This is a genomic window from Cupriavidus sp. FW305-F7, assembly GCF_058782875.1.
Map to the genome: position 1 here is coordinate 113,050 of NZ_JBYSYC010000002.1, position 113,067 is coordinate 226,116.

The following is a 113,067-nucleotide window of genomic DNA, read 5'->3' on the forward strand; positions in this document are numbered from 1 at the left end:
CCGCGATGCCGGCTGGCGTGCCAGCATCGTGCGCATCCCCGGCATTTATGCCGAAGACCGCCTGCCGCTGGCGCGCCTGCACCGCGGCACGCCCGCGCTGGTGCCGCAGGACGATGTCTACACGAGCCATATCCACGCCGACGACCTGGCGCGCACCATGGTCGCGGCGCTGTTCCGCGGCCGCGCGCAGCGCGTGGTCCATGCCAGCGACGACACCGAGCTGCGCATGGCCGACTACTTCGACCTGGTCGCCGACCGTCGCGGTCTGCCGCGCCCGCCGCGGATCACGCGTGGCGAGGCGCGTGAAGTGATCGACAAGACGCTGCTGAGCTTCATGAGCGAATCGCGCCGCCTCGACAACCGCCGCCTGAAACGCGAACTGCGCCTGCGGCTGCGTTATCCGACCGTCACTTCCTTCTTCGACGCCTGACCGCCTGGCCGGCGCGCTCCAGTACGCTGGCACGGGGCTTGCTGCCCCTGTGCGTCGTTTTACTCCTGTCTATACAACAACACTTCCGCCGCCCCGGCCAAGTGCCAGCACCACAATCCATGAACCGGACCGGTGCGAGGCCTGTTGAGAAATCCCCGCCGGAAAGCGCCTTTCAAGGTGCTTATCCGCCTAGTTGCTTGGTGGAAGCCCTACGTTGACTTGTATATACAGGTACTGTTTAATGTCCGAAAACGAGCGCGGCCGCACGCATGGCCTGGCGTCGACGGACACACCAAAGGAGCGTACAGATGAGGAATCACAGCAGGATTCGCGGTCGGATGGCAGTGCAGGCCGTGGTGCTGGTTGCGGCATTGGGGGCTGGTGCGGCCCAGGCGCAGAACACCCAGGTCACGCTGGGCATGAGCGGCTGGACCGGTTTCGCGCCGCTGACGCTGGCCGACAAGGCCGGAATCTTCAAGAAGCACGGCGTGGACGTCGACATCAAGATGATCCCACAGAAGGACCGCCACCTGGCGCTGGCCTCGGGTGCGATCCAGTGCGCGGCCACCACGGTGGAAACGCATGTGGCCTGGAACGCCAACGGCGTGCCTATCACCCAGATCGTGCAGCTCGACAAGTCCTACGGCGCCGACGGCCTGGCCGTGCGTAGTGACGTCAAGGGCTTCGCCGACCTGAAGGGCAAGACCATTGGCGTCGATGCGCCGGGCACCGCGCCGTATTTCGGCCTGGCCTGGATGCTGAAGAAGAACGGCATGACGCTCAAGGACGTCAAGACCACCACGCTGTCGCCGCAGGCGGCCGCGCAGGCCTTCGTGGCCGGCCAGAATGACGGCGCCATGACCTATGAGCCGTACCTGTCGACGGTGCGCCAGAACCCGGACAAGGGCAAGATCCTGGCGACCACGCTCGACTACCCGATGGTGACCGATACGCTGGGCTGCGCGCCGAAGTGGCTTAAAGAGAATCCCAAGGCCGCGCAGGCGCTGGTCGACAGCTACTTCGAGGCGCTGGAGATGATCCAGAAGGAGCCGGCCAAGGCCAACGACATCATGGGCGCGGCGGTCAAGCAGACCGGCGAGCAGTTCGCCAAGTCCTCCGCCTACCTGCGCTGGCAGGACCGCGAGGCCAACCGCAAGTTCTTTGCCGGCGAGCTCGCCAGCTTCAGCAAGGAAGCGGCAGGGGTGCTGCTGGATATCGGCGTGATCCGCCAGGTGCCGGACGTGACGGCGCTGTATGACGCGCGTTTCCTCAAGTAACCGACAGTCTTCAGGAGGCGTGACGTCATGACGCAAGCCAGACTTGGAACACCCGCCCCGGCCGCTGCCGCGGCGGCCCCTGCCGCAGCGGCGGCGCCGGTGCGCCGGCGCCACCCGTGGCTGGCCCCGCTGGTGCCGGTGGCACCCAACACGCGCTGGATGCTGGGCCTGTCCTTCTTTGTGCTGTTCTTCGGCATCTGGGCCGTGGTGACGCTGGGCGGCTTCGTGCCGCGCACGTTCCTGGCCGATCCGATGACGATGGCCAGGGAAGGCGTGCTGCTGTTTACGGAGTACAACTTCATCGGCGACATCGGCATGACCGTGTGGCGCGTGGTCGGCGGCTTCGTGCTGGCTGCGGTGCTGGCGGTGCCGCTGGGCATTTTCATGGGCGCCTACAAGGCGGCCGAGGCCTTCTTCGAGCCCTTTGTGTCGTTCTGCCGCTACCTGCCCGCGTCGGCCTTTATCCCGCTGCTGATCCTGTGGGCCGGCATCGGCGAGACGCAGAAGCTGCTGGTGATCTTCATCGGCTCGTTCTTCCAGATCGTGCTGATGGTGGCGGTGGCCGTCGGCGGCGCGCGCAAGGACCTGGTGGAGGCGGCCTACACGCTGGGCTCCAACAGCGCCGGCATCGTGCGGCGCGTGCTGATTCCCGGCGCCGCGCCGGAGATCGCGGAGATCCTGCGGCTGGTGCTGGGCTGGGCCTGGACCTACGTGATCGTGGCCGAGCTGATCGGCTCGTCGTCGGGCATCGGCCACATGATCACCGACAGCCAGGCGTTGCTCAACACCGGGCAGATCATCTTCGGCATCATCGTGATCGGCTGCATCGGCCTGGTCTCGGACCTTGTCTTCAAGCGCGCCAACCAGCGCCTGTTCCCGTGGAGTTCGATCCAATGAGCGCACTGTCCATCCAGCAGGTCTCGCGCACCTTCTCCAACCCGCGCGGCGGCCAGACCCTGGCGCTGCAGCCGGTCGACTTCGAGGTCCGCGACAATGACTTCGTCACCATCCTCGGGCCGTCGGGCTGCGGCAAGTCCACGCTGCTGCGCATCGTCGCAGGGCTGGATACGCCCACCAGCGGCCGCGTGCTGCTGGACGGCCAGCCAGTGTCCGCCCCCGGCGCGGACCGCGGCATGGTGTTCCAGTCGTACACGCTGTTCCCGTGGCTGACGATCGAGCAGAACGTGCGTTTCGGCTTGCGTGAGCGCGGCATGAGCGCCGCCGAGCAGAAGGAGCGCAGCGACTTCTTTATCCAGCGGGTGGGGCTGCGCGGCTTCGAGCACCATTACCCCAAGCAGCTGTCGGGCGGCATGCAGCAGCGCACCGCGATTGCGCGCGCGCTGGCCAACGATCCCAAGATCCTGCTGCTCGACGAGCCCTTCGGTGCGCTCGACAACCAGACCCGCGTGCTGATGCAGGAGTTGCTGCTGGGTATATGGGAGGCGTCGCGCAAGACGGTATTATTCGTGACCCACGATATCGACGAGGCCATTTTCATGGCCAACCGGGTGGCGGTGTTTTCTGCCAGGCCGGGTCGGATCAAGAGCGAGATCGCGGTGGATTTCCCGCATCCGCGCCATTACACCGTCAAGACCACTCCGGAGTTCTCCGCGCTCAAGGCGCGGCTGACCGAGGAGATTCGCGCCGAGGCCATGGCCTCGGCCGAGCACTAGGCATCCAACCAACGCCATGAACCACGCCGTCGGCACCGCATCCTCCGCTTCTGCCTCTCCCACCGCGCTCTACCAGCAGGTGAAGGAGTACATCGCCCGCCAGATCCAGAGCGGCGCGTGGCAGCCGGGCGACCGGGTGCCGTCGGAGCAGGAACTGGTGAACCGCTTCGGCGTCTCGCGCATGACCGTCAACCGGGCGCTGCGCGAGCTGCAGGAGCAGGGCCGGGTGGTGCGGGTGGCCGGCGTGGGCACCTTCGTGGCGGAGCACAAGCCGCAGTCGACGCTGCTGTCCGTGGTCAACCTGCAGGACGAGATCCGCATGCGCGGGCATGACTATGCCTGCGACGTGATCCTGGTGGAGCGCGTGTCGGCCTCGATCGAGGTGGCCGCCGCGCTGGAGCTGCGCACCGGCGAATCGGTGTTCCACTCGGTCTGCGTGCATCGCGAGGACGGCGTGCCGGTGCAGCTGGAGGACCGCTACGTCAACCCGCGCGTGGCGCCGGACTTCATCAGCCAGGATTTCAGCGAGACCCAGCCCGGCGAATACCTGCTGCGCCATGTGCCCTACGATCAGGTAGAGCACGTGGTCGATGCCATTGCCGCCACGCCGGAGCAGGCCGCGCAGCTGGAAATGCCGGCCACGCAACCTTGCCTGATGCTGACGCGCCGCACCTGGACCAACGGCGTGCCGGTGACCTTCGTGCGCTGCCTGCATCCGGGCAACCGCTATCGCCTCGGCAGCCGCTTCCGCGCCGAGGGCAACCCCGCTTTCGGCTGAATCCACAGGATCCGGCCCACGGTTCAACTTTTACTCTAAGCTGTATAGACAGGAGCATACAAATGAGCGCCAGCCAACACGACGACCAAGCTTCCCGCCCGCTGCTGACCCTGCAGCCGGGTCAAGTCACCCTGGCCGACCTGCGCCGCATCTACCGCGGCGAAGTGCGCCTGGCCATGGCCGAATCGGCCTGGGCCGGCGTGCGCGCCGCGCAGGCCACGGTGCAGGACATCATCGACGCCGACGCCGTGGTCTACGGCATCAACACCGGCTTTGGCAAGCTGGCGCAAAGCCGCATCCCGCACGACAAGCTGGCCCAGCTGCAGCGCAACCTGGTGCTGTCGCACAGTGTCGGCACCGGCCCCGACCTGGCCGAAGACACGGTGCGCCTGATCCTGGCGATCAAGGCCGTGAGCCTGGCGCGCGGCCATTCGGGCGTGCGCCCGGAACTGATCGAGGCGCTGCTGGCGCTGGCCAACCGCGGCGTGACGCCGTGCATCCCGGCCAAGGGGTCGGTGGGCGCCTCGGGCGACCTGGCGCCGCTGGCGCATATGTCGTGCACGCTGATCGGCGTGGGCGACGTGCTGGTCGACGGCAAGCGCGTGCCCGCTGCCGAGGGCCTCGCGCACGCCGGCCTGCAGGCCTTCGAGCTGGGCCCCAAGGAAGGCCTGGCGCTGCTCAACGGCACCCAGGTGTCGACCGCGCTGGCGCTGGCCGGCCTGTTCGCCGCCGAAGATGCCTTTGCCGCCGGCCTGGTGGCGGGCGCGCTGTCGCTGGAAGCGATCAAGGGCTCGGTCAAGCCCTTCGACGCCCGCATCCATGAGGCGCGCGGCCAGGCCGGCCAGATCGCCGTGGCCGGCGCCGTGCGCGCGATGCTGGACGGCAGCGAGATCGTCGATTCGCACAAGGCCTGCGGCCGCGTGCAGGACCCGTACTCGATCCGCTGCCAGCCGCAGGTGATGGGCGCGTGCCTGGACAACCTGCAGCACGCCGCGCGCATCTTGCAGATCGAGTCCAATGCCGCCTCGGACAACCCGCTGGTGTTCTCCGCGCAGGGCGACGTGGTCTCGGGCGGCAACTTCCACGCCGAGCCGGTGGCCTTTGCCGCCGACATCATCGCGCTGGCGATTGCCGAGATCGGCGCGATTTCCGAACGCCGGCTCGCGCTGCTGCTCGACACCGGGCTGTCGGGCCTGCCGCCGTTCCTGGTGCGCGACGGCGGCCTGAACTCGGGCTTCATGATCGCGCAGGTGACCGCGGCCGCGCTGGCCTCCGAGAACAAGGCGCTGGCGCATCCGTCCAGCGTCGACAGCCTGCCGACCTCGGCCAACCAGGAAGACCATGTGTCGATGGCCACCTACGGTGCGCGCCGCCTGGGCGAGATGGCCGCCAACACCGCGGTGGTGGTCGGCATCGAGGCCATGGCCGCGGCGCAGGGCATCGAGTTCCACCGCCCGCTGAAGTCGTCGCCGCTGGTGGAGCAGGAACTGGCCCGCATCCGTGCGCGCGTGGCCTTTGTCGAAGAAGATCGCTACCTGGCGCCGGATATCGAAGCGATGAAGCAATGGGTGGTGCAGGGCGATGCCGGCGCGGGCTGGCCCGACGCCGTGCGCACGATCCTGCCGACCAACCTGTCGTAACGCGCCCCGCGCCGACACTGCCAGACCAGACCCGCAGCAGGAGAACAAGACATGAACGCCAACGAAAACCAATTCATCCAGCGCGGCCAGCGCGAAATCCGCGCGCCGCGCGGCAGCCAGCTGCACTGCAAGAACTGGCTGATCGAAGCCGCCTACCGCATGATCCAGAACAACCTCGACCCGGACGTGGCCGAGCGCCCGCAGGACCTGGTGGTCTACGGCGGCATTGGCAAGGCGGCGCGCAACTGGGAGTGCTTCGACGCCATCCTGGACAGCCTGCGCCGCCTGGGTGAGGACGAGTCGCTGCTGGTGCAGTCGGGCAAGCCGGTGGGGGTGTTCCGCACCCATGCCGATGCGCCGCGCGTGCTGATCGCCAACTCCAACCTGGTGCCGCACTGGGCCAACTGGGACAAGTTCAACGAACTGGACCGCGCCGGCCTGATGATGTACGGCCAGATGACGGCGGGCTCTTGGATCTACATTGGCACGCAGGGCATCGTGCAGGGCACCTACGAGACCTTTGTCGAGGCCGGCCGCCAGCACTACAACGGCGACCTGTCGGGCAAGTGGATCCTGACCGCGGGCCTGGGCGGCATGGGCGGCGCGCAGCCGCTGGCGGGCGTGCTGGCCGGCGCCTGCGTGCTGGCGATCGAGTGCCAGGAGTCGCGCATCGATTTCCGCCTGCGCACGCGCTATGTCGACAAGAAGGCCACCACGCTCGACGAGGCGCTGGCGATGATCGCCGAGGCCACGCAGAACAAGCAGGCGATCTCGGTCGGCCTGCTCGGCAACGCCGCCGAGATCCTGCCGGAACTGGTCAAGCGCGCTCAGGCCGGCGGCATGCGCCCGGACATCGTCACCGACCAGACCTCGGCGCACGACCTGGTCAACGGCTACCTGCCGGCCGGTTGGACCGTCGACCAATGGGAAGCGGCGCGCACGCAGGATCCCAAGTCGGTGGAAGCCGCCGCGCGTCCGTCCATCGTGAAGCACGTGCAGGCCATGCTCGACTTCCAGAAGATGGGCGTGCCGACGGTCGACTACGGCAACAATATCCGCCAGGTCGCGTTCGACGAGGGTGTGAAGAACGCCTTTGATTTCCCCGGCTTTGTGCCGGCCTATATCCGCCCGCTGTTCTGCCGCGGCAAGGGCCCGTTCCGCTGGGTCGCGCTGTCGGGCGATCCGGAGGATATCTACAAGACCGATGCCAAGATGAAGGAGCTGTTCCCCGAGGACAAGCACCTGCACCGCTGGCTCGACATGGCGCACGACCGCATCGCCTTCCAGGGCCTGCCGGCGCGCATCTGCTGGGTGGGTCTGGATGAACGCCACCGCGCCGGCCTGGCCTTCAACGAGATGGTCAAGTCGGGCGAGCTGAAGGCGCCGGTGGTGATCGGGCGCGATCACCTGGATTGCGGCTCGGTGGCCTCGCCCAACCGCGAGACCGAGGCCATGCGCGACGGCTCGGATGCGGTGTCGGACTGGCCGCTGCTCAACGCGCTGCTGAACACCGCGGGCGGCGCGACCTGGGTCAGCCTGCACCACGGCGGCGGCGTCGGCATGGGCTTCTCGCAGCATTCGGGCGTGGTGATCGTGTGCGACGGCACCGATGCCGCGGCCAGGCGCATCGAGCGCGTGCTGTGGAACGACCCGGCGACCGGCGTGATGCGCCATGCTGACGCGGGCTATGAGATTGCCATCGAATGCGCGCACGAGAAGGGCCTGAACCTGCCGATGGTGAAGGGCGCATGAGCCTGACGCTATTTCAACGGTTCGCGCTGGCCGACATCGCGCCCACGCGCTGGAAGAACGGCGGCGGCAACACGCGCGAGATCGCGGTGTGGCCGGCCGGCGCCGGCATGGATGACTTCGTGTGGCGGCTGAGCGTGGCCGATGTCGGGCAGGACGGGCCGTTCTCGGCGTTTCCCGGCATTGATCGCCAGATCGTGTTGCTGGAGGGCGCCGGCGTCACGCTGCGTGCGGACGACGCCAGCTTCAGCCACCGCCTTGAACATATCGGCGAGCCGTTCGCCTTCTCCGGCGATACCAGCCTGCAGGCGACGCTGATCGACGGCATCACGCGCGACTTCAACGTGATGACGCGGCGCGGCCACTGCCGTGCGCGCATCGAGGTGTTCCGGCAGGGGTTTGCGCCTGGCACCGGCGGCCATGCCGTCTGCCTGCTGGCCGTCAGCGGCGCATGGCAGGCGCAGGATGCCGGCCTGCTGCTGCAAGCGGGAGAAGGGGCGCTGTACGGCGCTGCCGAACCCTCATCCACGCCATCGTTTGAACCTGTGGGTGACGCGGCCCTGTGCCTGTGCGTCACCCTTGAGACGGAGCCCGGTCAATGACGCTGACCTCTCGATCCTCAACCTTGTCCGCGCCCAGCGCGGACGGCGTCTGGCACAACTGCCACCTGCTGCCCGATGCCTATCCGGCGAATGCGATCCGCGACGCCGCGCTGGTGGTGGAGCATGGGCGCATCGCCTGGCTGGGCGCCGCCGCGGACCTGCCGGATGCCTATCGCGGCGCGGCGCGCCATGATTCCCATGGGGCATGGATCACGCCCGGGCTGGTCGACTGCCATACGCACCTGGTCTACGGCGGCCAGCGCGCAGACGAGTTCGCGATGCGGCTGGCCGGCGCCGGCTACGAAGAGATTGCGCGCGCCGGCGGCGGCATCGTCTCGACCGTGCGCGCCACGCGTGCCGCGGATGAAGACACGCTGTTTGCCCAGGCCGCCGCGCGCCTGCAGCCGCTGCTGGCCGAGGGCGTCACCGCCATCGAGATCAAGTCGGGCTACGGGCTGAACCTTGAAGCCGAGCGCAAGCAGCTGCGCGTGGCGCGCCGGCTTGGCGAGCACTTCGGGATTTCGGTCTACACGACCTTCCTGGGCGCGCACGCGTTGCCGCCGGAATACGCGGGCCGTGCCGACGACTATATCGACCTGGTCTGCAACATCATGCTACCGGCACTGGCCGGGGAAGGGCTGGTCGACACCGTCGATGCCTTCTGCGAATCAATCGGTTTTTCGATTGCACAGACCGAGCGCGTGTTCGAGGCGGCGGCGCGCCATGGCCTGCGCGTCAAGCTGCATGCCGAGCAACTGAGCAACCTCGGCGGCGCCGCGCTCGCCGCTCGCCACCGCGCCTTGTCCGCCGATCACCTCGAGCATCTCGACGAGGCCGGCGTCGCGGCCATGGCAGAGGCCGGCACGGTGGCGGTGCTGCTGCCCGGCGCCTACTATTTCCTGCGTGACACCAACCTGCCGCCGATCGCGCTGCTGCGCCAGTATGGCGTGCCGATGGCAATCTCGACCGATCACAATCCGGGTACGTCGCCGGTCACTTCGCTGCTGCTGATGATGAATATGGCCTGCACCCTGTTCCGCCTGACCGTGCCGGAAGCGCTTGCCGGCGTGACCGTGCACGCCGCGCGTGCGCTGGGTGCATCGGATCGTCACGGGCGGCTGGAAGCGGGGCGCGTGGCCGACTTCGCGCTGTGGCGCATCGATTCGCCCGCCGAGCTGGCGTACTGGTTCGGCCGCAACCCGGTGGCGACGGTGGTGCGGCAAGGGCGTGTGTATGCGCATGAAGGAGCCTTGGCATGAGTAGCTCGCAACTCTTCGCTCCGTTTGCGCTGCTGCCAACGGGCTGGGCGCGCGATGTGCTGCTGGCCTGGGATGAGCAGGGCCGCTTCACCACCGTGCAGACCGGCGTACAGCCGGCCGCAGGCGGCGTGCCGCAGGCGGCCGGCCCCGTGCTGCCCGGCATGCCCAACCTGCACTCGCATGCGTTCCAGCGCGGCTTCGCCGGCCTGACGGAATTCCGCAGCCGCCCGCAGGGCGACGATCCGGCTGGTGCCGATTCGTTCTGGAGCTGGCGCACGCTGATGTACCGCTTCGCGCAGCGGCTCTCGCCCGACACGCTGGAGGCCATCGCCACCCAGCTTTATATCGAGATGCTGCGTGCGGGCTACACCAGCGTGTGCGAGTTCCACTACGTCCATCACGATGCGGGCGGCACGCCCTATGCCGATGCCGCCGAGATGTCGCTGCGGCTGCTGCGCGCGGCCCAGCGCACCGGCATCGGCATGACGCTGCTGCCGGTGCTGTACCAGACCGCCGGCTTTGGCGGCAAGCCGCCGCTGGCCGAGCAGCGCCGCTTCCTGCACGACACCGACGCCATGCTGCGGCTGCTGGAACGGCTGGCCCCCGCGTGCGCGCAGTCCGGCGCGCGGCTGGGGCTGGCACCGCACTCGCTGCGCGCGGTGCCTGAGGAAAGCCTCGCGCATGCACTGGCTGGACTGCAGGCGATCGACCCACAGGCGCCCATCCATATCCATATCGCCGAGCAGCAGAAAGAGGTCGACGACTGCATCGCGTGGTCGGGCACGCGCCCGGTGACGTGGCTGTTCGACCATGTACAGGTCGACGCGCGCTGGTGCCTGGTGCACGCCACCCATATGGACTGGGACGAGCGCCGGCGCCTGGCGCACAGCGGCGCGGTGGCCGGCATTTGCCCGACCACCGAGGCCAACCTGGGCGACGGCGTGTTCGAGGCTGCGCCCTACCTGGCGCAGCAGGGCGCATGGGGCATCGGCTCCGACAGCCATGCCAGCGTCAGCGTGGCCGAGGAGCTGCGCTTGTTCGAATATGGCCAGCGGCTCGGCCTGCAGCGGCGCAACGTGCTGGCGTCCGACACGCATGCGCAGGTGGCTGACCGGCTGTATCTCGAAGCCGTGGCTGGTGGCACGCGTGCCAGCGGCCGTGCCGTGGCGGGGCTTGTGCCGGGGCAACAGGCCGATTTCGTGGTGCTGGATGGCGCGCATCCGACGCTGGCGGGCCTCGATGGGCCGCAGGCGCTGGCGACGCATGTGTTTGCCTGCCATGGTCATGAGACACTAGCGGATGTCCGCACCGCCGGACGCAGCCGCGTGCAGCATGGCGCGCATCCGCTGCAGGCGGATGCGGGGCGCCTGTTCATCGCGGCGCGCGCCAGCCTGCTGGCCGACTGAAACCGGGCGCACGCCCACTGCATCGCAAAGACAATGTCCTTCTCCACCGACACCCCCGCCTTCACCCTGCATCGCGGCACGCGCCCGTTGCTGGTATCGATGCCGCACGTCGGCACGCACTTGCCGGCTTCGGTCTCGCAGCGCCTGACGGCCGAAGCGCGCACCGTGCCCGACACCGACTGGCACCTGGAACGCCTCTACAGCTTCGCCCGCGAGCTGGGCGCGTCGGTGCTGGTGGCCACGCATTCGCGCTATGTGGTCGACCTGAACCGCCCGCCCGACAACGCCAACCTGTATCCCGGCCAGGACACCACGGGCCTGTGCCCGGTCGACACCTTCGACAAGACGCCGCTGTACGCCGACGGCAACGGCCCCGACGATGCGGAAATCGCCGCGCGCCGCGATGCGATCTGGCGCCCGTACCACCAGGCGCTGGCCGCGGAACTGGTCCGCCTGAAGGCGGAGCACGGCACCGTCGCGCTGTGGGATGCGCATTCGATCCGCTCGGTGCTGCCGCGCTTCTTCGAAGGCAGGCTGCCTGACTTCAACCTCGGCACGGCCAACGGCGAGAGCTGCGACGCGTCGCTTGCGGACCAGCTGCTCGAGCAGGCTGGCGCGGTGGCCGGCCATACCGCGGTGCTCAACGGGCGCTTCAAGGGCGGCTATATCACGCGTCAATACGGCAAGCCGCAGGACGGCGTGCATGCGGTGCAGCTCGAGCTGTCGCAGGTCGCCTACATGAGCGAGACGTATCCGTTCGCCTACGACGAGGCGCGTGCGGCGGCATTGCAGCCGGCTTTGCGAGGGATGCTGGCGACGGCGCTGGAGTTCGTTGAAACGCGCTAGGGCGCTGGCGCGGCACGACGGCTGCCGCGCGGCGCGACAAGCTCACGTCAAGCGCTGACCGAGCCGCAGGCGGTAGAGCGAAGTGCTGGCGGCGATGAACAACGCATTGCCCTCGGCGCCGCCGAAGTCGAGGTTGCCGACCTTCTCCGGCACGGGAATATGCGCCAGCCGTGGGAGGTGCCGCCTCACCCGAACGGGTGCGGCGGCAAGGCCAAATGCGCCGCTGTCAGCGCCCGCCGGCCAGGCGGGCTTCGATATGCTTGGCGCGCTCAAGCGATCCCGGGTGCGAGCTGAGCATGCTCGACTGCCCGCCATCGAGGGTCGACATCTTGCGGAACGCCGACGCCAGGGCCTGGCGGTTGGCGCTGTTCCTAGTCAGCAGGTCGAACGAATAGTCGTCGGCCGCGGTTTCCTGCCGCTGCGAGAACTGCGCATTGACGAACTGCTCGGCGAGCGCGCCGATCTGCGACGACGACAGCGCCGTCAGCGAAGCCACGCCAGTCGACCCCAGCAGCCCGCGCGCCGCCGCCGTGGTGTAGGCCACCTGCATCGCGGCCTTGGTATGGCCCAGCGACACATGGCCGATCTCATGGCCCACCACGCCACGCACTTCATCGTCGCTGAGCAGGTCCATCAGGCCGCTGTAGACCCGCACGCAACCGTTGGCCATGGCCCAGGCATTGACGTCCTTGGTCATATACACCTTGGCATTGAGTGGCAGCCCGGTGTTGCCCAGCCCGCTCATCACATTGGCCAGGCGCTTGGCGTAGGTGCTGTCCGCCGGCGCGATGGTGTTCTTCTGGTCCATTTCCGCGCAGGACTGGTCGGAGAGCGTCTTGACGTTGCTGTCCGACAGCGTGGCGGCGGTAAAGAGGCTGCCGCCGGCCTGCGTCAGGCTTTCCATATCGGCGCCGGCACAGCCGGCCAGCAGCGCGGAACAGGCGAGGGCGGAAAGGGCGAGTCGCTTCATGGGTTGCTCCGGGAACGGGGGTTGGCAATGCCATAGGATAGGAAGCCGGGCGAGGGCGCGCCAGTGGGCGCCGTCCGACAGGTTTGGCGTGAAAGTGGCGCGAATGACACCTGATGAAGGCCGGGCCTGCCAATACGGCAGGATGCGCTTGCGCCGGACGCTTACCTTAAAGTAGGGAAGTAAGAAAGGAGGTCAAATGGCTTCTGCAACGGTTACATCAAAGGGACAAGTGGACGTCAGGAATCGCTTGGGCCTGTCAACGGGGGACCGGATCGATTCGCAAGCCAGCGAAGCCGGTGTCCATCGAGGACATGAACACGGCGATCGCGGTCCAGGGGGCTTCGGCCCGAGATCGAATTCATCCTCAACGAGGGAACCGGGAACTATGAGTTTGTTCCGGCCATTCACTCCGTGACGGCTCTCAAGGGCATTACATACTGATGGCGCGGGCATATCGACTATCGAGCCCGACAATGTTTCGGAGTTAATGCAGGGAATTGGTGCCGGGGTCGGACTGAAACAGTTGCCGGAAAGCAACGCCAGATAAGGGATTGGATTCTTTCGATCCAGGATATGCCCCCAAAAGTGCCCCCGAGCGTCCCCGCTGGGGGCGCTTTTCTATCCGCCGACCTTAACAAACCATAACACTAGCCGTTACCCCTGACTGGCTTCGGCCGCAGATTTCCGCACGGCGACGTGCTACACGCCCACCCCTCGTTGCTGCCTCGGGCAGACTTGTCACCGCTGCTTTACGCAATAGCTAGCTTCTTCTTTGGCCGAGATAGCTTCGCGTCGCGCCTCTTCCGCAGTGCTTTCGGCCTCCAGCGTCAACCGGATATTGACCAACAGCACAATGAGCAGACAAACCCTGAAAGCCCACTGGGCAGTGCGCTCTGTCATCAGCATTTTGGCCATGCCAGGTTCCCCCTTGCTCGCCTGCACTTCCAGCGCTTGTGCGCCTTCTTTCATGCCTTCCGAAGCCATCAGGTCCTCCCAAAAACCATGTCCACCGGTTAGGCGGCGCGGTCCTCATCTAGAATTGACGCCGAGGCGTCGGTGTGGCGAGCTGTGTCACTCACACCGGTAAGTCCGCCAGTGTCCGTCCTCGTGCCGGGGACGCCTCCCTTTCCCTAGGTTGCCACGAAAATTATTCACATGCCCCAGAATACAGTTGGCCCGGCGCGCACCATGGCCTTTCTGCTCATCGCTTCACTGTGTAGTTGGGCACATGCTGATTCGCGAGTGGACCCATGGAGGCAGACCGAGCTCACCGAGCAATTTATGCGGTCGATTACAAAGGCACAGTGCATGTCCAAGACCATCGCGTCGATGAAATCAGGATGCTCCTCGGATAAATGTCTGAAGACCGTGGCGGGGATCACCGGCGACTGCCTCGATTGGGCGGTCGGTGACACCGCGGCTTTCTGCGCTTCCTACGACCGAGAGTACATCAATAGGTATTGCGCCACTAATGAATTGGACGCTAGAAGGTGCCTCGTTCTATACATCGGCAAGGATGTCGAGTGCAAGGGCCGGTAGTTGCGTCATGATCGATTGGCCTAGTTTCCTCGTTGGCGCTGCTGTTGGTGCCGTTGGCTCATTTGCGACGGGCGTACTGCAAGAGTTCGGCGCTGTTTTTTTTCGTCAAGTTTCGAGGAGCCTAGGACCGCCTGAAGATGTCCCTTTGCCGCCTGACTACATGCCAAAGGCTTTCGCGCCGGGAGATTGCGCATGGGTCCGAGAATTGGAAGCCGAGCGTAAGGCAAGCGAAGGCTATACCTACTACCCAGTCGGCAACCGGAAGGCGAAGGGTTTCCGTCTTGATGGCAGCACAGCCAGTGCGAGGAAGGAATTCCTGATGGTCAAGCCTGGAGCTACGCCGCAGACCCTTCGAGAGCGGTGAGCGTTTCGTCGCGAAGATCTGGGACAAGTCCGAGCCCGGTAAGGCGTTGGGGGATTCCTATCGACGCCGGTAGAGCTCACCGTCGAATTCTTCACCGTCTATCACGACTTTTATGTCGCCGTTGCGAACGCTCTTGAGGATGTAGACAGCGGGTGAGTACGCGTAGTGGTACGAATAGGTCCGACAGACGAAGATCAGACCGTTTGCAAGGGGAATTCTCCGGTCAAAGTCACAGCCTTGGAATTCCCCTTGCACGTTGGTTTCCACTGCGACGCCATACCCCTTCTGGGCAAGCTTTTCCAGATCGGAGGCCATGGCCGAAGCACTGATAAGCAGGGTAGCTAGCGCTATGGCGCCCTTTAAGATGTTCATTCGCGTGGTTTTTTGGTGATTTTGAGACTCTCTCTGGGCGGCCCTTAGCCATAGGCACCGCGGCAGAAGTGTCGCAGTTCTCAGCGAGGCCTGTCCTAGCTCTTTCGTGGGGTAGCTCGCTCACCAGAACTTCTTCACCTCTTCCGTACCCAGCAGGCGCCTCAGTTGGCCGGATAGCGCGGCTGCCGCGCAGAATCAAGGTTGAGCGTCTAGCGCCGCTCTCCGCCTACCAGGTCAACCAGCTCACGCGCCGCAAGGATCTCGGCATTGATGAGGCGCGACAGCTCCCGCAGCTTTTCCCGGTGGCCGCCCTTCCAGGCGTTCTTCGACGCGATTGCTTTGCCTGTCGCCGATCTAGGTCCGGTCGACTGCTTCCACGGCGCCCACTGCCTAATTGCCTCGGCCTGCTTGGCCCGCCGCTCCGGTGTCCAGCCATTCGCCATTGCTCGCTTCCATTAGTTCGTTTGGCGCGGAAAGAGAATTTGCCGCGCGTGTATGCGGTGAGGCGCTGGAATATGTATGGTTGTTGACCTGCTGATGGCCCGCGGCTATGTTGGCCTGCTTGATGTATGGCGCCGGGTTCTTCAGCATCCCCAATGCCTCGGCGGTCGATCTGGCCTGCGCCTGAGCCTTCAGCGCCAGCCGCATGAAAACCTCCAGGTTCTTCATATACTCAGCTCGGCCAGAACGCTGGGCCAGGTTATGAAACAGGGTGTCCAGGGTGATGGCCTGATTCACCAGCATCCGCTCCACCCGCTCCAGGTTGCCGCCGCTGACTTCGCCGCCAACCTTTTGCAGCTCGGTCAGCACGTCAGAAACTTTTAGCTCTTCGCCGCAGTTAGAGAACTGCTTGATACTGGTGGGCGCCAGTGCCCCCCGGCTCACCAGCGCCGCTAGCATTTGCGAGTTGCTCATCCCGTCTTTGATGCCGTCGACACTCTCATTCAACCGGTAGGTGTCTGGGTTGCTGACGGCCTTCTTGGCCGGTGCGGTCGACTTTGGTGCCGCTGGTTTCCTGTTAGGCATTATTTGCTCCTTTGGTTGACTGAATCACCCGCGCCATTGGTCAGCGCACCTGCACGCCAATGGCCTGCTCCACGGCACGTAGGGCTTCCAGGCGTTGCCGGAAGTGCGCCAGATCATCAGCCAAGATGTAGGGGGGTTGCCGCCGCAGTATGTCCAGCACGTTCGCCTTGTGGGCATCAGGCCAGCCCTCGGCATCGGCCAGGATGTCAATAGCTTCCCGGATTTCCGCCAGCATCGCCGCCACGCGATCCGCAGGCATCGGCACGCAGTACGGCGTGAAGGGTGCGCCGGTCTTTGTGTCCCTTGCATATTGGATTTCATCGTCTTTTTCGTGTCCCACGTGTCCCACGTGTCCCAAACCCTCGGAACCCGCGCCAGATAAGGCTTTGCCGGTTTTTGGGGGTGGGGCACGCGACGTGTCCCGGTCATGTCCCACGTGTCCCAAGCTGGATTGCCGCCCATCGGCGTGAAAATCATGCGCCTTGGCTGGGACACGCGGGACACCAGTGGGACACACTTCGTGTCCCGGCCTCGATTGCCCGCAATCCCTTGTGTTTATTGGGTTTGCGGACTCCGGGACACTCGGGACACCTGGGACACGCGAAAATGGCTTAGGCTTGCTCAGAAGCGAAAAATCCAGCTTCACGATTCACCCTCCCACATGCGCGACGAGAACACGTAGCAGCGGACACGGCCCATCCCCGGCAGTCGCTCGCGCCGCTGGGACTTGTCGCCGTCACGCTCTAGCCAGCCATTCCCCACCAGCGCCTTGATTGCGGCTTTGGCATCGAAGCCTTGGCACACCTCACGTTTGAAGGATTCCTGCAAAACGATGTACTCGCGGCCACCATCCACGCCGGTACGGTAGAACCCGGCGCGGTTGATGATGCGTTGATCGTGATCGGCGCTCATGTCCTCGAACCGGCTTGCGCCGTGGGCCTCAAAGAAGGCGCGCACTTGGTCCAGAATGGCGCGTTCTTCCCGGTTGCCAGCGCCGCCAAAAGCATCCAGCCATGCCGCGAAACACGCCTTTGCTGCCTGCTCGGATTCGCCTTGCTGCCAGCCGGTAAGCCCATAGTGCGTCGCCAGTTCGCCAGCTACAGCCACCAGGGCAAAGCGGCGTGCAACACGTTGGACTTGTCCAGCAGCACCAGCGGGCAACACGTCGGCCACAAACTGCGCCATGCCGTTGTGCAGGAAGTCGGCCAGGCTGGAACGATCCTCTACGATCCGGCGTAGCCACTCGATGCCCACAGCGCCGTAATGTCGGGTTGCGGCGTCCTTGATGGCCAGCGCCATCTCTGCGGGTGTGCCGTGGCCATGCAATTGCTCAAACGCACCCATCCCGGCCCCGGCGTCGGCCTCAATATCGGCCAGCCGGATTTCTTGGCCCGCATTGGCGCGCTTACCAGCCCTTGCCATCAAGGCAGAAAGCGATTCCTCGCCAGCAGACAGGAACAGCAGCCGCCAGCGCGCAGACTGCCGCGCCGCGCCGGTCCGCGATGCCCGCACCTTGCCTTGCCCATTGGCCAGCAGGTATGCCGCATCTCCGGCTTCCTTGGGGTCGATCTGCGAAAGCTCGTCCAGGATCAGCAGTCCATCGTTATGCAGCGCCGCCAGTCCCTCCAGGCCGTTCGCCGTGGCCCGCCACATGCGCACGTAGGCCGAAGGCTCACCCCACACGGAAGCGGCCACCTTAAGCGCCGTAGACTTGCCGGATGACGATCCGCCGCGCAGGTGGAACCCGCCCGAGTCCTCGCCCGCCACGTCAGCCAGGGGACCAGCGAACGCGACAGACAAGGCGAACACCATGCGCGTGTTACCAGCCGCCAGTGCGCCGACAGACTGCCGCCAGTCGTCCGCCGTGCCAGCCTGGGACAGTGCAGGCTCTACGGCGTGGGCGTTCTGGAACACCACAATCTCGCCGTCATCCCCAATGGATTCATTGGCGGTCACGTAGACGCCACCATGCCAGCCCAAACGCTCCACGCAACGCGCACGGGCCTCTACCTTCCAGACTTGGACATACGATGCCAGCATGTCGCGTGCTGACTTGGTGGGGGCGATGGTCAGCCCCATGTTCGCCAGCTCTCTCCGCACGTCCGCGCCGTCGCCTTGCAGCAGTTCTATCGGCATGGCCCAACGATGCGTTACCCGGTCGTCATCGCGCCATTCCAGCAGGCGGCCCCATGCGTTGCCCTTGCCATCGCGGGTCTTGGCGATCACGCGCAGCTTGGAACAGAGGAACATGGGCGGCTTCTCGTTGCCGTCCTTGTCGGTGCCGGTATAGAACACGCCGCGCTTAGATACCTCGAAACGCCCGCCGCCGTAGCTCTGCGTCTCGGCGTCGCCGGGTTTGGCCGGTGGGGGTGCCTTGACTTCCGCCGCGCCCTCGATGCAGGTGCGCACGGCGTCAGCGCCAGCCAGCTTGTGCAGGTCGTTAAAGTCGGTGGGCGGCTTGCCATCAATCTCGGCGCCGTCCGTGAAGGTGGGCAGGGCAACCCGTCCGCCGACAGCGTGGGCAGCGCGCTCTGCATCCGATTGGCCGTTGCCAAGATCGGCGCAGATCACGATTTCTGCCGTGGGCAGCTTCGCCCGTACTGCGTGGGCCACGCGCTCCAGGTTGCCGCAGGACAGCGCCGCCAGCGCCGTGTGCCCGGTTGCCTCATGCGCAGAGATAGCCGTCGCCACGCCCTCGCCGATCAGCACGGTAACGCCGTCAACCTTCTTTGGCAGGGGATTGGTGCGCCAGTACCCGCCAACCTTCGCGCCACCGTATAGGGCCGATTTGCGCCCGTCCTCGTCGATCATTTCCAGTGTGGCCGGTTGCCCCTTGATCGAAACAGGCGCGATCAGGATGCGCCCGCTCAAAGGCTCGCCGCTGGCCTTGGGGTGGTAGCCGATCAGTTCCGCCAGGCGCTCTATAGCCATTTCCAGCAGCACGCCCGAAGGCGCGATGCTCTTGCGCACCAGATACGGATGATCCGCCGTGGCCTTGGTTGCCGCCTGCGTGACGGTCATAACCTGCGAAGCGGCGCGGCTCGCCAGCTTCTGGCGCTCGGCCTCTGCCTCTGCCTTTGCCTGTTCCGCGATCCGCTTGCGCTCGGCCCGCTCGGCGTTGGACAGCTTGCGTCCACAGTCAGCAAAGAAGGTGTGCGTCTCGCCTTTCCAGTTGCAGACGATGCCGCCCGCGCCATCGGGAAACAGCTTGATAGCGGCGTCCCCCTTGCCGCTGCGGTCGTCCAGCACATCGGTGCGATGCCACTGCCCATCGGCGGGAACGTCCTTGTATTCAATGCCCACGTCCGCGCAAGCCAGGGCCAGCGCCGTGTGTAGATCACGATCAAGCATCAAAGGTGCGTTCATTGAGCGCCCCCCTCGATGCCGCTTAGGAGGCAATGGACGACCCATAGCTCGATCAGCGTTAGGGATGGCAGGTCAGCAGTTACGCCAAGATGGGCATAGCGCACCGCAAGCTCTTGCAGGCGCATCAGCCAGGTATCACATGAGGTCGCCACCGCCATTACTCAGCCCCCATCATGTAGACGCCGATGCGGTGGGTTACACCGCTCTCCGTCTGCTCGGCGCGTCGCACCGTGAGGATTTTCTGGCCTTCGTTGTGGCGCAGCTCGAAAATGCGCGGACGCGGGTCGTAAACGTCCAGATGGCGCATCAGCTCGAAGGTGGTGATGCTCCCCAAGGCTTTGATCGCCGCCAATACCCGCTGACGCTGGGCGGCGGTATCATTGCCGGGAATCTTCTTCAGAATGTCCTTGAGGGCTGTGGCGCGATCCGCAGCCTTTTTCTTGTCCATGGCTCAGCCCTCCACCTTGTACCCGGAGGGGTCGGCCAGGAACGCGTCAATATCGCCGCGCCGCCAGCCGACAGAGCGCGGGCCAAGCTGGACGGCAGGGGGGAAGGTCTTGAGTTTGATACGGGAATAGATTGTGGAGCGGGAAAGCCCAGTTTCCTGCTCCACCTGCTTACGGCGCAGGATTGCCAGGGCGGCGTGGAATCGTTCGGCCATATTTCACCTTTAGTGAATCGTCCCGGCCTATCCGGGAACGCTTGGCCGTATTGAATATGTGGTGGGTCTGTCGTGCCAGGGAGAAATTTAGGGTGAAATTCTTCCGGAAAGAAATCGGGCGGAATTCTTTCCGCTAGAGCTTTATGTCAGCCTGATTGCGAAGTTGGTCCAGGCAACCTTGGGTGACAACCTGCCGCTCCAGTGGCACGGTGTTCTTGCGGAACATTCCTTCCACATCCCCTTGTATGTCGCGGAACAGGGTATTCGCGTAGAGCCATACAGGGATATGAACATTCTGGAAGTCGGCCCATAGCTTGAGGTCAAAGTATGGGAGAACCGCATACTTGTGCCAGCGCTTAAAGTCATGTTCCGAAAAAACTCGTTTAGAGTGAAAAGGGATGCCCCGGTTCTGTTTCACTCTTTGCACCCACTCTCTAAAAGAGTCCATGAGATCATCTAGCGGTGCATGAATATCAATTTCGGCATAGACATAATTTGCAAGGGCGGGATATTTTTCATTCCTGTGGTCATTTACCGAGTCTTCGATGGCGTCGTACTTGCCCTCAAGTCGCTCCAATATCCATTCCTCGTTGGTGTTCATCTTCCAGCTAAATGCCTCCCAGGCAGATTCATATTTCTCGTTTTGATGTAACTCGTCTGCCAGGCACATTGCATCGAGAACGCTCATGTCGCTTACTATTCCCGCGCCGACTTCACCTCTGTCGTAGGTTCTTTTTTGCTCCTGCCTAGCCTTCATTGCGGGCTGATCAAGTAACCCGGCAAGCCACGTCGAATAACGGGAATCCCATTCTTTTTGTCCCTCATCACTTAGCTTTTGGTGCATTTTTTGCAGCACCTCATTCACCTCATCACGCCCGGCCATTCCAAGTCGAGCGGAGATGTTCCAGTGCCAGTCGAAAATGTCAAAGTCGGCTACTGCCGCGTATTTTTTGAGGTCGAACCAATCGGGCGTCGCGGAGAGGACTTTTTTCATCTTTATGAGCACACCCTACGTGCAACCCTATGAAGATGGGAGCCGCGCCAGCCGGGTAGGGTGCCCGGTTTTCGATCCGTTAATCTAGGCGCGGCGTAACTGGTGCGCCGCATTGGACGCTTCCGGATTGTACTGGATGGATAAACAGTATGCGGGTCTTGGGCCCGCCCGGTCAGGATGCAGGCGCAGCAAACGGCAGCACCTTCGCGCCGCGCTTCAATTCGTCCAGGTAGTCGGCCCAACGCTGCATCATTTCCCGCCGCTCCTTGATGAACCTCGTCCGGTTGTAGGCAGCGCCCAGGGCATCCGGTACGGCGTGGGCCAATTGATGCTCAATGACTTCCGGCTTCTGGTGCAATTCCTCGTGCAGGATCGTGCGCGCCATGGCTCGGAAGCCGTGGCCGGTAATCTCGGTGCGGGTGTCGTACCCCAGCCGGCGCAATGCCGCATTGACTGCCGCCTCGCTCATGGGGCGCTCAGCAGTGCGCGCACCAGGGAACACGTATTGACCATTTCCGGTCAGGGCGTGCAGTTCGCGGAGGATGGCGACTGCTTGGGCGGCAAGCGGGACAAGGTGGTCCGTCTTGGTCTTGCTCACGCGATAGCGCCACTCGGCCCGATCTAGGTCGATCTGTGCCCACTCGGCTTTGCGAAGCTCGCCAGGGCGCACGAACAGCAGCGGGGCCAACTTCAGCGCGCACAGCACAGGGAATGTACCGCTGAACCCATCGAAGGCGCGCAGCATCTCGCCTACCTTGGTCGGCTCGGTGATGGCGGCGAAGTGGGTTTCCACCGCGGGCGGTATCGCGCCGATCAGGTCTTTGGCCGGGTCGGACTTCGCCTTGCCCTCCTTGATTGCATACCGGAACACGCGGCTTATCTCGGAGCGGACGCGGTGGGCGGAAAAGCGAGCGCCCCGGCTGTCGATGCGCTTGAGGACGGCCAGGATCTCCGGTGCGTCGATATGGGTGATTGGCCGGTTTCCAATCCAGGGGAACACGTCATTCACCAGGCGGGCCAGGGTCTTGATGTGCTGCGCTTCCTCTACAGTGCTCCGGCGCTCCGCCAGCCAGTCACGCGCCACCGCCTCAAAGGAATTGTCTGCGGCCAGCTTGGCGGCCCGCTGATCGGCCTTCTTCGCCTCACCTGGGTCGATACCCGCAGCCAGCTTTTCGCGGGCGTCGTCCCGCTTCTTCCGCGCCGCTGCCAACGGCACATCGGGGTAGACGCCAATAGCCAAGCGCTTTTCCTTGCCGCCGAAGCGGTATTTCATGCGCCAGTACTTGCCACCAGCGGGCGAGACTTCCAAATACATCCCGCCGCCGTCCGCGAGTCGGTAGGGTTTCTCGCGTGGGATGGCGTTGCGGCAGGCGGCATCTGTGAGGGGCATGGCGGCTCCTGGGGGCATTTCCTGAGGGGGCACCCGGATTTGTGCCCTAATGCCCCCAAAGATGCCCCCTAGGTGCCCCCGCTGTCAATGGACGTTCTTGGACGTTGTGGGAAACAAAAAACCCCGCAAAGCTAGGCTGGGCGGGGGTTTGTGGGCTTCTTCGGACTGCTTGGGATTTGTTCTTGGTGCCCGGGGTCGGACTCGAACCGACACGCCTTGCGGCGGGGGATTTTGAGTCCCCTGCGTCTACCTGTTTCACCACCCGGGCAGGGTGTATGGCGCCGGAACCGGTGCCGTGCTGAGCCGGGAATTATGCCGGAAATCCTGGCGTCGGACAACCGGCGCCGGGCACATCAGCGGCCGCGCAAATCCGGTAGCATGGCGCCCAGCCTCTCACACGCCCATCGTCCCGATCACCCCCGACCGCCATGACCAACCAAGCTTCGCTGGCGCGCCTCGCCAGCCTGCCTTCGCAGGACCCCGGCTTTTATGACCGGGAATACAACAACCGCGCCAATGTGCCGGACAACGCAGTGCATATGGCGCGCTGGGCGCAGTGGTCCGCCGGGGTGCGCGCACGCAGCCCCTATCTGGCGGACCTGAGCTATGCCGGCGATGACTCGCGCCATGCGCAGGGCGAGACGCTGGACTACTTCCCCGCGCAGCGGGCCAACGGGGCGCTGCCGCCGCTGCTGGTCTTCGTGCACGGCGGCTACTACCGGGCGCTGGACAAGCACGACCACAGCTTTGCCGCCAGCGCGCTGCCGGCGCTGGGGGTGGCGGTGGCGGTGGTGAACTACACGCTGGTGCCTGCGGTGACGGTGCCGGAGATCGTGCGGCAGGTGTTGCGCAGCGTCGCCTGGCTGTACCGGCAGGCGGACCGGCTGGGCCATGATCCGGACAAGCTCTTCCTGGCGGGGCATTCCGTCGGCGGCCACCTGGTGGCGATGCTGATGGCCGCACGCTGGCCGCAGCTGGGTGCGGACCTGCCGGCCGACCTGGTCAAGGGCGGGCTGTCGGTCAGCGGGCTATACGACATGGAGCCGCTGCGGCGTGCGGCCTTCCTGCAGCGCGACCTGCGGTTCTCGGAAGACGATGTCGCGCGGCTGTCACCCGCGTATATGCCGCCGGCCAGCGGTGCCCCGCTGGCGATCGCGGTGGGGGAACTCGAGGCCGCCGAATACCATCGCCAGCACGCGCTGATCCGCGCGGCGTGGCCGGCCAAGGTGGCGCATCCGGCCGCGAGCGACCTGGTGCTGCCGGACTGCCATCACTTCAATGTGCTGGACAGCTTTGCCAGCCCGGACGGTGCCCTGACGCGCGCGGTGCTGCGGCTGATGGAGCGCTGAGCGCGCACCGGGCGCAAGGGCGTCAGCCCTCCAGCACGCGCAGCAGCGACGAGGTATCGTCCTTGCCCCAGCCGTTGGCCATCAATGTGCGCAGCTGCGCCGAGGTGGCCTGCATCGCGGGCAGGTCCAGGCCGATTTCTTCGGCGATATCGCGCGCCAGCCCGAAGTCCTTGTCGTGCAGCCGCGCCTCGATGCCGGCGGCGAAGTTGCGCGCCACCATCTTGGGGCCCATCAGGTCGAGCATGCGGCTGCCGGCCATGCCGGTCGCCATGGCCTCGAACACGCGGCCGGTGTCGACGTTCTGCGCGGCGGCAAAACGCATGGCCTCGGCAATGCCTTCGATATTGACCACCTGCGCGATCTGGTTGCACAGCTTGGCAACCTGGCCCGCGCCGTGGTCGCCGATATGGGTGATGGTCTTGCCCAGCCGTTGCAGCAGCGGGCGCACGCGCTCCAGCATCTCGGGTTTGCCGCCGACCATGATGGTCAGCGTGCCCGCCTCGGCGCCCATGGTGCCGCCCGAGACCGGGCAGTCCAGCGCTTCGATGCCGCGCGCGGCCAGCGCCGCGGCGATCTCGCGCGTGACGATCGGCGAGATGGTGCTGTGGTCCACGCAGATGGTGCCCGGCGCCGCGCCGTGGACCACGCCCTGCTCGCCCAGCAGCACTTCGCGCACGTCTTCGGACGAGGTCACGTTGGTGAAGACGACGCTGGCGCCGCGCGCCGCTTCGGCCGGGGTGAAGAAGGGTTCCGCCCCCAGCGCGCGCGCGGCCTCGGCCGCTTCCGGGCGGCGCACGAAGGCGCGCACGGTGTGGCCGGCGGCCAGCAGGTGGCGGACCATGTGCGAGCCCATGGCGCCCAGGCCGATGAAGGCGACGGTGGTGGGGGTGAGAGTGGTGCTCATGCCATGCTTCCTTTCTTGATACGGCGGGCTACTTATCGCCCGCATAGGCGAACTTGCCGTTGCGGATCACCCCCATCACGCGCGAACGCTGGTCGAAGCCCTGGTGGTCCTTCGGGTTCAGGTTCATCACGCCGTTGGGGATGGTGAGATTGGTGGTGGCTTCCAGCGCGTCGCGCATGGCGGCGCGGAATTCGCGCGTGCCGGGCTGGGCGCCGGTCTTCAGCGCGCGGCGGGCGGCGTCGTCCAGCAGCATCCACGCGCCCCAGGCGTCGCCGGCAAACTGCGTGACGCTGTCGGCGCCGTACTTGCTTTCGTAGCGGTTGACGAAGTCCAGCGCCACCTTGCGCACTGGGTGGCTCTCGGGCAGCTGGCGCGCGACCACCACCGGCCCGGTCGGGAAGAGCGTGCCTTCCACATCCTTGCCGCCCATGCGTAGGAAGTCCCAGGTGGCGATGCCGTGGGTCTGGTAGACCTTGCCCTTGTAGCCGCGCTCGCCCAGCGTTTTCTGCGGCAGTACGGACGGCGTGCCGGCGCCGGCAATCAGGATCGCGTCCGGGTTGGCCGCCAGCAGCTTGAGCACTTGCCCGGTCACCGAGGTGTCGTTGCGCGAGAAGCGCTCGTTGGCGACCACCTTGATCTTGCGCACCTCGGCCAGCTTCGAGAATTCGCGCCACCAGCTTTCGCCGTAAGCGTCGGCAAAGCCGATAAAGCCGACGGTCCTGACGCCGTGGTTGCTCATGTACTCGGTCAGCACGGTCGCCATGTGCGAGTCGTTCTGCGGCATCTTGAAGGCCCAGCGGCGCTTGGCGTCGGTCTGCGGCTCGACAATGGAGGCCGAGGCGGCCAGTGCCACCATCGGGGTCTCGCCCTCGGCCACGGCGTCGAGCGCGGCGATGGCGGTGGGGGTGATGTTGGGGCCGACGATCACGTCGACCTTTTCTTCAGAGATCAGCTTGCGCACGTTGCGCACCGCCGCGGCCGGATCGGTGCCGTCGTCCAGGATCACGTAGTGCGCCTTCTGGCCGCCCAGCGTCTGCGGCCACATCAGCACGGTGTTCTTGGAAGGGATGCCGATCGAGGCCGCCGGCCCGGTGGTGGACACATCGATGCCGACGCGGATGTCGGCGCGCGCGGCGGCGCTGGTGAAGAGCAGGGCGCCGGCCAGCAGCAGGGGGCGCAGGGGCAGTGTCAGCATCGTCTCCTCCGTTCTTATATGTGACGGGAAGGATAGCCGAACTCGGCCGGCGGGGCACGCCTGCGCCCCGCCGCGGCCGTGCTGGTCAGCGCGCGCCCAGGCGCCAGAGCGTGGTCACTTCGGCGGAACGCGCCGCATGCAGCGGGTCGGCGGCATCGGTCGCGCGCGGGTGGCGCGGGCGGATATCGGAGCGGCCCAGCACCTTCAGCCCGGCGGCGTCGATCCAGCCCATCAGTTCCTCGCGCGGGCGCAAACCGAGATGCTCGGCCAGGTCCGACAGCAGCAGCCAGCCTTCGCCGCCCGGCGCCAGGTGTTCGGCCAGCCCCTGCAGGAAGCCGCGCAGCATGGCGCTGTCCGGGTCGTAGACCGCGCGCTCGACCGGCGAGCTGGGCCGGGCCGGCACCCAGGGCGGGTTGCACACCACCAGCGGCGCCCGGCCTTCGGGGAACAGGTCGGCCTGGACGATCTTGACCTCGCCAGCGTAGCCAAGCTGGGCGATGTTCTCTCGCGCGCAAGCCAGCGCGCGCGGGTCCTGGTCGGTGGCGACCACGCGCTGCACGCCGCGGCGGGCCAGCACTGCGGCCAGCACGCCGGTGCCGGTGCCAATATCGAAGGCGAGGGTCTTGGCCGGCAGCGGCTCGGCCGCGATCAGGTCGACATACTCGCCGCGCACCGGCGAGAACACGCCGTACCAGGGGTGGATGCGGTCTTCCAGCGCCGGGATCTCCACGCCCTTCTTGCGCCATTCATAGGCGCCGATCATGCCCAGCAGCTCGCGCATCGACGCCACGTAGGGCTCGCTGGCCGGTCCATAGACCTGTTCGCAGGCGTCGCGCACATCCGGCGCGCGGCGCAGCGGCACCTCGTGGCTGGCCTCGAACGGCAGCAGCAGCATGCCCAGCGTGCGGGCGCGCTGCGACTGGGCCAGCCGGTGCAGGTTGAAGGCCTCGGTCGGCGAAGCGGCCCCGCCCTTGGCCTTGTCCTTGGCTTTCTGGCCGGGGCGGCTGGCCTTCTTGGGCTTGCGCTCGGTGCGGCGGGCCAGCGCGTGCAGCAGCTGGCGCGCGTTCTGGAAGTCGCCTCGCCACAGCAGCGCGGTGCCTTCGCAGGCCAGGCGGTAGGCGGTGTCGGCGCTGGTGGTGTCGTCGGCGATGACCACGCGGCGCGGCGGCGGCAGGCCGGCTTCAGAGCGCCAGGCGGCGCTGCGCTCGACGCCGTCCTCAGTCCAGTGAATGCGGGGCAGGTCGCTCACAGGGCCTCCGGCCGGCAGGGCTTGATGGGCAGCAGATGCATGGTTGGGTTTGCTTCTTATATAGAGAGAGGCGGCGGTGGGGGCCGACCTCAGAGTTCGTAGGCTTCGTGTTCGCCGGACATGGCCTGCTCAACCAGCTTGCGGTTGAGCGTCGGCGAGAACAGCTCGATGAAGGTGTAGACAAAGCTGCGCAGGTAGGCACCCTGTTTGACGGCCAGGTGCGTCACGTTGCTGCCGAACAGGTGGCCGGCCGGGATGCCGCGCAGGTTGCGGTCGCGCTCGGCATCATAGGCGACGCCGGCGACGATGCCCACGCCCAGCCCGATCTCGACATACGTCTTGATCACGTCCGCGTCGATCGCCTCCAGTACGATGTCCGGCTCCAGGTGGCGCAGCGCGAAGGCCTTGTCGATCTTGGTCCGACCGGCAAAGTTGGCATCGTAGGTGATCAGCGGGTAGCCCATCAGGTCTTCCAGCGCCAGGTGCTTCTTGTCCAGCAGCGGATGCTCGGGTGGCGTAATCACCATATGGGTCCACTGGTAGCCCGGCAGCGACACCAGGTTCTTGTCGGCGGAGATGCCTTCGGTCGCGATGCCGATATCGGCCTGGTCGTGCAGCAGCATGTCGGCGATCTGCGCCGGGTTGCCCTGCTGGATCGACAGCCGCACCTTGGGGTAGCGCTTGGTGAACTCGCTGATCACCCGTGGCAGGGCGTAGCGCGCCTGGGTGTGGGTGGTGGCGATGGTGAAGTTGCCCTGGTCCTGTGCCGCATAGTCCATGCCGACGCGCTTCAGGCTTTCCACTTCCTGCAGGATCTTCTCGACCGAGCTCAGGATGCGGCGGCCCGGCTCGGTCAGGCTGCGGATGCGCTTGCCGTGGCGGGTAAAGATATCCACGCCCAGCTCTTCTTCCAGTTCGATGATGGCCTTGGACACGCCGGGTTGTGACGTGTAGAGCGCTTTTGCGGCCTCAGTCAGGTTGTAGTTCTGCCGGACGGCCTCACGCACGAAGCGAAACTGGTGCAGGTTCATATATCTGGGTTCGTATAAACAAACAACTTCTTATTAGTTTGAGGTATGAGGCCAGTTTATTACGATTCTCGAACTTTGTTAATTAATGGCCAGCCCTCCGTGCGTCTTCTCGCAGCAGCCACTTTGTGATGCGAGATCCACGGGCCAGGCCCCACCGAGTCCCCCATGTCTGTTGCCTATACCGTTTCCGGTCTGTTTGTAGGCGTCCTCGTCGGTCTGACCGGGGTGGGTGGGGGCTCGTTGATGACGCCGCTGCTGACGCTGCTGTTCGGCTTCTCGCCGGCCACTGCGGTCGGCACTGACCTGGCCTTCGCGGCCATCACCAAGGGCTTCGGCACCATCGCGCACCGCGCCCACGGCCATGTGCAGTGGCAGGTGGTGCGGCGCCTGTGCATCGGCAGCCTGCCGGCGGCAGTGGCCGCCATCCTGGTGCTGAAGAGCGCCGGCGAGCTCAACGCCCAGTGGCTGCATGCGATCCGCCTGACCATCGGCGTGTCGGTGCTGCTGACCGTATTGTCGCTGCTGTTCCGCAAGCAGATGCTGGCCTGGCTGGAACGCAATCCGCGCTTCCAGCTGCACGGCCGCGCCCAGGTCATTGCCACCATCGCCGTCGGCGCCGTGATCGGCGTGCTGGTGACGGTGTCGTCGATCGGCGCCGGCGCCGTTGGCGCCACGCTGATCCTGCTGCTGTACCCCCATATGAAGCCGGCTGAAGTGGCCGGCACCGACATTGCCTACGCCGTCCCGCTGACGGCGCTTGCCGGGCTGGGCCATGTGTGGCTTGGCACGGTCGACTGGAATTTGCTGCTGGCGCTGCTGGTGGGTTCGATCCCCGGCATCTGGCTGGGCGCGCAACTGTCGCGGGCGCTGCCCGAACGGCTGGTGCGTGCCGCACTGGCGACCACGCTGACGCTGGTCGCCATCAAGCTCGTTTCCTGAATTCAACGAATACTGAACGGACCCCGCCATGTATCAGTACGACCAATATGACCAGCGCATCGTCGCCGAGCGCGTCGCCCAGTTCCGTGACCAGGTGCGCCGCCGCCTGTCCGACGAGCTGACCGAGGAAGAATTCCTGCCGCTGCGCCTGCAGAACGGCCTGTACATGCAGCGCCATGCCTACATGCTGCGCGTGGCGATTCCGTACGGCCTGCTGTCGTCGAAGCAGATGCGCAAGTTGGGCCATATCGCGCGCGAGTACGACCGCGGCTATGGCCACTTCTCCACGCGCCAGAACATCCAGTACAACTGGATGGAACTGGAGCGCGTGCCTGACGTGCTGGCCGAGCTGGCCAGCGTCGAGATGCACGCCATCCAGACCTCGGGCAACTGCGTGCGCAACATCACCACCGACCACTTCGCCGGCGTGGCGCCGGACGAGTCGGTGGACCCGCGCGTGCTGGCCGAGCTGCTGCGCCAGTGGAGCACCTTCCAGCCGGAATTCGCCTTCCTGCCGCGCAAATTCAAGATCGCCATCTCGGCCTCGGCCAATGACCGCGCCGTGGTGCAGATGCACGATATCGGCATCTACGCCTACAAGAACGCCGAAGGCGAAACGCGCCTGCGCATCCTGGCCGGCGGCGGCCTGGGCCGCACGCCGATCCTGGGCACGATCATCAAGGACGACCTGCCGTGGCAGCACATGCTGTCCTACGTTGAGTCGGCCATCCGCGTGTACAACCGCTATGGCCGCCGCGACAACAAGTACAAGGCGCGCATCAAGATCCTGGTGAAGGCCATCGGCGCGGACAAGTTCGCGCAGGAAGTCGAGGAAGAGTGGCAGCACAGCAAGGACGGCCCGGCCACGCTGACGCAGGCCGAGTTCGACCGCGTGGCGCAGTACTTCACGCCGCCCGCCTATGAAAAGCTTGCCGACACCGACGCTTCGTACGAGAACCATCTGCTGGAAGACAAGGCCTTTGCGCGCTGGGTCAGCCGCAACGTGCACGGCCACAAGGTGCCGGGCTACGCCGCGGTGACGCTGTCGACCAAGCCGGGCGTGGCCTCGCCCCCGGGGGACGCCACCGACGCGCAGATCGAAGCCGTGGCCGACCTGGCTGACCAGTTCGGCTTCGGCGAGCTGCGCGTGGCGCACGAGCAGAACCTGATCCTGCCGGACGTGAAGAAGCAGGACCTGTACGCGCTGTGGCAACTGGCCAAGAAGGCCGGCCTCGCCACCCCGAATATCGGCCTGCTGACCGATATCATCGCCTGCCCGGGCGGCGATTTCTGCTCGCTGGCCAACGCCAAGTCGATCCCCATCGCGCAGGCGATCCAGGACCGCTTCGACGACCTCGACTACGTCTATGACCTGGGCGAGATCTCGCTGAACATTTCGGGCTGCATCAACGCCTGCGGCCACCACCACGTCGGCAATATCGGCGTGCTGGGCGTCGACAAGGATGGTTCGGAGTGGTACCAGGTCACGCTGGGCGGCGCCCAGGGCAACCAGACAGCGCTGGGCAAGGTGATCGGCCCGTCGTTCAGCGCCGAGGAAATGCCCGAGGTGGTGAGCCGCATCATCGACACCTTCGTGGCCAACCGCATCGAAGACGAACGCTTTATCGAAACCCTGTCCCGCATCGGCATCGCCCCGTTCAAGGAGCGCGTTTATGCCGACAAGCAGCCGCGCGAGCGCGCTGAAGCCTGAGGACCGGAGACTGAACATGGCAAAGATCATTCAACTGCAACAGGACGGCGCTACCGTCGCCCCCGTCATCGTCGATGACGCCTGGACCGTGCTGCGCGGCACCGCCGAGCAGCCGCTGACCGACGAGCAGATCGCCGCGGCCGTGCAAAGCCAGGACGCGGTGCTGTTCCCGCTGTCGGTGTTCAAGGCCAACGAAGCGCTGCTGGCCGGCCGCGATGCGGCCCGCACCGGCGTGTGGCTGGCCCCGGAAGACGAGCCGGGCGATGCCGAGGCATACTTCGCGCGCGTGGCGCTGGTGGCGGTGGACTTCCCGGTGTTCCGCGATGGCCGCGGCTTTTCCACGGCCTACCTGCTGCGCACCCGCTACCACTGGAAGGGCCAGCTGCGCGCCATCGGCGACGTGCTGCGCGACCAGCTCAACTTCATGAAGCGCTGCGGCTTCGACGCCTTCGCGGTACGCGCCGACAAGAACATCGACGACGCCGTCAAGGGCTTCACCGAGTTCACCGTGACCTACCAGGCTTCGGTGGATGAGCCGCTGCCGCTGTTCCGCCGCGCGCGGGCAGAGGTTGGCGCGCAACCGAAGGAAGCGGCATGAGCACGGTGCTGAGCGACATCGCCGTGGTCGACGCCGGTGCGGCGTCGGCGCTGCGTCCGCCCGCGCTGTGGGTTGCGCCGGAATACACCGGCAGCATCGCAGCGCTGGAGCAGAAGGAGCGCGAGCTGGGCGAGCGCCTGGCGGGCATCGCGGCACGCTTCTTTCGCGCGCGCTTTGCCTCGAGCCTGGCGGCCGAGGACATGGTGCTGACCGACGCGATCCTGCGCGGCACCGAAGCCGTGCGCGCCGGCATCCGCGTGTTCACGCTGCAGACCGGGCGCCTGCACGCCGAGACGCTGGCGGTGCTTGACAAGGTGCAGTCGCACTACGGCTACAGCATCGAGCAGTTCACGCCGGACGCCGAGGCCGTCGAGAACTACCTGAAGAAGAATGGCCTGAACGGCTTCTACGACAGCATCGACCTGCGCAAGGAATGCTGCGGCATCCGCAAGGTCGAGCCGCTCAACCGCGCGCTGTCGCACGCCGACGCCTGGATGACCGGCCAGCGCCGCGAGCAGGCCGTGACGCGCGCCGAGCTGCCGTTCGAGGAAATGGACGAGGCCCGCGGCATCCCCAAATTCAACCCGCTGGCGGACTGGAGCGAGGCCGAAGTGTGGGCCTACCTGAGGCGCCACAACGTGCCCATCAACGACCTGCACGCCAAGGGCTACCCGAGCATCGGCTGCGAGCCGTGTACGCGTGCCGTGCGCGCGGGCGAGGATGTCCGTGCGGGACGTTGGTGGTGGGAGAGCAAGGACTCGAAAGAGTGCGGGCTCCACGAACAGAACATCAAGCATTGAGGCCGGACGAAATGGGCATCATGAACGACATCGCAGAAGCCACCAGCAGCGTGGCGCACCTGTTGCAGGTACAGAACGACCATCTCGACCGGCTCGAAGCCGAGTCGATCTACATCATCCGCGAGGTGGTGGCCGAGTGCCGCAACCCGGCGCTGCTGTTCTCGGGCGGCAAGGACTCGATCGTGATGCTGCACCTGGCGCTGAAGGCCTTCCGCCTGGGCGACCGCAAGATCGAGCTGCCGTTCCCGCTGGTGCATATCGACACCGGCCACAACTATCCGGAAGTGATCGCCTTCCGCGACCAGCGCGTGGCTGAGCTGGGCGCGCGCCTGGTGGTGGGCCATGTCGAGGACTCGATCAAGCGCGGAACCGTGCGCCTGCGCAAGGAAACCGATTCGCGCAACGCGGCCCAGGCCGTGACGCTGCTGGAAACCATCGGCGAGCACCAGTTCGACGCGCTGATGGGCGGCGCACGCCGCGACGAAGAGAAGGCCCGCGCGAAGGAGCGCATCTTCTCGTTCCGCGACGAGTTCGGCCAGTGGGACCCCAAGGCCCAGCGCCCCGAGCTGTGGAGCCTGTACAACGCCCGCATGGCGCAGGGCGAGCAGATGCGCGTGTTCCCGATCTCGAACTGGACCGAGCTGGACGTGTGGCAGTACATCGCCCGCGAAAAGCTGGCGCTGCCGCCGATCTACTATTCGCACCAGCGCGAAGTGGTGCGCAAGAACGGCCTGCTGGTGCCGGTCACGCCGATCACGCCCAAGCAGGACGGCGACGTCAGCGAAGTGCTGTCGGTGCGCTTCCGTACCGTCGGCGACATCAGTTGCACCTGCCCGGTGGCCAGCGTTGCCGATTCGCCGGAAGCGATCATCGCCGAGACTGCGGTGACCGAGATCACCGAGCGCGGCGCCACCCGCATGGACGACCAGACCAGCGAAGCCTCGATGGAACGCCGGAAGAAAGAAGGCTACTTCTGATCCCGGACGCAGCAAAGGAATTCAACATGACTCACCAAGCAACTCATCAAGGCCTGCTGCGCTTCATCACCGCCGGCTCCGTCGACGACGGCAAGAGCACGCTGATCGGCCGCCTGCTGTATGACAGCAAGGCCGTGCTGTCCGATCAGCTGACCGCGCTGGCCAACGCCAAGAACAAGCGCACCGCCGGCGAGCAGATCGACTTCTCGCTGCTGACCGACGGCCTGGAAGCCGAGCGCGAGCAGGGCATCACCATCGACGTGGCTTACCGCTACTTCTCGACCGCGCGCCGCAAGTTCATCATCGCGGATACCCCGGGCCACGAGCAGTACACCCGCAACATGGTCACCGGCGCCTCGACCGCGGACGCGGCCATCGTGCTGGTCGATGCCACCCGCGTCACCGTCACCAACGGCCGCGCCGAGCTGCTGGCGCAGACCAAGCGCCACTCGGCGATCCTGAAGCTGCTTGAGATCCGGCACGTGATCGTCGCCATCAACAAGATGGACCTGGTCGACTACAGCGAACAGCGCTTCAACGAGATCCGCACCGCCTACACCGAACTGGCCGAGCAACTGGGCCTGAAGGACGTGCGCTACGTGCCGGTGTCGGCGCTGCGCGGCGACAACATCGTGCACGAGAGCGATGCCATGGCCTGGTACCAGGGCGAGCCGCTGCTGCCGCTGCTGGAAGAACTGCCGGTGGAAGAGGCCGCGCCCGAGGATGACGCCGCGCTGCGCTTCCCGGTGCAGCTGGTGATCCGCCAGGACGGTTCGCAGTCGGACGACTTCCGCGGCTATGCCGGCCGCATCGAAGCCGGCACCGTGCGCGTGGGCCAGAAGCTGCGCGTGCTGCCCGCCAACCGCGAGGCCGTGGTGGCCGAAGTGCTGACGCCCAACGGCGCCGCCGAATCCGCCAATGTCGGCGACACGGTCACCGTGCGCCTGTCCGAGGACGTCGATGTATCACGCGGTGACATGTTCGTCGCCGCCGATGCCGCCACCGCGCCGGCCAAGAAGCTGCAAGCCGACCTGTGCTGGTTCGACGACGAATCGCTGAACCCGGCGCGCAAGTACGTGCTCAAGCACACCACGGCCAGCGTGTTCGCGCGCGTGTCGGCGGTGGACCGCGTGCTGGACGTGCATACGCTGTCGCACGAGACCGGCCGCCACGATATCCGCCTGAACGACATCGGTTCGGTGCAGATCTCGCTGCAGAAGCCGATCGTGTGCGATGCCTATGGCGACAACCCGGCAACGGGCGCCTTCGTGCTGATCGACGAAGCGACCAACCACACGGTGGCCGCGGGCATGATCCGTGCGTTCTCCTGATCGGTAACGACAGGAAAGGGACCGGAGATGAACAAGCAGGCGCAGAAGACTTACGGCAAGGTGTTCCTCATCGGGGCAGGCCCCGGTGCGGCAGACCTCATTACGGTGCGTGGTGCACGGCTTTTGGGCGAAGCCCAGGTGGTGCTGCATGATGCACTGGTGTCGCCGGAGATGCTGGCCTGGTGTCCGCAGGCCGAGCTGGTAGAGGTGGGCAAGCGCTGCGGTCAGCGTTCCACCGCGCAGCTGTTCATCAACCGCCAGATCGTCGACCTGGCCAGCAAGTACGAGCGCGTGGTGCGCCTGAAGGGCGGCGACCCGATGCTGTTCGGCCGCGCCGACGAGGAACTGCAGGCGCTGGAAGCCGCCGGCATCGAGTATGAAGTGGTGCCGGGCATCACGGCGGCGCTGGCGGCCGCTTCGGCGATCGGCAAGCCGCTGACCAAGCGGGGTGTGTCGCGCAGCGTGGCCTTTGCCACGCAGGCGAAGGCTGCGGATGGTGACGGCTCGGCCGATATCGAAGCCGCGGTCAAGGCCGATACGCTGGTCTACTACATGGGCCGCGACCAGGCGGCGTCGATTGCCGCGCAGCTGATCGCGCATGGCAAGCCGGCGTCCACGCCGGCGTGGGTGGTGGAAGCCGCCAGCACGCCGCGGCAGCGTAGTCGTGAGTTCACGTTGGGCCGGATGGCAGCGGGCGAGGCCGCGGCCTGGATCGATCCGGTGCAGCCGAGCCTGCTGATGATCGGGGCGGCGCTGGCTGCGCGGGCTACCGAAACGCCGCGCGAAGGCGTGGACGATACCGTCGTGCAGGCGCCGCGCGCTGCCTGACCGCGCTCCGCGCCACTAGAAAAAAAGCCCTGTACCGGCATGCCGGTACAGGGCTTTTGTCATCGGGGACCACGTTTCTGCTCAGGGCTGGCCGCTTGCCGGCATTGAGGCAACGCAGTACGCCGCCATCGCATCCAGCACCGCATCGGCCTCGCCTGCTGCCGTCGCGCAATGGATACGCAGCCCGGGATGCGTTTGCCGGCATTGGTCGAGCAAGGCCGGCAGGTCGCGCCGCAGGTGGCCGCCCTGGCCCAGGAACACCGGCACCACGGTGGCGTCGGACACGCCGCGCGCTGCCAGGTCGGCGAGCGCGTCGGGCAGCGCGGGCGTCATCAGTTCCAGGAACGCCAGCCGCACCTCGCACCCGGGCAGGGCAGCGGCCACCTTCTGCTGCAGGCGGTCGAACGGCTCGCGCCAGCGTGCATCGCGCGCGCCATGCGCAAACAGGACCAAGGCCCGGGTGGGTGCGGTCATGGCAGCCTGCTCCTCAGTGCCGATCCACCCACCGCAGCGCCAGCAGCGCCACCATCAGGTAGAGCGTGCCTGGCACCAGCGCTGAGATAATCGGCGGCCACGTATGCAGCAGCCCCACGTGCGAGAACAGCGTGTTCGACAAGTGGAACGACAGCCCCAGCATGATGCCCCCGAACACCTTCACGCCGACAGCGCCGGCACGCGCGTGCAGGTAGGCGAAGGGCAGGGCCAGCGCCACCATCACAAACAGCGTCAGCGGGTAGATCACCTTCTTCCAGAAGGCGATCTCATAGCGCTGCGTATCCTGCTTGTTGTCGCGCAGGTGGCGGATATAGCGGAACAGGTCCAGCGTCGACATCCGCTCCGGCGTCACCAGCAGCACCGACAGGATCTGCGGCGTCAGCTCGGAATGCATGGTCACGCGCGGGAACTTGATCTGCTCGGCGCGGAAGTCCGGGGCCAGCGCATCGCGTGCCGGCTTCGCCCCCTGTGCCGCGGGCGCCAGCTCGATGAAGCGGGTCTCGTTGACGCCCTGCAGTTCCCACAACTGGCCACCCTGGTAGCGCCCCTCCTCCGCCACGCGGATCACGCGCAGGCGGTATTGCGGGTCGAACTCGTACATGGTGATGCCGGTGATGGTCTGGTCCGGCCGCAACCCCGCCACGTTGACGAAGCGGGTGATCTCGCCGCCGCCGGTGGCGGCATCCTTGTCGCGGTCCTTGACCCAGACGCCCGAACGGAAGCCCGCCGACACGGTTGCGCCGATTGCCTCGAGCTTAATCTTCTGCGCGTACTGCTCGGCGCGGGGGCCGATGAACTCGCCGAAGATAAAGGTCACGATGGCCAGCGGCACCGCCAGCTTGAACAGCGAGAACAGCGCCTGGCGCGTGTTCAGGCCGGCTACGCGGAAGATGGTGTACTCGGACTGGCTGGCCAGCTGCGAGAACACGTAGATCGCGCTGATCAGTACGGCGATCGGCAGCACCTCATACACCCGCGTGGGCGCCTGCAGCAGGACGTGGAACAGCGCGATCAGCGAGGTGTACTGGTTGGTGACGCTCTCCAGCTCGTTGAGCATGTCGAAGAACACGAACAGCGACAGCACCGCGAACAGGATAAAGGCGAACACACCATAGACCAGCCGGCCGAAGTAGCGTTCATAAACACGCAGGATCCTCATGCCCGGCCTCCGGTGGCCGCGGCATCGCGCCTGCGCAGGCCGAACACGGCGCGCCAGCCGCCCAGGCTGCGGTTCTGGCGGTAGCGGAACAGCAGTAGCGCCCCCACGAACACCACCAGGTGGATCGGCCACCACGCCAGCCAGAACGGGATCGCACCCGAGCGCACCCAGGACTGCGACAGGTTGATCAGGTTGCTGTAGGTCAGGTAGATCAGCACCGCGAACACCAGCGGCGTGTAGCGGCCCAGGCGCGGGTTCACGTAGGCCAGCGGGATCGCGATCATGACGAAGTTGAAGGCCAGGATCGGCAGCGAGATGCGCCATACCAGCTCGCCCAGGTTTTCACGCGTGGGGTTGCGGATCAGGTCGATGGTGTCGCGGCTCTTGGGCGGCTGGTCGGCCTCGGACTCGGGCGGCTTGTTGTCCACCTTGACCGCATAGCGTCCAAATTCAACGATGCGGTAGTCGATCTGGCCGGGCGTGCCCGAGTAGCGGCGGCCGTTTTCCATCACCACCAGGCGGTCGCCGTTGGGCATGGTCTCGAACTTGCCCTGGTGCGCCAGCGCCACGCCGATCTTGTCGGCCTCGGAGTTGGCGACAAAGACATTGCGCGCATACTTCATGTCGGCATCCATGCCCTCGATGAACAGCACGTAGTTGGCCTTGGCCGGCTCGATAAAGCGCCCCGCGGCAATCATCGACATCACGCCGCGCTGCTCGAAGCGGTCGCGGAACAGCGCGCTCTGCTGGTTGGCCCAGGGCCAGGCAAACATGCCCAGCAGCAGCGCCAGCACGACGAAGGGTGCGGCGAACTGCAGCACCGGCTTGACCAGGTCGCGCAGCGAGATGCCGGCCGAGAACCACACCACCATCTCCGAGTCCTTGTACCAGCGCGTCAGCACGATCAGGGTGGAGATGAAGAGCGTGGCCGACAGCAGGATCGACAGGTAGCCGATGGTGGCCAGGCCGATCAGCATCAGCACGTCGTTGGGGCTGGCCTTGCCGTTGGCGGCCATCCCCAGGATGCGGATCACGAGCGATGTGAGCATGAAGGTCAGCATCACCAGGAACACCGCCCCGGCGGTGTAGGCAAGCTCGCGTCGCAGGGCTTGTTGAAGGATCATGCGGGTTCGGTTCCGGGCTGCCGGCCGGAGCGGGCGATGTGCCGTGCGAGGTGCCTGGCAGAACAGCTGGCTGGTAGCACTACAAGCTGTCAGCGTGGCCGGGGCGTATCAGCGGCGGCAGGTCGCGGGATAAAAATCGCGGATAATGGAGGCTTTCGTGTCTAACGAGCCCCTGGAAGGAAGCGCGATGGAATTTAGCACAAAAGCCTTGGATTGGAGCAAAGCCGGCCAAAATGGTTTCCTGGCGACCAAGACCGACTGCCTGGTGGTCGGCCTGTTCGAAGGCCAGAACCTGGCCGGAGTGGCCAAGGCACTGGATGTGGCCACCAAGGGCTTGGTGGGGCGGCTGGTCAAGCAGGGCGACTTCGAGGGCAAGCGCGGCACCCAGCTGATGCTGCATGAGGTGGCCGGCGTGGGCGCCGCGCGCGTGCTGCTGGTGGGCCTGGGCAAGGAAGCCGATTTCAGCGACAAGGCCTTTGCCGACGCGGTCCGCACCGCTGTGCGTGCCTTGTCGTCCACGCGTGCCGCCTCGGCCCTGTGGTGCCTGGCGCAACAGGCGCCGCAGCAGCGCGATGTCGCCTGGGGCGTGATTACCACCATCACGCTGGTGCGCGAAGCCGGCTATCGCCTGCTGGAGCGCCATCCGGGCCTGAAGCGCGCCAATGCCAACGGCAAGCCCAACGGCAACGACAAGTCGTCGCTGCGCAAGGTCGTGATCGCGGTCGACAGCGGCGATGCCCGCGCCGCCACCCAGGCCGTGGTGCGCGGCACCGCCATCGCCAACGGCATGGAGCTGACGCGCGACCTGGGCAACCTGCCGTCCAATATCTGCACGCCGACCTACCTGGCCAATACCGCCCGCGGCATTGCCAAGCGCCACAAGCTCAAGGCCGAGGTGCTGGGCCGCAAGCAGATCGAGGCCCTGAACATGGGGGCCTTCCTGGCCGTGACCAAGGGCAGCGAAGAGCCGCCGCAGTTCATCGTGCTGCGCTACGACGGCGCCGGTGCCAAGCAGGCCCCGGTGGTGCTGGTGGGCAAGGGCATCACCTTCGATACCGGCGGCATCTCGCTCAAGCCGGGCGAGGGCATGGACGAGATGAAGTACGACATGTGCGGCGCCGCCTCGGTGCTGGGCACGATCCAGGCCGTGGCCGAGATGGGCCTGAAGCTCAACGTCATCGCCGTGGTGCCGACCTGCGAGAACATGCCCAGCGGCATCGCCACCAAGCCGGGCGACGTGGTCACCAGCATGTCCGGCCAGACCATCGAGATCCTGAACACCGACGCCGAAGGCCGCCTGATCCTGTGCGACGCGCTGACCTACGTAGAGCGCTTCAAGCCGGCCGCGGTGATCGACGTGGCCACGCTGACGGGTGCCTGCATCATCGCGCTCGGCCATGTCAACAGCGGCCTGTACGCGCGCTCCGACGCGCTTGCCGATGCCCTGCTGCAAGCCGGCCGCCGCGCCATGGACACCGCCTGGCGCATGCCGCTGGACGACGAGTACCAGGACCAGCTCAAGTCCAACTTTGCCGACATGGGCAATATCGGCGGCCGCCCGGCCGGCAGCGTGACGGCGGCGTGCTTCCTGTCGCGCTTTGCCGAGAAGTACGACTGGGCCCACCTGGACATCGCCGGCACCGCCTGGAAGAGCGGCGCGGCCAAGGGGGCCACCGGCCGCCCGGTGCCGCTGCTGGCGCAGTTCCTGATGGACCGCGCGGCCTGATGGCAGCGGCGGCAGGCAACAGAGGCAGCAAGGGTTCATGACGCGCATCGATTTCCACAGCAACGTGCCGGACGTGCTCGGCTATGTCTGCCGGCTGGTCCGCAAGGCCTACGGCGCCGGGCAGAAGGTGGTGATCCACGGGGCGCCGGCGCAGCTGGCGGACCTGGATGCGCGCCTGTGGACCTTCTCCGCGCTGGACTTCCTGCCGCATTGCGGGCTGGAAAGCGCCAATGCGGCGGTCACGCCGATCCTGCTGGCCGCCACCACCGAAGGCGTGCCGCACCACCAGCTGCTGATCAACCTGGCCGACCAGGCCCCGGCGCAGTTTGCCAGCTTTGAACGCCTGATCGAGGTGGTGGGCGCGGGCGAGGCCGCGCGCGAGGCCGGCCGCCAGCGCTACCGTTTCTACCGCGAACGCGGCTATCCGCTGACGCACCACGACATCGGCCAGCCCAAGGGAGACGCCGCATGAGCGAACGCACCACCTCGCGGGTGATCCCGCGGCTCGATCCGAACGACAGCATCCCGCTGCTGACCGAGGTGTTCGAACTGCCGGATGCAGGGACAGCAGCGCCAGCTGCCGCTGCGCAGGAGGGCGTGATCGATACCTTCGGCATGGCCGATTCGGGCCTGGTCATGCATGTCGGCGATACCGGCGACGCCGTGGCGGACGAGGGCGCCGCGCCGGCATCGGCGATGCCAGCCGATACCGGCGCCCCGGGCGAGGACGACCTGCGCGCCGTGCGCACCGAGTTGCTGACGCGCGTGATGATGCGCTTTCGCACCGAATGGCCGCAGGTCGTGGCGGCCCATACCGAAGCCACGCTGCAGTCGCGGCTGGCGCCGCTGACAGCGCAACTGGCCAGCGAGCTGACGCAGTCGCTGGAGGCGCGGCTGGTGGAATGGCTGGATGCGACGTTGGAGGAGATCGAGAAGACGCCGGGGGCGGATTAACGGCGGCTGAAGGGTTGGAGCAAACCGGCGGGGCTCGACAGACGTCGGCAAACAAAAAGCCTGCGATTGTTCGCAGGCTTTTTTGCATCAGCGCGGCTGAAAATCAATCCGTCACTGCACCCTTGCTCGCCGTCGACGCCAGCTTCGAGAACTTCGCCAGCACGCCGCGGGTATAGCGCGGTGCCGGCTGCTTCCAGTTGGCACGGCGCCTGGCCAGTTCTTCGTCCGGCACGTTCAGCTGCAGCAGCAGCTTGTGCGCGTCGATGGTGATCGAGTCGCCTTCCTGCACCAGCGCGATGGTGCCGCCCACATACGCTTCCGGCGCCACGTGGCCAACCACCATGCCCCAGGTACCGCCCGAGAAGCGCCCGTCGGTGATAAAGCCGACCGACTCGCCCAGGCCCTTGCCGATGATGGCCGAGGTCGGGGCCAGCATTTCCGGCATGCCGGGGCCGCCCTTGGGGCCGAGATAGCGCAGCACCAGGATGTCGCCGGCGTTGATCTTGTCGGCCAGGATGGCTTCCATCGCGCTTTGCTCGTCCTCGAACACGCGCGCCGGGCCGGTGATGACCGGGTTCTTCAGGCCGGTGATCTTGGCGACCGCGCCTTCTTCGGCCAGGTTGCCCTTCAGGATGGCCAGGTGGCCCTCCTTGTACAGCGCCTTCTCGATCGGCAGGATCACGTCCTGGTCGGCGCGCGGGGTGTCGGGCACGTTTTCCAGCTCCTCAGCCAGCGTGCGGCCGGTGATGGTCAGGCAGTCGCCATGCAGCATGCCGGCCTTGAGCAGGATCTTCATGACCTGCGGAATGCCGCCTGCCTTGTGCAGGTCGGTCGCCACGTACTGGCCGGACGGCTTCAGGTTGCAGATCACCGGCACCTTGCGGCGGATGCGCTCGAAGTCGTCGATGGTCCATTCCACTTCGGCGGCGTGGGCGATGGCCAGGTAGTGCAGCACGGCGTTGGTCGAGCCGCCGGTGGCCATGATCAGCGCCACGGCGTTCTCGATCGACTTGCGCGTGATGATGTCGCGCGGCTTGATGTCCTGCTTGACGGCTTCCACCAGCACGCGGGCCGACTCGGCGGCGCTGTCGACCTTTTCCTGGTCCGGGTTGGCCATGGTCGACGAATACAAGAGCGACATGCCCAGCGCTTCGAACGACGAGCTCATGGTATTGGCGGTGTACATGCCGCCGCACGACCCGGTCGACGGGCAGGCGTTCTTCTCCACGCCTTCGAAGTCTTCCTGGCTCATGCGCCCGGCGGTGAATTCGCCCACGGCCTCGAACGACGACACGATGGTCAGGTCCTTGCCTTTCCAGTTGCCCGGCTTGATGGTGCCGCCGTAGACGTAGATGCCCGGCACGTTGGTGCGCGCCAGCGCGATCATCCCGCCCGGCATGTTCTTGTCGCAGCCGCCGATCACGACCACGCCGTCCATCCACTGGCCCTGCGCGGCGGTCTCGATGCAGTCGGCGATGACTTCGCGCGAGATCAGCGAGTACTTCATGCCCTCGGTGCCCATCGACATGCCGTCCGAGATGGTCGGGGTGCCGAACACCTGCGGGTTGGCGCCGGACGCCTTGATGGCGTCGATGGCGGCATCGGCCAGGCGCTGCAGGCCGGCGTTGCAGGGGGTGATGGTCGAGTGGCCGTTGGCGATGCCCACCATCGGCTTGTCGAAGTCTTCCTTCTGGTAGCCGAGTGCGTAGTACATCGAACGGTTGGGCGAACGCGCCACGCCTTGCGTGATGTTCTGCGAGCGTTTGTTGAATGCCATGGTGGGGAATCTCCGGGGGGTCTTCAGTGCCGCTCCGCACCGCGCCCGAAGGCTGCACGAACGCATGGCGGCGATGTTGTGGGCCAAAGAATGACGCTTGCGTTTTGGAGTGTCAAATATATTATTTGACCTTTATTGAGTCGAAAAACATATCAGGAGGGCGTTTGGACCTGCGTCAGCTGCGTTACTTCGTCACAGTGGCGGAAGAGTTGCATTTCGGCCGCGCGGCAGGACGCCTGTCGATGACGCAGCCGCCCTTGTCGCAGCAGATCCAGGCGCTGGAAGAGGAAATCGGCGTGCAGCTGTTCGTGCGCACGCGGCGCTCGGTGGCGCTGACGCCGGCCGGCCAGCAGTGGCTGCCCGAGGTGCGGCGCGTGTTGGGCGACGCTGCGGCGCTGCCCGGGCTGGCGCAGCGGCTGGCGCGCGGCGAGGTGGGGTCGCTGTCGCTGGCCTTTGTCAGCACCGCCGACTACGGCATCCTGCCCGACCTGTTGCGGCGCTTTCGCGCCCGCCACCCGGAGGTGCAGCTGCAGCTGCGCGAGGCCACCAGCGACGTGCAGCTCGAAGCGTTGATGGAGGGCGCGATCGATGCCGGCCTGGTGATCCGCCCCCAGCTGCCGGCCATGCCGCACGGGCTGGCCTACCTGCCGCTGGTGAGCGAGCCGCTGGTGCTGGCCGTGCCCGACGGCTGGCGGCCGGCGGGCGGGATGCTGGCGGGCGACGGCACGGTCTCGCTGCGCGAGGCCGCCCATGAGCCGCTGATCATCTTCCCGCGCCGAAGCGCGCCGGCGTTTTATGACATCATTACGGGCTACTATGCGCGCGAGGGCCTGGTGCCCGTGATCGCGCAGGAAGCCATCCAGATGCAGACCATCGTCAGCCTGGTGTCGGCGGGCATGGGCGTGGCGCTGGTGCCGGCGTCGCTGTGCAACCTTCGCCGCACCGGGGTGTCGTACCTGGCGCTGCGCGAGACCGGCCCGCAGATCGAGACCGGGCTGGTCTGGCGCGACGGCGCGTCCGCCGGCGTGGCGCCGGTGCTGCGCTCGTTCATCGATATTGCGACCGCGCTCGCGCAAGAAGCGGGCGCAGCCGGGCCCGCCCCTCGCTGACACGTCACCAATGTCACCGAGGCCACTGACAATACGCAGGCCGCGGCCTATACAACCTCCATTCACGCCAACATGCTGATTCATCCCCAGTTTGACCCGGTTGCCATCCACCTTGGCCCGCTTGCCATCCGCTGGTACGGGCTGATGTACCTGGCCGGGTTCATCATGTTCCTGGGCTTCGGGCGCCTGCGCATCCGCCAGCCGCATATCGCGGCCAAGGGCTGGACCACGCGCGACCTGGACGACATGCTGTTCTTCGGCGTGCTGGGCGTGATCCTGGGCGGGAGGCTGGGCTATGTGCTGTTCTACAAGCCGTCGTACTACCTGGCCCATCCGCTCGAGATCCTCAAGGTGTGGGAAGGCGGCATGGCCTTCCATGGTGGCTTCCTTGGCGTGATCGTGGCGATGTGGCTGTTCGGCAAGCTGCGCCGGCGCCACTGGATGGAGGTGACCGACTTCATCGCGCCGATGATCCCCTGCGGGCTGGCCGCCGGGCGCATCGGCAACTTCATCAACGGCGAGCTGTGGGGCCGCGCCACCGACCTGCCGTGGGGCATGATCTTCCCGCAGGCGGGCGACAACATCCCGCGCCATCCGTCGCAGCTGTACCAGTTTGCCGGCGAGGGCGTGGCGCTGTTCATCATCCTGTGGCTGTTCGCGCGCAAGCCGCGGCCGATGGGCGCGGTGTCGGGGGTATTCCTGATCGGCTATGGTGCCTTCCGCTTTGCCGCGGAATTCGCGCGCGAGCCCGACAACTTCCTGGGCCTGCTGGCGCTGAAGCTGTCGATGGGCCAGTGGCTGAGCCTGCCGATGATCCTGGCCGGCATCGCCATGGTGGTCTGGGCCTACCGGCGCCAGCCCGGCGCCGGCGCATCGCAGCCGGCAGCCTGAGAACGGGTTCTAAGTTCCGGTCCGCGCTATTTGCCGGCGCGGCGCAAGGCGTCGATGCGCGCCTGGGTTTGCGGGTGGGTCGACATGAAGTCCTGGCTGCGTTCCGGCTCGGCGTCCGACGCCGCTCCGCGCCGGTGGTCCAGCCTGACCAGCACATCGGCCAGTGCCGCGGGCGGCAGGCCGTTGCGCTGCATGACCTCGATCGCAAAGGCATCGGCCTCGCGCTCGTGGTCGCGTGAATAGCGCAGCGTCAGGATCGCGGCCGGCACCCCGGCCAGCACCGTCGAGATATCCCCGAACAGGTAGGCCGACAGCGACGCCAGCGCCGACCCCTGTATCACCTGCTGCAAGCCGTGCCGGTTGGCGATATGGCCGGCTTCGTGGGCCAGCACGCCCATCATGCCGGCGCCGGTGCCGGCCAGGCTGACCAGCTCGTCGGTGACCACGATGGTGCCGCCCGGCAGCGCCAGCGCATTGGCGCCGATCTCGCCGCCCTGGCGGAACAGGATCTGGTAATCGTGGCCGGCATCGCGCGGCCGCTTCAGCGCCGCGAAGCCCGAGCGGATGCGTTGCTGCTCCGCGGGCGGCAGCTGCGTCGGCTTGACCATGCCGTTGTCCAGGCTCGCCAGCGTCAGCTTGCCGAGATGGGCCTCCACCTCGGGCGGCACCGCGCGCGCCAGCATGCCGGCGCCCCACGGCAGCAGCACGTAATAGCCCAGCACCAGCACCGCCACCAGTGCCGCCACGGCCAGGCCGGCCAGGCGCCAGCTGTTCTGCGCGCGCGCCACCAGGCTGTCGCGATGGCCGGTCGCGGCCAGCATGTGGTCGAAGGCGGCGTGGTCGGTGATCTCGCAGAAGGCGCCGTCGGCAAAGGTGACCAGCCGCGGCGCGCGGCGCACGCGCTCGGACACGCGCACGTCCGACAGCGGCGCGCGCCGCAGTTCGGCGCCGGAGTCGTCGCGCAGCACGGCCTGCTGCGCCTCAACGGCCAGCGTGGCCGGATGCGCGCGCGACGAGCGGCCGTCGAAGAAGGTGACAGGGATCATGGTGCGGGCCGGGTCAGCGCACGGCGCGCTCAGAGCGCGATGTCGATGTCGTACCAGTCTACCGCCGCATCGCCCAGTGCACCCACTTGCTGCGCCTCGCCGGCCACGAAGGTGTCGAGCGGGCCCGCCGCCAGCATGGTTACGCATTCGAGCCGGTAGCGCGCCGAACGCACCCGCGCGAACGGCAGGTACAGGCCCAGCGTCAGCGCGATGGCGATCAGGTTGGTGACGAAGATAAAGACCATGCGGCCGGCCCCCACCTCGCTGCGGAACGCATGCGGCGCCAGCGTGGTGTGGCTCCACACGACATTCTGCAAGCGCGCCATCACGTAAGGGCTGACGGCCAGCAGCGCCAGGTAGAAGCCGCCCACGCCGATGCTGAACGACAGCACCACGCCCGCCTTGCCCGACGCGGTCGCGCCCAGCGCGAATCCGGCCAGCGCCGCGGCCGCCACCAGCGCGACCATCATGCCGAAGGCACGCAGGTAAACGCCGTAGAAATCGCCCGCGCCGGCGTGGAAGGCAAACGGTGCGGTGCCGAAGCGGGTGTGGTTGTGCTGGTAGCGCTTGAAGCGCTGGTGCGCCAGCGGCCCCAGCAGGCCCAGCGTGGCCACCGCGGCCAGCGGCCACAGCACGAACACCTTGTAGGCCTCGGCATCGCCGCCGGTGAAGGCGAAGCGCAGGCCGCGGTAGCTGGAATTCGCCATGCGGAAACGCAACGAGCGCACCAGCAACAGGGGGAACACCGCCAGCAGCGCCACCAGCATCGCCAGTGCAAGGAAGGGCGAGACCGTCGAGGCGAGCTGGAAGGCGAACACCAGCGCGAACACGATGGCGCGGCCCTTCAGGATCGCGGACGGCTTGCCGTGGTAGTCAAAACTCGCGCCGTCGAGCCGCGTGTTGCGATAGAAATACTGCAGCGTGCGCACCTTGGCCCAGGCCGAATAGATGCCGAAGGTGACGATGGTCAGCAGCGCATTGACGATCCAGATACGGAAGTATTCCGAACCCGATCCGGTAAAGGACAGGCCCAGCGGGCGCGGCACGGCGTAGCGCGGCTCGGCAGGCACCGGCGCTTCGTTTGCCGGAGTGCCGGCCAGGGTGAAATCGCTGCCAGCTTGCATGGCGGGGCTCCAGTGTGTGTGGAAAGCGACAGTCAGGATTGCGGCCTTGACCGCAGTTTCAGGAATGCAACCACTTTAGATCGGGCATTTGCGGCGATGCGCTCACATTCTCGCACTGATAAATAGCGACCACGGCACAATCTGCATATGCCATTGCCGCCAGGCGGGCAGGCGTAAAAAAAAATGTGGGAAAACCCTCGTAACACTCTAGAAACATTCTGTTACACTAGACGTATTCTGTAACAACTTCCGAATGCGTGTTGCCAATGAAATCAGGGACTTAGTCCTGCTGGCACGTAAATCGCTATCTTGATTGTTACAAAGATGAGCGGCACGCCACAGCCGCCAACGGAAGTGCCAGGGAGGGAGTGACGGCTGACAGGCCGCACTTGCCGGCACTTCACGTACAGCCAGGGCGACGGGAAAATCCGCGCGTCAAGCGCGTTTCAAAAGGGGGGCGCAGGGCCAGCGCCGGCAATCCATGGACCCACGCGGTGGATACTTTTGAAAGTACCCGCCGACGATGAAAAGCAGTGCTGCAGTATTTTCAGGCGCGGGCGTTTCCTTGCAGGGAGGCATGGAAACGCCCGCCGCACCTCATACCGTACCCACGCCGCACCTCACAGACCGCACCTCGCCGGTCAACATCAGACACCAATCGCTCCGGCTTGTTTGCAGCGCAGCATCGAAATCCCTTGTATCGTTCGCGTCCTAATCCATAATTATGAATTATGGCTAACGGGGCGCATCTACCCTGACCGATGCCAGATCGTGGCCGGGACGCATCGGTCACGCCATCCGACCCTGGGGGAAGCATGCGCATCGTCCAGCAGGCGTTGTACCTGGAAGTGGCAGACCGGCTGCGCGCCATGATCGACGCGCATACGCTGGTGCCCGGCGCATGGATCGACGAGAGCGCGATGGCCGAAACGCTGGGCATCTCGCGCACGCCGCTGCGCGAGGCGCTCAAGGTGCTGGCCGCCGAAGGCCTGGTGCGGCTGGAGCCGCGCCGCGGCTGCTTCGTCAATGAACTGTCCGAGCAGGACCTGGACGAGATTTTCCCGCTGATGGCACTGCTGGAAGGGCGCTGCGCCTATGAGGCCGCGCGCAACGCGACCCGCGCCGACCTGGACGCGCTGGACGGCCTGCATGCCGACCTGGCGCGCTACGCGCAGGCGGGCGACATCGATGCCTATTACGAAACCAACTTCCAGATCCACGAATCGATCCAGCGGCTGGCCGGCAACCGCTGGCTGTCGGGCCTGATCAGCGACCTGCGCAAGGTGCTGCGGCTGTCGCGCCACAAAAGCCTGAAGCTGCCGGGCCGGATCCAGGAATCCTGCGCCGAGCACCTGTCCGTGTTCGCCGCGCTCAAGGCCCGCGACCCCGAAGGCGCCGAGGCGATGATGAAGACCCATCTGCTGCGCCAGCGCGCGGCGCTCAAGACGCTGGATGCCGGTGCCACCGCCGGGGCGGCAGAGACCCAGGCCGTGCGCGCGCCGCCGGTGCTGCGCGTGGCCGGCGGCGAAGAGTAGCCGCGGCCGCCACCCCAGTCCGATGTTTTTCCTACGTTCCGATCGATGCATCAAGGCAGGTACCGCATGAATTCCTTCGACACGGGTGACCAGAAGATCAGTGCGCCGCTGGGCGAAAGCGAGCCGGCAGGTTCCAAGTTCCTGTCGCGGCTGGGCCGCTGGTGGGGACGCAAGGGCGAGGGCGACGCCAAGGCCAGCGCCAAGGCCGCCGCCGCCACGCCGGCCGACGGCGAGGCGCCGCTGCCGCCGCGCGCGGTGCGCCGCCAGCGCGAGCAGCTGCGGCTTTGCTTCGACGCGCGCCTGACCGATGGCGCCGCCAATGCCGCCGCGCACGCGTGGCAGGCCGAGTATGAAGCCGCCGGCGAGGCCACCCGGCGCGGCATGCTGGCGGTGCTGGCCGAAGTCGCCAGCAGCAGCGGCGGCAAGGGCAGTGAAGACGCCGGGGCCGACGGCGACAAGGGCGCGCGCGCCGCCCGCGCGCAGGCCGGGCCTTCGGGCCTGGCCCAGGCCCTGTCCAATGCGCGCATCCGTTTCTTCAAGCGGCTGGCCGCGCTGCATGGCCAGCGCGGCAACAGCGCCTGCGGCCTGCACTTCCTGATCCAGCTGCGCGCCGACATGCTGCGCTGGCAGCGCCGCATGCCGGGCCTGCGCCCGCTTGACGAAGACCTCGAGGCGCTGTTCTCCAACTGGTTCGACGTGGGCCTGCTGGAGCTGCAGCCGATCACCTGGGATTCGCCGGCATCGCTGCTGGAGAAGCTGATCCGCTACGAGGCCGTGCATGAGATCGCCTCATGGACCGACCTGCGCAACCGCCTCGATTCCGACCGCCGCTGCTATGCGTTCTTCCACCCGCGCATCCCGCGCGAGCCGCTGATCTTTGTCGAGGTGGCATTCGCGCCGGAGATGGCGGCCAATGTCCATACATTGCTGGATGAGGCCGCGCCGCTGGAAGACCTGCGCCGCGTCAAGTGGGCCATCTTCTATTCGATCAGCAATACGCAGGCGGGCCTGCGCGGCGTGAGCTTCGGCAACTTCCTGCTCAAGCGCGTGATCGAGGAAGTCCAGCGTGAATTTCCAAAAGTGAATCAGTTCGCCACGCTCTCGCCGATCCCCGGGTTTGCCGACTGGCTGCGCAAGCAGGATGGCGATGCCATTGCGCGCGTGCTGGGCGACAAGCGCCTGGCGCGCTGGAGCGAGCGCCACGACAAGGCGCCCGCGGACGGCGCCGGGTGGCTGGAGGCGCTGGTGCCGGACGCCGCCGATACCGTGATCCGCGATACCGCCATGACCCTGGCCGCGCATTTCCTGGTGCGCGAACGCAACCAGTCGATGCCGGCCGACCCGGTGGCGCGCTTCCACCTGGGCAACGGGGCCTGCGTGGAGCGGCTGAACTGGGGCGCCGACCTGTCGCGCAAAGGCCGCAGCCAGAGCTGCGGCATGATGGTCAACTATCTTTACGTGCCCGAGGCGCTGGACGACAATCTGGCACGCCTGGGCGCCGGCAACCCGCGCATCAGCCGTAGCGTCGGGAAGCTGCTGTGACCCTGGTCCGGTCACGGCACAGGCCCTGGTACCCGCGGCGCCCGACGCGCCGCATTTCTTTGTCGGGACCCATGCAGTAACTTCGCGCCGCGGCGGTGTCGCGCGGCCATCAGATTGACTTTCCGCAGAAGAGAGAGGAGACAACCCATGAATCGTCGTCAGTTCAGCCTGGCCGCGTGCGCGCGCGCAACGGGCATGGCCCTGGGCCTGGCCGGCCTCGGCGCCGGCGCAATGCTCGCCGCACCCGCCGCGCATGCCGACACCTGGCCGTCCAAGCCCGTCACCGTGATCGTGCCGTTTCCCGCCGGCGGTGGCACCGACGCCTTTGCACGGCCGCTGACCGCGCAGTTGTCCAAGCAACTCGGCAAGCAGTTCGTGATCGACAACCGCGGCGGCGCCGGCGGCACGGTCGGCGCCAGCATTGCGGCCAAGGCCGCGCCGGACGGCTACACGGTGTTCATCGGCGGCGCGCACCACGCGATTGCGCCGTCGTTCTACAAGAAGCTGGACTACGACATCGAGAAGGACTTCATCCCGGTCACGGTGATCGCGCAGCCGCCGCAAGTGGTGGTGGTCAATCCCAACCGTGTCAAGGCCAACACGCTGCAGGAGCTGATTGCCTACGCCAAGGCCAATCCCGGCAAGCTGAACTACGGTTCGGCCGGCAACGGCTCGTCGCACCACCTGGCGGGCGAGCTGTTCAAGCTCCAGACCAAGACCTTCATCACCCACATCCCCTACAAGGGCGCGGGCCCGGCGCTGTCCGACCTGATCGCGGGCCAGGTCGACCTGATGTTCGACGGCCTGGGCTCGTCGGCGCAGCATATCCGCGCGGGCCGCATCAAGGCGCTGGCGGTGGCTTCGAGCAAGCGCTCGGCGGCGTTCCCCAACGTGCCGACCGCGGCCGAGGCGGGCGTGCCCAACTATGACGTGTCGACCTGGTATGCGTTGTGGGTGCCCAAGGGCACGCCCAAGGAGATCGTCGACCGCCTGTACGCAGAGACCGAGAAGGCGCTGAACACGCCTGAGCTCAAGCAGGTCTGGCTTAACAACGGCTCCGAGACGCCGGCGTTTACGCAGGAGCAGTTCGCGCAGTTCCTGCACGCCGAGATTCGCCGCTGGGCGCAGGTGGTGCAGCAGTCCGGCGCCAAGATCGACTGACGGGGCGCCATGTCAACGCTGATCCGATGCAAGGGGGCGCGGCGATGAGCGGCACCGTATTGTTTGCCACGCAGGGCACCACCGCCACCGTGACGCTGTCGCACGCGGGCAAGCTCAACGCCATTTCCGCGCAGATGTGGCGCGAGCTGGCCGAGGGCTTTGCGCGCCTGTCCGCCGATACTTCACTGCGCTGCGTGGTGGTGCGCGGTGCCGACGGCAACTTTGCCGCCGGCGCCGACATCGCCGAGTTCCCGGCAGAGCGCGCCGACGAGGCCGCGGTGCGCCACTATCACATGGCTACCATCGCGCCGGCACTGGCGGCGGTGGCGCAATGCACGCACCCCACCGTGGCGATGATTGAAGGCGTCTGCGTGGGCGGCGGGCTGGAAATCGCCAGCCACTGCGACCTGCGCATCGCCGCCTCGGACAGCCGCTTCGGCGTGCCGATCAACCGCCTGGGCTTCCCGATGGCGCCCGGCGAACTGCAGGGCCTGCTGGCGCTGGCGGGCCGCGCCGCCGCGCTGGAGATCCTGCTGGAAGGCCGGGTCTTCGACGCCGCCGAGGCGCGCGACAAAGGGCTGCTGACCCGCGTGGTCGAGCCCGGCGCGCTGGCCGCGGAGGTCGATGCCACGGTGCGCCGCATAGCCGCGGGCGCGCCCGTCGCCGCCCGCATCAACAAGGCCACCATCCGCCGGCTGGCGCCGCTGCCGGCACCGCTGTCGCCCGCCGAGCTGGACGCGCATTTTGCCTACGCCGCAGGCGCGGACCACGCGGAAGGGGTGGCCGCCTTCCTCGCGCGCCGGCCACCGCAGTTCCGTGGGGAGTAGGGCACGCCGCCATGACTGCTTCCACGCGCGATTGTTTTCTTCGTTTTCCTTAGCCTTTCGTTCGATCCCCGACATGAACGCCAACCTGTTCGCCCTGTTCGAATCCCGCTTCCCCGCCGACCGCACCGCCTGCTGCATCGAGACGCATGACGGGCTGTACTACAGCTGGGACGACCTTGACCGCGCCACTGCCAAGCTGGCCAGCCTGCTGGCCTCGCTGCAACTGCCCGAAGGCGCTCGCGTTGCCGTGCAGGTGGAGAAGTCCCCCGAAGCGCTGTTCCTGTACCTGGCCACGCTGCGCGCCGGCTACGTCTACCTGCCGCTGAACACCGCCTACCAGGAGGCAGAGATCGACTACTTTGTCGGCAATGCCGAGCCGTCGGTGGTGGTGTGCAGCAGCAAGAATTTCGGCTGGGTGTCCAAGGTGGCGTTCCGCCACGGCGTCAACCACGTCTTCACGCTGGACGACGACCGCAGCGGCTCGCTGCTGTCGCGTGCCGCGGGCAAGTCGGATGCCTTCGAGACGGTCGCACGCCAGGATGACGACCTTGCCGCCATTCTCTACACCTCCGGTACCACCGGCCGCAGCAAGGGCGCGATGCTGACGCACCGCAACCTGGCCTCCAATGCGCAGACGCTGCATGAATTCTGGGGCTGGCGCAGCGACGACGTGCTGCTGCACATGCTGCCGATCTTCCACGTGCACGGCCTGTTCGTGGCCTCGCACGGCGCGCTGCTGGCCGGTGCCAAGATGATCTGGGCACCCAGGCTGGACATGGCGCAGGTGCTGAAATTCCTGCCGCGCTGCACGGTGATGATGGGCGTGCCGACCTACTACGTGCGCATGCTGCAGGAGCCGCGCTTCGACGACGACACCTGCCGCCGCATGCGGCTGTTCGTGTCGGGCTCGGCGCCGCTGCTGCTGGAGACCTTCGATGCCTTCCGCGAGCGCACCGGCCATACCATCCTGGAACGCTACGGCATGAGCGAGACCGTGATGCTGGTGTCCAACCCGTACGATGCCGCGCTGGGCGAGCGCATCGGCGGCACCGTCGGCATGCCGCTGCCGGGCGTGTCGGTGCGCGTGGTCGATGGCGAGGGCCAGCCGTGCGCGCCGGGAGAGATCGGCAATGTCGAGGTTAAGGGCCCGAACGTGTTCAAGGGCTACTGGCGCATGCCGGAGAAGACCAGGGAAGAGTTCACGGAGGACGGCTGGTTCAAGACCGGCGACGTCGGCCGCTTCGGCGGCGCCATTGTCAGCCAGGCCGGCGAGCGCGCGGTGCCCGACAACTACCTGACCATCGTCGGACGCAGCAAGGACCTGATCATCTCGGGCGGCTACAACGTCTACCCGAAGGAAATCGAGAGCTTTATCGACGAGATGCCGGGCGTGGCCGAGAGCGCCGTGATCGGCGTGCCGCACGCGGATTTCGGCGAGGCGGTGGTGGCGGTGGTGGTACGCAAGCCGGGTGCGGAAATCGACGAGGCGGCGCTGATCGGCACGCTCAAGGGCCACATTGCCAACTTCAAGGTGCCCAAGCGCGTGCACGTGGTGGACGAGCTGCCGCGCAATACCATGGGCAAGGTGCAGAAGAACGTGCTGCGCGAGCAGTTCTCGACGCTCTGAGCGCAGTGATGATGGCCGCGCCCTGCGCGATGGCGCAGGGCGCGGCTGTCTTACTTCAGCATCTGCACGGAGCCGTTGACCGACACCGTCACCTGCGTCTTGCCGCCCTCAACCGGCACCGGCACCGCAGCGTCGGCCATCATGGCCTTGGCAGCACCGTACATGCGCGGCATCGGCGGCACCACGCCGGTTTCATTCAGGCTGACTTCGCGGATGGTGTAGCTGTTGTAGCCGAACAGCTTGGTGGTCGACTGCGCCTTGCCGCGGAACGAGGCGATGGCCTGCTCGGCTAGCTTGGCTTCGGCCGCCTCGCGCGCTTCGCGCGACAGCGAGAAGGCTATGTTCTGCACCTGCATCTGGCTGGCCAGCTCGCCGGCGAGCTTGGACACGGCCGAGAAATCGCGCGACTTCAGGATGACTTCGGAACGCCCGCGCCAGGTGCTGATGCGGCCGTTGCGGTCGGTATTCGGGTGAATGGTGAAGCCGCCCGACTCGGCGGTCACACCCTGGACGCGGCGCGCCTGCGTGATGACGGCCTGGGTCCGGGCCGACAGGCCCGAGGAAATCGCGGCCGGTTCAGCGCCTTCCTGCTCCGCGGCAAGCGTCAGGTGCACGATATCGGTCGGCACTTCGGTGACTGCCTGCGCGCTCAGCGACAGTACGCCCGACGGCGTTTCAGTGGGGCCACCGTGCGCCGAGGCGACGATGGCGGTGGTGCCCAGCAGGGTGGCGGCAAGCCATTGTTTCATGTTGTTCTCTTGTTCGAACGTGATGGGTATCAGACGTGCCCGGGTGCCCGATCGTTCCGCGACATTGCAAACGATTGTTGCGAAGCCGGCGCGGGCGCGCCTCCCCCGTCCGGGTCAGAATGCCCGCCAGGCCTTCCACAACATATAGCTTGCCAGGCACAGCAGCAGCACGGCAAAGACCTTGCGCAACTGGCCCACATCCATGCGGTGCGCGGTGCGCGCGCCCAGCGGCGCGGTCATCACGCTGGCCGCGGCGATCACCAGCAGGGCCGGCAGGTAGAGATAGCCGAGCGATCCCGCCGGCAGCCCCGGCATCTGCCAGCCGCTCCAGACATAGCCGGCCACGCTGGCCGCGGCGATCGGGAAGCCGAGCGCGGCCGAGGTGGCCACCGCGTTGTGGATCGGCACGTTGCACCAGGTCATGAACGGCACCGAGACAAAGGCGCCGCCCGCGCCCACCAGGCTGGACAGGAAGCCGATCACGCCGCCCGCGCCTGCCATGCCGGCAAAGCCGGGCAGCTGCCGGCCGGGCTTGGGGCGACGGTTGCGCAGCATCTGCAGCGCGGAAAATCCGACGAAGCCGGCAAAGGCAAGCGACAGCCAGCTGGTCTTGAGCGCCGCGAACACCTTGCCGCCGCCGATCATGCCGCCGAGCACGATGCCCGGCGCCAGCGCCAGCACGATCGGCCAGCGCACCGCGCCGCGCTGGTGGTGGGCGCGCACGGACGACAATGAGGTGAACAGGATGGTGCCCATCGAGGTGGCGATCGCCATATGGACGATGGCCTCGTCGGCAAAGCCCAGGCTGGTGAACAGCAGCGTCAGGAAGGGCACCATCATCATGCCGCCGCCGACGCCGAGCAGCCCGGCGCAGAAGCCGGTGAAAGCGCCCAGGGCAAGCAGGGCAGGAACCAGCACCGGCAGGTTGTCGAACTGCATCGTGTCTTCAGGGTTGTTGTGATCAGCCTTGCCCGGGCCGGCCGGGCAGCGTTCAGCGCATCAGCTTGCCGGTGATGAAGCGCCATTCTGCCGGCGTCACCGGCGTGATCGACAGCCGGTTGCCGCGACGTAGCACCACCATGTCGGCCAGTTCCTCATGCTCGCGCAATGCGGCCAGCGGGATCAGCGCGCTCTTGCGCTCGAAGCGCACGTCGACCAGCAGCCAGCGCGGGGCCTCGGCCTTGGATGCGGCATCGTAGTACGGGCTCTTGCGGTCGAACTGGGTGGGGTCGGGGTAGGGTACTGAGCAGACCTCGGCCAGGCCGGCAATGCCGGGCTCCGGGCACGACGAGTGATAGAACAGCACGCCGTCGCCGATCTGCATGGTGTCGCGCATGAAGTTGCGCGCCTGGTAGTTGCGCACGCCGGTCCAGGGCAGCGTGCCTTCGCGGGCCAGGTCGTCGATGCTGGCTTCATCCGGTTCTGATTTCATCAGCCAGTACTGGCGGGCGCGTTGGTTCTGGTTCGGGCTCACGGCGCAGCTCAGGAATGGAAGGCAGATCAGGGCGCCGCGTGCACAGCGTGTGCACGCGGACGCGCAGGCAAGAAAAAAGGCGATGGTTCAGAAAACCACCGCCTTTTTAAGGGGTCCCCGCCTTGGCCGCTGGGTCGGCATCCTGAACCCAAGTGAGGTTCAGAGTGGCTGCGGAAGTCGCATTTCGGGTACATCATCCACTCAGGGAGTCCAGGCCAGGCCCAGACTATGAATGCGATGACGCGCTCGCCCACGCGACATGATCCCGCACCATGCAATGCATATCGGTTCAAGGAGTTTATGACCCTCACGAACCAGGCAGGGAAACTGTCAAACGTCTGACTTTCCAGGCGCATCATCGTGCCCGGAAAACCGGATCCGCGTGCGGGATGTCAGACGTTTGCCGTTTCTGACTAGGATGGGATAAGAACGGCGGCCGGGCGCGATAACCTGGCCTGTCGCTGCACATCTATGGTGCCTCGTGCAGTCTGGCTACACTATACACCGCGTCGCAGGGCATACCAAGTCCACTCGCGCGTATCGTTACATTTTGCGCGACAGCGCGGCATCCGCAGCACATCCCTGCGTCATCGCTCAGCCGCGCGTACCGGTGCCCACGTGCGCATATTGCCGCAGGGCCTCGTCGGCGCGGTCGTTGAGTTCGCGGATGCGCGCGCGGATGGCATCGACCGGGATCGCGCCCTCGGCCTGCTGCTTGCGCTGCATCGACAGCAGGTCCGAGGCGATGCTGATGGCGGCCATGACTGCCACGCGCTCCACGCCCTTGGCCGCGATGCCGTTGCGCAGCTTGTTCATTTGCGTGTCGACCAGGGCCACGGCTTCGAGCAGCGCGGCCTCGTTCTCGGGCGCGATGGCGAAGCGGTAGGGCTGGCCGGCGATATTGACTTCGACTTGCTTGTTGCTCATGCGTGTTCTCCGGGGGCCTTGTGCGGCTCGGCGTCCTGCGCCGCAGCCTCTTCGCCGAGCAGGTCGAGCTGGCGCGTGTCGCTGGCAGTCGGCAGCTTGTCAAGGATGGACTGGATGCGCAGCTGCGCTTCCTCGATCTTGATATTGAGCAGTTCGCGGTCGGCGGCCATGGCCTCGCGCTCGCCGCGCAACTGCGCGGCTTCGCCCTCCAGCCGGGCGATCTCGTCGCGCAGCCGCTGGTTCTCCGCCGCCAGGGTGTCCGCATGGTGCAGCACGCGCCCGATCTTGGCGGCCAGTTGTTCGAGTTCGGTGAGCATAGGGCCTGTCATGATGGGAGTAGTGTCAGGTATCGCGATTCTAGCCGATGCGCCGGCTTGCACAATGCGGAGGAAAGGGTTTGTGACCGGCGACCCGCGTGGAAGTTGCAGGCTTCTGCACCTAAAACGCCACCAGAGTTGTGACAAAGCACTACTGGCAGCCGCGTTGACGCGGGGGGCGAAACGCCCTAGACTCGCGCACGTTCCAGGTGCTCGCCCTTTTCGTCCCTGGCGAAAGGGCAGTTCAACGGGAAACAGGGAGCCGGGCCGGCTGCGCGCCGGACAGGCCAACCTGTGCTGCCCCCGCAACGGTAAGCGACCGCGGTGTGCATCTGCCAGACTCCGACATCGCCGACAGCCAGCCTGCCGGCAACGCCGCTGGCAAGGCCGGATCCCATTCCCGGCCACATGCACCGCAGGACCGGCCACACGCCACTGAACCGCAGGTTCGGGAAGGCGCCGGTCCAGTGTCGCCAGCCCGGATACCGGCCTGAACGCGGGTTGCCGCCCGTGCGCGGCACGCCTCATCGCCATATGGTCCGCGGGGGAACGGGCCCGGCCGTTCCTATCCAGTCCTGCATCATGCGTTCATCGCTCCACAGGTCGACCCGCCCGGCAACCCCGGCGGTGCGTCCGTCCGTGCCCGCCATCCTGGCGGCCATCGCCTCGTTCACCCTGGTTCCGGCCACTTCGTTCGCGCAAGCGGCCGACAGCGGCACCGGCAGCCGCCCCGACAGCCACACCACGCAGCTCGCGCCGGTGGTGGTCACCTCCACCCGTACCGAGCAAGCCATTACCGAGGCGCTGCCTCACACCACGGTGGTGACGCAGCAGGACATCGTCAACTCGCAGGCGCCCGACCTGCGCACGCTGCTGCGCAACCAGGCCGGCGTGGAGTTCTCGACCAACGGCGGCATGGGCAGCAACACCACCCTGTTCATGCGCGGCGCCAACTCCAACCAGACGCTGATCCTGATCGACGGCGTGCGGGTATCGTCCGTGAGCAGCGGCACCGCGCAGCTGGCCAATATCCTGCCCGACCAGATCGAGCGCATCGAGGTGGTGCGGGGCAATGTGTCGGCGCTGTACGGCTCGGACGCCATCGGCGGCGTGGTGCAGATCTTCACCAAGAGCGGCGCGGGCCAGGCGCCGGCGGCCAATGCGCAGGTGGAGTACGGCAGCAACAACACGCGCCAGGGCACGGTCGGCTATGGCGGCCAGGTCGGCGATACCTCGTTCAACCTGACCGGCTCGGCGTTCAAGACCGACGGCTTCTCGTCGATCAACACGAAGCAGGCGCCGCGCGCCAATCCCAACGACAACCCGTACGAGAACCAGAGCGTGTCGGGCCAGGTCAAGCACCGCTTCGCGCCGGACTGGGACGCGGGCTTCACCGGCTACTACTCGAAGAGCAAGCTGTCGTTCGACAGCGCCTTCGGGCGCCCGACCGACGACAACCGCACCAACAGCGAGCTGTACACGCTGTCGGCCTTCGTCAACGGCAAGGTGGGGGCGGACTGGTCCACCCACTTCAAGCTGTCGCAGAGCGAGGACCGCAGCGACACCTTCCTCAACGGCAGGCCCAACGGCACCTTCAATACCCGCAACCGCCAGTTCAACTGGCAGAACGAGTATGCGCTGGCCGCGAACCACACGCTGCTGTTCGGCACCGACTACCTGCAGCAGGAGCTGGACTCCAGCGCCTACGGCGCGCCCACGCGCAATGTGTTCTCGGTGTTCGGCGGCTATGACGGGCGCATCGGCCAGCACCAGCTGCAGCTCAACGCGCGCAACGACCACTATTCCGACTTCGGCAACCAGGGCAGCTTCCGCGCCGGCTACGGTTACTACGTGACTGATGCGCTCAAGCTGATCGCCAGCGTCAGCAATGCCTTCCGCGCGCCGACCTTCAACGAGCTGTACTACCCCAACTTCGGCCAGCCGAACCTGCAGCCCGAACGTGCCAAGTCGGTCGAGGCCGGCGTGCAGTACGCCACCGCCAGCGCCGGTTTGCTGCGCGTGACCGCCTTCGAGACGCGCTACGACGACCTGATCGTGTCGGCGCAGCAGCCCAGCGGCATGTTCCTGGCGCAGAACGTCAACAAGGCCAAGGTGCAGGGCATCGAGGCATCGTGGCGCGCCAGCGTGTATGGCACCGACCTCGGCGCCAGCGTGACCTTCCAGAACCCGGTCGACGAGCAGACCAACACCCAGCTGCTGCGCCGCGCGCGCCGCCATGCCGCGCTCGATGTTGGCCGTGATTTCGGCAACTGGCGCTTCGGCGGCGAATGGCTGGTGTCGTCGTCGCGCATGGATGCCGGCTCGCGCCGGCTGGGCGGATACGGTATCGTCAACCTGAACGCCCGCTACAACATCGACAAGCAATGGTTCATCGCCGCCCGCGTCGAAAACCTGTTCGACAAGGATTACCAGCTCGCCTACCCCTACAACACCCAGGGGCGCGCGGGCTTCATCACGCTGGGCTGGCGCCAGCGATGAGCGCACGGGCGCGCCATGTCTGAGTTCCGGCGCGCCCTGGCGATCTGGCTGGTGCTGGCGCTCGCGGCGCTGCTGGCGTTCGCGTTGTCGCTGGCGCTGGGCAGCGTGCCGCTCGATGCGCGCGAGCTCTGGCTTGCGTTCAGCGGCACTGACACCGGCACCGCCGCAGCGATCGTGCGCGAACTGCGGCTGCCGCGCGCGGCAGCGGCGTTTGCCTGCGGCGGGCTGCTGGCCCTGTCCGGCGCGCTGATGCAGGTGCTGCTGCGCAACCCGCTGGCCGAGCCCTATGTGCTGGGCGTGTCGGGCGGCGCCTCCACTGCCGCGCTGCTGGCGATGCTGCTGCTGGCGCCGTGGTGGGGCGTGCAGGCCGCCGCCGCCGCCGGTGCACTGGCGGCGATGGTGCTGGTGGCGTCGCTGGCGCGGCGCGACCTGCTGCATCCGCAGGTGCAGGGCGGCCACCGCGAGGCGGGCGCCCGGCTGTTGCTGACCGGCGTGATCCTGGCCGCAGGCTGGGGCGCGGTCATTACCCTGATCCTTTCCATTGCGCCGGAGTCGCGCCTGCGCGGCATGCTGTTCTGGCTGACCGGCGACCTGAGCGGCACCGCCGCCTACGGCGGCGCGCTGGCCATGCTGGTGGTGGCGCTGCTGCTGGCCATGCCGATGGCGCGCGCGCTCAACGTGATGCTGCTGGGCGAGACCGTGGCGCAGTCGCTGGGCGTGCGCGTGGGCCGCGTGCGGCTGGCGACCTTCCTGCTGGCGTCGCTGTGCATCGCCGCGGCCATCACCACGGCCGGCTCGATCGGCTTTGTCGGGCTGGTGGTGCCGCACCTGGTGCGCCTCGCTTGGGGCAACGACCAGCGCCTGCTGCTGCCGGCCGCCACGCTGCTGGGCGGGGCGCTTTTGATGGCCGCCGACCTGATCGCACGCACCGTGATTGCGCCCGCGCAGCTGCCGGTGGGTGTGATCACCGGGCTGCTGGGAGTGCCGACCTTCCTCTACCTGCTGCTGCGGAGGCCGCGATGAGCCAAGGCCCGCACTGGTCCCATCCGCTCACCGCCTGTCCGCAGCTTGCGCTGCGCGATGTGCGGCTGCGCACCGGACAGCGCGTGCTGGTGGATCGCCTGACGATGACCATCGGCGCGGGGCAGCTATGGTGCATTGCAGGGCCCAACGGTGCCGGCAAGTCCACGCTGATGACGGTGCTGGCCGGCCTGCGCCACGCCGATGGCGGCAGCGCAGAGATCGACGGCACCGCGGCGGCGCAGATCGCGCCGGCGGTGCTGGCGCGCCAGCGCGCCTATCTGCCGCAGGCCGTGCATGACACCTTCTCGATGTCGGTGCAGGATGCCGTGCGCGTGGGGCGGCATCCGCACCTGTCCGGCTGGGGCTGGAGCGGGCGCGAGGACGACCGCATCGTGCACGAAGTGATCCGCGCGATGGATATTGAGGCGCTGGCCGCGCGCGATGTGCTGACCCTGTCCGGCGGCGAGCGCCAGCGCGCCTCGCTGGCCGCGGCGCTGGCGCAGCAGGCGCCGCTGCTGCTGCTGGACGAACCGGTCTCGCACCTGGACCTGCGCCACCAGATCCTGGTGCTGGAACAGCTGGCCGCGCTGGCCCGGGCCGGGCGCCATGCCATCGTGGTGATCCTGCACGACCTGACGCTGGCGCTGCGCTACGCCACCCACGCCCTGCTGATGGCAGAAGACGGCACGACGCTGCATGGCACTGCCGCCCAGGTGCTGACCCCTGAACACTGCTCGCGCGCGCTGCGCACCGCCATCGTCAGCGTCACCGACGGCGCGCATACTGCGCTGATTCCCGACGGCGCCGCCCCACCCATACCCGACACACATCATGACTGATACCCAGAACCCGCCTGCAGAAGACCCGGACCGCGATGCCCGCCACAAGGCGCGCATGGAGCGCAAGAAAGAAATCGTCGACGCCAAAATTGCCGCCGCGCAGGACGAGCGCGGCGTGATCGTCATCACCACCGGCAATGGCAAGGGCAAGTCCAGCTCGGGCTTCGGCATGGTGGTGCGCGCGCTAGGCCACGGCATGCGCACCGGCGTGGTCCAGTTCATCAAGGGCGCGCAGCCCACCGGCGAAGAGATGTTCCTGCGCCGCTTCCCGGACGAGTGCGCCTTCCACGTGATGGGTGAGGGCTATACCTGGGAAACGCAGGACCGCGCCCGCGACGTGGCCAAGGCCGAGGCTGCCTGGGAAGTGGCGCGCGGCATGCTGCGCGACCCCGGCATCGGCCTGGTGCTGTTCGACGAACTGAACATCGCGCTCAAGCTGCACTATCTTGATGTGGAGCAGGTCATTGCCGACCTGCGCGCGCGCCCGCCGATGCAGCACGTGGTCATCACCGGCCGCGGCGCGCCGCCGGCGCTGGTGGAGGCGGCCGACACCGTCACCGACATGACGCCGGTCAAGCATGCCTTCCAGCAGGGCATCAAGGCGCAGCGCGGCGTTGAAATGTAGCCGCATCCTTTTGGAATACAAGGTCAAAGCATCATGCAGTTTCCGGAAATCACTCCCCTCGACGATGCCCTGCGCCCCGTGCTGCAGGCCGCCATCGACGACAAGACCAAGCCGCTCGGCGCACTGGGCCGGCTGGAATCGCTGGCCCTGCAGCTGGGCCTGATCCTCGGCACGGCGCGGCCGGTGCTGCAGCGCCCGACGGTGATCGTGTTTGCCGCCGACCATGGCGTGGCCGACGCCGGTGTCAGCGCCTATCCGGCCGAGGTCACCGCGCAGATGGTTCAGAACTTCCTGGCTGGCGGCGCGGCGATCAATGTGTTCTCGCGCCAGCACGGCATTGCGCTGGAGATCGTCGACGCGGGCGTGCGCGTGCCGCTGCCGGCGGCACCGGGCCTGGTCAACTGCCGCATTGCCGACGGCACCCGCAACTTCGCGGTGGAGCCGGCGATGACATCGGCGCAGGCGGCCGCGGCGATGACGGCCGGCATGGCGCGCGTGCTGCGCCATGCGCAGCAGGGCTGCAACGTGATCGGCTTCGGCGAGATGGGCATTGCCAATACTTCAGCGGCCGCCTGCCTGATGCAGCGGCTGACCGGCCTGCCGCTGGCAGACTGCATCGGGCGCGGCACCGGGCTGGACGATGCCGGCCTCGCGCGCAAGCGCGAGGTGCTGGAGCGCGCGCTGGCGCTGCATGCCGATGTGCAGGCGCCGCTGGAGGTGCTGGCCACCTTCGGCGGCTTCGAGATCGCGATGATGGCAGGCGCCTTCCTGGCCGCCGCCGCGAGCCGCATGGTGATCCTGGTCGATGGCTTTATCGCCACGGCCGCGCTGCTGGTGGCGCAGCGCCTGGACCCCAACGTGCTGCAGTACTGCGTGTTCACGCACTGCTCGCATGAGCGCGGCCACCGTGCGCTGCTCGACCAGTTCGGCGCCGCGCCGCTGCTGGCGCTGGACCTGCGCCTGGGCGAGGGCACGGGCGCCGCGCTGGCGTGGCCGTTGCTGGCCTCGGCGGCGGCGTTCCTGAACGAAATGGCGACCTTCAGCGGCGCCGGCGTCAGCACCGCCTCGCCATGAGCGTGCCGTCCGACCCGGTGCCTGCACCAGCACCCGAACCACGCAGCCCCGCCGGCGTGGCCGGCGAGCTGCGCTATTTCCTGACCGCGCTGGGCTACTTCACGCGCGTGCCGCTGCCGGGCTGGCTGGCGCGCTGGGCCGGATTCGAACCGCATTACCTGCACGCCGCCGCGCGCTACTTCCCGCTGGTCGGGCTGCTGGTGGGCGGGGTGGGCGCGCTGGTCACCTGGGGCGCAATGCTGTGGTGGCCGCCCGGCGTGGCCGTGCTGCTGGGCATGGCCGCCACGCTGCTGCTGACCGGGGCCTTCCATGAAGACGGCCTGGCCGATTGCGTCGATGCCTTCGGCGGTGCGTGGCAGCGCGAGGACGTGCTGCGCATCATGCATGACTCGCGCATCGGCGCGTTCGGTGCGATCGCGCTGGTGGTGGCGCTGCTGCTCAAGTGGCAGTTGCTGGTGGCGATTGCGGGGCGCGGCGGGTTGATGGTGCTGCTGGCGGTGATCGTCGCCGCGCACGCCGCCAGCCGCGCGATGGCGGCCAGCTATCTGGCCACGCTGACCTATGTGCGCCCCGAAGGCAAGGCCAAGCCGGTGGCGCAGAAGCTGGCCGGCGCGGGGCTGGCGTTCGCGCTGCTGTGCGGGCTGGTGCCGCTGTGGCTGGTGTCGCCGTGGTTCTGCGCGACGGCAGTGGTCGCGCTGCTGGGTCTGCGCCTGCTGCTCGGCCACTACTTCGTGCGCCGCATCGGCGGCTATACCGGCGACTGCCTGGGCATGGCCCAGCAGTGCGCCGAGATCCTGCTCTACCTGGTGGCCGCGGCATGGATGTGGTCCTGATCCGCCATGCGCAGCCGCAGGTGCCGGCGGGCACCTGCTATGGCTGCCTCGACCTGCCGCTGGTGGCGCCCCTGACGCCTGCGGCGGAACGGATCGCCGCCGGCCTGCCCACGCCGGATCGCATTGTCGCCAGCCCGCTGGCGCGCGCGCTCGGCACCGCGCAGGCGCTGGTGCAGACGTTATCGGCCGGCGCGCCGGCCATCGACACCGAACCCCGGCTGCGCGAAATCGACTTCGGCAGCTGGGAGGGCGTGGCCTGGGATGCGATCGACCGCGCCGCGCTCGACCAGTGGGCGGCCGACCTGCTGCACGCGCGCCCGCATGGCGGCGAAGCGCCGGCGCAGGCGATGGCGCGGGTTGCCGGCTGGGCCGCAACGCTGGCGGAAGATCGCGCGCAATGTCTGTGGGTGGTCGGCCATGCTGGCCCGATGCGCATGCTGGCCGCGCACTGGCTGGGCGTGCCGCTGGCGGCGACGGTCACCTGGGAGCTGGGCTTCGGTGCCAGTTGCGGCTTCACGCTGGGGCCGGGCGGGGTCCGGCTCGGCTGGTGGAACCGCGCCGCCTGATCAGCGTGCGGGCCGGCGCTTGCGCGCGGTGTCGAGGTCCTTGCAGATCAGCTCGGCACCTTGCACCACGCGCGGACCGGCGCGGTTGACCAGGTCGCCGTCGATCACGAACAGGTTGTTGCGCGCCACCGCCGTGACCTGCTTCCAGCGCCGCCACATCTCGAAATCCGGCAGCGGCTGGTCCGAGCGCGTGGCGCCCATGCCAGCGGTCAGCATCGCTTCCGGGTTGCCCGCGATCACCGCTTCGACCGACACGGTCGGCACCAGCGGCGTCTCGGCCGCGAACAGGTTGCGCCCGCCGCACAGCGCCAGCATGTCGCTGACCAGGTGCTGGCCGTTGAGCGTCATCAGCGGCTGCTGCCAGACCTGGTAGAACACCGTCACCGGCGGGCGTGCCGCGTAGGTCTTGCGCAGAGTCTCCACCTGCTGGCGGAAGCCGTCGGCAGCGCGCCGCGCGGTGGCTTCGGTGCCCAGCAGCGTGCCGAGCTTCTCCATGTTCTCCGGGATCGCTGCCAGCCTGCGCGGCTCGCTGTAGAACAGCGGGATGCCGAGCGCGCGCAGGCGATCGGTCTGCTTCTGCGCATTGCCGTGGCGCCAGACCACGATCAGGTCGGGCTTGAGCGCGGCGATGCGCTCCAGGTCCAGCGCCTTGTTGTCGCCCACGCGCGCGATCTCGCGCGCCTGCGGCGGGTAGTCGCTGTAGCTGACCGTGCCGACGATGCGCTCGCCGCCGCCGGCCGCGAAGATCATTTCGGTGACGTGCGGCGCCAGCGAGATCACGCGGCGCGCGGGCTGCGCCAGCGTCACGGTCTGGCCTGAGTCATCCACGGCAGACACCGCGGCGGCGGCGGGCAGGGCTGCTAGCAGCAGCGTGGAAGCGATAACGGGCGTCAGGCGGTTCAGCATGGCATCGGGGAAAGTGGTTCAGGCAGTGGCTGCGGCCAGTGCCGCGTCCAGCCGCTGCCAGGCGTGTGGCTGGTCCGGCGGCAGGCCCAGGCGCAGGCTCGGCGAGCAGCCGCCGGCGGCGTCGAAGTAGCGGGTCCAGACGCCTTGTTGCGCGAGCGCGTGGTGCAACCGCGCGGCGTCGTCATGCGGCACCCAGCAGAACAGCGGATGCATCACCGGCGCCAGGCCATGGCGGTCCAGCAGCGCGGCCAGCTTCGCCCCGCATGCTTGCAGCCGCGCGCGGGTGGCATCCTGCCAGGCGTGGTCGGCCAGCGCATGCTGCGCGACCTCGCGTGCCGGGCCCGATACGGTCCAGTGGCCCAGGCGCTCGCGCAGCGCGTCCAGCAGTGCCGGCTGCGCCAGTACGAAGCCGCAGCGGATGCCGGCCAGGCCATAGAACTTGCCGATCGAGCGCAGCACCACCAGGCCGGCCTTGCCGCTTTGCGCGGCTACGGAGCCATCGGGCAGGCAATCGATAAAGGCTTCATCGACCAGCAGCGTGCCGCCGCGCGCCGCCAGCTTCGCGTGCCAGCGCAGCAGCGTGGCGGCGGGCAGCATGCGGCCGGTCGGGTTGTTCGGGTTCACGACGACGAGATGGTCGAGCTCGTCGGCCAGCGCCGCTTGCGCGAAAGCCGCTTCATCCAGCGGCGCCACCGCATGGCCCGCGGCAGCGAAGGCCGGCGCGTATTCGCTGTAGCCGAGCGCGGCGATGCCCACGCGGCCCGGGCGCAGCAGACCCGGCAGCGTGCGGATGGCGGCCTGCGAGCCGGCGACGGGCAAGGCCTGCGGCGCGCCGCAGGCCTGTGCGGCCAGTTCGGCCAGTCCGTCGTCATCCTGCGGCAGCCGTTGCCACGCTCGCGCAGGCAGCGCCGGCACCGGATAGCCGTCGGGATTGATGCCGGTGGACAGGTCGAGCCAGTCGCCGGCGGGGCGGCCGTAGCGGCGCACCGCGGCAAGGAGGTCGCCGCCGTGGCGGATCGTGGGCAGGGCGGTGTTCATGTCGGCTTGGCAACCGCAAGGACGGCCAGCGCGCTGGCGCCTGCCAACGCCAGCCACAGCCACAAGGTGCGCTCGACCAGCCGCAGGCACGCCATCACGTGCGCGGCTTGCGGCGCGGGGCCGGCGCCCAGCGGCGGGCGTTGCTCGATCTCGCCGTGATAGCGCGCCGGGCCGCCGAGCCGCACGCCCACCGCACCGGCGCCCGCGGCCATCACGGGGCCGGCATTCGGACTCGACCATGCCGGGGCCTGCGTGCGCCAGCAATGCAGCGCCTGCGCGGTGGCGCCGAGCAGCGCATAGGACAGCGCGGTCAGGCGCGCGGGCACGAGGTTGAGCCCGTCGTCGATGCGCGCCGCGGCCCAGCCGAAATACAGCAGCCGCGGCGTGCGGTAGCCCCACATCGCATCGAGCGTATTGGCCAGCCGGAACACGATCACGGCGGGCGCGCCGCCGACCAGGAACCAGAACAGCGCTCCGAAGACCGCGTCGTTGCCGTTTTCCAGTGCCGACTCACAGGCGGCACGGGCCAGTGCTTCAGCATCGGCATCGGTGGTGTCGCGCGAGACGATGCGCGCGGTCAGCGCGCGCGCGGCGGGCAGGTCTGCCGCGGCAAGGGCGGCGGCGATCGGGGCGATATGCTGGCGCAGGCTGCGCGCGCCGAGTGCGGCGTACAGCGCCACCGCATGCAGCGCCAGGGCGGCAACCGGGTGCAGGCTGGCCGCGGCGTCGACCAGCCACCATGCGAGCGCTGCCGGCACCAGCACCAGCACACACCAGCCGGCGAGACCGGCAAGGCGCTGGCGCCAGGGCGCACCGCGCTGCGGCGCGGGGTTGAGCCGCCGCTCAAGTGCGGCAGCGATGCGGCCGAAGCCCACCAGCGGATGCCAGCGGCGCGGCTCGCCCAGCCAGCGGTCCAGCAGAACGCCCGTCAGTGCCGCTGCCACGCATGCCGGCCAGGCCAGCATCAGCATGTGGGATCGGCACCCTTCACCGCAACCGGAATGCCTGCCACCATCAGCCGCACGCAGTCGGCGGCGGCGGCCAGCTTCTGGTTCAGGCGGCCCAGTTCATCGACATAGAAGCGGGTGATGGCGCCCATCGGGATCACGCCGAAGCCGATCTCGTTCGTGACCAGGATCACATGGCCCGGCAGCGTGGGCAGCGCGGAGAGCAGCGCTTCGATTTCTTCGGTGAAGGCATCCGGCGGCGTGATCACGCCATGCTCAGGATACGTGCGGCCGTCGGGGAAGATCAGGTTGTTCATCCACAGCGTCATGCAATCCACCAGGATGCAGCCGTCGTGGCGCGCGTTGGCGTAGAGCGCATCGGCCAGGTGCACCGGTTCTTCCACCAGGCGCCAGTCGGCGGGGCGGCGGGCGCGGTGCAGGGCGATGCGGACCTCGAGCTCCTGGTCGGCGTGCGCCGGGTCCTGGTGCGCGGTCGCGATGTAGGTGACCGGGCCGCCGGTGATGGTGGCATGGTCGGTGGCGAGCTGTTCGGCGTAATGGCTCTTGCCGGAACGCGCGCCGCCCAGCACCAGGGTGAGCTGGCGGTTACCGTGTCCGCCGGCGGCACGCGGCTGGGTGGCGGTGTCGGGGGCGGAGGCGGGTGCGATGGCCGGGGTTTCCATCCGCGTATTGTAGCCGCCGCATCCGGGCATCGCACGGGAGGTGTTGCAGGCACCGGTGCGATAATCCGCCAATGCAGACCGACTCCTCGCAATCCCTGCCGCCGGGTGCCCTGCGCGGCACGCTGATGGTCCAGGGCACGACTTCCGATGCCGGCAAGAGCACCATCGTGGCCGGCCTGTGCCGGGTGCTGGCGCGTGCCGGCACGCACGTGGTGCCATTCAAGCCGCAGAACATGGCGCTGAACAGCGCGGTCACCGCCGACGGCGGCGAGATCGGCCGCGCGCAGGCGCTGCAGGCACAGGCCGCGCGGCTGGCGCCGCATACCGACATGAACCCGGTGCTGCTCAAGCCCAGCAGCGACACCGGTGCGCAGGTGATCATCCACGGCCGCGCGCGGCTGGACCTGGATGCGCGCGCCTACCATGCCTACAAGCCCGAGGCGATGAAGGCCGTGCTGGCTTCGCACACGCGCCTGGCGCAGGCCTATGACGTGGTGCTGGTGGAGGGCGCCGGCAGTCCCGCCGAGATCAACCTGCGCGAGCGCGACATCGCCAACATGGGCTTCGCCGAGCGCGTCGACTGCCCGGTGGTGCTGGTGGCGGACATCGACCGCGGCGGCGTGTTTGCGCACCTGATCGGCACGCTCGACTGCCTGTCCGACAGCGAACGCGCGCGCGTGACCGGCTTCATCATCAACCGCTTCCGCGGCGATATCGGCCTGCTGGAGCCGGGACTGGACTGGCTGGTCGCGCGCACCGGCAAGCCGGTGTTCGGCGTGCTGCCCTACCTGCACGGCCTGCATCTGGATGCCGAGGACGCCATCATCGGCACGCAAGCGGACAAGGCAGGCACGCCGGCGCAGCGCCTGCGCGTGATCGTGCCGGTGCTGCCGCGCATCGCCAACCATACCGATTTCGACGCGCTGCGCGCGCACCCGCAGGTGGACCTGCAGTTTGTCGGGCCCGGCATGCCGATCCCGCCCGCGGACCTGGTGGTGCTGCCCGGCAGCAAGAACGTGCGCGGCGACCTGGACTTCATCCGGGCCAATGGCTGGGACGCGGTGCTGGCCCGGCACCTGCGCTACGGCGGCAAGCTGATCGGGATCTGCGGCGGCATGCAGATGCTGGGGCGGCAGGTGCACGATCCCGATGGCCGCGAAGGCCCGGTCGGCAGCAGCGCTGGGCTCGGCTGGCTGGATTTCGAGACCACGCTGGCGGCAGAGAAGCAACTGCGCCAGGTCGGCGGCCGGCTGGCGCTGGATGAAGCCGATGCGCCGGTGCGCGGCTACGAGATCCATCTTGGCGTCACCACGGGCGCGGGGCTTGAGCAGCCGGCCCTGTGGCTCGACCGCGGCGACGGCACGGTGCGGCCCGACGGCGCACGCTCGGCCGACGGCCAGGTGCTAGCTACCTATGTCCACGGCCTGTTCGACGAGCCCGCCGGCTGCCAGGCGCTGCTGCGCTGGGCGGGGCTGGACGGCGCCCAGGCGGTGGACCTCGATGCACTGCGCGAAGCATCGATCGAGCGGCTTGCCGACACCATGACCGCGCACCTGGACCTGGATGCGATGCTAGCGCCGCTGCGGCGCTGACGCATGCGGCACGGCCGCCTGGCGGGGCCCTGTTAGAATCGCGAATCTTTCGCATTTGCATTCTGCGTGAAAGTGGCTTGTGCGCCATATTCCACGCATGGCCGCGTCCGCTCAACGTACTTCAGCCCCCTCATGGTCACCGGCCGCCTGCGCGTCGTCCTCGTCAAACTGCACCTGTATATCGGCCTGAGCCTTGGCCTGCTGTTCGTCCTGTTGGGGCTGACCGGCATGACCATCGCCTGGCGCGACGAACTGGATGCCTGGCTCAACCCTGACCTGCTGGTGGCGTCCGCGCCGATGACGGAGCCGGTCTCGCCGGCCACGGTCCAGGCAGTGACCGAGCGGCTGGCTGCGCCCCCCTACGGCAAGCCCAACCTGCTGATGCTGCCGGCCCATGCCGACGGCGTCTTTATCGCCTGGTATCCGGTCAAGGGGCCCGACGGCGTGGTGCCGGGCCGCTCACGCCAGGTGATGGTCGATCCGGTCACGCTTGCGGTGAAGGGCGAGCGGGTCTGGGGCGAGGCGGGCCTGTCGCGCCGGCTGCTGCTGCCCACGCTGTTCCACCTGCATCGCTACCTGCTTAGCGGCGACACCGGCAAGACCATCACCGGCGTGGCCGGCATGCTGCTGTTGCTGACCACGCTGGTGGGCGTGGCGGTGTGGTGGCCCAAGATGAAGCTGCGCTCGGTGGTGCAGGCGTTCCGCATCACGCACGGCGGTTCATGGTCGCGCTTCAACTATTCGCTGCATCGCGCGGGCGGCATCCTGGCCGCGCCGGTGCTGGCCATCATTGCCTTTTCCGGCTGGTACCTGAACCTGCCGAAGTGGGTGACACCGATGGTGGCGGGCGTAATGACTGTGACGCCGCCGGTGAAGCACGTCTCGGCACCGGCGCCTGCCGGGGCCCGGCAGCTGGGCGTGGGCGAGATCATGGCGGCGGCGCAGGCCCAATACCCGCAAGCGCAGGTGACCCGCATCAGCTTCCCGCGCAAGCCGGGCGACGCGTTCGAGGTACGGCTGCGCCAGCCCGGCGAGGTGCGCAAGGACACCGGTGCCACGCGGCTGTGGCTCGATGCCTGGAGCGGCAAACCGCTGGGCGTGCGTGATCCGCACGAGGCGCCGGCGGGCGACACGCTGCTGAACTGGCTGTTCCCGCTGCATACCGGCGAGGCCTTCGGGCTGCCGGGGCGCGTCTTCATCACGCTGTTCGGGCTGGCACCGCTGGCGTTTGCCGTGACCGGCGTGCTGATCTGGTGGAAGCGGCGGCGGGGCCATCAGCGGCATATGGTGAAGGCCGCACAACGCTCCGGCATGCGCCGGGCATGAAAAAAGCAGGCCGGCGGCCTGCTTTTCTTGTCTGGTGCGGCGGCGCCGCTCAGATTTCCAGGTTGTCGATCAACCGGGTCGCGCCCAGCTTGGCGGCCGTCAGGATCACCAGCGGCTCGCCGGCGAGGAATTCCTCGCGCGTCGGCGCCTGCAGGTCGACGCGCTTGCGGATCGACACGTAGTCAGGCTTCCAGCCGCGCCTGGCCAGCGATTCCTTCGCATTCGCCTCGACCGCAAGCAGGTCGGCCGCGGCGCGGTCGCTGCCCAGCACGGTGTCGCGCACGTCATGCAGCGTGCGGTACAGCACCGGCGCCTCGGCGCGCTCGTCGGGGCTCAGATAGCGGTTGCGCGACGACAGCGCCAGGCCGTCTTCGGCACGGATGGTCTCGGCGGGGATGATGTCAATCGGCAGGGCAAACTGCTGCACCATGCGGCGCACGATCATCAACTGCTGGTAGTCCTTCTTGCCGAACACCGCCACGCGAGGCTGCGCGCACGAGAACAGCTTCATCACCACCGTGCACACGCCCTTGAAGAAGCCGGGGCGGAACTCGCCTTCCAGGATGTCGCCCAGGTCATGCGGCGGCTCGACGCGGTATTCCTGCGGTTCGGGGTACATATCGCGCTCGGACGGCGCGAACAGCACGTAGACGCCTTCCCGCTGCAGCTTCTCGATATCGTCCTGCAGCGTGCGCGGGTACTTGTCGAAATCCTCGTTCGGGCCGAACTGCAGGCGGTTCACGAAGATCGATGCCACCACCGGGTCGCCGTGCTGGCGTGCCAGGCGCATCAGCGACAGGTGGCCTTCGTGCAGGTTGCCCATAGTGGGGACGAAGGCAGCGCGGTTCTGGCCGCGCAGTTGGTCGCGCAGCTCTTGGATGGAGGAAATGACTTTCATCTGCCTTGGTGTGCTGGTCGTGATAGGTGTGACCCGGGCGCCGGTCCATCGAGGGGCGGCACATGGACTACCGGTCTCGGCCTTCTGTCGGGCGTGGGGCCTTCGGGCACTTGCCGTCGGGGCCTGCGCCGTGGGCCGTTGGGCCGGCTGTCGGCGGATTGTAGAACAAGTGGGACGGGGCCGGACCCCGCACCGCGGGTGGGTCAGGTCGGGCTGTACGCCAATCGCACATAAATTGGTGCGAACGGTTCGGCCTGGGTGATCTCCACCAGCGCTTCGCGCGACAGCTCCAGCATGGCGATAAAGTTCACCACCACCACCGGCACGCCCTTGCCGGAGCGCACCGCGTCCTCGAACAGTTCGGAGAATTCCATGAAGCGCGAGTGCTGCAGCCGGCGCAGGATCTGGCTCATGTGCTCGCGCACCGACAGTTCCTCACGCGAGATCTTGTGGTGCTGGTTGAGCTTGGCGCGCTTGAGCACATCGGCCCAGGCGGACTGCAGGTCCACGGTTTCCACTTCGGGGAAGCGCGGCGCCAGGCTCTGCTCGATATAGACCTGCGAGCGCAGGAAGTCGCGGCCCAGCTGCGGCACCGTATCCAGGCGCTGCGCGGCTAGCTTCATCTGCTCGTATTCCAGCAGTCGGCGCACCAGCTCGGCACGCGGGTCCTCGGCCTCATCGTCGCTGTCGGCCTTCTTGACCGGCAGCAGCATGCGCGACTTGATCTCGATCAGCATGGCCGCCATCAGCAGGTATTCGGCGGCCAGCTCAAGGTTGGTCTTGCGGATCTGCTCGATGTAGGACAGGTACTGCCGGGTGACCTGCGACATCGGGATGTCGAGGACATTGAAGTTCTGCTTGCGGATCAGGTACAGCAGCAGGTCCAGCGGGCCCTCGAAGGCTTCCAGGAAGATCTCGAGCGCGTCCGGCGGGATGTACAGGTCCTGCGGCAGCTTGAACAGCGGCTCGCCGTACAGGCGCGCGAAGGCCATCCCGTCGACCATGTCGGCAGGGCCGGCTGCAACGGCCGGGGCCACGGCCGGCAGCTCGACGGGCAGCGGCAGCTTGTCCTGGTCGCCTGCGCTCATGGGCGGCGTGCGCTCGCGGGGGCGGCGGGAATCAGTTGTCCTGCGAGTAGACGTATGGCTTCTGCGCCACGCGCGAAGCTTCGGCGCGGGCGCGCTCTTCCAGGTCGATCGGCGACTTGTCCCACAGCAGGGCACGGCCGTCGCGCTGCTCGGCCTCCAGCGTCGGGCGCTCTTGCTTGAGCTGCTTCAGGAACTGGGTGATTTCGGATTCGTAGATGGCCATGTTCAACCGTGATGCGCCCGCGCGGGCGCCAGATGGGTGCAGTGGGCCACGATTTTACAGTATCGGCCCCCCGGAATGCATCCAGGCCTGGTGCAAGGCGCCGGAAAGTTCCGGGCGTAAGGCCGGGTGTGGTCAAATACCGACTTTGTATGTGTGGACAATCGGCGATGCCGCAAGACACCGCTATTACCGCTAACTCCGCTGGCCGCGCGCGCGTGGCCGTTCGCGTACTGGCCGTGCTGGGCGCGGTGCTGGCGCTGGCGGCCGGCCCGGCCCGCGCCGCCTACGAGGTCGAAGTCGAGGCACCCAAGCCGATTCGCGAAATGCTGGAAGAGCATCTCGACCTGGCACGCTACAAGGACCGCGCCGACCTTTCGCCGGACCAGCTTGACTATATGGTCGAGACCGCCGGCGAGCAGGTGCGGGCGCTCACCTCCACCGAGGGCTACTTCGACCCGACCACCACCACCCGCGTCGAAGGCGAGGGCGACAAGCGCGTGGTCCACGTGATGGTCGACCCCGGCGCGCGCACGCTGATCCGCAATGTCGACGTCCAGGTGACGGGCCCGGCAGCCACGCGCTCGCCCGAACAGGTGGCAGAGATGCAGGCCAAGTGGGGACTGCCGGTGGGTGAGCCGTTCCGGCAGGGCGACTGGGACAAGGCCAAGGAAGACGCGCTGGTCACGCTGCAGAGCCACAACTACTACGGCGCGCGCCTGGCCGCGTCGCAGGCGCGCGTGGAGCCGGACGACCAGCGCGCGGACTTGTCCGCGCATTACGCCAGCGGCCCGGCCTACCTGCTGGGGCCGCTGAAGGTGACCGGCACGCGCCGCTATCCGGAACAGATCATCTACAACGTCAACCCGCTGAGCGAGGGCGAGCCGTACCGCGTGGAGCGGCTGCTGGAGCTGCAGCGCGCGATCCAGAACCAGCCGTACTTCTCCAACGTGCAGGTCGACCTGGAACCGCCGCCGGACGCCGACAAGGCGGCTGACGGCGTGGTGAGCTCGCCAGTGCTGGTGCGCGTACGCGAATATCCGGCGCACCGGCTCAACAGCGGCGTGGGCTTTACCACCGACACCGGCGCGCAGATCGAAGGCCGCTATTCGTACTACAACCTGTTCAACCGCGCCTGGACCTTCGACTCGCAGGCGCGGCTGGAGCAGAAGCGCTCCTATCTGTTCGCCGAGACCGCGATGCCGCCGGACAGGGGCAACTACCGCAACAGCGTGTACAGCAGCTACGAGCGCACCATCGACATCGAGAACACCGACACCACCAGCCTGCGCGCGGGCCTGAAGCGCTCGCGCTCGCGCGAGAAGTACGACGTGACGACGTCGCTGGATTTCTACTACGACAAGCTGCTGCCGGAGGGCCAGGCCGCCCAGATCAGCAAGGCGCTGGTGCCGGCCTTTGCGTGGACGCGGCGCGACGTCGACAATCCTGTGTTCCCGCGCCGCGGCAACGTGATCAGCACCCAGGTCGGGGTGGCCGCCAAGGGTTTCCTCAGCGATGCCACCTTCCTGCGGCTGTACGGCCGTATCCGCCAGTACATACCGGTGGGCAAGCGCGACCTGGTGGTGGCACGGCTGGAACTCGGTGCCGACCTGACCGGCGACAGCTCCAGCCAGATCCCGGCCACGCTGCGCTTTCGCGCCGGCGGCACCGATTCGATCCGCGGCTACAGCTACCAGTCGATCGGCACGCCCAGCGGCTCCAGCATCTTGCCGGCCAAGTACCTGGGCACCGGCAGCCTGGAGTACCAGTACTGGTTCAAGCCGGACTGGGGCGTGGCGGTGTTCTGGGATCTCGGCACTGCCGCCGACAACCTGCGCGGCGTGACCATCTACAACGGCGTGGGCGTCGGCGTGCGCTGGCGCACGCCGGTGGGCCCGCTGCAGCTGGACCTGGGCTACGGCATCCAGGCGCAGCAGTTCCGGCCGCATATCTCGCTGGGGGTGGCGTTCTGATGCGGCACCCTTGTCTTTCCCGCCTGACCCGGATGCCGGCATGAGCGCTCACGATCTGCCTTCGGTGCCCGGCGGCGATTCGGCCCGGACGCCGACCCCGCCCGCGCCGCGCAAGCGGCGGCGGCTGTGGCGCGTGCTGGCCTGGCTGGCCGGCATCCTGCTGCTGCTGATGGTGGCGCTGGTGGCGGCGGGCGTGGCGGCGCTGCACACCGAGACCGGCACCCGCCACCTGTGGACGCTGGCCACGCGGCTGTCGGCCGGCATGCTCAGCGGCCGGCTGGAAGGCGGCACCGTGACGCACGGCCTGCGCCTGCGCGACGTGGTGTTCGCCAGCGGCCAGACGCGCGTGGCGGTGGACCGCGTGGATGGCAACTGGGCGCTCAACTGGCAGGCGCGGCGCCTGCACGTGCAGTGGCTACGCATCGGCAAGGCCGAAGTGAAGCTCGGACCGTCCGAGCCGAGCACCGAGCCGATGCAGAAGCCCACGTCGCTCGAACTGCCGCTGGCCATCGATGTCGATTCCCTGACGCTTGAGCGGCTGTCGCTGCTGCAAGGCACGGCGCCCACGGCCGTGCCGATGGTGTTCAGCAACCTGGCCGGCGCGCTGCACAGCGACGGCCAGCGCCACCGCGTCAGCGTGGACAAGCTGGAAACACCATACGGCAAGCTGGCGGCCAACGCCCAGCTGGGCGCACGCGCCCCGTTCGCGCTCAGCGCCGAAGCCTTGCTGGAAAGCAGCTGGCAGGATGAGGCCTTTGCCGTCAATGCCACCGCCAAGGGCAACCTGGACGCGCTGCGTGCCGAGCTGCAGGCCAGCGGCGACCGCATCCACCTGCGCGCAGGCGCCGACCTGACGCCGTTCGGCAAGGTGCCGTTCACGCACCTGCTGGTCGATGGCGATCGCATCAACCCGCGCCTGTTCAGCCCGTCGGCGCCACAGGCCAACCTGACCGTGCATGCCGAGCTGCGGCCGGTGGGCGGCGTGGCGGCGGGTGCCGGCGCGCAGGCAGCCAGTGCCGTGGCGGCATCGGCTCCCCCGGCGGCATCGGGGGTCTCCGCATCCGCTCCTGCGGCGGTGCCGGCGCCCGCACCGCTGGCGGTCGCCGGCGACATCGCGATCCACAACCTGGAAGCCGGTCCGCTGGACAAGGAGCGGCTGCCGGTCCAGTCGGTGCGCGCCCACGTCGAGCTGAGCGAGATGGCACAGGCCGTCTCGGACCTGCGCGTGGCGCTGGCCGGCAAGGCCGAGATTGCCGGCGGCGGTTCGCTGCGCGGCGGCCGTGGCGGTTTCGACCTGGATGTGCGCAGGCTGGACCCGGCCGCGCTGCATGGCTCGCTGACCAGCGCCAGCCTGTCCGGCCCGGTGGTGGTGCGGATGGAGCCGGGCCGACAAAGCGTGGCGCTGGACTTGTCGGGCGGGCCGCTCAAGCTTTTCGCCGATGCCAGCATCGATGCCGAGGCGGTCACGCTGGCCACGCTGCGCGCCGCGGTGGGGCCGGGTTTGCTGACCGCGGAAGGCAAGCTCGGCCTGAAAGACAAGCAGCCGTTCAGCTTCAAGGGCAAGCTGGCCTCGTTCGATCCCTCGCGCCTGGCCAAGGTTGCCGCCGGCCGGATCAACGCGGATTTCACCGCGACCGGCGAGATCGCGCCCGAGCTTGGCGTGGCGCTGGATTTTGCCGTGCATGAGAGCGAATACGCGGGCCTGCCGATGACCGGCGGCGGCAAGGTGCGCCTCGCAGGCGAGCGGCTCTTGCCAAGCGAGGCCTCGCTGAGCATGGCCGGCAACCAGGCCAACCTGCGCGGCAGCTTCGGCGCGCGCGGCGATGCGCTCAAGCTAGCGGTCGATGCGCCGCAGCTGGAGCGGCTCAAGTTTGGCGTGGCCGGCAAGCTCAAGCTCGACGCCACCATCACCGGCACGCTGAAGAAACCTGAAGTGGTGGCCGACTACAACGCACAGGCGCTGGAAGTGGGTCCGCACAAGGTGGCCAGCGCCAGCGGCCGCGCCGAGGTGCGCGGCGGGCTGGACGGTCCGCTCTCGGTGCAGCTGGCCGCGCGCGACTACCGCGGCCCGCAGGCCAGCCTGAGCACGCTCGATGCCACGCTCAACGGCACCCAGGCCAACCATACATTCGACGTCAAGGCGGCCGGCAGCCTGAACAAGCGGCCATTGCAGCTGGCGCTGGCGGGGCAGGGCGCGTGGAAGGGCAAGGAGGGCTGGAACGGCACCATCCGCACGCTGGAAGAGCGCAGCACCGTCAACCTGCGCCTGGCAGCGCCGACGCAACTGCTGGTGGCCGACCAGCGCGTGCGCCTGGGCGCCGCGCGCCTGCTGCTGGACCGCGCCACGCTGGCGATCGACAGCCTGGACTGGGACCACGGCCGCATCCGCAGCGCGGGCAGCCTGGACGGCCTGCAGGTGGGCCATGTACTGGAGCTGATGGAAACCATCACCGGCGAGAAGCCGCCGGTGCGCTCCGACCTGGTCATCGACGGCCGCTGGAACCTGGCGCTGGCCGAGACCGCGACCGGCTTTGCCGAACTGCGCCGGCGCAGCGGCGACCTGTCGGTCAATGCCGGCCGGGGCTTCACCACGCTCGGCCTGGGCGAGACGAGCCTGCGCGCCGAGGCCGGCGGCAACCGCATCGCGCTGCGCGGCGGCATGGTGTCGGGCCGCATCGGCAAGGTGGTGGTGGACGCCTCCGCCGGACTGGTGCAGGAGCAGGGGCTGCAGACCGTGGGCCCGGCCTCGACCCTGGGCGGCACGGTCACCGTCGACGTGCCGCGGCTGAAATCGCTTGAAGCGCTGACCGGCCCGCAGTACGCCTTCGACGGCAAACTGGCCGCGGCGATGCGCCTGGCCGGCACGGTCGGCGCGCCGCTGCTGACCGGCACCGTCGACGGCGACAATCTCGCCGTCACGCTGTATGACCTGGGCCTGCGCCTGACCGACGGCACCGTGCGCGTGGTGCTGGACCAGAACACGGTCGAGCTCAAGCACGTGGAATTCCACGGTGGCGACGGCAAGATCACGGCCACTGGCAACGTCAAGCTGGGCGAGGCCGATCCCAACCTGACCGGCAAGATCGTCGCCGACAAGCTGCAGCTGTTCGCCAGCCCCGAGCGCACGCTGGTGGTCTCGGGCGATGCCACCATCGCCAACGAGAACAAGCAGGTCGTGATCCGCGGCAAGATCCGCGTCGACCGCGGCCTGTTCGACCTGCCCAAGGCCGGTGCGCCAGTGCTGGGCGACGATGTGGTGGTGATCCGGCGCAAGGACCAGCGCGCCGTGAAGACTGCCGCCACGCCGGCGCCGGAGACCAAGCCGGCAAGCAAGTTCAGCCCGGTGATCGACCTGACCGTGGACCTGGGCAACAACTTCCGCTTCCGCGGCGCGGGCGCGGACCTGTTGCTGGCCGGCCAGATGGGCGTCAAGAGCGAACCCCTGGCACCAATGAAGGCCACCGGCACGGTGCGCGTGACCGAAGGCACCTATGAAGCCTTCGGGCGCAAGCTGGACATCGAGCGTGGCGTCATCAACTTCAACGGCCCGATCGACAACCCGAACATGAACATCCGCGCCATGCGCCGCAACCAGGAAGTGGAGGCGGGCGTGGAGGTGACCGGCACGGTGCGGCTGCCGCGCGTGCGGCTGGTGTCGGAGCCCAACGTGCCCGAAGAGGATAAGCTCTCGTGGCTGATGTTCGGCTACGGCGCGGAAAGCGCCGGTGCCGGCCAGCAGCGCCAGCTGGGTGGCGCCGCGCTGGGCGGCGCGGCGCTGGGTATGATCGGCGGCAAGGCCGGCAAGGGGATCGTGCAGCATTTCGGCATCGACGAATTTTCGATCGGGCCCAGCACCGCGGGTCTCAATGACCAGCAGGTGGTCAGCATGGGCAAGGCCATTTCCGATCGTATGTCGGTCGGCTATGAGCAGAGCCTGACATCGGCCTCGAACGTGGTGAAGCTGACCTGGCAGTTCTCGCGGCGCTGGTCGCTGATTGCCAAGGGCGGGTCCATCAACGGTTTGTCGGTCTTGTTCAACCGCCGCTTCGACAGCTGGGCGAACCTGTTCAGCGGGACCTCGGGTCGCAGCGACACCAGAAGGAGCCAGCAGGATGAGAGCCAGCCAACCAGTCCCGACAGCGCGGCACAGGCAGCCTCGGCAGCCGTCGCCGAACCCGTGCGCCGCTGACGGGCGCCCCGCCACTTTCGCGTCGCCGCGACGCCTTGCCGCCATGGGACTCTTTGCCGCTTTGCTTGCGCTGTTCGGCTGCGACCAGCAGAAGGTCGATGAAGCCATGAAGAAGGCGGGCGACACCGCCCGCAACACCTGGAACGCGATCAAGCCCGACAGCGAGTTGTTCAAGGGCATCGTCCCCGGCCAGTCCACTGAGGAAGACCTGCGGCGCCAGGCCGGCAAGCCGGAGATCGTATGGGAGGAAGCCGACGGCGGGCGCCGGCTGGAGTACCCGCGTGGCCCCGAGGGCACCACCACCTGGATGGTCACCATCGGCACCGATGGCAAGGTCGCGAAGATCGAGCAGGTGCTGTCAGCCGAGAACTTCGCACGCGTGCGCGCCGGCATGAGCAAGGACGACATCCGCCGCCTGCTCGGCAAGCCCACCAAGGTGGAGGCATTTGCCCTGAAGAAGGAAGAGGTGTGGGGCTACCGCTGGATGGAAACCTCCACCGACAAGGCCTTTTTCAATGTGCATTTCAACAGCGACGGCACCGTCACCACGACCTCGCGCAGCGACGATCCGTCGAAGATGCAGGGCGGCTGACCCGTGCCCAGGCCCTCAGTGGAGCAGGTGGCAGGCGGCCACGTGCACCGGCGCGGCTGAGCCGGCGGCCGGGTCCAGCCGCAGCATGCGGGGGATCTCGGTGGCGCAGGCCGGCACCGCCCGCGGGCAGCGCGGATGGAACTTGCAGCCCGCCGGCGGGTTCAGCGCCGAGCCGATATCGCCCAGGATCAGCCCTTCGGCCGGCTGGTGGTCAGGGTCGGGACGCGGCGCCGAGCCCAGCAGTGCCTGCGTGTAGGGGTGGCGCGGGGCGCTGAACACCGCGGCGCTGGGCCCGCTTTCGGCCATATTGCCCAGGTACATCACGCCCACGGCCGAGCTGAAATGTTCCACCAGCGCCAGGTCATGGGCGATCACCACATAGGCCAGGCCGAAGCTGCGCTGGATATCCGACAGCAGGTTGACGATCTGCGCCCGGATCGAGACATCCAGCGCCGAGGTGGGCTCGTCCAGCACGATCAGCCGCGGCTGCAGCGCCAGCGCGCGCGCCACGGCAATGCGCTGGCGCTGGCCGCCGCTGAACTCGTGCGGATAGAGGTCAAGCGCGCCGGGCGGCAGGCCGACGATCTCCAGCAGCTCCAGCAGCCGCCGGCGCAGCGCGGCGCGGTCGCCGCCCTGGCCGTGCGCAAGCAGCGGCTCGGCCAGCAGCATGCTGACCTTCAGGCGCGGATTGAGTGACGAGGACGGATCCTGGAACACCGCCTGCACCTGGCGCCGGTAGCCCAGCACGCCCTTGCGGTCCAGCGCCAGCACGTCCTGGCCGTCGAAGCGGATGGTGCCCGCGCTGGGGCGCTCAAGCAGCAGCAGCTGCCTGGCGATGGTGGTCTTGCCGCAGCCGGACTCGCCCACCAGCGCATAGGTCTGCCCGGCATCCACGGCAAAACTGACGCCGTCGACGGCGCGCACCGTGCCGCCGCCGCGCGCGGGGAAATGCTTCTTTAGGTTTTCGACTTCGAGCAGCATGGCTGCCTCCTGGGTTCTTAGCCGGCCGACGCCAGCCAGCAACTGACCTTGTGGCCGGATTCAAGTTCGATCTCGGGGGGATAGGCGTCATCGCACAGCGGCTTGCGGTGTGGGCAGCGCGCCGCGAAGCGGCAGCCGTGCGGCGGGTCGATCAGGCTGGGCGGGCTGCCCTGGATGGCGTACAGGCGCTCGCGCTTTTCGCCGAAGTGGGGGATGGCCTGGAGCAGGGCCTGCGTGTAGGGATGGGCGGGGCGCTGGTACAGCGTGCGCACGTCGCCGGTCTCGACAATGCGTCCGGCGTACATCACCGCCACCCGGTGGCAGATGCTGGCCGCCACGCCCAGGTCGTGCGTGATCAGGATGATGCCGACACCGGTCTGCGCCTGGATCTTGCGGAACAGCGCCATGATCTGCACCTGGATGGTCACGTCCAGTGCCGAGGTGGGCTCGTCCGCCACCAGCAGGCGCGGCGCGCTGGCAATGGCCATGCCGGCTACCACGCGCTGGCGCATGCCGCCGCTGAACTGGTGCGGATAGTCGTCCAGCCGCGTCTCGGGCGAGGGGATGCGCACGCTGTCCAGCACCTGCACCACCTGGCGGCGTCGCGCCTCGCGGCTGTCGGCGCGGCCGTGGTAGCGCAGCGGCGCGCCGACCTGGTCGCCCACCGTGAAGACCGGGTTCAGCGAGGTCAGCGGATCCTGCGAGATCATCGCGATCTTGCGGCCGCGGTACTGCGTGCTCATGGTCTTTTCGGGCAGCTGCAGCAGGTCCACGCCATCGAGCAACACCTTGCCGCCGAGTTGCACGCCGCCCTGGCGCGGCAGCAGGCGCAGGATCGACAGGATAGTCATGGACTTGCCGGAACCGGATTCGCCCACCACGCCCAGGGTCTCGCCCTCATGCACGTGCAGGTCGACGCCGTCCACGGCGCGCACCGTGCCGCGGCGCAGTTCGAGGTGCGTGGTCAGGCCCTGTACCGACAGCATGGGCGCGCCGCGTAGGGAATTCTGGGCAGCTGGCGTTGGCGACGGGCGTTGCGTCACGTGCGGGTCGGGGCCGGTCATAGCTGCCTCCTTTTCGGGTCGAAGTGGTCGCGCAGCCAGTCGCCCAGCAGGTTGGACGCCAGGCAGGTGGCCATGATGGCCAGTCCGGGCATGGTGATGGCCCACCACGCGTTGGTGATGTAGTTGCGCGCATCGGCTAGCATCAGCCCCCACGACACATCGGGTTGCTGGATGCCCAGGCCGAGAAAGCTTAGCGAGGCCTCGAAGATGATCACCTGGCCAACCTGCAGCGTGGCCAGCACCAGCAGGGTGTTGAGCAGGTTGGGCAGCAGGTGGCGGCGGAAGATGGTGAGCGTGCCGCAGCCGGCCACGCGCGCCAGCGCCACGTAGTCGCGCTGCTTGAGCGACATCACCTCGCCGCGCACGATGCGCGCGTACCAGGTCCAGTAGGTCACCACGATCACCAGCACCACGGTGTTGAAGCCCGGGCCCAGCACCGCGGCCAGCACCAGCGCCAGCGCCAGCGCGGGGATCGACATCTGGATATCGACCAGCCGCATGATGAGCGCGTCCAGGCGCCCGCCGAAGTAGCCGGCCAGCATGCCGGCGGCGGTGCCGATGCCGCCCGAGATCAGGATGGCGTACAGCGCGACCACCAGCGAGATGCGCGTGCCGGCCATGATGCGCGAGAGCAGGTCGCGCCCCATGTTGTCGGTGCCCAGCGGATAGGCCCAGCTGCCGCCCGCCAGCCAGGCCGGTGGCTGGAAGGCCAGGCCGAGGTCGAGGCCATTGGGGTCGTGCGGCAGCAGCGCCTCGCCGCCGACGGCGCAGACCAGCAGCACCGGGAAGATTACCAGCGCAAACCAGGGCAGGCCACTCAGGTCACGCCGCTGGCGCTTGCGGGCCGGCGCCGCCGGGGCGCTGGCAGGAGGAACGGCGATCTCAGGCATGGCGGATCCTCGGGTCGATCAGGCCGTAGCTCAGGTCGACCATCAGGTTGGACAGCACGAACAGCACGGAGGTGAGCATCACGCCCGCCTGCACCACGGGAAAGTCGCGCGCGAACACGGCCTCGACCACGGTGCGGCCGACGCCTGGCCAGGCGAAGATGACTTCGACCACGAAGGCGCCGCCCAGCATCGCCGCGAAGTACACGCCGAGGATGGTCACCAGCGGAATGGCCGCGTTGCGCAGCGCGTACTTCCAGATCAGCACGCGCTCGGGCAGGCCCATGGCGCGGCCCATGCGGATGTAGTCGCTGTCGAGCACATCCAGCATGGCCGAGCGCACCACGCGGGTCTGCGCCGCCACCGGATACCAGCCCAGCGCAATCGCGGGCAGCACCAGGCTGTTCCACGAATCGCGCCCGAACGCCGGCAGCCAGTTCAGCTGCACCGCGAAGAACAGGATCAGCAGCAGCCCGACCCAGAAGTTGGGCATGGCCTGTCCAAGCATGGCGAAGACCTTGGCAAAGCGGTCGAACCAGGAGCCGCGGTAGACCGCCGATAGCACGCCGAACGGCACCGCCATCGCAATCGAGAAGCCCAGCGCGGCCAGCGCCAGTTCCACCGTGGCCGGCAGCCGCTCCAGGATCAGCCCCAGTGCCGGTTCCTGCCAGCGGTAGGAGTTGCCGAAGTCGCCGGTGACGGCATGGCCGAGGAAGACCAGGTACTGCGCCACCAGGGGCTGGTCCAGGCCGAGATGGCGGCGCGTTGCCTCGATCACCTGCGGCGGCGCGTCGGCCGGCAACAACAGGGCAAGCGGGTCGCCGGACAGGCGCGAGATCAGGAAGATGATCACGCTCGCGCCAAGGATGCTGATCAGGCCGTGCAGCAGGCGTTTTGCAATAGGCATGACAGGCTCCGTCGGAGAATTGTCAGCGGGAATGCCGCGCCCGGCTCGGGCGCCGGGCGCGGCGGCGGATCACTGCTTCCAGCTGACTTCCTGGAATGAGCGCCAGTAGTCGCGGATGGGCCAGGGCACGTAGTTGATCTTGTTGTCGCGCCAGGCAAAGGTCACCAGCGGCCGGTAGGTCGGCAGGCCGCCCAGCACGCGCTCCTGCTTGAGCCGCGCGATCTGGCGCAGCAGCGCGGTGCGCGCCGCGGGGTCCATGGTCTGGCGCTGCTTCTCCAGCAGCGCGTCGACCTCGGGGTCGCTGGTGTAGGAATAGGTGCCCCAGCCGCCGCCGCCCTGGTAGCTGTGCAAATGGCCGGACCAGGCCAGTCCCGGGTCGCCGGGCAGCCCCTGCGACCACATCCAGCTCAGCACGCCGTCCATCTCCGGCGGGCCCGAGCGGCCGCGCTTGCCCAGGCTGATCCAGGCCCCGTACTCTAGGTTGCGCACCTGGCAGCGGATGCCCACGGAACTCAGGTAGGCATACATGGCTTCGCCCACTTCCTTCACGCCCGGTTCGCGCGGCGTGGTGAGGTTGTAGCAGGGGGTCTCGAAGCCATTGGGATAGCCCGCCTGCCTGAGCAGCTCGCGCGCACGCTTCTGGTCGAAGGCGTAGGGCTTGAGCTCGGGGTCGTAGCCATTCGACTCCTTGCCCACCTGCGCATAGCGCTCGCCCTGGCCGAACAGCACGCGCTTGATGATGGCGTCGACATCGATGGCGTGCGCGGCCGCCTGCCGCACGCGCACATCGTTGAACGGCGACTTCGGCATCTGCGTGTTGAAATTGAGGAAGAGGTTGTTGCCGCTCACCAGCGTGACGGTCTTCACCCCCGGCATCTTCTTGAATTCCTCGACCATCGACGGCGGCACGTTGTCGATGAAATCGACCTTGCCGGTCTTGAAGGCCGCCACCCGGGTCAGGTCCTCCGGGATCACCTTGATGGTCAGGTCCTTGATGCCCGGGCGCTTTTCCTTGTTCCAGTAGCCGTCGAAGGCTTCCAGCTTCAGCTCGTCCTTGACCGTGCGCGAGACAAACTTCCACGGCCCGGTGCCGACCGGCTTGCGGGCGAACTCTTCTTCGCCGACCTTCTGGATGTACTTCTTGGGCATGGCCCACAGCTGCATGTTGCCGACGATGAACTGCGCATCCGGCTCCTTGAAATGCAGCTTGAAGCGGTGCGCATCCACGATCTCGAAACGCTCGATTGACGAGACATAGTGCGAGAAGAAGCTGCTCTTGGGGTCGCGCTGGCGTTGCCAGGAGAACTCGAGGTCCTCGGACGTCAGCGGGTCGCCGTTGTGGAAGCGCACGCCCTTGCGCAGCTGCACGTCGAGCACGGGCTTGCCGTCCTTGCCGTTTTCCAGCTTCCAGTTCTCCGCCAGCCAGTTCTCGTCCTTGAGCGCGGCATTGCGGCGCACCAGCATCTCGAAGATCTGGCCGACAAAGTAGTGGTCGACGCCGGCCGAGATCTTGACCGGGTCGAGCGTGGTCGATTCCGCGCCGAAGGCGACGGTGAGGCTGCCGGTGGCCGGTGCGGCCGGTGCGGCGTGAGCCGCGGGGATGGCGGCGGCCAGCATGCCGGCCAGCAGGCGGCGCCGGGCGGCGCCGGTCAACTTCACTTGCATGGTGCTCCTCCTGTTGCGCCGTCTCGTGGCGGCGCTGTTGGTGAGAACAACGGATGCGCTCAGCGCGGGAAGCTGCCTTCCAGCTGGCGTACCACCTCCAGCAGGCGCGGGCGCACCTCGTCGAGCAGGAATGACGGGGACAGGCGGAACGACGGTCCGCCCACGTTGATGGCCATGGGCGGCATGCCATGGCCGGGCTCGAAGCCGCGCGCAATGCCGTTGACGTCCGGCTGCCAGTCGCCCATCGAGCAGGTCACGCCCAGGGTGAGGTGGTCCGCCAGGCCCTGCTCGATGCCCTGGCGCAGGCGCGGCCACGCCATGTCGTCGACGTCGCGCACCTGTTCCATGAAGGCCTGGCGCTCCTGGTCCGGCACCACCGCCAGCCAGGCGCGGCCGATGGCCGAGGTGGCGACGGGAATGCGCGAGCCGGTATCGAGCGTCAGCGCAATCGCTGCGCAGCTGCGGCAGTGCTCGACATAGATCATCGAGAAGCGGTCGCGCGTGCCCAGCGACACCGTGCCGCCGGAAAAGTCGGCCAGCTCCTGCATCAGCGGTCGCGCCACCTTGCGGATGTCCAGCCGCGACAGCATGGCGCTGCCCAGCCGCAGGCAGGCCGTGCCCAGGCTGTACTTGTGGCTGCCTTCGGCCTGCGCCAGGTAGCCCAGCCGCGTCAGGGTGGAGGTCAGGCGCGATACCGTCGACTTGGGCAGCCCGCAGCGCCGGGCGATTTCCTGGTTGCCCAGCACGCGGTCGCTGGTGCGGAAGCAGGCCAGCACTTCCAGCCCGCGCGCCAGCGCGGTGACGAAGTGGCGGTCTTCTTTGAAGGCATTGCCGGTGGATCGGTCCTGCATAACCGTTGGCTCCCTCGTTGTGCCGTTGCATGCCAGCCGCGCTTGTTCGACGCGCAGGCGTGCGGGACGCGCGCGCGGCGTCCTCGTCCGGTACGGCGGTACTACCCGACAGCGGTCCCGTTCAGCCGCCGGCCTCGGTATCCAGCAAGGCCTGCAGCTCGACCTTGCGCACCTTGCCGGTGGCGGTCAGCGGGAACTCGGGCAGGATGCGGATCTCGGGCACCTTGTAGACCGCCATCTGCTCGCGGCACCATGCATGCAGCGTGTCGGCAGTGATGCCGTCGGCATGCTCGGGGCGCAGGCGGATAAAGGCCACCGGGACCTGGCCCTTGTCCGGGTCGGGGCGGCCCACCACGGCCGAGCCCAGCACCGCCGGATGGCGTGACAGCAGCACCTCCAGCTCGGACGGGAACACGCTCATGCCGCGCACCTTGAGCATCTCCTTGCGTCGTCCCAGGAAATGCAGGTAGCCCGCCTCGTCATAGGCGCCGATATCGCCGGTGCGGAACCAGCCGTCGCGGAACACCTGAGCATCCACGTCGGGGCGGCCCCAGTAGCCCTTGAACAGCGACGGCGTGCTGACCACGATCTCGCCTTCCTCGCCGACCGGCAGCACCGCGCCGGTGTCGAAGTCGCAGATCTTGATGCGCGTGCCCGGCACCGGCAGGCCGACAAACACCGGGCGGCCGCGCAGGTCCATATCGTCGTCCTGCATGCCGGTGGTGAAGGTGTCGCTGGTATGGGTCTCGGTCATGCCCCAGGCGCCTTCGGCAATGATGCTGCCGGTCAGCGCGTGCCAGCGCTGGCGGATGTCGGGGGTGATCTTGCGGATGAACGAGGCGGCGCGCGTGTGCTGCAGCGAACGCAGGTCGTAGCGGCCGCATTCGGGGTGGTTCATCAGCTCGACCGCGTTGTCCACCACCACGAAGGTGCGGTTGACACGATAGCGCTCGATCGCGGCCATCACCGCGACCGGGTCCCAGCGCGCCAGCAGCACCACCGTCGCGCCGCTGAAGATCGGGTAGATCAGCCCGAGGTTCTCGCCCGCGATCCAGAACATCGGCAGGAAGTTCAGCATCACGTCGCCGGAGCCTTCTGCCAGCCGTTCCGCATCGACACCGCCGGTGAGCGCGTAGGAAGCCGCCGCGGTGTAGACCATGTCGCGCTGCGTGTGCATGCAGCCCTTGGGCAGGCCGGTGGTGCCGCCGGTGTAGTTCAGTGCGGCCAGCGTGTCCATGTCGGCCGGGGGTTGTGCGACCGGCTCGGTGTCGCGCAGCGCCTGCAGCAGGTCGATGGCGCCTTCCACGGCCAGCGGGGGCGCGTCGAGGCCCGCTGGCAGCGGCAGGTCCGGCTGTGCCGGCAGCATCGCGCCGGCACTGGTGGTGTAGACAGTATGCAGCAGCGTCTGCGCGCGCACTGACATCAGCAGCGGCGCCAGCTGGTCCTGCACGATGACGGTGGTGGCGCCGGCATCGTTCAGCTCATAGACCAGCTCCTGTTCCTTGAAGAGCGGGTTGACCGGCACATACACCGCGCCCAGCTTCAGGATGCCGTAGAAGACCACGTGGAACTGCGGGCAGTTGCCCATCATCACCGCCACCCGGTCGCCCGCGCCCACGCCGCGGCCCTTGAGCAGCGCGGCGCAGCGCTCGGACAGGTCGTCGAGCTCGGCGTAGGTCACGGTGGTGCCGTACCAGACCAGCGCGGGGTGGTCCGGGCGCTTGCGCGCCCACGCGCGCAGATAGTCGCCCAGCGGGGCCTCGCCATGGGGGTAGACCGGTGCGTCGGGCAGGCCGGCGGGCCAGATCTTGCGATGCCGGGCTTCCAGGTCCTCGAAGAACGCCTGTTCGTTCATCTGCTGTCTCCTGTTGCTTTCGCTCTGGTTCTGTCTGCCGCCGTGCCTACCAGGCGTCGACGAAGGTGCGTACCGGACGATGGGGATTGGCGGCGCCGGCCTCGAGCCCGCTGACCACCCACTGGCGGGTGGCGGCGGGGTCGATCACGGCGTCGAGTTCCAGTGCCGCCGCGGCGTTGATGGCATGGCCGCGCTCGTACATCTGCGCCACCAGCTGCTGGTACAGCGCATCGCGCTGCGGACCGGCCGGCAGCGCTTCCAGCTCCTTGCGGAAACCCAGCCGCACCGCGCCCTCGAGGCCCATGCCGCCGAATTCGCCGGTCGGCCACGAGACCGTGAAGGTCGGCGCGCGGAAGCCGCCCGCGGCCATCGCCATTGCGCCCAGGCCGTAGCCCTTGCGAAGCACTACCGCCAGGAACGGCACGCGCAGCTTGGCGCCGGCGACGAACATGCGCGACACATGGCGCACCTGGGCGCGGGCCTCGACCTCCGGGCCCACCATGAAGCCCGGGGTGTCGATCAGCGACACGATCGGCAGCCCGTGCGCATTGCACACCTGCATGAAGCGGGCGGCCTTGTCGGCGGCATCGGCATCGATGGCGCCGCCGAGGTGGCGCGGGTTGTTGGCGAGAATGCCCACGGACCGGCCTTCGATGCGCGCCAGTGCGGTGTGGATGCCGGTGCCAAAACCTGCGCGCAGTTCCAGCACGCTGCCCGCGTCGGCCAGGCCGGCGATGGCGGCGCGCGTGTCGTAGACGCGCAGGCGGTTCTCTGGCACCACCTGGCGCAGCGCCAGCGCGTCAGGCGCCTGCCAGTCGTCGACGCGGCCCTGGAACATCGACAGGTAATGCCTGGCCGCGGCCACGGCGTCGGCCTCATCGTCGACCAGCAGGTCAACCACGCCGTTGTGGTACTGCACCGTGGCCGGGCCGATATCCTCGGGGCGGAACACGCCCAGGCCGCCGCCTTCGATCATGGCGGGGCCGGCCATGCCGATATTGGCGTTGCGCGTGGCGATGATCAGGTCGCAACAGCCCAGCAGCGCGGCATTGCCGGCAAAGCAGCGCCCGGAGGCGATGCCCACCACCGGCACTTCGCCGCTCAACTCGGCGAAGGCGGCGAACGACGGCTGGTACAGGCCGGCCACGGTGGGGAAGTCGATGTCGCCCGGGCGGCCGCCGCCGCCTTCGGCAAAGATCACCGTCGGCAGCCGGTTCCGCAGGGCCACCTCCAGGATGCGGTCGGTCTTGATATGGTTGCGCTTGCCTTGGGTGCCGGCCAGCACTGTGGCGTCGTAGGCCAGCACCGCGCAGCGCGCGCACTCCGGTGCGAACAGGCTGCCGTTGACGGCGCCGGTGCCGGTGATCAGGCCGTCGGCAGGGGTGTTGGCGATCAGGTCGGCCTCGCTGCGCCGGCTGGCCTGTGCCGCCAGCGCCAGGCCGCCGTATTCGCGGAAGCTGCCGGCATCACACAGGTCGTCGACGTTCTCGCGCGCGGTGCGCTGGCCGCGCGCATGGCGGCGTGCCACCGCCTCGGGGCGGGCCGCGTCGTACAGGAAGGCATGGCGGTCGAGCACGCGCTGCAGGTCGGCGCGGATCGCCGCCGGGTCGGCGTGCTCGGCTTCGCCATCGGCATGGGCGCCGGCGTCGGCCGGCTCCAGCACCAGCATGACCTGGCCCTCGGCCACCTGCTCACCTGAGGCGGTGCGCAGGTCGATCACGCGGCCCGCGTGCTCGGCCACGATGGCATGTTCCATCTTCATCGCATCGAGCACGGCCACGGTCTGGCCGGCCTTGACCAGGTCGTTCTCGCGCGCCAGTTCGATCACGCGTCCGTTCATCGGCGCGCGCACCGCGCACAGGCCCTCGCCCAGTTGCTCCTCGAAGCTTGCCGTGCTGGAAGGTGCCGCCACCTTGGGGGCGCTGCCTCCTGCCAGGGCATGTCGCGCCGCGTCTTGCGCAGCAATCTGCGCGGCGCGTTCCAGCAGGGCGGGCAGCGCGGCTTCCATATAGCGCGTATGCACGTGCTGGCTGGCAAAGTCCTCGCGCTCGGCCAGCGCCCGCAGCAGGTTGAGGTTGGTGGCGATGCCGCCGATATTGAATTCCCCCAGCGCGCGCTGCAGGCGCCGCACTGCGTCAGCGAAGTTGTCGCTGGCTGAGGTGACGATCAGCTTGGCCAGCAGCGTGTCGTAGTGCGCGGACGGTGCATAGCCGGTATAGCCGTGGGTGTCCACGCGCACGTCCGGACCGGTGGGCGGATCGAAACGCTCCAGCCGCCCCTGTGCCGGCCGTGCCAGTCCTTGCGCGTCGGTGGCCTCGGCATTCACGCGCACCTGGATGGCATAGCCGCGCACGCGCGGCGGGTGTTGCGGGTCCAGCCCCAGCTCTGCCAGGCGCCGGCCTTCGGCCAGCCCCAGCTGCACGGCCACCAGGTCCACGCCGGTGACCTGCTCGGTGACGGTGTGCTCGACCTGCAGGCGCGGATTGGCTTCGATAAAGACAAAGGGCAAGGCCACGCCATCGCGGCGCGCGCCGTCCTCGGGCTCTTCGACCAGGAATTCAAACGTGCCCAGGCTGTGGTAGCGCGCTTCGCGCGCGAGCGTGCAGGCGGCATCGACAATGCGCTGGCGCAGCGCCGGATCGAGCGCCGGGCTGGGCGCGATCTCGATCACTTTCTGGAAACGGCGTTGCAGCGTGCAGTCACGCTCGCCCAGTGCGATCACGTGGTGGCCGTCGCCGGCGATCTGCACTTCGATATGGCGCGCGCGGGCCACCAGCCGCTCGGCGTAGATGGCATCGATGCCGAAGGCCGAGCGCGCTTCGGAGCGGCAGCGCGCATAGGCTTCGGGCAGGGCGTCGCGCTCGCGCACCACGCGCATGCCGCGCCCGCCGCCGCCGCCCACCGCCTTGAGCACCACGCCGGCGCCGTCCTGCTCGTCGAAGAAGGCGGTCACTGCATCGAGCGTGGCGCCGCCCGCAGTGGCGGGCATCACCGGTATGCCGCAGCGTGCGGCCAGCGCCAGCGCGCGGCCCTTGTCGCCGAACAGGGCCAGCTGCTCGGGCTCGGGGCCGACAAAGACGATCTGCGCGGCTGCGCAAGCGCTAGCAAAGTCCGCGCGCTCGCTGAGAAAGCCATAGCCAGGGTGGATGGCGTCGCAGCCGGTGGCGCGCGCTGCGGCGATGATGGCGGGAATGTCGAGATAGGCGGCGGCCCCCTGGCCCTGCAGCGCGACAGCTTCGTCGGCCAGCAGGCGGTGCCGGCTGGCATCGTCGTCGGTGGCATAGACGGCCACGGTGGCGATGCCAAGGTCTCGTGCGGCGCGCTGCACGCGCAACGCGATCTCGCCACGATTGGCGATCAGGAGCTTCTTCACAAATGTCCCCTTCCATGCGAAGCGGCATCGCGCAAGCAGCGTTGCGTGGCCGGCTTCTGTTTTTTGGTTTGTGATTCTGCGAGGTGGAATCTACGCGGCTCGTCCAGGGGTCACAAGCGCGATGCGCCGGAACCATGTATGACATGCCGCGCGTGCATAGCGCGCGAGCGAGGGGGAGGGGAAGTGCTGCCCGTTCTGTTCTGCATTGCAGAATCTCGGGCGCTGTGGCGGGTTGATCCAAAGGCCTGGCTGGCCTTGGGTCGCTACCGATGGGACGCGCGGAACATGGTGTTGCCGCGGATTTGCCGCCCTCTCCCGCGAGCGGGAGAGGGGAACGGCGATGCGTGCTCTGCTTCAGCCGATGCGCATGCCCGGCACCGCGCCCTCGTGCGGTTCCAGGATATACAGGCCCGGCGCGGCCTTCTCATCCGCGGCCGATGCCGCTAGCACCATGCCTTCGGACACGCCGAACTTCATCTTACGCGGGGCCAGGTTGGCCACCACCACGGTCAGCTTGCCGACCAGCTGCTCCGGCGTGTAGGCCGACTGGATGCCGGAGAACACGTTGCGGGTGCGGCCTTCGCCCAGGTCCAGCGTCAGCTGCAGCAGCTTGTTCGAACCTTCCACCTTCTGGCATTCGACAATCTTGGCGACGCGCAGGTCCACCTTGGCGAAGTCGTCGATGGTGATGGTGTCGGCGATCGGCTCGATTGCCGCGCCTGCGGCGGCCGGCGCCGCGGTTGCCTGCAGCGATTCGCGGTTGGCAGCCAGCAGCGCATCGACCTGCTTGGCATCGACGCGCGTCATCAGGTGCTGGTAGGCCTGCACCGGGCTGGCAGCCGACAGCTGCTTGTCGATGGCACGCCAGTCCAGCGGCTCGACGTTCAGGAAGCGTTCCACGCCGGCAGCCACGTTCGGCACCACCGGCTTCAGGTACACCGTCAGCAGGCGGAAGGCTTCCAGCGAGACCGAGCACGCCGCATGCAGCGCCGCGCGCTTGTTTTCGTCCTTGGCCAGTTCCCACGGCTTCTCGGTGTCGACGAAGGCGTTGACCGTGTCGGTCAGCTCCATCACCAGGCGCAACGCCTTGCTGTACTCGCGGGCTTCATAGAGGTGGGCGACCTGCGGGGCGGCCTGGCGCAGCTGCTCGAGCAGCGGGTGGGCCAGCGCGGCTTCATCGACTTTGCCTTCGAAGCGCTTGACCAGGAAGCCCGCGGCGCGACTGGCGATATTGACGTACTTGCCGATCAGGTCGCTGTTCACGCGCGCAATGAAGTCATCGAGGTTCAGGTCGAGGTCTTCCATGCTCGCGTTGAGCTTGGCGGCGAAGTAGTAGCGCAGCCATTCCGGGTTCATGCCGGTGTCGACATAGCTCTGCGCGGTGATGAAGGTGCCGCGCGACTTGCTCATCTTGGCGCCGTCCACGGTCAGGAAGCCGTGGGCAAACACATTGGTCGGGGTGCGGTAGCCCGAGAAGCGCAGCATCGCCGGCCAGAACAGCGTGTGGAAGTACAGGATGTCCTTGCCGATGAAGTGGTACTGCTCGGCGGTGGAATGCGGGCCGACCCAGGCGTCGAAGTCGATGCCTTGCTTCGCGGCCAGGTTCTGGAAGCTGGCGTAGTAGCCAATCGGGGCGTCCAGCCACACGTAGAAGTACTTGCCGGGCGCGCCGGGGATCTCGAAGCCGAAGTAGGGCGCATCGCGCGAGATGTCCCAGTCGGACAGGGTCGAGGCCTCGCCTTCGGCGCCCAGCCATTCCTGCATCTTGTTGGCGGCTTCGGGCTGGGCCAGGTCGGCCACCCATTCGCGCAGGAAGGTCTCGCAGCGCGGATCGGACAGCTTGAAGAAGTAATGGGCCGACGACTTGCGCACCGGCGTGGCGCCGGACACCACCGAATATGGGTTCTTCAGGTCGGTCGGCACGTAGGTGGTGCCGCAGACCTCGCAGGAGTCGCCGTACTGGTCCTTGGCGCCGCACTTCGGGCACTCGCCCTTGATGAAGCGGTCCGGCAGGAACATGTTCTTGACCGGGTCGAAGAACTGCTCGACCTCGCGCTCGGCGATCAGGTCCTCGGCCTTCAGGGCCAGGTAGATCTTCTCGCACAGTTCGCGGTTTTCTTCCGCGTCGGTGCTGTAGTAGTTGTCAAACGACACCAGGAAGCTGTCGAAGTCGCGCTTGTGCTCGGTCCAGACGCGGTCGATCAGTGCCTTGGGTGTGATGCCTTCCTTCTCGGCGCGCAGCATGACCGGCGTGCCGTGGGTGTCGTCGGCGCCGACGTAGTAGACCTCGTTGCCCATCATGCGCTGGAAACGCACCCAGATATCGGTCTGGATGTATTCCACCAGGTGGCCGATATGGATCTGGCCGTTGGCATAAGGCAGGGCGGATGTGACGAGGATGCGACGTGCGGTCATAAACAGGAGCCGGTCAGGAGCGGGGAAATATCAGGGGGACGGCGCCAGCCAGGAGGGAAGGGCGCGTGCCGGGAAGGGGCTATTTTAGCAACTGGCCAGCGCCTGCGCGCCGGTTCCGCATGGCGGAATGGCGAAACCCACGGATCCCTTCGGCCAAAAAAAAGCGCCGGTCAGAGCCGGCGCAGCTTTCCACAACGGAAAAGGAGGAGAAATCAGGTACCGCCCGGGAGGTCAGCCACCCATCGCGAGCCAGCAACGGTGGCAAGCGGCACCTGTTTCTATGACTAGGTCATCCTTGAATTGGTTTCAAAAAAATTTCGACGCGGCGATTTTGTGCCCGTCCGGCCTCACTGCCGTTGTCCGCAACCGGCTGGGATTGCCCGCGCCCTTCGGCGGTCAGGCGATTGCGTGCGACGCCGCGATCACCCAGGTAGCCGGCCACGCTCTGGGCGCGGCGCTGCGACAGCTGCATGTTGTAGTTGGGGTTGCCGGTGCTGTCGGTATGGCCCACCACGCTGGCGCTCACGTCCTGGTGCTGGCCCAGGGTCTGCGCGACCTGGTCGAGCACCGAGCGGAACGACGGCTTGATCGTGGCGCTGTCGGTATCGAAAGTCACCTGGCTGGGGATGTTGACCTTCAGCGTGCCATCCGGCTGCTCGGTGATCTGGGTGCCCGTGCCCGCGGTGTCCTTGCTCAGCTTGCCGCGGATGGCGTTCCAGTTGTAGCCGGTTGCGCCGCCGATGGCACCGCCCACCGCCGCGCCCACCAGCGTGCCGGTGGTATTGCCGCCGATCAGGTTGCCAAGCCCGGCGCCGACCGCGGCGCCCACGCCGGTGCCGACTGCCGTATGGGTCTGCTGTTCAGTGGCGCAACCAGCGGCCAGCAGCGTGGCAGCGGCGAGCGAGACGGTAACGAGCTTGATCTTCATGCTTTCTCCTTCTGATGTTCCCGTAAATGTTCTTGGTACCGCATCGCGATGGTAACGCCAAGGCTAGCGGCAGGTAACCTTTTGTACGCGTCGGGCCCGGCCGGTCCTGGCACCGGCTGCGGTGCCGACGTACCGGACCGTCCAACCGCACTACAATATGGATATGGCGGCGCGCGCACAAGTGCAAGCTTGTGAGATTTGTAAATGTCTGTAATCCCACACCCCATGCAGGGTATTGCGCGTGGATTTCCGGCCTTCATGGCCGGTGCTGCATACTTTGATACATTAGGCGCAGGCCACCATGCGCCAGTCCCCCAATCATCGAAGCGGAGTATGTCTTGAGCATCAGCACTGAGCAGGTCACCGAAGCCCTGCGCACCGTCATCGATCCCAATACGGGCAAGGATCTGGTGTCCACCCGATCGGCCAGGAATATCCGTGTCGACGGCGGCGATGTCTCGCTGGAAGTCGAACTCGGCTACCCCGCGAAGAGCCAGTTTGATCCGATCCGCAAGCTGGTGGTTGCTGCCGTGCGGCAAGTGCCGGGCGTGAGCAATGTCAGCGTGGCCGTCACCATGAAGATTGTCGCGCACGCGGTGCAGCGCGGGGTCAAGCTGCTGCCGGGCGTGAAGAATGTGATCGCGGTGGCGTCGGGCAAGGGCGGTGTGGGCAAGTCCACCACGGCCGTGAACCTGGCGCTGGCGTTGGCGGCAGAAGGCGCGCGCGTCGGCATGCTCGACGCAGACATCTACGGCCCGAGCCTGCCGATGATGCTGGGCATCGACGGCCGCCCGGAATCCGCCGACGGCCAGACCATGGAGCCGCTGGAAGGCCACGGCCTGCAGGCCAACTCGATCGGCTTCCTGATCGAGCAGGACAACCCGATGGTATGGCGCGGCCCGATGGTGACCTCGGCGCTGGAGCAATTGCTGCGCCAGACCAACTGGCACGACCTGGACTACCTGATCGTCGACATGCCGCCGGGCACCGGCGACGTCCAGCTGACGCTGTCGCAGAAAGTGCCGGTCACCGGCGCGGTGATCGTCACCACGCCGCAGGACATCGCGCTGCTGGACGCCAAGAAGGGCCTGAAGATGTTCGAGAAGGTGGGCATCCCTATCCTGGGCATCGTCGAGAACATGGCGGTCTACTGCTGCCCGAACTGCGGCCACGTCGAGCATATCTTCGGACACGGCGGCGGCGAGAAGATGTGCGCCGACTACGGCGTGGACCTGCTCGGCAGCCTGCCGCTGAACCTGCAGATCCGCGAGCAGGCCGACTCCGGCCGTCCGACCGTGGTGGCCGAGCCCGACAGCCCGGTGGCCGAGATGTACCGCGCCATCGCGCGCAAGGTGGCGATCAAGGTCGCCGACAAGGCGCGCGACATGACCAGCAAGTTCCCGAGTATCGTGGTGCAAAACACCTGAGGGCGCGGCGCGCCGCGCGCAGCAACCATGGACAGCCAGCCTACCCCAGACCTGCCGGCACCCGGAGCCCGCCCCGCCGTCACCATGGCGGTGGTGATGCGCAAGGTCGCGCTGGCCAACCGCTGGCAGCCGTGGAAGTGGGAGCTGGACGCGGTGCTGCCGGATCTTGGCGAGTTCGGCACGCACCCCGTGTGCCTGGAGCATGACGCCCACGGCGCGCACTGGCTGTACCCGGGCTTTGAGGTGACGCTGTTCCGCGACCAGGGCGAAGGCTATTACCTGAACCTGACCTCGACCACGCCGTGCTGGTTCGTGCTGTGGCGCATGCCGGAGGATGACGGCGATGGCGAAGAAGCCCATCCGGTGCCGATGACCGTGACGCTGTCGTACAACGAGGCTGGCCGCTGGCTCGATGCCGGCGAGACCGTCGAGAACGTGCCGCTGGCGCCCGAGCAGCGCGAGTGGCTGCAGGCCTATGTCGACGAGCACTACCGGCCCGAGCCCAAGCAGCGGCGCCGGCCCGAATCCTTCAAGGCGCCGGAAGACCGCGCCCGCTACTGATCCTGACGACCTGAGCTTGCCCTGCCGATGAGCGATTCGTCCTTCCTGTCGCGCTGGTCGCGCCGCAAGGCCGCGGTGCGGGAGGGCATGCCCGTGCCGGCCGAACCGGCACCGCCGGCAGTTGTTGCCGACGCCGTCCCCGTGGCCACCGGAGCCGCGCCCGAAGGTCCGCAGGTACCGGCCCCGACGCTGGAGGACGTGGCGGCGCTGCGCCCCGGCGACGAGATCGCCCGGTTCGTGGCCCGCGGCGTGGATGAATCGGTCAAGCGCGCGGCGCTGAAGACACTGTTCGCCGATCCGCACTTCAATGTGATGGACGGGCTCGACATCTATATCGACGACTACAGCAAGCCCGACCCGATCCCGCCGGAGATCCTGCGCCAGCTGCGCCAGGCCGAGACGCTGGGCCTGTTCGAGCCGACCGACGAGGAACGCGCGGCGGCACAGGCCGCGGCCGCTGCCGCGGGGCCTGTGGATGTACCGCCGGCGACGCCCGCCGAGTTCGCCGAACCCGGCGAGAGCGCCGACACTACGGACATACCCGCACCAGTCGAAACGCCGCAGCAAACGGTAAGTCAAAGCGCAGAACAGGGCCCGCAAGACCCGCATAAATGCGCGTAGCCCCGCAGGTGCAGCGCAGCCTACAATAGGCATCCCCACAATCCGCCGGCCCGCAGACCCCTCGCCAAGAAGGACGTCCGGACCGGTCAGCCGCATTCGCCATGCCGACGCTGATCTGCAACTGCAACGACACCATGCCGCTTGACGGGGCGGCATTGTCCGAAGCAACCAAGGACGCCAACCAGGGCCCCTTGAAGGTCCATCACCTGCTGTGCCGGCGCGAGATCGGCGACTTCACCGCCGCGCTCGACGGCACCGACGACGTCATCGTCGCCTGCACGCAGGAACGCCAGCTATTTACTGAAGTTGCAGCGCAAGCCGCGCAGGGCAGCGATGGCCGCCCGGTGGTGACCGCGCCGGTGCGCTTCGTCAATATCCGCGAGACCGGCGGCTGGTCACAGGGCGCCCGGCGCGACCCGAAGACCGCCAATGCCAAGATCGCCGCGCTGCTGGCCGTGGCAGCGCTGCCGGAGCCCGACCCGGTGCCGGTGGTGGATTACCGTTCCGACGGCGCGGTGCTGGTGCTGGGCCCGGCCCAGCGGGCGCTGCCGTGGGCTGAGCGGCTGGCCGCGATGCAGCTGGAGGTCACGGTGCTGCTGACCGGCAGCGACAGGCGTGAAGGCGTCGCGGCGCAGCCGGCGGCGCGCGCTTATCCGGTCCACAGCGGCCGGTTGGCCTCGCTGACGGGCTGGCTCGGCGCATTCGAGGCCAGCTGGGAGACTGGCGCAGGCCGCAGCAACCCGATCGACCTGGACCTGTGCACCCGCTGCAACGCCTGCATCGACGCCTGTCCCGAAGACGCGATCGATTTCAGCTACCAGATCGACCTGTCGCGCTGCCGCTCGCACCGTGCTTGCGTGCGCGCCTGCGGCGCCGCCGCGGCGATCGACTTCGACCGCCCGCAGGGCACTGTGCAGGGGCGCTTCGACCTGGTCTTCGACCTGTGCGACACGCCCGCCTTCACCATGCACCAGCCGCCGCAGGGCTACCTGCACGCCGGCGCCGATGCCTCGCACCAGCAGGCCCAGGCGCTGATGCTGGCGGGGCTGGTGGGCGAGTTCGAGAAGCCGAAATTCTTCCGCTACAAGGAAAACCTGTGCGCGCATGGCCGCAACCAGACCACCGGCTGCACCGCCTGCATCGACATCTGCTCGACCGAGGCCATCGGCTCGCGCTGGCATGACGGCAAGGGACGCATCGAGGTCACGCCCAACCTGTGCATGGGCTGCGGTGCCTGCACTACCGTGTGCCCGAGCGGGGCCATCAGCTATGGCTACCCGGGGCCGGAGGTGACGGGCGCGCGCCTGAGGACGCTGCTGTCAGCGTACCGCCAGGCCGGCGCGCGCGATCCGGTGGTGCTGCTGCACGGCGAGGAATACGGCACGCCCGCGCTGCTGGCACTGGGCCGTTCCGCTCGTGGCGGCAAGGCCAAGGGCGTGCCCGCCAATGTGATGCCGTTGTCGCTGTTCCACCCGGCCTCGGCGGGGCTGGAGCTATGGCTCGCCGCGCTGTGCTGGGGCGCCAGCCGCGTAGCGGTGCTGCTGACCGGCGACGAGGCACCGCAGTACCGCACCGCGCTGCTGGAGCAGATCGCGGTCGGGCGCGCCATGCTGGCGGGCCTGGGTTATGACGGCGAGGTGCTGTCGCTGGTCGAGGCCGCCGATACCCTGGCGCTGGATGCCGGCCTGGCGGCGCTGCGCCCTGGCCGCAACGCATTGCCGCCGGCGCCGTTCGGCCCCGTCGCGGCCAAGCGCGAGATGCTGGACTTTGTGCTGGACCACCTAGCGCGGCACGCGCCAGTGTCCGCGCAAAGCGTGCCGCTGCCGGCCGGCGCGCCGATCGGCGCGATCGCGGTGGATACGGGCAAGTGCACCATGTGCATGGCCTGCGTCGGCGCGTGTCCGTCGCAGGCGCTGCGCGACAACCCCGAGCGCCCGGTACTCAGCTTTATCGAGCGCAACTGCGTGCAGTGCGGGCTGTGCGAGAAGACTTGCCCGGAAGACGCCATCAGCCTGGTGCCGCGCCTGCTGGCCGGCGACGCGGCGCGCCGCCCGGTGACCCTCAACGAGACCCAGCCGTTCCATTGCGTCCGCTGCGCCAAGCCGTTCGGCACGGCGCAGATGGTGGAGTCGATGCTGGTGCGCCTGGCCGGCCATCCGGCCTTTGCTGGCGCCGCGGCCGAGCGCCTGAAGATGTGCCCTGACTGCCGCGTCATCGACATGATAGAGCGCGACACGGGAACCGCCACCGGCGCCACGCTGCGCTGACGGCGGCCGGCCACCCAGGACAAATCATCACGACATGACAGATTTCCAGCCGATCCAGCTCACCGCCGCGCCGCCGGCCGACGATGCCGAGGACACCGCCCGCGCCGACCTCTATGGCCTGCTCGCCACGCTGTTCTACCACGCGCCCGATGCCGCGCTGCTGCACCACATCGCCGCCAACCGCGCCGTGGGCGAGGACGCGAACACCGTGCTGGGCAAGGCATGGAACGCGTTGTGCGATGCAGCATCTGAGACCACCGCGGCCGAGGCCGAGGAGGAGTACCGGCAGCTGTTCGTGGGCGTGGGCCGCCAGGATGTATTCCTGTACGGCTCCTTCTACATGACCGGCTTCCTGAACGAGCGCCCGCTGGTGGCGCTGCGCGAAGACCTGGCCCGCTACGGCCTGGAGCGCCATGAAGATGTCAGCGAGACCGAGGACCATATCGCCACGCTGTGCGAGGTGATGCGATTCCTGGTGGCGGGCGACGACCTGTCGGTGTCCAACCTGGGCGAGCAGCAGCGTTTCTATGCGCAGCACCTGCAGCCCTGGGTGGAGCGATTGTGCGATGCAGTGACGACGCACCCGCAGGCGCGCTTCTATCGCGGCGTGGCCGGCTTGCTGGGCGCGTTTACCGGCGTGGAGGCTGTGGCGCTCGAGATGCATTGAGCGGGCATTGAATATCGGCGCGCTTCGAGGCTTCTTTAGCGCCGCGGGCCCATGGCAGCCGCTTACTCGAAAATGGGTTGGAAAGTAAGGAAAAACCCGTGCATATCATGGTCTTTCCTGCTAGATGATTCTAGAATATGCATAACAACGCATAACGGCTAAAACCATCGGGCTTGGACAGCCGAGGAGCCCCCACATGACAGAGAAGCAAACCAGGGTCGCGCGCCGCACGTTTCTCGCGGGCGCTGGAGTTGTGGCTGCCGCTACGGGTGCGGCAGCGCTGACCGCGCGCGGTCCGGCCATGCCGGGCCAGGCCGCAGCTCTGCCGGAACCCACCGATCCTCCGTCGGACAGCAAGGGTTACCGGGTCTCTGACCACATCCGCAAGTACTACCGGACCACGCTGGTGTAACTGCCAGGGCGGTGTGGTCTGCCGCGCCGCCTGCAACCGGACGCGACCAGCGTCCGCATCTGAGGTGAGACATGATCTTGACCCGCAAACGCGCGGCGCAGGGCGCATCCGCCCGCCTCGCTGACGGCCTGGCCAACCGGCCTGAACCTGCCGGCGCAGCCTCCGGCCGACTCTCGCAGCGGCTCGCGGCCAGCCTGGCCGGCGCGATGCCGACCATGGACCGCCGCAGCTTCCTCAAGCGCTCTGGCATCGGCGTCGGTGCCGGGCTGGCGGCTTCGCAGCTGACGCTGATCCGCAAGGCGGACGCCGCCGACGACAAGAAGGCGGCAGCCGACGGCAAGACCGGCATCGTGGTCAGGCGCACCGTGTGCGGCCACTGCTCGGTCGGCTGCGCGGTCGACGCGGTGGTGCAGAACGGCGTGTGGATCCGCCAGGAGCCGGTGTTCGATTCGCCCATCAACCTGGGCGCGCACTGCGCCAAGGGCGCGGCGCTGCGTGAGCACGGCCACGGCGAATACCGCCTCAAGTACCCGATGAAGCTGGTCAACGGCAAGTACCAGCGCATCAGCTGGGACCAGGCGCTGGATGAGATCACCGCCAAGATGAAGGAGATCCGCCAGCAGACCGGCCCGGACTCGATGTTCTTCGTCGGTTCGTCCAAGCACAGCAATGAGCAGTCCTATCTGCTGCGCAAGTGGGTGTCGTTCTTCGGCACCAACAACACCGACCACCAGGCGCGTATCTGCCACTCCACCACTGTGGCGGGCGTGGCGAATACCTGGGGCTACGGGGCGATGACCAACTCGTACAACGATATGCAGAACGCGAAGGCAGCGCTGTATATCGGCTCCAACGCGGCCGAGGCGCACCCGGTGTCGATGCTGCACCTGCTGCACGCCAAGGAGAACGGCTGCAAGGTGATCGTGGTCGACCCGCGCTACACGCGCACCGCGGCCAAGGCCCAGCACTATGTGCGGATCCGCTCGGGCACCGATATCGCGTTCCTGTTCGGCGTGCTGTACCACATCTTCCAGAACGGCTGGGAAGACCAGAAGTACCTGCATGACCGGGTCTATGGCATGGACAAGGTCAAGGAAGAGGTGCTGGCTAAGTGGACCCCCGACAAGGTCGAGGAAGTCTGCGGCGTGCCCGAGGCGCAGGTGAAGATGGTCGCCGAGATCATGGCCAAGAACCGCCCCAGCACGCTGGTGTGGTGCATGGGCCAGACCCAGCACACCATTGGCAACGCGATCGTGCGCGCCTCGTGCATCGTGCAGCTGGCGCTGGGCAATATCGGCGTGTCGGGCGGCGGCGCCAACATCTTCCGCGGCCATGACAACGTGCAGGGTGCCACCGACGTGGGACCCAACCCGGACTCGCTGCCGGGCTACTACGGCCTGGCCACCGGCGCTTGGAAGCACTACGCCGCGGTGTGGGGCGTGGACTACGAATGGATCAAGAAGCAGTTTGCCTCGCAGGCGATGATGGAGAAGTCCGGCACCACGGTGTCGCGCTGGATCGATATCGTCACCGAGAAGAACGAGCTGATCGACCAGGACAACAACGTGCGCGGCGTGTTCTTCTGGGGCCATGCCCCGAACTCGCAGACGCGTGGCCTGGAGATGAAGAAGGCGCTGGACAAGCTCGACCTGCTGGTGGTGGTCGACCCCTATCCGTCGGCGACCGCGGCCATGGCCAACATGCCGCCGGCCGAGGGCGACAAGGTCAACCCGAACCGCGCGGTGTACCTGCTGCCGGCCTGCACGCAGTTCGAGACCTCGGGCACGTGCACGGCGTCGAACCGCTCGCTGCAATGGCGCGAAAAGGTCATCGAGCCGCTGTTCGAGTCGATGCCCGACCATACGCTGATGCAGGCGTTTGCCGATCGGCTCGGCTTCGGCAAGGAACTGTCGAAGAACATGAAGCTGATCGAGGTCAAGCGCGCCGGCCGCACCTGGATGGAGCCTGAGCCGGAATCGATCCTGCGCGAGATCAACGCCAGCAACTGGACCATCGGCTACACCGGCCAGTCGCCGGAGCGGTTGAAGTCGCATATGCGCAATATGCAGATGTTCGACGTCAAGACGCTGCGCTGCAAGGCGGGCAAGGACCCGGTGACCGGCTACGACCTGACCGGCGACTTCTTCGGCCTGCCGTGGCCGTGCTACGGCACGCCGGAACTGAAGCACCCGGGCTCGCCCAACCTGTACGACACGAGCAAGCACGTGATGGACGGCGGCGGCAACTTCCGCGCCAACTTCGGCGTGGAGCGCGATGGCGTCAATCTGCTGGCCGAGGACGGCTCTTGCTCGCTGGGCGCGGAGATCACCACCGGCTATCCGGAGTTCGATCATGTGCTGCTGAAGAAGCTGGGCTGGTGGGACGACCTGACCGATGCCGAGAAGGCCAAGGCCGAAGGCAAGAACTGGAAGACCGACCTGTCGGGCGGCATCCAGCGCGTGGTGCTGAAGAACCATGGCTGCCATCCGTTTGGCAACGCCAAGGCGCGCGCGGTGGTATGGAACTTCCCTGACGCGATCCCGCAGCATCGCGAGCCGCTGTACTCCACGCGCCCCGACATGGTTGCCAAGTACCCGACCCACGACGACAAGATGGCGTTCTGGCGGCTGCCGACGCTGTACAAGTCGGTGCAGCAGCGCAATATCGAGAACAAGGTCTATGAGAAGTTCCCGATCATCCTGACCTCCGGGCGGCTGGTCGAGTACGAGGGCGGCGGCGAGGAAACCCGCTCCAACCCGTGGCTGGCCGAACTGCAGCAGGAGAACTTCGTCGAGATCAACCCGCGCGCGGCGTCCGACCGCGGCATCCGCAACGGTGACTTCTGCTGGGTGAAGACACCCACCGGGGCCCGCATCAAGGTGCGCGCGCTGGTGACCGAGCGGGTAGGGCCCGATACCGCGTTTATCCCGTTCCATTTCTCGGGCTGGTGGGAGGGCAAGGACCTGAAGGACTACTACCCGGAGGGCGCGATGCCGGTGGTGCGGGGCGAGGCGGTCAACACGGCCACCACCTACGGCTATGACGCGGTCACGATGATGCAGGAAACCAAGACCACCGTTTGCCAGATCGAGCGGTTTGCATAAGGGCAGAGGGACACCATGGCACGCATGAAATTTATCTGTGACGCCGAGCGCTGCATCGAGTGCAACAGCTGCGTCACTGCCTGCAAGAATGAGCACGAGGTGCCCTGGGGCGTGAACCGGCGCCGCGTGGTCACCGTCAACGACGGCATGGTCGGCGCCGAGAAATCGATCTCGGTGGCCTGCATGCACTGTTCGGACGCGCCCTGCATGGCGGTCTGCCCGGTCGACTGCTTCTACCGCACCGAGGACGGCGTGGTGCTGCACGACAAGGACGTCTGCATCGGCTGCGGCTACTGTTCCTACGCCTGCCCGTTCGGCGCTCCGCAGTTCCCGTCGACCGGCACCTTCGGCGTTCGCGGCAAGATGGACAAGTGCACCTTCTGCGCGGGCGGCCCGGAAAAGAACGGCTCGGAAGCCGAGTTCGAGAAGTACGGCCGCAACCGCCTTGCCGAAGGCAAGCTGCCGCTGTGCGCCGAGATGTGCTCGACCAAGGCGCTGCTGGGTGGCGACGGCGATGTGATCGCCGACATCCTGCGCAACCGCGTGATCAAGCGCGGCACTGGCGGCGACGTGTTCGGCTGGGGTACCGCCTACGGCACCGCCAAGGGCGGCGCGGCCCAGCCGGCCCAACCGGCACAGCCGGCGCCCGCTGCACCGGCCGCACCCGCGGCCTCGGGAGGGCAAGCGTCATGAACCGCGTCCGCGTTATTGCATTGCTGTCGCTGTGCGGCGTGCTGCTGGCGGCGTGCGGTGAGAAGCCGCAGACCATCGGTCCGTCGCACCGCAAGGCTGACGCCCAGGCCTACCAGGGCGCCCCGGACGATCCGTTCGTGGCCAAGGGCTGGACGCAGGGCGACAAGACCAGCTGGGGCAACCAGATTCGCCAGCGCAACCAGTTGCAGAACGAGTACAACCGCACGCAATGAAGGCGCTGCAGTTGGGCCGCCCCGGCAGCCGGGCGCTGGTCCTCGACGATCCGAAGGAGCGCACATGACGCCGTTGCAGAATGCATGCCGCTTAGGCTGGCGGCGCTGGCTCAGCGCCGGCGCCCTGGCACTGGCGGCCATTGCCGGGACCGCCGCCGCACAGGCGCCGGCCTCGGCACCGCCGGCACCGGCCGCCGCACAGGCCAGCGCCGACACCAACAACCCCGCCACGCACCCGGTCCAGCCGCTGGCCGGCATCGCGTCGGAAAACATCTTCAACGTGCCACGCCGCGACATCGCCGCCGAGGCGCAGTCGCAGAAGCGCCGCACCGACGAGCAGCCCGGCAACAATGCGCCGGTCTGGCGCGAGGTCAATTCCGACCAGCGCCACTACAGCAGCCTGCCCGACAAGGAAGCCGGCGTGCTGATCCAGCGCACCGGGCAGCAATGGCGCCTGTTCCGCAACGGCGTCATCACCGTCTGGGGCGGCTGGCTGCTGCTGGTGGTGCCGCTCGCCATCCTGGGTTTCTTCCTCTGGCGCGGCACCATCCCGCTGCGCACGCCGCGCACCGGCCGCATGATCGAGCGCTTCACGCCGCTTGAGCGCATCGTCCACTGGACCATGGCGATCTCATTCGTGGTGCTGGCGGTGTCGGGCATCGTGCTGCTGCTGGGCAAGCATTTTCTGCTGCCGCTGATGGGCCACATGCTGTTCGGCTGGCTGACTTACGTGCTGAAGAACCTGCACAACGTGATCGGCCCGATCTTTACGCTGTCGGTGATCGTGGGCTTCGTGGTGTTCGTGCGCGACAACCTGCCCAGCCGCGACGACGTGCACTGGGTGACCAGCCTTGGCGGCCTGGCATCCGGCAAGCATGTGCCGAGCGGGCGCTTCAATGCCGGCGAGAAGATGTGGTTCTGGATCGGCGTGTTCGTGTTCGGGCTGGTGCTGTCGGCCTCGGGTTGGGTGCTGGACATGATCGTGCCGGGCATGGACTACTACCGCGCGACCATGCAGATCGCCAACGTGATCCACGGGATCTCGGCCGTGCTGATGATCGCGATGGCGTGCGGCCATATCTACATGGGCACGGTCGGCATGGAAGGCGCCTACCGCGCCATGCGCGACGGCTGGGTGGACGAGGCCTGGGCCAAGGAGCACCACGAGCACTGGTACGACGACATCAAGTCGGGCAAGATCCCGGCCCAGCGTTCGGCCAGCCCGGAAGCCGCCGCGGGGCGCAACACCCGGCATACCCCGGGCGAAGCCTGAGGCCGGCGCCAACCAGACCATGCGGAACCCACCATGACGATGACACGCACCCTGACGCTGCTTGCCCTGTGTGCGGGCGCCACCTTTGCCACCGGCGCGCTGGCCAAGCTGCCGCCGCCGACCGAGGCCCAGCAGGCCAAGGCCGCCGAGACCAAGGCGCGCGCCGCCTGGGCCGACAAGGTCGCCGCCTACCAGTTGTGCCGCGCGCAGGACAAGACCGCGGCGCGTTACTTTGCCGAGCGCAAGACCCACGGCCAGGAAGCCCGCGCGCCGTCGCAGACCGCCGAATGTGCCGATCCGGGCCCGTTTGTGGCGCCGACCGCCGCTGCGCCTACGCCCCCGGCACCAGCCGTGGCAAGCACCGCGGCCGAGGCCAAACCGGCCGCGGCCGGCGCGGTACAATCGCCTGCAAAGGCGCCGTAACCACAGCCCCACGCACGCCGCGCGCGGCGCGGGGCCCTCACCAGCAGTCCCGAGCCCCTCGTCATGACCCTGCGTCCCGAGCTTACCCAGGCAGCCGTTCCCCTGATCGAAGAGGTTGAAGTCGTCGACGAGCAGGGCCGCGTGCGCGCGGCCTACCTGCCGGGCGAGCGTCCGCTGACGGTCTACCTCGACAAGCGCGAGCTGGTCACGCTGATGACCCTGGGCGGCGCGCCCGAGCACCTGGTGCTGGGCTACCTGCGCAACCAGCGGCTGGTGGAATCGATCGAAGACATCGCCGCGGTGCAGGTCGACTGGGAAACCGAGTCGGCCGCCGTGACCACGCGCAACGGCGTGGACCGCATTGAGGAGCGCACCGCGCGCCGCGTGGTGACCACCGGCTGCGGACAAGGCACCGTGTTCGGCTCGCTGCTCGATGAAGTTGACAACATTCGCCTACCGGTTGGCGCCACGCTGGACCAGGACACCCTGTACGGCATTATCGACACCATCCGGCTGCAGCAGTCAGTCTACAAGCAGGCTGGCTCAGTGCACGGCTGCGCGCTGTTCCAGGGCACCGAGCTGCTGATGTTCATCGAGGACGTCGGCCGCCACAACGCCGTGGACGCCATCGCCGGACGCATGTGGCTGGAAGGCATGACGGGTAGCGACAAGATCTTCTACACTACCGGCCGCCTGACCTCCGAGATGGTGATCAAGGGCGCGCAGATGGGCATCCCGTTTCTGCTGTCGCGCTCGGGCGTGACGCAGATGGGCTACCAGATGGCCCGACGCGTCAACCTGACGCTGTTTGCGCGCTGCACCGGCAAGCACTTCCTGCTCTACACCGGGCGCGAGCGCTTCCACCACCGCCTGCCGGAAGACGCGGTGGCGTAAGCGGCACTTGGCTACTTGCGTTTGCTTGCAGGGGCGGCCCCCGATTGGTTGTACAATGCGGCGCACTCCGAGCCAGTGTGTTTACCCTCCCAACCTTATGAGCATCAAATCCGACAAGTGGATCCGCCGCATGGCGGAGCAGCACGGCATGATCGAGCCGTTCGCGCCAGGCCAGGTCCGGGAGCAGGACGGGCGCAAGATCGTCTCGTACGGCACCTCGAGCTACGGCTACGATATCCGCTGCGCCGACGAATTCAAGATCTTCACCAATATCAACAGCACCATCGTCGATCCGAAGAATTTCGACGAGAAGTCGTTCGTGGATTTCAAGGGCGATGTCTGCATCATCCCGCCCAACTCGTTCGCGCTGGCGCGCACGATGGAGTACTTCCGGATCCCGCGCAGCGTGCTGACCATCTGCCTGGGCAAGAGCACCTATGCCCGCTGCGGCATCATCGTCAATGTGACGCCGTTCGAGCCCGAATGGGAAGGTTATGTGACGCTGGAGTTCTCCAACACCACGCCGCTGCCCGCCAAGATCTACGCCGGCGAGGGTTGCGCCCAGGTGCTGTTCTTCGAGAGCGACGAAGTCTGCGAGACCTCGTATCGCGACCGGGGCGGCAAGTACCAGGGTCAGCACGGTGTCACACTGCCGAAGACCTGAGCGCATTACAATGCCGGCGTCTGCCGGTGCGGCTGGCCCAGAGCGGCCGCCACAACTGACGTGAGAGCCACATGTCGCCGTCGCGGGGAACCTCCCGCCGGCCATGTGGCTCAAGTCCTTTATGTCCTGCTTTCCATCAAGGATGCCCGATGAAATTCCGTTTCCCCGTCATCATCATTGACGAAGACTTTCGCTCCGAGAACATCTCCGGCTCGGGCATCCGCGCGCTGGCCGAGGCGATCGAGAAAGAGGGCATGGAGGTCATGGGCCTGACCAGCTACGGCGACCTGACGTCGTTTGCCCAGCAGTCCAGCCGGGCATCGAGCTTTATCGTGTCGATCGACGACGACGAGTTCACGCGCGAAGGCGACGACCAGCTCGAGGCCGCCGCGATCGAAAAGCTGCGCGCCTTCGTCGCCGAAGTGCGCCGCCGCAACTCGGACCTGCCGATCTTCCTGTACGGCGAGACCCGCACTTCGCGCCATATCCCCAACGATATCCTGCGCGAGCTGCATGGCTTCATCCACATGTTCGAGGACACGCCGGAATTCGTGGCACGCCACATCATCCGCGAAGCCAAGGTCTACCTCGACACGCTGGCGCCGCCGTTCTTCAAGGCGCTGATCGACTACGCGCAGGACAGCTCGTACTCGTGGCACTGCCCGGGGCACTCGGGCGGCGTGGCGTTCCTGAAGAGCCCGGTGGGCCAGGTGTTCCACCAGTTCTTCGGCGAGAACATGCTGCGCGCCGACGTCTGCAACGCCGTCGACGAGCTGGGCCAGCTGCTGGACCACACCGGCCCGGTGGCCGCGTCGGAGCGCAATGCCGCGCGCATCTTCAACTCCGACCACATGTACTTCGTCACCAACGGCACCTCCACCTCGAACAAGATGGTGTGGCATGCCAACGTGGCGCCGGGCGACATCGTGGTGGTGGACCGCAACTGCCACAAGTCGATCCTGCACGCGATCATGATGACGGGCGCGATCCCGGTCTTCCTGATGCCTACGCGCAACCACTACGGCATCATCGGCCCGATCCCGAAGAGCGAGTTCGACCCGGAAACGATCAGGAAGAAGATCGCCAACCACCCGTTCGCGAGCAAGGCCAAGAACCAGAAGCCGCGCATCCTGACTATCACGCAGGGTACGTACGATGGCGTGCTGTACAACGCCGAACAGATCAAGGAAATGCTGGCCGCCGAGATCGACACGCTGCACTTCGATGAAGCCTGGCTGCCGCATGCGGCCTTCCACGACTTCTATCGCAATATGCACGCGATCGGCAAGGACCGCCCGCGCAGCAAGGACGCGCTGGTGTTCGCCACGCAGTCCACGCACAAGCTGCTGGCCGGCCTGTCGCAGGCCTCGCAGATCCTGGTGCAGGATTCCGAGACGCGCAAGCTGGACCGCTACCGCTTCAACGAGGCGTACCTGATGCACACCTCGACCAGCCCGCAGTACTCGATCATCGCCTCGTGCGATGTGGCCGCGGCGATGATGGAAGCGCCGGGTGGCACCGCGCTGGTGGAAGAGAGCATCCAGGAGGCGATGGACTTCCGCCGCGCCATGCGCAAGGTCGAGGGCGATTATGACGACGGCAAGAATGGCGACTGGTGGTTCAAGGTGTGGGGCCCGGACGCGCTGATCGAAGACGGCATCGGCGACCGCGAAGAATGGATGCTCAAGGCCAACGAGCGCTGGCACGGCTTCGGCGACCTGGCCGACGGCTTCAACCTGCTCGACCCGATCAAGGCCACCATCATCACCCCGGGCCTGGACGTGGACGGCGAGTTCAGCGAACGCGGTATCCCGGCGGCCATCGTCACCAAGTACTTGGCCGAGCACGGCATCATCATCGAGAAGACCGGGCTGTACTCGTTCTTCATCATGTTCACCATCGGCATCACCAAGGGCCGCTGGAACTCGCTGGTGACCGAGCTGCAGCAGTTCAAGGACGACTACGACCAGAACCAGCCGCTGTGGCGTGTGCTGCCGGAATTCGTTGCCAAGCATCCGCAATATGAGCGCATGGGCCTGCGTGACCTGTGCGATGCGATCCACAGCGTGTACAAGGCCAATGACGTGGCCCGTGTGACGACGGAGATGTACCTGTCGGACATGGAGCCGGCGATGAAGCCGTCGGACGCCTGGGCCATGATGGCGCACCGCGAGATCGAGCGCGTGCCGGTCGACGACCTCGAAGGCCGCGTCACCGCCATCCTGCTGACGCCGTACCCGCCGGGCATTCCGCTGCTGATTCCGGGCGAGCGCTTTAACCGCACCATCGTGCAGTACCTGAAGTTCGCGCGCGAGTTCAACAAGCTGTTCCCGGGCTTCGAGACCGACATCCACGGCCTGGTCGAGGACGAAATCGACGGCAAGAAGGCGTACTTTGTCGACTGCGTGAAGCAGGACGGCTGAGCGCCAGTCCGCGTCCCGCTGATGAGATCAGGGCCCCGCTATGCGGGGCCCTTTCCTTTTTGCACTAGGTGAACAGATTCAGCAGCATCGCGCCGCGTTCCGCGGAAGTCCTCCTTATTGCGCGTGACAATGGTCAGGTCGTGGATGAGCGCGGTGGCGGCAATGAACTTGTCCAGCGCATGCTCAGGCCGCGGCGCGCGCAGCTGGCCCCAGACCCGGGCGACGTCGGCATCGACCGGCAACACCTGCCGGCCAAAGTCACGTATCGATGGCAGGCGGTGCATCGTTGCCGTGCCCGGTCGGTCGAAGGGTGTGGTGGTTTGTATGGCGGCTCTCCTGGGGGCGGTTCGCAGAACACAGGGCCAGTCTGGGCCACGCAAGCGCGCCGGTCGATGAGCCGATTCGCAATCGCACGCCGGCGCGGACCCGCGCCAATGAAAAGGCCCCGCATTGCTGCGGGGCCTTGGATCGGCTATCTGATCAGTTCTTCTTTTCGAACTCGAACTGTGGTGCCGCGGGCTCAGGTGCCGGTGCCGCGCCTGGCAATTCCAGCGAACCCGGCGGGGCGGCTGGTCCTGGCGCCGACGCCGGTTTCTCCGGCTCTCCTCCAAGCGGGATGCTGACCTCTGCCGCGTTGCTGTGCTTGAGCGATCCCTTGTCCAGCAGCCCCGTCACCATGCCTGGCCAGAACATCACCAGCAGCACCATCACCATCTGCAGCCCGACCCAGGGCAGGGCACCCCAGTAGATGTCGGAGCTTTTCACTTCCTTCGGGGCGATTCCGCGCAGGTAGAACAGCGCGAAGCCGAACGGCGGGTGCATGAACGAGGTCTGCATGTTCACGCACAGCATCACGCCGAACCACACCAGCGCCGCCGTCGCCGCGGCCTCCGGGTTGCCGCCCATGGAGTCGGCCACCACCGGCGCCAGCACCTTGACCGCCACCGGTGCCAGCATCGGCACCACGATGAAGGCGATTTCGAAGAAGTCCAGGAAGAAGGCCAGGAAGAAGATAAACAGGTTCACCACGATCAGGAAGCCGATCCAGCCGCCTGGCAGCGAGGTGAACAGATGCTCCACCCAGGCGCCGCCGTCCACGCCCTGGAACACCACCGAGAAGCAGGTGGAGCCGATCAGGATGAACACCACCATCGCGGTGATGCGCGCGGTGGACTGGTAGGCATCGACGATCAGCAGGCGCAGCTCGGTCATCTGGCCGGCACGCAGCAGCAGCCAGAGGATGACCAGGTACACCACCGCCAGCGGGATGCGGAACACGTGCGAGCCGAAGGCGAAGAAGCCCACCGCCGCGGCCACCAGCGTGGCGGCGATGCCGACGCGGTAGACTTGGCGGTCGATCCGGCTAAAGGCCTTGTCGCGGATCACGGCCAGCACCAGCGCACCGACCGCGCCCATGGCGCCGGATTCCGTCGGCGTGGCAATGCCCAGCATGATGGTGCCAAGCACCAGGAAGATCAGCACCGCGCAGGGGATGATGCCGCGCAGGCATTTGCGCCACAGCGCCCAGCCGCGCAGGGTGCGCGCTTCGGCGGGAACCGGCGGCAGCCAGTCGGGCTTGAAGCGCGCCAGGAAGAAGGTGTAGAGCGCAAACAGCGCGATCTGCACCACCGACGGGCCCCACGCGCCCAGGTACATGCTGCCCACGTCGGCGCTGCCCAGCGGGGTCTTGAGCTGGTCGGCCAGCACCACCAGCACCAGCGAGGGCGGCACCAGCTGCGTGATGGTGCCCGATGCGGCCAGCACGCCGGTGGCGTACTTCATGTTGTAGCGGTAGCGCATCATCACCGGCAGCGAGATCATCGCCATGGCGATCACCTGTGCGGCCACCGTGCCCGTGATCGCGCCCAGGATGAAGCCGACGATGATCACCGAATAGCCCAGGCCGCCGCGCACCGGGCCGAACAGCTGGCCCATGGAGTCCAGCATGTCCTCGGCCAGCCCGCACTTCTCCAGGATGGCGCCCATGAAGGTGAAGAACGGGATCGCCAGCAGCAGCTCGTTGGCCAGCACGCTGCCGAACACGCGGCTCGGCACGGCCTGCAGGAAGCTGATCGGGAAGTAACCCCATTCGATCGCCAGGAAGCCGAAGGCCAGGCCCACCGCCGACAGCGAGAACGCGACCGGGAAGCCGATCAGCATGAACAGCACCAGGCCGCCGAACATCATCGGCGGCATATATTCCAACGGAATCATTGAACCGGCCTCTCGTACTTGGATTCGATGCGCACCAGGCCCTTGAGGGCGGCGAAGCGCTTGATCAGTTCGGACACGCCCTGCAGCGTCAGCAGGGCAAAGCCGATGGGCACCACCAGCTTGATCGGGTAACGCGGCAGGCCGCCGGAATTTCCCGATTGCTCGAGGATGCGCCACGAGGGCAGGAACAACGAGTCCCACGACAGCCAGGTGAACAGCAGGCACGACGGCAGCAGGAACACGACGATGCCGAAGATGTCGATCCAGTGCTGCGCGCGTTCCGAGACGTTGCCGTAGATCAGGTCTACGCGCACGTGCTCATTGCGCTGGAAGGTGTAGGAGGCGCCGAACATCACGGCAATGGCAAACATGTACCACTGCAGTTCGAGTGGCCAGTTGTCGCTCAAGTTGAAGCCATAGCGCAGAAGGGCGTTGCCTGCGCTGATCAGGCACGACAGCAGGATCATGATGTTTGCAAGCCTGCCAGTGTGCTGATTCAACCTGTCGATCTGTCGTGACAGACCAAGCAAGTAATA

At 67.3% G+C, this 113,067-nt stretch carries 99 protein-coding genes, 1 tRNA gene, 1 other RNA gene and 1 pseudogene (2 of these 102 cut by a window edge); 55 read left to right on the plus strand and 47 right to left on the minus strand.

Features of this window, described 5'->3' with window-relative positions; translation table 11 throughout:
- The 11 genes from AC3WL8_RS02305 to hutG form a co-directional block, all read left to right on the plus strand.
- On the plus strand, window positions 1-430 hold the end of the coding sequence (locus AC3WL8_RS02305) for an NAD-dependent epimerase/dehydratase family protein (protein ID WP_013957859.1). The gene continues 578 nt to the left of window position 1, outside the view; only the last 430 of its 1,008 coding nucleotides appear in the window; its start codon lies beyond the left edge, outside the window; the stop codon is at window positions 428-430.
- Between the two features lie 308 nt (window positions 431-738).
- A complete protein-coding gene (locus tag AC3WL8_RS02310; RefSeq protein WP_211980246.1) occupies window positions 739-1,707 on the plus strand; it encodes an ABC transporter substrate-binding protein in 969 nt (322 codons plus the stop codon).
- Window positions 1,708-1,734: 27 nt separating this feature from the next.
- Complete coding sequence (locus AC3WL8_RS02315; RefSeq protein WP_013957857.1) at window positions 1,735-2,604, plus strand: ABC transporter permease; 870 nt, start codon at window positions 1,735-1,737, stop codon at window positions 2,602-2,604.
- Window positions 2,601-3,380 (plus strand): ABC transporter ATP-binding protein, encoded by a 780-nt coding sequence (locus AC3WL8_RS02320; RefSeq protein WP_114132825.1) that lies wholly within the window; start codon window positions 2,601-2,603, stop codon window positions 3,378-3,380. The genes AC3WL8_RS02315 and AC3WL8_RS02320 overlap by 4 nt, the downstream gene beginning before the upstream one ends.
- Window positions 3,381-3,396: 16 nt before the next feature.
- Window positions 3,397-4,158: a histidine utilization transcriptional repressor HutC gene (gene hutC, locus AC3WL8_RS02325; RefSeq protein WP_211980245.1), complete on the plus strand. Its 762-nt coding sequence runs from the start codon at window positions 3,397-3,399 to the stop codon at window positions 4,156-4,158.
- A gap of 62 nt (window positions 4,159-4,220) precedes the next feature.
- A complete protein-coding gene (gene hutH / locus AC3WL8_RS02330) occupies window positions 4,221-5,798 on the plus strand; it encodes a histidine ammonia-lyase (RefSeq protein ID WP_211980244.1) in 1,578 nt (525 codons plus the stop codon).
- 51 nt (window positions 5,799-5,849) lie between these two features.
- The gene (gene hutU / locus AC3WL8_RS02335; RefSeq protein ID WP_013957853.1) at window positions 5,850-7,550 is read left to right on the plus strand and encodes a urocanate hydratase; all 1,701 of its coding nucleotides are present in this window, start codon (window positions 5,850-5,852) and stop codon (window positions 7,548-7,550) included.
- Window positions 7,547-8,149 carry a HutD/Ves family protein gene (locus AC3WL8_RS02340; RefSeq protein WP_492377811.1) on the plus strand — a complete coding sequence of 201 codons (603 nt, stop codon included), beginning with the start codon at window positions 7,547-7,549 and terminating at the stop codon, window positions 8,147-8,149. The genes hutU and AC3WL8_RS02340 overlap by 4 nt, the downstream gene beginning before the upstream one ends.
- Entirely contained in the window at window positions 8,146-9,408 is a 1,263-nt protein-coding gene (gene hutI / locus AC3WL8_RS02345) for an imidazolonepropionase (RefSeq protein WP_492377812.1), read from the plus strand. The genes AC3WL8_RS02340 and hutI overlap by 4 nt, the downstream gene beginning before the upstream one ends.
- Complete coding sequence (locus AC3WL8_RS02350; RefSeq protein WP_211980241.1) at window positions 9,405-10,814, plus strand: formimidoylglutamate deiminase; 1,410 nt, start codon at window positions 9,405-9,407, stop codon at window positions 10,812-10,814. The genes hutI and AC3WL8_RS02350 overlap by 4 nt, the downstream gene beginning before the upstream one ends.
- 33 nt (window positions 10,815-10,847) lie before the next feature.
- On the plus strand, window positions 10,848-11,660 hold the full coding sequence (gene hutG, locus AC3WL8_RS02355) for an N-formylglutamate deformylase (protein WP_492377813.1): 813 nt from the start codon (window positions 10,848-10,850) through the stop codon (window positions 11,658-11,660).
- 226 nt (window positions 11,661-11,886) lie between these two features.
- Here the strand turns inward: hutG and loiP are convergent, their stop codons facing one another.
- From loiP to AC3WL8_RS02410, 11 genes are all read right to left on the minus strand, one after another.
- Window positions 11,887-12,630, minus strand: a complete 744-nt coding sequence (loiP, locus tag AC3WL8_RS02360) for a metalloprotease LoiP (protein WP_211980239.1) — start codon at window positions 12,628-12,630, stop codon at window positions 11,887-11,889.
- 738 nt (window positions 12,631-13,368) lie between these two features.
- Window positions 13,369-13,614, minus strand: a complete 246-nt coding sequence (locus AC3WL8_RS02365; RefSeq protein ID WP_492377814.1) for a hypothetical protein — start codon at window positions 13,612-13,614, stop codon at window positions 13,369-13,371.
- Window positions 13,615-14,590: 976 nt separating this feature from the next.
- Window positions 14,591-14,848 carry a hypothetical protein gene (locus AC3WL8_RS02370; RefSeq protein WP_492377815.1) on the minus strand — a complete coding sequence of 86 codons (258 nt, stop codon included), beginning with the start codon at window positions 14,846-14,848 and terminating at the stop codon, window positions 14,591-14,593.
- 447 nt (window positions 14,849-15,295) lie between these two features.
- Window positions 15,296-15,931: a hypothetical protein gene (locus AC3WL8_RS02375; RefSeq protein WP_492377816.1), complete on the minus strand. Its 636-nt coding sequence runs from the start codon at window positions 15,929-15,931 to the stop codon at window positions 15,296-15,298.
- Window positions 15,932-15,971: 40 nt separating this feature from the next.
- Window positions 15,972-16,280 carry a hypothetical protein gene (locus tag AC3WL8_RS02380; protein ID WP_492377817.1) on the minus strand — a complete coding sequence of 103 codons (309 nt, stop codon included), beginning with the start codon at window positions 16,278-16,280 and terminating at the stop codon, window positions 15,972-15,974.
- 293 nt (window positions 16,281-16,573) lie between these two features.
- Window positions 16,574-19,297, minus strand: a complete 2,724-nt coding sequence (locus AC3WL8_RS02385; RefSeq protein WP_492377818.1) for a TOPRIM and DUF927 domain-containing protein — start codon at window positions 19,295-19,297, stop codon at window positions 16,574-16,576.
- A gap of 157 nt (window positions 19,298-19,454) precedes the next feature.
- Complete coding sequence (locus tag AC3WL8_RS02390; RefSeq protein ID WP_492377819.1) at window positions 19,455-19,745, minus strand: helix-turn-helix domain-containing protein; 291 nt, start codon at window positions 19,743-19,745, stop codon at window positions 19,455-19,457.
- Between the two features lie 3 nt (window positions 19,746-19,748).
- On the minus strand, window positions 19,749-19,958 hold the full coding sequence (locus tag AC3WL8_RS02395) for a helix-turn-helix transcriptional regulator (protein WP_492377820.1): 210 nt from the start codon (window positions 19,956-19,958) through the stop codon (window positions 19,749-19,751).
- A gap of 133 nt (window positions 19,959-20,091) precedes the next feature.
- Entirely contained in the window at window positions 20,092-20,952 is an 861-nt protein-coding gene (locus tag AC3WL8_RS02400) for a DUF6387 family protein (protein WP_492377821.1), read from the minus strand.
- 172 nt (window positions 20,953-21,124) lie between these two features.
- Window positions 21,125-22,342: a tyrosine-type recombinase/integrase gene (locus tag AC3WL8_RS02405; RefSeq protein WP_492377822.1), complete on the minus strand. Its 1,218-nt coding sequence runs from the start codon at window positions 22,340-22,342 to the stop codon at window positions 21,125-21,127.
- Window positions 22,343-22,525: 183 nt separating this feature from the next.
- Window positions 22,526-22,610 (minus strand) — tRNA-Leu (locus AC3WL8_RS02410).
- Between the two features lie 160 nt (window positions 22,611-22,770).
- Between AC3WL8_RS02410 and AC3WL8_RS02415 the strand changes: the two genes are divergently transcribed.
- Window positions 22,771-23,691 carry an alpha/beta hydrolase gene (locus AC3WL8_RS02415; protein ID WP_211980200.1) on the plus strand — a complete coding sequence of 307 codons (921 nt, stop codon included), beginning with the start codon at window positions 22,771-22,773 and terminating at the stop codon, window positions 23,689-23,691.
- Window positions 23,692-23,713: 22 nt separating this feature from the next.
- On the opposite strand, the gene AC3WL8_RS02420 is transcribed toward AC3WL8_RS02415, so the two are convergent.
- The 4 genes from AC3WL8_RS02420 to AC3WL8_RS02435 all read right to left on the minus strand — a co-directional run bounded on the left by AC3WL8_RS02420 (window position 23,714) and on the right by AC3WL8_RS02435 (window position 28,070).
- The gene (locus AC3WL8_RS02420) at window positions 23,714-24,640 is read right to left on the minus strand and encodes an NAD(P)-dependent oxidoreductase (protein WP_371827377.1); all 927 of its coding nucleotides are present in this window, start codon (window positions 24,638-24,640) and stop codon (window positions 23,714-23,716) included.
- A complete protein-coding gene (locus tag AC3WL8_RS02425; RefSeq protein ID WP_492377823.1) occupies window positions 24,624-25,790 on the minus strand; it encodes an ABC transporter substrate-binding protein in 1,167 nt (388 codons plus the stop codon). The genes AC3WL8_RS02420 and AC3WL8_RS02425 overlap by 17 nt, the downstream gene beginning before the upstream one ends.
- Window positions 25,791-25,875: 85 nt before the next feature.
- Window positions 25,876-27,039 carry a methyltransferase gene (locus tag AC3WL8_RS02430; protein WP_211980197.1) on the minus strand — a complete coding sequence of 388 codons (1,164 nt, stop codon included), beginning with the start codon at window positions 27,037-27,039 and terminating at the stop codon, window positions 25,876-25,878.
- Between the two features lie 89 nt (window positions 27,040-27,128).
- Entirely contained in the window at window positions 27,129-28,070 is a 942-nt protein-coding gene (locus tag AC3WL8_RS02435) for a CysB family HTH-type transcriptional regulator (RefSeq protein ID WP_211980196.1), read from the minus strand.
- A gap of 165 nt (window positions 28,071-28,235) precedes the next feature.
- Between AC3WL8_RS02435 and AC3WL8_RS02440 the strand changes: the two genes are divergently transcribed.
- The 7 genes from AC3WL8_RS02440 to cobA are packed head-to-tail and all read left to right on the plus strand — an operon-like array spanning window position 28,236 to window position 35,254.
- On the plus strand, window positions 28,236-29,009 hold the full coding sequence (locus AC3WL8_RS02440) for a sulfite exporter TauE/SafE family protein (protein ID WP_013957833.1): 774 nt from the start codon (window positions 28,236-28,238) through the stop codon (window positions 29,007-29,009).
- A gap of 28 nt (window positions 29,010-29,037) precedes the next feature.
- Window positions 29,038-30,720 carry a nitrite/sulfite reductase gene (locus tag AC3WL8_RS02445; RefSeq protein WP_013957832.1) on the plus strand — a complete coding sequence of 561 codons (1,683 nt, stop codon included), beginning with the start codon at window positions 29,038-29,040 and terminating at the stop codon, window positions 30,718-30,720.
- A 16-nt stretch (window positions 30,721-30,736) separates the two neighbouring features.
- On the plus strand, window positions 30,737-31,318 hold the full coding sequence (locus tag AC3WL8_RS02450; protein WP_153953769.1) for a DUF934 domain-containing protein: 582 nt from the start codon (window positions 30,737-30,739) through the stop codon (window positions 31,316-31,318).
- Complete coding sequence (locus AC3WL8_RS02455; RefSeq protein ID WP_211980195.1) at window positions 31,315-32,118, plus strand: phosphoadenylyl-sulfate reductase; 804 nt, start codon at window positions 31,315-31,317, stop codon at window positions 32,116-32,118. Before AC3WL8_RS02450 ends, AC3WL8_RS02455 begins: the two co-directional genes overlap by 4 nt.
- An 11-nt stretch (window positions 32,119-32,129) precedes the next feature.
- The gene (gene cysD, locus AC3WL8_RS02460; protein ID WP_013957829.1) at window positions 32,130-33,095 is read left to right on the plus strand and encodes a sulfate adenylyltransferase subunit CysD; all 966 of its coding nucleotides are present in this window, start codon (window positions 32,130-32,132) and stop codon (window positions 33,093-33,095) included.
- Between the two features lie 26 nt (window positions 33,096-33,121).
- Window positions 33,122-34,426, plus strand: coding sequence for a sulfate adenylyltransferase subunit 1 (locus AC3WL8_RS02465; protein ID WP_013957828.1), 1,305 nt, complete (start codon window positions 33,122-33,124; stop codon window positions 34,424-34,426).
- Between the two features lie 27 nt (window positions 34,427-34,453).
- Window positions 34,454-35,254, plus strand: coding sequence for a uroporphyrinogen-III C-methyltransferase (gene cobA, locus AC3WL8_RS02470; RefSeq protein ID WP_013957827.1), 801 nt, complete (start codon window positions 34,454-34,456; stop codon window positions 35,252-35,254).
- A gap of 81 nt (window positions 35,255-35,335) precedes the next feature.
- On the opposite strand, the gene AC3WL8_RS02475 is transcribed toward cobA, so the two are convergent.
- The 3 genes from AC3WL8_RS02475 to lptF are packed head-to-tail and all read right to left on the minus strand — an operon-like array spanning window position 35,336 to window position 38,032.
- On the minus strand, window positions 35,336-35,728 hold the full coding sequence (locus tag AC3WL8_RS02475) for a sirohydrochlorin chelatase (RefSeq protein ID WP_013957826.1): 393 nt from the start codon (window positions 35,726-35,728) through the stop codon (window positions 35,336-35,338).
- Window positions 35,729-35,741: 13 nt separating this feature from the next.
- Entirely contained in the window at window positions 35,742-36,908 is a 1,167-nt protein-coding gene (gene lptG, locus AC3WL8_RS02480) for an LPS export ABC transporter permease LptG (protein WP_211980194.1), read from the minus strand.
- Window positions 36,905-38,032 (minus strand): LPS export ABC transporter permease LptF, encoded by a 1,128-nt coding sequence (lptF, locus tag AC3WL8_RS02485; protein ID WP_013957824.1) that lies wholly within the window; start codon window positions 38,030-38,032, stop codon window positions 36,905-36,907. The genes lptG and lptF overlap by 4 nt, the downstream gene beginning before the upstream one ends.
- Window positions 38,033-38,219: 187 nt before the next feature.
- On the opposite strand from lptF, the gene AC3WL8_RS02490 reads away from it, so the two are divergent.
- The 3 genes from AC3WL8_RS02490 to AC3WL8_RS02500 are packed head-to-tail and all read left to right on the plus strand — an operon-like array spanning window position 38,220 to window position 40,712.
- A complete protein-coding gene (locus tag AC3WL8_RS02490; RefSeq protein WP_013957823.1) occupies window positions 38,220-39,758 on the plus strand; it encodes a leucyl aminopeptidase in 1,539 nt (512 codons plus the stop codon).
- A 37-nt stretch (window positions 39,759-39,795) separates the two neighbouring features.
- On the plus strand, window positions 39,796-40,230 hold the full coding sequence (locus AC3WL8_RS02495) for a DNA polymerase III subunit chi (RefSeq protein ID WP_211980192.1): 435 nt from the start codon (window positions 39,796-39,798) through the stop codon (window positions 40,228-40,230).
- Window positions 40,227-40,712, plus strand: coding sequence for a hypothetical protein (locus AC3WL8_RS02500; RefSeq protein WP_211980191.1), 486 nt, complete (start codon window positions 40,227-40,229; stop codon window positions 40,710-40,712). The genes AC3WL8_RS02495 and AC3WL8_RS02500 overlap by 4 nt, the downstream gene beginning before the upstream one ends.
- A 103-nt stretch (window positions 40,713-40,815) precedes the next feature.
- On the opposite strand, the gene ilvD is transcribed toward AC3WL8_RS02500, so the two are convergent.
- Window positions 40,816-42,489: a dihydroxy-acid dehydratase gene (gene ilvD / locus AC3WL8_RS02505; protein WP_013957820.1), complete on the minus strand. Its 1,674-nt coding sequence runs from the start codon at window positions 42,487-42,489 to the stop codon at window positions 40,816-40,818.
- Between the two features lie 164 nt (window positions 42,490-42,653).
- On the opposite strand from ilvD, the gene AC3WL8_RS02510 reads away from it, so the two are divergent.
- Entirely contained in the window at window positions 42,654-43,598 is a 945-nt protein-coding gene (locus tag AC3WL8_RS02510) for a LysR family transcriptional regulator (protein ID WP_211980190.1), read from the plus strand.
- A 72-nt stretch (window positions 43,599-43,670) separates the two neighbouring features.
- The gene (gene lgt, locus AC3WL8_RS02515; protein ID WP_013957819.1) at window positions 43,671-44,489 is read left to right on the plus strand and encodes a prolipoprotein diacylglyceryl transferase; all 819 of its coding nucleotides are present in this window, start codon (window positions 43,671-43,673) and stop codon (window positions 44,487-44,489) included.
- Window positions 44,490-44,515: 26 nt separating this feature from the next.
- On the opposite strand, the gene AC3WL8_RS02520 is transcribed toward lgt, so the two are convergent.
- Complete coding sequence (locus AC3WL8_RS02520; protein ID WP_492377824.1) at window positions 44,516-45,535, minus strand: M48 family metallopeptidase; 1,020 nt, start codon at window positions 45,533-45,535, stop codon at window positions 44,516-44,518.
- A 29-nt stretch (window positions 45,536-45,564) separates the two neighbouring features.
- Window positions 45,565-46,659: a YjgN family protein gene (locus tag AC3WL8_RS02525; RefSeq protein WP_013957817.1), complete on the minus strand. Its 1,095-nt coding sequence runs from the start codon at window positions 46,657-46,659 to the stop codon at window positions 45,565-45,567.
- A gap of 815 nt (window positions 46,660-47,474) precedes the next feature.
- On the opposite strand from AC3WL8_RS02525, the gene AC3WL8_RS02530 reads away from it, so the two are divergent.
- From AC3WL8_RS02530 to AC3WL8_RS02550, 5 genes are all read left to right on the plus strand, one after another.
- The gene (locus tag AC3WL8_RS02530; RefSeq protein ID WP_211980188.1) at window positions 47,475-48,194 is read left to right on the plus strand and encodes a GntR family transcriptional regulator; all 720 of its coding nucleotides are present in this window, start codon (window positions 47,475-47,477) and stop codon (window positions 48,192-48,194) included.
- Between the two features lie 66 nt (window positions 48,195-48,260).
- Window positions 48,261-49,736, plus strand: a complete 1,476-nt coding sequence (locus tag AC3WL8_RS02535) for a malonyl-CoA decarboxylase domain-containing protein (protein WP_211980187.1) — start codon at window positions 48,261-48,263, stop codon at window positions 49,734-49,736.
- 147 nt (window positions 49,737-49,883) lie between these two features.
- Window positions 49,884-50,897 (plus strand): Bug family tripartite tricarboxylate transporter substrate binding protein, encoded by a 1,014-nt coding sequence (locus tag AC3WL8_RS02540; RefSeq protein WP_114132880.1) that lies wholly within the window; start codon window positions 49,884-49,886, stop codon window positions 50,895-50,897.
- 44 nt (window positions 50,898-50,941) lie between these two features.
- Window positions 50,942-51,724 (plus strand): enoyl-CoA hydratase/isomerase family protein, encoded by a 783-nt coding sequence (locus tag AC3WL8_RS02545; protein WP_211980186.1) that lies wholly within the window; start codon window positions 50,942-50,944, stop codon window positions 51,722-51,724.
- A 73-nt stretch (window positions 51,725-51,797) separates the two neighbouring features.
- Window positions 51,798-53,351 carry a malonate--CoA ligase gene (locus AC3WL8_RS02550; protein ID WP_013957812.1) on the plus strand — a complete coding sequence of 518 codons (1,554 nt, stop codon included), beginning with the start codon at window positions 51,798-51,800 and terminating at the stop codon, window positions 53,349-53,351.
- Window positions 53,352-53,401: 50 nt separating this feature from the next.
- Here the strand turns inward: AC3WL8_RS02550 and AC3WL8_RS02555 are convergent, their stop codons facing one another.
- The 6 genes from AC3WL8_RS02555 to AC3WL8_RS02580 form a co-directional block, all read right to left on the minus strand.
- Window positions 53,402-54,100, minus strand: coding sequence for an SIMPL domain-containing protein (locus AC3WL8_RS02555; protein WP_013957811.1), 699 nt, complete (start codon window positions 54,098-54,100; stop codon window positions 53,402-53,404).
- Between the two features lie 114 nt (window positions 54,101-54,214).
- The gene (locus AC3WL8_RS02560; RefSeq protein ID WP_114132884.1) at window positions 54,215-55,039 is read right to left on the minus strand and encodes a sulfite exporter TauE/SafE family protein; all 825 of its coding nucleotides are present in this window, start codon (window positions 55,037-55,039) and stop codon (window positions 54,215-54,217) included.
- A 52-nt stretch (window positions 55,040-55,091) separates the two neighbouring features.
- On the minus strand, window positions 55,092-55,574 hold the full coding sequence (locus tag AC3WL8_RS02565; RefSeq protein ID WP_035823523.1) for an EVE domain-containing protein: 483 nt from the start codon (window positions 55,572-55,574) through the stop codon (window positions 55,092-55,094).
- A gap of 110 nt (window positions 55,575-55,684) precedes the next feature.
- Window positions 55,685-55,902, minus strand: a non-coding RNA gene (ssrS, locus tag AC3WL8_RS02570) — 6S RNA.
- A 266-nt stretch (window positions 55,903-56,168) separates the two neighbouring features.
- On the minus strand, window positions 56,169-56,501 hold the full coding sequence (locus tag AC3WL8_RS02575) for a cell division protein ZapA (RefSeq protein ID WP_010814921.1): 333 nt from the start codon (window positions 56,499-56,501) through the stop codon (window positions 56,169-56,171).
- Window positions 56,498-56,818: a hypothetical protein gene (locus AC3WL8_RS02580; RefSeq protein WP_010814920.1), complete on the minus strand. Its 321-nt coding sequence runs from the start codon at window positions 56,816-56,818 to the stop codon at window positions 56,498-56,500. The genes AC3WL8_RS02575 and AC3WL8_RS02580 overlap by 4 nt, the downstream gene beginning before the upstream one ends.
- A gap of 582 nt (window positions 56,819-57,400) precedes the next feature.
- On the opposite strand from AC3WL8_RS02580, the gene AC3WL8_RS02585 reads away from it, so the two are divergent.
- Genes AC3WL8_RS02585 through AC3WL8_RS02615 form a run of 7 tightly spaced genes read left to right on the plus strand, consistent with a single transcriptional unit; the run spans window position 57,401 to window position 64,277 of the window.
- Window positions 57,401-59,317 (plus strand): TonB-dependent receptor domain-containing protein, encoded by a 1,917-nt coding sequence (locus AC3WL8_RS02585; protein WP_211980185.1) that lies wholly within the window; start codon window positions 57,401-57,403, stop codon window positions 59,315-59,317.
- 15 nt (window positions 59,318-59,332) lie between these two features.
- Complete coding sequence (locus AC3WL8_RS02590; protein WP_211980184.1) at window positions 59,333-60,340, plus strand: FecCD family ABC transporter permease; 1,008 nt, start codon at window positions 59,333-59,335, stop codon at window positions 60,338-60,340.
- Window positions 60,337-61,179 carry an ABC transporter ATP-binding protein gene (locus tag AC3WL8_RS02595; RefSeq protein ID WP_211980183.1) on the plus strand — a complete coding sequence of 281 codons (843 nt, stop codon included), beginning with the start codon at window positions 60,337-60,339 and terminating at the stop codon, window positions 61,177-61,179. Before AC3WL8_RS02590 ends, AC3WL8_RS02595 begins: the two co-directional genes overlap by 4 nt.
- A complete protein-coding gene (gene cobO / locus AC3WL8_RS02600) occupies window positions 61,172-61,804 on the plus strand; it encodes a cob(I)yrinic acid a,c-diamide adenosyltransferase (RefSeq protein ID WP_035823511.1) in 633 nt (210 codons plus the stop codon). The genes AC3WL8_RS02595 and cobO overlap by 8 nt, the downstream gene beginning before the upstream one ends.
- Window positions 61,805-61,837: 33 nt before the next feature.
- Entirely contained in the window at window positions 61,838-62,878 is a 1,041-nt protein-coding gene (cobT, locus tag AC3WL8_RS02605) for a nicotinate-nucleotide--dimethylbenzimidazole phosphoribosyltransferase (protein WP_211980182.1), read from the plus strand.
- Window positions 62,875-63,711: an adenosylcobinamide-GDP ribazoletransferase gene (locus tag AC3WL8_RS02610; protein ID WP_211980181.1), complete on the plus strand. Its 837-nt coding sequence runs from the start codon at window positions 62,875-62,877 to the stop codon at window positions 63,709-63,711. The genes cobT and AC3WL8_RS02610 overlap by 4 nt, the downstream gene beginning before the upstream one ends.
- Window positions 63,696-64,277, plus strand: a complete 582-nt coding sequence (locus AC3WL8_RS02615; protein WP_211980180.1) for a histidine phosphatase family protein — start codon at window positions 63,696-63,698, stop codon at window positions 64,275-64,277. The genes AC3WL8_RS02610 and AC3WL8_RS02615 overlap by 16 nt, the downstream gene beginning before the upstream one ends.
- Here the strand turns inward: AC3WL8_RS02615 and AC3WL8_RS02620 are convergent, their stop codons facing one another.
- From AC3WL8_RS02620 to cobU, 4 genes are read right to left on the minus strand one after another with little or no spacing between them, the layout of a single operon-like run.
- A complete protein-coding gene (locus AC3WL8_RS02620) occupies window positions 64,278-65,183 on the minus strand; it encodes a cobalamin-binding protein (protein WP_211980179.1) in 906 nt (301 codons plus the stop codon).
- 18 nt (window positions 65,184-65,201) lie between these two features.
- Window positions 65,202-66,221 (minus strand): threonine-phosphate decarboxylase CobD, encoded by a 1,020-nt coding sequence (cobD, locus tag AC3WL8_RS02625; RefSeq protein ID WP_492377825.1) that lies wholly within the window; start codon window positions 66,219-66,221, stop codon window positions 65,202-65,204.
- Entirely contained in the window at window positions 66,218-67,192 is a 975-nt protein-coding gene (cbiB, locus tag AC3WL8_RS02630; RefSeq protein WP_013957799.1) for an adenosylcobinamide-phosphate synthase CbiB, read from the minus strand. Before cbiB ends, cobD begins: the two co-directional genes overlap by 4 nt.
- The gene (gene cobU, locus AC3WL8_RS02635; protein ID WP_041228453.1) at window positions 67,186-67,881 is read right to left on the minus strand and encodes a bifunctional adenosylcobinamide kinase/adenosylcobinamide-phosphate guanylyltransferase; all 696 of its coding nucleotides are present in this window, start codon (window positions 67,879-67,881) and stop codon (window positions 67,186-67,188) included. The genes cbiB and cobU overlap by 7 nt, the downstream gene beginning before the upstream one ends.
- A gap of 41 nt (window positions 67,882-67,922) precedes the next feature.
- Here cobU and AC3WL8_RS02640 point away from each other — a divergent pair, with 41 nt between their 5' ends.
- Both AC3WL8_RS02640 and AC3WL8_RS02645 read left to right on the plus strand, forming a co-directional pair.
- Window positions 67,923-69,443, plus strand: a complete 1,521-nt coding sequence (locus AC3WL8_RS02640) for a cobyric acid synthase (RefSeq protein ID WP_492377826.1) — start codon at window positions 67,923-67,925, stop codon at window positions 69,441-69,443.
- 132 nt (window positions 69,444-69,575) lie between these two features.
- Window positions 69,576-70,769 (plus strand): PepSY-associated TM helix domain-containing protein, encoded by a 1,194-nt coding sequence (locus tag AC3WL8_RS02645; protein WP_211980177.1) that lies wholly within the window; start codon window positions 69,576-69,578, stop codon window positions 70,767-70,769.
- A gap of 49 nt (window positions 70,770-70,818) precedes the next feature.
- Here the strand turns inward: AC3WL8_RS02645 and panC are convergent, their stop codons facing one another.
- The 3 genes from panC to AC3WL8_RS02660 form a co-directional block, all read right to left on the minus strand.
- A complete protein-coding gene (gene panC, locus AC3WL8_RS02650; protein ID WP_013957795.1) occupies window positions 70,819-71,667 on the minus strand; it encodes a pantoate--beta-alanine ligase in 849 nt (282 codons plus the stop codon).
- 203 nt (window positions 71,668-71,870) lie between these two features.
- Window positions 71,871-72,755: a segregation and condensation protein A gene (locus AC3WL8_RS02655; protein WP_013957794.1), complete on the minus strand. Its 885-nt coding sequence runs from the start codon at window positions 72,753-72,755 to the stop codon at window positions 71,871-71,873.
- Window positions 72,756-72,786: 31 nt separating this feature from the next.
- Window positions 72,787-72,978 carry a DUF3460 family protein gene (locus tag AC3WL8_RS02660; RefSeq protein ID WP_013957793.1) on the minus strand — a complete coding sequence of 64 codons (192 nt, stop codon included), beginning with the start codon at window positions 72,976-72,978 and terminating at the stop codon, window positions 72,787-72,789.
- Between the two features lie 167 nt (window positions 72,979-73,145).
- Here AC3WL8_RS02660 and AC3WL8_RS02665 point away from each other — a divergent pair, with 167 nt between their 5' ends.
- Genes AC3WL8_RS02665 through bamE form a run of 3 tightly spaced genes read left to right on the plus strand, consistent with a single transcriptional unit; the run spans window position 73,146 to window position 79,729 of the window.
- Window positions 73,146-74,948, plus strand: a complete 1,803-nt coding sequence (locus tag AC3WL8_RS02665; protein WP_211980175.1) for an autotransporter assembly complex protein TamA — start codon at window positions 73,146-73,148, stop codon at window positions 74,946-74,948.
- Window positions 74,949-74,988: 40 nt separating this feature from the next.
- Window positions 74,989-79,137: a translocation/assembly module TamB domain-containing protein gene (locus tag AC3WL8_RS02670; RefSeq protein WP_492377827.1), complete on the plus strand. Its 4,149-nt coding sequence runs from the start codon at window positions 74,989-74,991 to the stop codon at window positions 79,135-79,137.
- A 43-nt stretch (window positions 79,138-79,180) separates the two neighbouring features.
- A complete protein-coding gene (bamE, locus tag AC3WL8_RS02675; RefSeq protein ID WP_492377828.1) occupies window positions 79,181-79,729 on the plus strand; it encodes an outer membrane protein assembly factor BamE domain-containing protein in 549 nt (182 codons plus the stop codon).
- A gap of 15 nt (window positions 79,730-79,744) precedes the next feature.
- On the opposite strand, the gene AC3WL8_RS02680 is transcribed toward bamE, so the two are convergent.
- The 10 genes from AC3WL8_RS02680 to AC3WL8_RS02725 all read right to left on the minus strand — a co-directional run bounded on the left by AC3WL8_RS02680 (window position 79,745) and on the right by AC3WL8_RS02725 (window position 94,655).
- Entirely contained in the window at window positions 79,745-80,710 is a 966-nt protein-coding gene (locus tag AC3WL8_RS02680) for an ABC transporter ATP-binding protein (protein ID WP_013957789.1), read from the minus strand.
- 17 nt (window positions 80,711-80,727) lie between these two features.
- A complete protein-coding gene (locus tag AC3WL8_RS02685; RefSeq protein WP_013957788.1) occupies window positions 80,728-81,774 on the minus strand; it encodes an ABC transporter ATP-binding protein in 1,047 nt (348 codons plus the stop codon).
- Entirely contained in the window at window positions 81,771-82,664 is an 894-nt protein-coding gene (locus tag AC3WL8_RS02690) for an ABC transporter permease (protein ID WP_013957787.1), read from the minus strand. The genes AC3WL8_RS02685 and AC3WL8_RS02690 overlap by 4 nt, the downstream gene beginning before the upstream one ends.
- A complete protein-coding gene (locus AC3WL8_RS02695) occupies window positions 82,657-83,568 on the minus strand; it encodes an ABC transporter permease (protein WP_013957786.1) in 912 nt (303 codons plus the stop codon). Before AC3WL8_RS02695 ends, AC3WL8_RS02690 begins: the two co-directional genes overlap by 8 nt.
- A 69-nt stretch (window positions 83,569-83,637) precedes the next feature.
- The gene (locus AC3WL8_RS02700; RefSeq protein ID WP_492377829.1) at window positions 83,638-85,233 is read right to left on the minus strand and encodes an ABC transporter substrate-binding protein; all 1,596 of its coding nucleotides are present in this window, start codon (window positions 85,231-85,233) and stop codon (window positions 83,638-83,640) included.
- Between the two features lie 59 nt (window positions 85,234-85,292).
- The gene (locus AC3WL8_RS02705) at window positions 85,293-86,084 is read right to left on the minus strand and encodes an IclR family transcriptional regulator (RefSeq protein ID WP_013957784.1); all 792 of its coding nucleotides are present in this window, start codon (window positions 86,082-86,084) and stop codon (window positions 85,293-85,295) included.
- A gap of 121 nt (window positions 86,085-86,205) precedes the next feature.
- Window positions 86,206-87,939 (minus strand): AMP-binding protein, encoded by a 1,734-nt coding sequence (locus AC3WL8_RS02710; protein WP_492377830.1) that lies wholly within the window; start codon window positions 87,937-87,939, stop codon window positions 86,206-86,208.
- Window positions 87,940-87,985: 46 nt separating this feature from the next.
- Window positions 87,986-91,312 (minus strand): acetyl-CoA carboxylase family protein, encoded by a 3,327-nt coding sequence (locus AC3WL8_RS02715; RefSeq protein WP_492377831.1) that lies wholly within the window; start codon window positions 91,310-91,312, stop codon window positions 87,986-87,988.
- 354 nt (window positions 91,313-91,666) lie between these two features.
- Entirely contained in the window at window positions 91,667-93,727 is a 2,061-nt protein-coding gene (metG, locus tag AC3WL8_RS02720; RefSeq protein WP_153953796.1) for a methionine--tRNA ligase, read from the minus strand.
- 289 nt (window positions 93,728-94,016) lie between these two features.
- Window positions 94,017-94,655: a YiaD family glycine zipper/OmpA-like lipoprotein gene (locus AC3WL8_RS02725; protein ID WP_013957780.1), complete on the minus strand. Its 639-nt coding sequence runs from the start codon at window positions 94,653-94,655 to the stop codon at window positions 94,017-94,019.
- 338 nt (window positions 94,656-94,993) lie between these two features.
- Here AC3WL8_RS02725 and apbC point away from each other — a divergent pair, with 338 nt between their 5' ends.
- The 14 genes from apbC (at window position 94,994) to AC3WL8_RS02795 (ending at window position 110,317) form a co-directional block, all read left to right on the plus strand.
- Complete coding sequence (gene apbC, locus AC3WL8_RS02730) at window positions 94,994-96,082, plus strand: iron-sulfur cluster carrier protein ApbC (protein WP_013957778.1); 1,089 nt, start codon at window positions 94,994-94,996, stop codon at window positions 96,080-96,082.
- A gap of 27 nt (window positions 96,083-96,109) precedes the next feature.
- A complete protein-coding gene (locus tag AC3WL8_RS02735) occupies window positions 96,110-96,643 on the plus strand; it encodes a DUF3305 domain-containing protein (RefSeq protein WP_035816578.1) in 534 nt (177 codons plus the stop codon).
- 27 nt (window positions 96,644-96,670) lie between these two features.
- A complete protein-coding gene (locus tag AC3WL8_RS02740) occupies window positions 96,671-97,264 on the plus strand; it encodes a DUF3306 domain-containing protein (protein ID WP_035816579.1) in 594 nt (197 codons plus the stop codon).
- A gap of 101 nt (window positions 97,265-97,365) precedes the next feature.
- Window positions 97,366-99,531: a 4Fe-4S binding protein gene (locus AC3WL8_RS02745; protein WP_492377832.1), complete on the plus strand. Its 2,166-nt coding sequence runs from the start codon at window positions 97,366-97,368 to the stop codon at window positions 99,529-99,531.
- Window positions 99,532-99,565: 34 nt separating this feature from the next.
- Window positions 99,566-100,198, plus strand: coding sequence for a TorD/DmsD family molecular chaperone (locus tag AC3WL8_RS02750; protein ID WP_013957774.1), 633 nt, complete (start codon window positions 99,566-99,568; stop codon window positions 100,196-100,198).
- A gap of 196 nt (window positions 100,199-100,394) precedes the next feature.
- A complete protein-coding gene (locus AC3WL8_RS02755) occupies window positions 100,395-100,610 on the plus strand; it encodes a hypothetical protein (protein WP_013957773.1) in 216 nt (71 codons plus the stop codon).
- A gap of 71 nt (window positions 100,611-100,681) precedes the next feature.
- Window positions 100,682-103,714 carry a molybdopterin-dependent oxidoreductase gene (locus AC3WL8_RS02760; RefSeq protein WP_153955891.1) on the plus strand — a complete coding sequence of 1,011 codons (3,033 nt, stop codon included), beginning with the start codon at window positions 100,682-100,684 and terminating at the stop codon, window positions 103,712-103,714.
- Window positions 103,715-103,729: 15 nt separating this feature from the next.
- The gene (gene fdh3B, locus AC3WL8_RS02765) at window positions 103,730-104,407 is read left to right on the plus strand and encodes a formate dehydrogenase FDH3 subunit beta (RefSeq protein ID WP_211980168.1); all 678 of its coding nucleotides are present in this window, start codon (window positions 103,730-103,732) and stop codon (window positions 104,405-104,407) included.
- On the plus strand, window positions 104,404-104,640 hold the full coding sequence (locus AC3WL8_RS02770) for a hypothetical protein (protein WP_013957770.1): 237 nt from the start codon (window positions 104,404-104,406) through the stop codon (window positions 104,638-104,640). Before fdh3B ends, AC3WL8_RS02770 begins: the two co-directional genes overlap by 4 nt.
- Before the next feature lie 64 nt (window positions 104,641-104,704).
- The gene (locus AC3WL8_RS02775; protein ID WP_211980167.1) at window positions 104,705-105,913 is read left to right on the plus strand and encodes a formate dehydrogenase subunit gamma; all 1,209 of its coding nucleotides are present in this window, start codon (window positions 104,705-104,707) and stop codon (window positions 105,911-105,913) included.
- Between the two features lie 33 nt (window positions 105,914-105,946).
- Window positions 105,947-106,336 carry a hypothetical protein gene (locus AC3WL8_RS02780; RefSeq protein WP_492377833.1) on the plus strand — a complete coding sequence of 130 codons (390 nt, stop codon included), beginning with the start codon at window positions 105,947-105,949 and terminating at the stop codon, window positions 106,334-106,336.
- Window positions 106,337-106,399: 63 nt separating this feature from the next.
- On the plus strand, window positions 106,400-107,230 hold the full coding sequence (locus tag AC3WL8_RS02785) for a formate dehydrogenase accessory sulfurtransferase FdhD (RefSeq protein ID WP_013957767.1): 831 nt from the start codon (window positions 106,400-106,402) through the stop codon (window positions 107,228-107,230).
- A 97-nt stretch (window positions 107,231-107,327) separates the two neighbouring features.
- On the plus strand, window positions 107,328-107,894 hold the full coding sequence (dcd, locus tag AC3WL8_RS02790) for a dCTP deaminase (RefSeq protein ID WP_010813843.1): 567 nt from the start codon (window positions 107,328-107,330) through the stop codon (window positions 107,892-107,894).
- A gap of 149 nt (window positions 107,895-108,043) precedes the next feature.
- Window positions 108,044-110,317, plus strand: coding sequence for an arginine/lysine/ornithine decarboxylase (locus AC3WL8_RS02795; RefSeq protein ID WP_211980165.1), 2,274 nt, complete (start codon window positions 108,044-108,046; stop codon window positions 110,315-110,317).
- A 64-nt stretch (window positions 110,318-110,381) separates the two neighbouring features.
- Here AC3WL8_RS02795 and AC3WL8_RS02800 read toward each other — a convergent pair.
- The 3 genes and pseudogenes from AC3WL8_RS02800 to AC3WL8_RS02810 all read right to left on the minus strand — a co-directional run.
- Window positions 110,382-110,583: pseudogene (locus AC3WL8_RS02800) on the minus strand (PIN domain-containing protein); the annotation flags it as partial.
- A 214-nt stretch (window positions 110,584-110,797) separates the two neighbouring features.
- A complete protein-coding gene (locus AC3WL8_RS02805) occupies window positions 110,798-112,531 on the minus strand; it encodes a TRAP transporter large permease (RefSeq protein WP_211980163.1) in 1,734 nt (577 codons plus the stop codon).
- On the minus strand, window positions 112,528-113,067 hold the 3' portion of the coding sequence (locus AC3WL8_RS02810; RefSeq protein WP_013957763.1) for a TRAP transporter small permease subunit. Its footprint extends 3 nt past the window's final position; 540 of the gene's 543 nt are visible here — the last part of the coding sequence; its start codon lies off the right edge, out of view — the gene reads right to left on this strand; it ends in the stop codon at window positions 112,528-112,530. Before AC3WL8_RS02810 ends, AC3WL8_RS02805 begins: the two co-directional genes overlap by 4 nt.

Excerpts from the sequence above, each read along its gene's own strand:
- AC3WL8_RS02375 (WP_492377816.1), bottom strand. The coding sequence starts at position 15,931 with ATGCCTAACAGGAAACCAGCGGCACCAAAGTCGACCGCACCGGCCAAG.
- AC3WL8_RS02540 (WP_114132880.1), top strand. The coding sequence starts at position 49,884 with ATGAATCGTCGTCAGTTCAGCCTGGCCGCGTGCGCGCGCGCAACGGGC.
- panC (WP_013957795.1), bottom strand. The coding sequence starts at position 71,667 with ATGAAAGTCATTTCCTCCATCCAAGAGCTGCGCGACCAACTGCGCGGC.
- AC3WL8_RS02755 (WP_013957773.1), top strand. The coding sequence starts at position 100,395 with ATGACAGAGAAGCAAACCAGGGTCGCGCGCCGCACGTTTCTCGCGGGC.
- AC3WL8_RS02705 (WP_013957784.1), bottom strand. The coding sequence starts at position 86,084 with ATGCAGGACCGATCCACCGGCAATGCCTTCAAAGAAGACCGCCACTTC.
- cobT (WP_211980182.1), top strand. The coding sequence starts at position 61,838 with ATGCAGTTTCCGGAAATCACTCCCCTCGACGATGCCCTGCGCCCCGTG.
- AC3WL8_RS02495 (WP_211980192.1), top strand. The coding sequence starts at position 39,796 with ATGACGCGCATCGATTTCCACAGCAACGTGCCGGACGTGCTCGGCTAT.
- lptG (WP_211980194.1), bottom strand. The coding sequence starts at position 36,908 with ATGAGGATCCTGCGTGTTTATGAACGCTACTTCGGCCGGCTGGTCTAT.
- cysD (WP_013957829.1), top strand. The coding sequence starts at position 32,130 with ATGGGCATCATGAACGACATCGCAGAAGCCACCAGCAGCGTGGCGCAC.
- metG (WP_153953796.1), bottom strand. The coding sequence starts at position 93,727 with ATGACCGCACGTCGCATCCTCGTCACATCCGCCCTGCCTTATGCCAAC.
- AC3WL8_RS02750 (WP_013957774.1), top strand. The coding sequence starts at position 99,566 with ATGACAGATTTCCAGCCGATCCAGCTCACCGCCGCGCCGCCGGCCGAC.
- AC3WL8_RS02340 (WP_492377811.1), top strand. The coding sequence starts at position 7,547 with ATGAGCCTGACGCTATTTCAACGGTTCGCGCTGGCCGACATCGCGCCC.
- AC3WL8_RS02590 (WP_211980184.1), top strand. The coding sequence starts at position 59,333 with ATGTCTGAGTTCCGGCGCGCCCTGGCGATCTGGCTGGTGCTGGCGCTC.
- AC3WL8_RS02665 (WP_211980175.1), top strand. The coding sequence starts at position 73,146 with ATGCCGCAAGACACCGCTATTACCGCTAACTCCGCTGGCCGCGCGCGC.
- AC3WL8_RS02610 (WP_211980181.1), top strand. The coding sequence starts at position 62,875 with ATGAGCGTGCCGTCCGACCCGGTGCCTGCACCAGCACCCGAACCACGC.
- AC3WL8_RS02385 (WP_492377818.1), bottom strand. The coding sequence starts at position 19,297 with ATGAACGCACCTTTGATGCTTGATCGTGATCTACACACGGCGCTGGCC.
- ilvD (WP_013957820.1), bottom strand. The coding sequence starts at position 42,489 with ATGGCATTCAACAAACGCTCGCAGAACATCACGCAAGGCGTGGCGCGT.
- AC3WL8_RS02655 (WP_013957794.1), bottom strand. The coding sequence starts at position 72,755 with ATGAGCGCAGGCGACCAGGACAAGCTGCCGCTGCCCGTCGAGCTGCCG.
- AC3WL8_RS02405 (WP_492377822.1), bottom strand. The coding sequence starts at position 22,342 with ATGCCCCTCACAGATGCCGCCTGCCGCAACGCCATCCCACGCGAGAAA.
- cobU (WP_041228453.1), bottom strand. The coding sequence starts at position 67,881 with ATGCCCGGATGCGGCGGCTACAATACGCGGATGGAAACCCCGGCCATC.
- AC3WL8_RS02315 (WP_013957857.1), top strand. The coding sequence starts at position 1,735 with ATGACGCAAGCCAGACTTGGAACACCCGCCCCGGCCGCTGCCGCGGCG.
- AC3WL8_RS02685 (WP_013957788.1), bottom strand. The coding sequence starts at position 81,774 with ATGACCGGCCCCGACCCGCACGTGACGCAACGCCCGTCGCCAACGCCA.
- AC3WL8_RS02320 (WP_114132825.1), top strand. The coding sequence starts at position 2,601 with ATGAGCGCACTGTCCATCCAGCAGGTCTCGCGCACCTTCTCCAACCCG.
- AC3WL8_RS02550 (WP_013957812.1), top strand. The coding sequence starts at position 51,798 with ATGAACGCCAACCTGTTCGCCCTGTTCGAATCCCGCTTCCCCGCCGAC.
- AC3WL8_RS02775 (WP_211980167.1), top strand. The coding sequence starts at position 104,705 with ATGACGCCGTTGCAGAATGCATGCCGCTTAGGCTGGCGGCGCTGGCTC.
- AC3WL8_RS02710 (WP_492377830.1), bottom strand. The coding sequence starts at position 87,939 with ATGAACGAACAGGCGTTCTTCGAGGACCTGGAAGCCCGGCATCGCAAG.
- cobO (WP_035823511.1), top strand. The coding sequence starts at position 61,172 with ATGACTGATACCCAGAACCCGCCTGCAGAAGACCCGGACCGCGATGCC.
- AC3WL8_RS02725 (WP_013957780.1), bottom strand. The coding sequence starts at position 94,655 with ATGAAGATCAAGCTCGTTACCGTCTCGCTCGCCGCTGCCACGCTGCTG.
- AC3WL8_RS02440 (WP_013957833.1), top strand. The coding sequence starts at position 28,236 with ATGTCTGTTGCCTATACCGTTTCCGGTCTGTTTGTAGGCGTCCTCGTC.
- lgt (WP_013957819.1), top strand. The coding sequence starts at position 43,671 with ATGCTGATTCATCCCCAGTTTGACCCGGTTGCCATCCACCTTGGCCCG.
- AC3WL8_RS02390 (WP_492377819.1), bottom strand. The coding sequence starts at position 19,745 with ATGGACAAGAAAAAGGCTGCGGATCGCGCCACAGCCCTCAAGGACATT.
- AC3WL8_RS02640 (WP_492377826.1), top strand. The coding sequence starts at position 67,923 with ATGCAGACCGACTCCTCGCAATCCCTGCCGCCGGGTGCCCTGCGCGGC.
- AC3WL8_RS02365 (WP_492377814.1), bottom strand. The coding sequence starts at position 13,614 with ATGGCTTCGGAAGGCATGAAAGAAGGCGCACAAGCGCTGGAAGTGCAG.
- loiP (WP_211980239.1), bottom strand. The coding sequence starts at position 12,630 with ATGAAGCGACTCGCCCTTTCCGCCCTCGCCTGTTCCGCGCTGCTGGCC.
- AC3WL8_RS02615 (WP_211980180.1), top strand. The coding sequence starts at position 63,696 with ATGGATGTGGTCCTGATCCGCCATGCGCAGCCGCAGGTGCCGGCGGGC.
- hutI (WP_492377812.1), top strand. The coding sequence starts at position 8,146 with ATGACGCTGACCTCTCGATCCTCAACCTTGTCCGCGCCCAGCGCGGAC.
- AC3WL8_RS02370 (WP_492377815.1), bottom strand. The coding sequence starts at position 14,848 with ATGGCCTCCGATCTGGAAAAGCTTGCCCAGAAGGGGTATGGCGTCGCA.
- hutH (WP_211980244.1), top strand. The coding sequence starts at position 4,221 with ATGAGCGCCAGCCAACACGACGACCAAGCTTCCCGCCCGCTGCTGACC.
- AC3WL8_RS02455 (WP_211980195.1), top strand. The coding sequence starts at position 31,315 with ATGAGCACGGTGCTGAGCGACATCGCCGTGGTCGACGCCGGTGCGGCG.
- AC3WL8_RS02660 (WP_013957793.1), bottom strand. The coding sequence starts at position 72,978 with ATGGCCATCTACGAATCCGAAATCACCCAGTTCCTGAAGCAGCTCAAG.
- cbiB (WP_013957799.1), bottom strand. The coding sequence starts at position 67,192 with ATGCTGATGCTGGCCTGGCCGGCATGCGTGGCAGCGGCACTGACGGGC.
- AC3WL8_RS02415 (WP_211980200.1), top strand. The coding sequence starts at position 22,771 with ATGACCAACCAAGCTTCGCTGGCGCGCCTCGCCAGCCTGCCTTCGCAG.
- AC3WL8_RS02795 (WP_211980165.1), top strand. The coding sequence starts at position 108,044 with ATGAAATTCCGTTTCCCCGTCATCATCATTGACGAAGACTTTCGCTCC.
- AC3WL8_RS02535 (WP_211980187.1), top strand. The coding sequence starts at position 48,261 with ATGAATTCCTTCGACACGGGTGACCAGAAGATCAGTGCGCCGCTGGGC.
- AC3WL8_RS02545 (WP_211980186.1), top strand. The coding sequence starts at position 50,942 with ATGAGCGGCACCGTATTGTTTGCCACGCAGGGCACCACCGCCACCGTG.
- AC3WL8_RS02465 (WP_013957828.1), top strand. The coding sequence starts at position 33,122 with ATGACTCACCAAGCAACTCATCAAGGCCTGCTGCGCTTCATCACCGCC.
- bamE (WP_492377828.1), top strand. The coding sequence starts at position 79,181 with ATGGGACTCTTTGCCGCTTTGCTTGCGCTGTTCGGCTGCGACCAGCAG.
- AC3WL8_RS02700 (WP_492377829.1), bottom strand. The coding sequence starts at position 85,233 with ATGCAAGTGAAGTTGACCGGCGCCGCCCGGCGCCGCCTGCTGGCCGGC.
- AC3WL8_RS02500 (WP_211980191.1), top strand. The coding sequence starts at position 40,227 with ATGAGCGAACGCACCACCTCGCGGGTGATCCCGCGGCTCGATCCGAAC.
- AC3WL8_RS02645 (WP_211980177.1), top strand. The coding sequence starts at position 69,576 with ATGGTCACCGGCCGCCTGCGCGTCGTCCTCGTCAAACTGCACCTGTAT.
- AC3WL8_RS02585 (WP_211980185.1), top strand. The coding sequence starts at position 57,401 with ATGCGTTCATCGCTCCACAGGTCGACCCGCCCGGCAACCCCGGCGGTG.
- AC3WL8_RS02805 (WP_211980163.1), bottom strand. The coding sequence starts at position 112,531 with ATGATTCCGTTGGAATATATGCCGCCGATGATGTTCGGCGGCCTGGTG.
- AC3WL8_RS02555 (WP_013957811.1), bottom strand. The coding sequence starts at position 54,100 with ATGAAACAATGGCTTGCCGCCACCCTGCTGGGCACCACCGCCATCGTC.
- AC3WL8_RS02445 (WP_013957832.1), top strand. The coding sequence starts at position 29,038 with ATGTATCAGTACGACCAATATGACCAGCGCATCGTCGCCGAGCGCGTC.
- hutG (WP_492377813.1), top strand. The coding sequence starts at position 10,848 with ATGTCCTTCTCCACCGACACCCCCGCCTTCACCCTGCATCGCGGCACG.
- AC3WL8_RS02425 (WP_492377823.1), bottom strand. The coding sequence starts at position 25,790 with ATGCTGACACTGCCCCTGCGCCCCCTGCTGCTGGCCGGCGCCCTGCTC.
- AC3WL8_RS02695 (WP_013957786.1), bottom strand. The coding sequence starts at position 83,568 with ATGCCTATTGCAAAACGCCTGCTGCACGGCCTGATCAGCATCCTTGGC.
- AC3WL8_RS02575 (WP_010814921.1), bottom strand. The coding sequence starts at position 56,501 with ATGAGCAACAAGCAAGTCGAAGTCAATATCGCCGGCCAGCCCTACCGC.
- AC3WL8_RS02740 (WP_035816579.1), top strand. The coding sequence starts at position 96,671 with ATGAGCGATTCGTCCTTCCTGTCGCGCTGGTCGCGCCGCAAGGCCGCG.
- AC3WL8_RS02690 (WP_013957787.1), bottom strand. The coding sequence starts at position 82,664 with ATGCCTGAGATCGCCGTTCCTCCTGCCAGCGCCCCGGCGGCGCCGGCC.
- AC3WL8_RS02580 (WP_010814920.1), bottom strand. The coding sequence starts at position 56,818 with ATGCTCACCGAACTCGAACAACTGGCCGCCAAGATCGGGCGCGTGCTG.
- cobA (WP_013957827.1), top strand. The coding sequence starts at position 34,454 with ATGAACAAGCAGGCGCAGAAGACTTACGGCAAGGTGTTCCTCATCGGG.
- AC3WL8_RS02520 (WP_492377824.1), bottom strand. The coding sequence starts at position 45,535 with ATGATCCCTGTCACCTTCTTCGACGGCCGCTCGTCGCGCGCGCATCCG.
- fdh3B (WP_211980168.1), top strand. The coding sequence starts at position 103,730 with ATGGCACGCATGAAATTTATCTGTGACGCCGAGCGCTGCATCGAGTGC.
- AC3WL8_RS02525 (WP_013957817.1), bottom strand. The coding sequence starts at position 46,659 with ATGCAAGCTGGCAGCGATTTCACCCTGGCCGGCACTCCGGCAAACGAA.
- hutU (WP_013957853.1), top strand. The coding sequence starts at position 5,850 with ATGAACGCCAACGAAAACCAATTCATCCAGCGCGGCCAGCGCGAAATC.
- AC3WL8_RS02310 (WP_211980246.1), top strand. The coding sequence starts at position 739 with ATGAGGAATCACAGCAGGATTCGCGGTCGGATGGCAGTGCAGGCCGTG.
- AC3WL8_RS02785 (WP_013957767.1), top strand. The coding sequence starts at position 106,400 with ATGACCCTGCGTCCCGAGCTTACCCAGGCAGCCGTTCCCCTGATCGAA.
- cobD (WP_492377825.1), bottom strand. The coding sequence starts at position 66,221 with ATGAACACCGCCCTGCCCACGATCCGCCACGGCGGCGACCTCCTTGCC.
- AC3WL8_RS02670 (WP_492377827.1), top strand. The coding sequence starts at position 74,989 with ATGAGCGCTCACGATCTGCCTTCGGTGCCCGGCGGCGATTCGGCCCGG.
- lptF (WP_013957824.1), bottom strand. The coding sequence starts at position 38,032 with ATGATCCTTCAACAAGCCCTGCGACGCGAGCTTGCCTACACCGCCGGG.
- AC3WL8_RS02560 (WP_114132884.1), bottom strand. The coding sequence starts at position 55,039 with ATGCAGTTCGACAACCTGCCGGTGCTGGTTCCTGCCCTGCTTGCCCTG.
- AC3WL8_RS02490 (WP_013957823.1), top strand. The coding sequence starts at position 38,220 with ATGGAATTTAGCACAAAAGCCTTGGATTGGAGCAAAGCCGGCCAAAAT.
- AC3WL8_RS02760 (WP_153955891.1), top strand. The coding sequence starts at position 100,682 with ATGATCTTGACCCGCAAACGCGCGGCGCAGGGCGCATCCGCCCGCCTC.
- hutC (WP_211980245.1), top strand. The coding sequence starts at position 3,397 with ATGAACCACGCCGTCGGCACCGCATCCTCCGCTTCTGCCTCTCCCACC.
- AC3WL8_RS02475 (WP_013957826.1), bottom strand. The coding sequence starts at position 35,728 with ATGACCGCACCCACCCGGGCCTTGGTCCTGTTTGCGCATGGCGCGCGC.
- AC3WL8_RS02680 (WP_013957789.1), bottom strand. The coding sequence starts at position 80,710 with ATGCTGCTCGAAGTCGAAAACCTAAAGAAGCATTTCCCCGCGCGCGGC.
- AC3WL8_RS02400 (WP_492377821.1), bottom strand. The coding sequence starts at position 20,952 with ATGAAAAAAGTCCTCTCCGCGACGCCCGATTGGTTCGACCTCAAAAAA.
- AC3WL8_RS02745 (WP_492377832.1), top strand. The coding sequence starts at position 97,366 with ATGCCGACGCTGATCTGCAACTGCAACGACACCATGCCGCTTGACGGG.
- AC3WL8_RS02435 (WP_211980196.1), bottom strand. The coding sequence starts at position 28,070 with ATGAACCTGCACCAGTTTCGCTTCGTGCGTGAGGCCGTCCGGCAGAAC.
- dcd (WP_010813843.1), top strand. The coding sequence starts at position 107,328 with ATGAGCATCAAATCCGACAAGTGGATCCGCCGCATGGCGGAGCAGCAC.
- AC3WL8_RS02595 (WP_211980183.1), top strand. The coding sequence starts at position 60,337 with ATGAGCCAAGGCCCGCACTGGTCCCATCCGCTCACCGCCTGTCCGCAG.
- AC3WL8_RS02620 (WP_211980179.1), bottom strand. The coding sequence starts at position 65,183 with ATGCTGAACCGCCTGACGCCCGTTATCGCTTCCACGCTGCTGCTAGCA.
- AC3WL8_RS02395 (WP_492377820.1), bottom strand. The coding sequence starts at position 19,958 with ATGGCCGAACGATTCCACGCCGCCCTGGCAATCCTGCGCCGTAAGCAG.
- AC3WL8_RS02450 (WP_153953769.1), top strand. The coding sequence starts at position 30,737 with ATGGCAAAGATCATTCAACTGCAACAGGACGGCGCTACCGTCGCCCCC.
- AC3WL8_RS02530 (WP_211980188.1), top strand. The coding sequence starts at position 47,475 with ATGCGCATCGTCCAGCAGGCGTTGTACCTGGAAGTGGCAGACCGGCTG.
- AC3WL8_RS02735 (WP_035816578.1), top strand. The coding sequence starts at position 96,110 with ATGGACAGCCAGCCTACCCCAGACCTGCCGGCACCCGGAGCCCGCCCC.
- AC3WL8_RS02780 (WP_492377833.1), top strand. The coding sequence starts at position 105,947 with ATGACGATGACACGCACCCTGACGCTGCTTGCCCTGTGTGCGGGCGCC.
- AC3WL8_RS02350 (WP_211980241.1), top strand. The coding sequence starts at position 9,405 with ATGAGTAGCTCGCAACTCTTCGCTCCGTTTGCGCTGCTGCCAACGGGC.
- AC3WL8_RS02420 (WP_371827377.1), bottom strand. The coding sequence starts at position 24,640 with ATGCGGGCGATAAGTAGCCCGCCGTATCAAGAAAGGAAGCATGGCATG.
- AC3WL8_RS02770 (WP_013957770.1), top strand. The coding sequence starts at position 104,404 with ATGAACCGCGTCCGCGTTATTGCATTGCTGTCGCTGTGCGGCGTGCTG.